This window comes from Trueperella pyogenes (assembly GCF_001070855.1).
Lineage (GTDB): Bacteria > Actinomycetota > Actinomycetes > Actinomycetales > Actinomycetaceae > Pauljensenia > Pauljensenia pyogenes_A.
On sequence record NZ_JVLH01000006.1, the window covers coordinates 57,672 to 173,014 of the forward strand.

Here is a 115,343-nt window from a genome sequence, read left to right on the forward strand (position 1 = left end):
TATAGCGACTGAAATCCAAGGGCTCTCCGATGACCATACCGATATTGGTTCTCGAAGGAATTTTCTGTCCGATTGGCTGAGCCGCATGCGTGCCAATCATCGCCACAGGAATCACAGGAGCGCCGGATAATAGCGCTAGACGCGCAACACCCGTCTTCCCACGATACAGGCGCCCATCGGGGCTACGAGTGCCCTCGGGGTAGATTCCAAAAAGTTCACCTTCACCCAGGCGCTTAAGTCCAGCTTTCAATGCGGCTTCAGATGCGCGCCCACCAGTACGATCAACGGGAATTGTGCCAACAGCGCGCATGAATTCCTTCGTTGCCCAGCCCTTAAGACCGGTACCCGTGAAGTAATCGGCTTTACCCATGAACACAACCTCACGGTCAATCATCATGGGTAGAAAAACAGAGTCCCAGACAGCGTTGTGGTTAGAAGCGAGGATCGCCGGACCGCTCTTTGGGATATTTTCTTTCCCGCGGATCCACGGACGATACGCAGCCTTGAGAATCGGAGTGCCCGTCAGCTTCAGTGCTTGATACAGACCCATGTTTCCTCCACCCGGATCAACCGCTAGCATCGTGGTTATGACCAATGGTTCTACTGTACAGCCCGAACGGCCAAAAACCGCAATGATCCCAGCTTGGAATCAAGCTAAATGGCTGGTAGTAGACCTAGAAACAACTGGACTTAGTTCCCGCGACACCATCATTGAGATCGGAGCAGCAGTCTACGAAAACCGCGAGCTTGTCGATAGCTTTTCAGCACTCATCAACCCCGGAAGCCCGTTGCCTTCGTTCATCACTGCTTTGACGGGACTCGACGATGAAACGTTGGTCCACGCCCCGGATCTTCACACTGTTTTTGCGCATTTTTGCCAGTGGGCAGAGCATTTATGCGATCGGGGACAGATTTCAGGCCTTATCGCGCACAATGTCGCCTTCGATTGGGGGTTTCTTGTGCGAGCTCAACGGACCTGCGATATCTCACTGCCCCACTTTGAGCCTATCGACACACTGTCAATGGCTCGCGCCTTGCTTCCAACTGAGGTACCCAACCACAAGCTCGCAACACTGCGTGAACACTTCAAATTAGGCGGCAGTCAGCATCGCGCTCTGGATGATGCCCTGGCCACGGGCATATTGTTTTACAAATTGTGTGAATACGCAGAGAGTCTTGAAAAAGATCCCCTTGCCTACTGCTCCCCCGCGTATCCTTTATCCTCATAATTCCCGAGACCGCATGTACTTTGCGTTGAAAAGAACGAGTTTCAGCGACGCTGACGCAAAAGATCCGCGAGGGCTTCTTGAAGCTCCTGTGAGTCAAATGGTGCGCTGACAATACGGCTTGCACCTGCCCATGTTGCCAACCAGTCGTCTTGAGGACGAGCCGTAAGCATCAGGATTGGAGGAACATCCTGGCGGGTACCAGCGAGCTCCTTCGCGACGGACATGCCGCCTTCCTTTTGAGTTTCTCCATCGAGAACAAGGACTGCAATATCCGAGGTATTGTCCACTAGTTCAAGAACACCGAACTTCGTAGCTGCTTGAAGCCATTCAATGGGAGCCGTATCCTTCGATGCTTTGAAACCGACACCTGTGATCACTGCCTGGCGAGTGGTCGAGTTGTCACTGAAGACCAGAACTTTCACGGGTGTTTCACTCACGATGCACTCCTCAACGTTAAGAGATCGTTACTCTGGGTATTCTAACCGCTTTTGGATACACGTGTGGGGAGCTGAAGTTTCAGCTCCCCACACATGCTGTTTGCTCTATCGCTGGTAGTTCAGATTGTCAAACTACTTCTCAGGGATGACAGCAAGAATGTCAACGACAATCGCCTGCGGCGACTGCCCTTGCGCCTGATTGCCACCAGCAACGAGTAGCACCCGCGAGCCCGCGGTGAAGCCGATAAGCTGATTACCATCCTTCACGCTGACAACCTGGGCACCTTGTTGCCCCCATGTCGACTGTGTTTGAGCATCGTTACCAAAAACGGTTCCGACGCCTTGATAAAGAATTGTCGAGCCAACGGCTACCTTGTCACCATGTCCCTCGGCGATGACGACCTTGGAGGTCTCTGTGGGCGCGCTCTGTCCCCAAGTGATGGTGGGTTGGCTACCGAGATCACCGCTGACAGTAATGCCCGCTGGAAGTTCATTTCCGGTCGGCGTGGCGCTTGTGAGCTGAGAAGTGTCCTTCGGGTTAACAGTTCCCAAAATATCGACAACGAAGACGAGGTCGGCATTTGCGGGAATTGAAGAACCCGAACCTTGAGCGCCGTAACCCCACTTTGATGGGATGACGAGTTCAACACGATCGCCAACATGTGCGTCAGCAAGACCGTACTTCCATCCCTTAATCACCTGGTTGAGACTGAAAGCGATAGGGGTACGACCATCTTGGAAAGAAGAATCAAAAACCTTTGCATCGCTGAAGAGCGCACCTGCATAGTTGACCTGAACGATGTCATCGAGGCCGACGCTTGCACCATCACCCTTGTGGAGGGTTTTCACCAAAATCGCATCGCCCACGCTGCCAGATCCGGCTTTGATTTCGGGCTTTTCGCCGAAATCACCGCTTACTTCGGGGAAATTACCCTGGCCGCTTCGATCAACCTGAGGTGTCTCCTCAGAGCTTGAAGCCGACTGGGTTGCGCTTGCCGAGGCCGAGGGTGAGGGTGACGCCGATTGAGAGTCCTTTGACTGGCCCGAGCAGGCACCAAGAGCAAGAGTGCAAGTCAGTAGGATGGCACCGATAGCAGGTAGCTTCTTCACGATTCTCCGATCAGGCGAAAGACTCACCGCATGCACAGGTGTTCTGCGCATTGGGGTTATCGATCGTGAATCCCTGGCGCTCAATGGTGTCAGAGAAGTCAATGGTTGCGCCTGCGAGGTAGGGAACACTCATGCGATCGACAACAACCTCAACACCATCGAAATCACGGACAGCGTCACCATCGAGCAAACGATCGTCGAAGTACAGCTGGTAGATCAGGCCAGAGCAGCCTCCGGGCTGAACGGCGACACGCAGACGGAGATCGTCGCGGCCTTCCTGCTCAAGAAGGCTCTTGACCTTCTGTGCTGCGACATCAGTCAGGATGACGTCGTGGGTTGCAGTCTCAGTCGTGTTCTCAGACATGCTGCTCCTTTAATACTTTTCTTATAGGAATAATCTCTAGCCTAAGGCTACTCAGGCACAAGCGCCATCTTCAAAGCTGAGAGCGAATTGTCACTCTCTACCCCATGTACGAGCAGCACGACATCCCAGAGCATCAAGATTTTCGGTTTCATCAACGAGAATCCCATGAATCCCCCATTGGGCCCGTTCATGTGCCGATAGTGTGGAATGCAGCCCAATGGCAAGAACGGGAATGGCTGATTCTGATGCAATTTCAGTTAATAGATCAAGGCTTGATTCGGCCAAGGCCGGCGAATGCAGCTCGGGTTCGCAGATGATCAATAGGTCAGATGCCTCGATCTTGGTTTTGCAGTCAGTGTGGTGGAGTAAAAAATCACCGTCAGACACTAGACGACCACCAAGAATGCTGATAATCGTCGCAGCACCCCCGCTTGCCCCCGAACCGGGAAGCCTTCCGGGTTCCACTACCGAGGCCGATTGCCCACTGACTGCAAGTTGCGGCCGTATGCTCTTATGAAGTAGCTCCGCCCACTGCCGATGAAAATCGGTATCGTCACTGTCTCGAAGACTTAAGTCTGGTTCGAGAGCCAATGTCGAGGACGGTCCAAAGAGCGGGCGTGATGTCGAGTAGGCGGCATAAAACTCCTGACCTGATACGACGTTTTGTGCACGCTCGATTGCGCGTATAAACCATGTCTCTAGTGATTCATTCACCTGCCGCTTGGCTCCGGAAATACCTTCAAGAAAACTGATGCCGCCGTCAGTTGCTTTAAGGTGACCGCCTTCGAGGAGCGGAACTTTCCCCTCTGCAAGCACTTCGCGAAAGCGCTGCCCGGCCTCGCGAAGGGAATCCCCATCCCCCACGCTTAGGACACAAAAACGCTGATTACCCTCCATGGCCTCGACAAAGGCTTGACCGGGGCCAAAGGGAGCAAAGGAAACTTCCCAGGAAGGTGCACCAGTCGAAAAACTTTGAGCAAGTGTACGAAGCGCGGGGGCAGGATCATTCTCCTGCCCCCAATGCCCCGTGATAAATGCGCGTCCCACTTACTTTTCAGCCAGGCGAGACAGGACCAGCGCCTCAGCCAGGACAGCATTCTTCAGATCGGGAAGCGACTGAGATTCGTCCTCGGAATGAGCATTCGTCAGAGGATCTTCAACGCCGGTGACAACGACCTGTGCGTGGGGGAAGGTCTCTTGGAACTCGGAAATGAAGGGAATAGAACCGCCAACACCAATATTGACCGCCTGCACGCCCCATGCGTCGGTAAGCGCTTGCTTGACCACGTGTGAAACTGGGGAATCAACATCAGCAAGGTATCCGGGGCCTAGGTCGAGATCAGAAATCTCGATACGTGCACCAAAGGGCGCGTGCTCACGAAGGTGCTTCTCAATCGCATCCATTGCCTGACGCGGATCGACACCGGGAACCGTGCGCATCGACAGACGGAAACGAACGTGAGGAATGATCGTATTCGACGAATTCGCAACGCTGGTTGTATCAAAGCCAATCAGTGACACGGAAGGCTTCGTCCAGGTACGCGCCGCGAGATCTCCGCTACCAGCAAGTCGAACCTGATCGAGCATTCCGCTTGCCGCGCGAAATTCATCTTCTGGCCAATCAACCTCTGCGTGGTCATCTCCACCCAAACCTTCAACAACGATATTGCCATCTTGGTCATAGAGCGACGCAATCAGAAGAGCAGCGCAGGTGGGAGCATCGATCATCGGGCCGCCAAACATTCCTGAGTGAACAGCATGATCAGCCACAGTGAGATCAACCGTGAAAGCGCAGTTACCACGCAAGCTTGTCGTGACAGCAGGCTCGCCAGCCTTCCAGTTATCTGAGTCGGTGACGATGATGACATCAGCTTCAAGCTGGTCGCGGTAGGTCTCAAGGAAGTGAGTAAAAGAGGGCGAACCGATTTCTTCTTCGCCTTCGATGTAGACAACAACATTCGCGCCCAGATCCTTACCAAGAAGGCTCAAAGATCCGAGGTGAACAATGACGCCCGCACCATCGTCAGAAGTGCCGCGGCCATAGATGCGGTCGCCCTTAACGACGGTTACCCAAGGGTCTGAGTGCCAACGTGCGAGATCTCCAGTTGGCTGGACATCGTGGTGAGCATAAAGAAGGACCGTCGGCGCGCCCTCAATATGAGGGGAACGAGCAAGGATTGCCGGCTTGCCTTGAACTCCTTCAGGAGTTGTCACTGAGTGAATCTGAGCGTCCAGGCCAAGGGCTTCAAAGCGAGAACGAATATGCTCAGCGGAACGGTCAACATCCGCAGCGTGAGAAGGATCCGAAGAAACGGAAGGAATGGCCACGAGCTGAGACAGCTCATCAACCAATTGCGGGAAGAGAGCGTCAAGACGCTCGCGAAGTTCATTGGTATTCATAAGGCAAGAGTATCTCTTCTACAGGTTTCTGCTCGCATGAATCCATTCTTAGCGGGCAAGAATGTGCCGATCGCACTATCGATCTATTACCCTTAGAGACGTGTTGAGCTCAAAGAAGTCAGAACCCGAAGAAACTCCTCAGCCTCAGACGGCAAACGATCGTTCAAAGAGCGGTCCGACGCCTTCGCGTAAGCAGGCGCAGGCGCGTAATGATCATTCCTTGATTGTTGCGGATCGTAAGGCTGCCAAGAAAGCCGCACGTGAGCGCGCTCGCGCGATGCGTCTTGAACAAGATCGTCTCCAGCAAGAAGCGCTGATCACCGGAGACGAGCGCTATATGCCGCTGCGTGACAAGGGCAAGGTCAGGCGCTTTACTCGCGACTGGCTTGATGCTCGCTGGTCCTTCTCAGAGTTCGTCTTCCCAGTGATGATTCTGTTCTTCGTTGTTTTCTTCGGTGTCTCTTTCTTCGCCTCAACCTCAGCTGTTGGTCAGCGCGCACTCTTCATTGTCATGCTGATTATGTACGGCCTGTTCTTCGTTGCGATCGTTGAGACCAGCATCGTGTGGCGGCGCATCAAGCGTCAGGTTCGTGAGGTTTACCCGCGCGAGCCCATGCCTCGTCGCATGTGGTTCTACGCATTCTCGCGCGCAATTATGCTGCGCCCATGGCGTTCGCCTCGTCCGCAGGTCGAGCGCGGGCAGTTCCCAAAGAGATAATTTCATAATCCCGATTTAGAGGGGTGCAGGTTATTCACCTGCACCCCTCTTTTTATCCACAGGGCAGCAATTTATTCGGCGTTTTCCACAGATTTCTTGAGGGCCAAACTTCGACCTCAATACAGAGGCACACTCGTGAAGCGAAAAGCTTATGAAAGGAACAATCATGGCGCATCACTCTTCGGCCCTTGAAAGCATTCCTCCGCTCTACGGAGATCCTGGATGGGTTGAAAACAGCGGACTAATTAAAATTCTCTGGCCGCTCACGGATACTCAGGTCGCCTCTGATTTCTTCAGATTCTCTGGATTAGATAGCCCGCAAATCGAAAAGATCCGTCCGCTTCTTCCTGCAGATAACCTGCAGGATCGCCAGAATAACGCTCCCCCGCTGGAGCTCTTTTTTAAGGCGGCACTTCGCAATCCTCGTGTTTCTTTGGGAGGTTACCTCGTTCTTGCACCCCGATGGGATGAGAGGATGAGCATTGATTCGCTCTTCATTGAAGACGAATCAGCGCTGAACTACCGCGAGAGCCCATGGGCGCTGATTTATGAAGACGGAATCTGGGAAAAACTCCAGGAAGAACTGGGATTCGACGGCTACTGCCGCCCCGATGAATGCGAGCCCATCACATGTCTCGATGAGACTAGAGGCCCCGGCTGGTGGCTCTGGTGGGACTGAGCGCACAACGCGTCAGTGGCACAATAAAGGAATGCTCATTCATCTGACATCCGCCTCGCTCGAAGAGGATCCGCGTCTGGCCGACTACACCTCAATGACCGATGTTCATCTTCGCAAGAGTCTGGAAGTCGAACGCGGCCTATACATGGCGGAGTCAACGAATGTCATCATCCGTGCTCTCGAGGCTGGTCATCGCCCACGCTCACTCATCATGGCTCCACGTTGGCTTCCTGACCTAGAACCGCTCTTCGAGCGCTTCCTGGGAGCCAAGGACGGCGGCGAGATACCCGTCTTCATCGCTCCTGAACCGATTCTGGAGAGCATCACAGGATTCCATCTTCACCGTGGTGCACTCGCTTCAATGCAACGACCTGTTTTACCTTTGGTGGCAGATCTTCTGTCATCTTTAGGAGACGGCCCCAAGCGGATTCTGATCCTTGAAAATCTGGTCGACCATACGAATGTGGGTGCCGCATTCAGAAGCGCCGCCGCGCTTGGTGCGGATGCAGTTCTTGTCACTCCAGAATGTGCAGATCCGCTCTACCGGCGCTCCGTTCGCGTCTCAATGGGAACGGTCTTCCAGGTCCCATGGACCAGATTGGAAGACTGGCCGGCGAACGATGACCTGCACGATGCAGGATTTTCTTTGGCAGCTCTGGCCCTCAGTGATGATTCCGTCAGCCTTGATGAGTTCGTGATGATGCCCGTGATGACAGATAAAAATTCGCGTGTTGCCTTGGTCATGGGAACGGAGGGCGATGGTCTGAGGAAGAGTACCCTGTCACGCACCGATTACGTCGTTCGTATCCCCATGATGGGTGGTGTCGATTCGCTCAACGTTGCTGCAGCAAGTGCGGTTGCCCTGTGGGCAACGCGACTACCTCGTGCGTAGTTCCTTCACAATTCCTGCGATCACATCAACGCATTCTTCCCAACCACTCACAGCGAGGGTCGGGTATCCGGCAGCCTTCACTGGGTAATCGTTACCGGACTCGTCTAGCCGATCCCCAATGAAGAGCATATCTTCGGGTGCGATTCCAGTGATCTCAACAAGCTTGCCCATGCCATAGGCCTTATCGATTCCGTGACGGGTGATATCAACCGAAGTTGATCCTCCCCCACGCACCTCAAGGTCTGGAAGATCCTCTGCGACCGCATCACGAAGAGCCCGCTTCTTATCACCTGTCGGGTCCCACGCGCGCTTCGCCTCTAGAGGAGCTTGCTGTCCCAGCGCTGAGAAAGTAATCTGCGAGCCTCGGTCCTCAATGATCTCTCCCCAAGGATGTGCTTCCCACACTCCTTGCTGACGCGCATGGCGTTCGAGCGAGGCAATTGCGCGCTCACGCTGCTCTCTAGTCAGGTCATTGGCATAAACCTGTTCCCACTGAGCATCCTGTTCATCCCAACGGTAGTAGCGCGTCCCGCAGGTGGGCATGAGATGCAAGTTCTTCAATTCAGAAGAAGAAGCGCCGAGGTTGTCCAGTAGCTGAGTGCGAAACTGTCCAAACTCTCCACCAGAGATCACGCACACTGGGACGCAGTCGAGCAGTGCACGAAGTTGATTAGCCATCGACTCCGGAAGCGCAGACTTCGACGGTGCCAGAGTGTCATCAAGGTCGAAAGCTACGAGGCGCATGCTATCTCCTTATCGCGAGTTGGGCTCCGCAACAGGAGCAGTCGTTTCAGCCTCGTCCTCGCCAGGAGTCGGCAGGAGTCGAAGCATCACGAGTGAAGCAACAAGCCCTCCCCATACCAGAAGGATCGTCACAATCATCATGATGATAGCAGCGGGGGTCATGCGATCTCCTTAGATGTTGACGACGTGCTTGAACGATGAGGATGCGACCAGGGCATCAGGGTAAGGATTGCGGATGCGAGGAGCGCGAAACCAACAGATCCCCACCCGAAGATGTTCACAAGATATCCGGCGTAGCCACCGTAGCCCTCACTGATGCTTGAAATCACAGAGGTCACCAGCATGAACGCCAGCACCAAGGGAATGACGATACCAACGAGGTAGTCCCATACGGGAGGAATCGAAGGTGCTGAAACAGAGTTAAGGTGCCTACGCAGCCCCCGAAGCCTGGGGCGCACAAGTGCGGTGTAGAGCGCCATGGCAATCGCACAACCAACAACTCCCAGATTGTTGATGAAGTTATCAATGATATCCAAGGTATTCAGACCCGAACGTGTCGCGAAGAACGCCAAAGAAATAATCGTTGTTGGGATTCCCATGACGAGCGAAGCTTTCACAGGAGTCAAGGCAAACTTATCTTGAATTGCACCAGAAACCACCTGCAAGAGCGAGAGCAGAGAGGTGATGCCTGCAAGGACAAGCGAAGAGAAGAACAGGACTCCGAAAAGCGGCCCGCCCGGCATCATCGAAATAATCTTCGGGAAGGTGACAAAGGAAAGAATCGGACCGGTCAGTCCCTTCAACTCAGAAACCGCAACTCCCTGCGAATGAGCCATGAATCCCAGGGCCGAGAACACTCCAATACCAGCAAGAATTTCGAAGGATGAATTAGCAAAACCAGCGACCAAAGCAGTTCCGGTAACGTTCGACTTCTTCTGAAGGTACGAGGCGTAGGTCAGCATGATTCCAAAGCCAACCGAGAGCGAGAAGAAAATCTGAGCAAATGCGGCGAGCCACACCTTGGGTTGAGTCAGGGAACTCCAATTGGGCGTGAAGAAAGCACTCAGGCCTTCCAGTGCACCCGGCAGGAAGAGGGCACGCACAACAAGAGCAAGGAAGAGGACAACCAAAAGAGGAAGGAAAATCTTATTGGCCTTCTCAAGCCCTCGTGCGACACCAAAAGAAGCGATGAGCAAGATACATGCCCATACCAAGACAAGCGGGATTGCAACTGCCGCTACTGGAGTCCATGAGAATTCATCAGAACCGACGGTTCCCAGGAAAGAAGAAAGGAAGAACGTCTGCGAATCCTCACCCCAGGCCTCGGTAATCGAATAGAAGACGTAGCTTCCAGACCACGCAACAACCGCGGCGTAGTAGGTAATAATCACAAAGCAGATGAACACGCACAACCAGCCGAGGAACTCTCCCTTAGCGTTCATGCGGCGGAAGGCCCACGGAGGGGTTCCACGGAACTTATGGCCAACGGCGTACTCGAGCCAAAGGATCGGAATACCAGCGAAAAGCAAAGCGACGAGGTAGGGAACAAGGAACGCTCCCCCGCCATTGGTGTATGCAACACCTGGGAATCGCCAGATATTACCCAAGCCGATCGCGGAACCGATAGCTGCCATTAAAAAGCCAGTTTGGCTGGTCCATGTGTCGCGCGTGCGACGTTTCGCAGGAGATGCTGCCGTGCTCATGTAGACGTTTCCTTCCTTAATACAGGCCCAAACCTAGTGACGTCTCAGGAGCCGAGCAATACTTTTCCACTATGCGAAACGGGCTCGGCAGGATCGATAAACCCACGCAGCAATGAAAACAACCGTAACTACGCAGACAATTGATGCTCCCGCTGGAAGATCCAAAGACCAGGAGAGGTAAATACCACACAGAGAACTCAGCACACCGATGACGAGAGCGCTTCCAATCATCGCTCCCAGTGAATTTGTCAGAAGGCGAGCACTTGCGGCGGGAGTAATGAGCAGGGCAAGAACCAAGATGTTGCCGATGATCTGGACGGAAATCACGACTGCACCAGCAACACTGACATAGACCAAAAGATCTAGAGCCATCACCGGCAATCCGGCGACTCGAGCGCTCTCTCGATCAAGACTCACGGCAACAACTTCTTTGTGAAAGAAAGCAAAAACCCCGACGATCACTGCTGATGCAATCAGTACGAAAGGTACTTCCGAAGCAGGGATGCCCGTCAGCGAGCCAAAAAGGAAATCTTGAAGGGACCCCGCATATCCCGGTGCCCAGGAAATGATGACCAATCCCAAACCAAAGGCCCCAACGAAAAGAACACCAATGATTGAGTCTTCCTTCAAACGCCTATTTTGGGAAAGAAGCGCAACGAGCACAGCAGTTCCAACGCCTGCAAGTGTTCCTCCCAATACCAGGGACCCCGAACAGACAAAAGCGATTGCAAGACCGGGAAAAACCGAGTGAGCGACGGCATCTCCAATGAAAGACATCCCGCGCAGGACAACATGACAGCCAACAACCGCACATACGCAGGCAGCAACGCAGGTGACAAGAATGGCACGGGGTAAGAAAGCCAATGCTGGATTCGTCAGATCGCGAAGAAAGTCAATGATACTCAGCACTTAGATCACCCCTAGGACCTTCAGTAGCGGATTCGACGGGCGAATATCAAAGGTGTGCATCCACACCTCAGGATCGCGAATCTCTTCCGGTTTCCCCGAGGCAACAACAGTCGAGTTCAGCAAGAAAAGTCGATCACAGGCATCAATAGCCCCAAGAATGTCGTGGGTTGTCATGAGGATGGCGCAACCAGAGAGAGCGAGCCTACGGAAGACGTCCATCAGACTTTCTTGAGTCGGCATATCCAGGCCAGTAAAGGGTTCATCCAATAGAAGCAATTGCGGGCGTAAAGCAAGAGCCCTGGCAACCAGCACTCGCTGGCGTTGGCCACCCGAAAGCTCCCCGATCACTCGATCTCCAAGCTGCGCTAGACCAACCTGATGCAGTGCCTCTTCGACGGCGCGATGGTCATCGATCTTAGCCCTGCGCCCCCATCCAATCCGGCGGGCTCGCGCACTGAGAACCGCCTGACGGATGCTGATAGGAAAATCCCAGGCAAACTCATGACGCTGCGGAACATATCCGACTGATCGAGGCTGAAGCGGGACACCCATTGAGGTGATGTGAGTCGAGCGGGAAGGAATCACGCCAAGTATTGCGCGCAAAAGAGTTGTCTTCCCAGCACCGTTGGGACCAATAAGCGCACAAAACTCCCCGGGAGCAACCGTGAGTGAGACCGATTTGAGTACCTCACGCCCGGGGTAGGACACGTCCAAGTTACAGATATCGAGTGCTGAAACCAAATTCTCAGTACCCATCACACGTCGCTTTCCGAACCGAAGTCACGAGAAACATCCTCGCGTGCTTCCTCAATCTGCTTTTGAGATTTCTTTGTCCGATGTGCAACGACGATAAAGGCAATCACGCCCAAGGCCAAACAGATCGCTCCATAGATCAGATACTCATTATTTCCGCCCTGTTCACGCGCTACCTGCGGCTTGGCAGTATGCGTCCCCTCTTTCGTCGAGGCCGCGAGCGCACTTGGCGTGAGCGCGCGGGCTTCTTCGGTCTTTACCTCATCGCCAACGACAAACCTAAGTGTGTCTGACACGCATTGCGGTGCCTCTTTATCTCCAAAGCACCAGCGCACGCTGAGTGCGTAAGCACCCGGAGCAGAAAACGCCCAATTTGCGTGAACGTGAGTATTTGCCTCGACCCAGATGTCTGATTGGGAGGAAGTAGAAGAGTCATACAGGACTGTCGGCGCCCCGAAAGCCCCATCTTGTAGGAAAAGCCATGCTTGGCCTGGGCCCTGAAGATTCCCCAGGGTCATCGTTGCACCACTGCCCATGACCTTAATGAGTTCGGGGTCTTGAGTGTTCCATCCCAGCCAAACAACCCGAGGGTTTTGAGTTTGCGGAATGACCCAGTAGGACTCTCCCTCGTGCGCGTGCAGGAATGAATAGCTGGGGTCTGAGGGAACCTGAAGCTTGCCCGAATCGCTCACGCGAAAAACAAGAGTGTCCAAAGGACGCCAGATCGGCGTTTCTCCTGAATCATCACGTGCCAGAATCTCAGGTTTCGAATCAACAATCTTTGGCCCCAAGTCAACGTGACCGCGTTCAATTGTGGCTTCTTCGCGCACCACCTGCTCAGAGGAATCTACGTGCTGAGTAAGAGGATCATCCGCTACCGCTGGCAGTACGACGCTGGCGCTCACAGCAATACTGACAAAGAGCGCTGATAGCCCCCGCGCTATATTTCTCGTACTCATCCTCTTCATCATGTGTGATCCTTTCCTAAACACCGCGACAGTGAGTGTGCATTTGCTTTCATCATGTCGATATACGTCGAGGCATCCGCATCCAAAGTGTCGCCATACAGCCCGCAGACTCGAACACCATTTTCTTCCGCAACTTGTGCGATCACAGGGTGACGCTTGCGCTTTTCTGGTTCCAAGAAAACCGCGGAAATTTTCATGTTCTTCAAGGTTTCAGCGATGCGTTTACGATCTGCAATCGAGGCCTCGCTCCCGTCCTGAGCACTCAGGTAACCAGCGATTTCAAAGTCATAGGCGCGCGCAAGATAGGCATAGGCATCGTGTGTAGTGACTAGCTTTCGATCGAGTGGATTAATGCTCGCGATCGTCTGCGAAACCTCACGGTCAGTCTCATCGAGTTTCGCGATATAGGCCGAGGCATTGGCCGCGTATTGCGCACTATGCTCCGGGTCGCGCGTTGATAGTGCATTCTCAATAACTCGCACATAGGCCTGCGCGTTATGAATGTCATGCCACGCATGTGGATCAATGTCACCGTGGACATGTTTACCAAGCACAGCCTGGGGCAAGACATAGGCCTGCCCATCACCCGAGCCGATAAACTCCCATCCCCGACCTTTGGGAATCTGACGCAAAGTACGTGATGGAACATCAATCAGTACTCGCTCGATATCCAAAGAGGCAAGAGTCGAAGGTAAGCCGTTGCTCTCCTCCACGGCTTCGCGTAGTGGTGCACCCTCAGGGACTCCACCGTCTTTTTCTCGGTCAACCATCAGGGTTAATGCGCCCGACTTCAGGTCCACGGTGATGTCACTGTGGCCTCGTCGGAGAAGAAAGAGCCCACGGTCGCTGGCAACCTTTTCTGAATCAATTCCCACCGCAAAAGTCACGTGTGAGGGGGGAAGCTCGATGGGCTCAGCGTCAGCGGTCACCCGCAAGCGTGCTCGTAGATGCAGCGTGTAGACACCGGGCTGAGTAAAAACCCAGCTCATATGTTGGTGTGCTCCAACGGGCAGAATCGAAGTATCTGTTGCCCAATGATTACCACCATCAAAACCGTCTCGAGAGGCAAAGGCAATCTCTGGACTTCCAAAACTTGTCGTGATGTAAGCGCATGCGTGCCCTGGCCCTTCAACGTCAGTCACAGAGAGCTCGACCTGAGACGAGCGTTTTGCCCCGCTTAAGCTTCCGTCACCGTAGACTCGCATTCCAAGCCAAGGCGTATCTAGGGAGCGATCTTCGACAAGCGGAATTAAGCTACCGCCAAACTTTGCGCTTTCTTCCGCCAAGGACAGTGAAATAGCGTCCTTGGGAAGATTCGCATCGAGCGCGCGAATCACCGAATGGTCTTCGAGCATCAGATAGTTGGTGACGGCGATATCCGCGTAGGCAATATCGCGAATACCTCTCAGGCTCAGCTCCCACGAGTGCGGATCTGCACCGTTGGGAATCAGCTGGTGAACATCGACGTAGTCGCCACCGACATTTCGTGCTAAATCAGCCAAGATACCCGTTGTTGCAACAATGCTCAGGCGCTGTGATGAGGCATCGGAATGCGGTGCGCAGCCCCCAGTTACTGCAGCAAGAATGCATGTAACGAAGAGCGCTGCAATTCGCGCAATCTTCACTGTCTCACCCGCATGCGAATGGAGACAAAGATGCATCCGCATCCCATCACGAGAGCTGACAAGATCATTGGAACAAGCTCTGTTGTGCTCGAGCCCGTTGATGCCAAGGTACAGGGCTGTCCCGAGGCAGTGCGGCCGACGATTGCATAAACCAGAGGGCGCCCGTGCTCCCCTGTTCCACCGGCAGCGATCAAAGATCCAGCCGTTCCACTCCCGCTTCCGCGCAAGTCCTCGCCACGGGGCGAGACATTCATAGCGATCGTCAGTTGGTAGGAGCCTGGCTCAGTAAAGACCCAATTCTGGTGGGCATGGGTATTGGCAGGCAGGGTATAGCTCGTTCCTGCGCCGTCGAAAACGTGAGTGCCGATTCCTGCACCCAAGCTTCCCGATTCAAAAACTGCGACATTTCCGGGGCCTTGAACATCAAGGAGAGAGAAACGGACTTGCCCGCTGGTTTCAGTCACAATTTCTTCGCGTTGCGAATTCATTCCGAGCCACGGGACCCCTCGAATCTGGGTAGCGGGAATCATCCACACATCTTGCCCGGGCGCTGCGGCATAGCTCAGAGCTTCAGGAGCCTTGATCCTTGCCTTCTCCCCAAGTGCAAAAGTCATTGATGCGGGGTCTTTCCACACCGCTGGCACAGATCGGTCATCTTTGATTCGCGCGACTAATTGACCATTTTCGATCGCGGGTCCCAGGTCAAAGTGCCCATCAGTAATTCCGCCTTCGCTACCAACCTGAACGTTCAGGGTCGTAATTGCTTGATTCGGAGTTTCGCTATCGCTTCGGATGCGTGAGACTTCATCCTCACCTGCTTCTCGGGTAATACGAGTCGGAATACAGCGCTCAGTACCTACGCGCTGTGGCGCATCGCGCGTGAGCGATTCTTCTTCGTTACCTACTGCGCTTTCTTCAACCGCTGGGGGAAGCACTCCACTGCTCTGAACACTTGAGTTTTGCGGCGTCGACACCCCTTGGGCGCCTCCTACCTCAATGAGGTACGTGGCACTACGTGTCGTTTCAAAAGAACCGTCATTTCGATATGCACGCGCTTGAACGCTCAGCTCATAGCTTCCCGCTTGAGAAAACACCCAATTCGCATGCGTGTGCGAAAGATAGTCTTGAGCAATTGTTGAGCCGTGTGGATCTAGCTCAAATCCTCCCGAACGCAGTCGCGAGCTACGTCCCGAAAGAAAGTTTTCGGTCCACAGTGAAATACGTCCTCCGTCGGGATGGGTATAGCTGACATCAAATTCAACGCGTTCAAATCCTGCTGGTGCGAGAGAGAGGACATCCCATCCGGGCCACGGCAAAGTTGGATCTTGAGTTTGCGGAAGGAAATACCCACTTCCCCCAGCAACAATATCTTGGGGAAGAGAATGCTTGAGTGCCGAGGAAGGAACGACAAGGCGGATGTCTTCTGCTTCGTGTTGAACTCCAGCTCCGGTGACGTCTTCCATTACCTTCAATACGGGCAGACCCGAATCATCAAGCGTCATGTAGAAGAGGTCAATATGCCCGTGGTCAAGAACAAGACGGCGCTCGCCAAAGTTCGCGCGAGGAGCCGCTTGGGTGTGCGCACTCATTGACGAGGCCACTGAAGCTTCGTGTGCCTCTCTTGCCTCTGGGAGCGGGGCTCCCCCACTTTGTACGGGTTCTTGCTCTTGAGCGCTCTTCGGGGACGAAGATTCAGTGCTCTGTGTGGACTTTTGCGTCTGGGCCTGGGGAGCTTCAATGCTCGCGCTAAACTCGGCCTCGGCGATGAGACGAGGCTCCTGCTCCGGGATTACTTCCTGAAGGCGAAGACGCAGCGAGCGAATACCAAGCTCAGCAAAGCGTGCATGCAGGGGGCCAGATGCGAAGTCTTCTCCCCTGGCCTCGAGAACAAAGCCCCGAAAGAATTCATCGGTGCCGTCGATCTCTTCTTCAAACGCACTTCCACGACCGAGATCCCCCAGGGATTCGAGGCCAAGTGAGTGCGGTGCAATTTTTTCCAGATCTGCAGCACCTGCTCGTGCGCTTAATTCGACGGAATACCGCGAATCCGGTGCAAACACAGAAGGCTTGAAATTAACAGAGAGTTCATAGCCCCCATCAATTTCGCGATCAGTGTCACGAGTAACCGGGGTCGTTCGAAGCCGAAGTGCGCCATCATGAAGGGGTAACTCTTCGCCCTTTTCTCCAGCGGTACACGAAGACTTCAGCGTCTCATTGTTATCCCCAAGGCAGGTCGAAACTTGAAGACTATCGCTTAAAAGGTGCTCATCTTGGGAGGAGGAAAGAGCCTCCGCTTGAGTCGGGGCTGGAAGAAGAATCCACGTACTCATCACGGCAATAGTGAGCACTAGCGAAAACAGGGCACGCGTTGTCCTGCGGCATAATGATGACATGACCGTCTCTCTAGAATGATAATCGTTCTCATTCCCATTAAAGAGGGTGGTCACGCCTCAAGTCAAATGGACAGCCTGGCTCTAGCTCTAATTAAATCCCAACACCCACTGAGAAATGTGATAACCAGCCATAATCACCGCACGCCCCGGCTTTGAGCGCATCGCGATCAAACGCCCAAGCAGATCCTTGCGCACTGCGCGGTACGCTTCTGGCTTCTTTGCTTGAAGCTGCGCCCAGAGCTCATCCTTACGCGCGAGGTTCTCCTTAGTTCCCGAGCGCAAGAGCATCACTGTGCAGATGACACAGTTGATACGCAGATAGTGGACAAGATAGCGGTATAGATGAGGTGGAACCTCATCAGGAGTAGGAATAGCATCAACCATCGCCGCGTTCACCCGCAGCAACTGATCAACACGCGAAATCATGACCTGCTCGTTGACCGATTGATCATCACGTCCAATGAAATAGCGGTAAAGATCAACATCAAGATACTCAAAAGTACGGACATCAATGACCGGAACAAAAGAGTAAATGAAATCAACATAGAAGGTGTGCTCAGGAAGGACCAGACCAGAGCGACGAACCAAATCTGTCCGCAAGATTAAGGCATGCATCATCAGATACTGGTCGTACCGGCAACGGCGAATCTGATCCCATGAGATGACGCGATCCCTGGGCATCACATTTCCGTAGCGGATGACTGCTTTATGACTCTTGCCTTGCTTCTCATACACGTAATTGGCAACCAAAAGATCCAAGGGCTCACCCTGAGCTTCGCGAAGCTCCAAGCGCTCAAGGGCACGCTTAAGCGCTAAGCGATCCAACCAGTCATCTGCATCAAGGATTTTGAGGTAGCGCCCACGAGCACCTGCAATACCTGCGTTAACAGCACCGCCGTGGCCAGCGTTCTCCTGATGGATGACACGGATATGCTCCGGGTCCGATTGGACCAATCCATCAGCAATCGCAGCCGTGGCATCGCTTGATCCATCATCAACGATGAGCACCTCAACCTGGTCAAATCCACGCACTGAAGAGACAGCACGATCGAGGTAATCCTGAGCGTTATACGAAGGAATGACAACGGTGAGCACAAAACTTGGTTCCACCTGTTGAATGATAGTGCATGAAGCACTCTTTCCTACCGAAATATTATGAAAACATGGTGCTTTTCGGGCTATCCTTGACGAAAGGGCTAATTCGCAATGGGGAGGCAATTATGAGCCAAGCACAAGAAATCCTGAATGCACTGGGCGGCTGGGATAACCTGACCGACCTTCAGCATTGCATCACCCGAATCCGCGTTGATTTTAAAGATGATTCGAAGATCGACGAGGCCGCGTTGCGCAAGGCCGGCGCGTTCGGTGTCGTGGTCGTTGGCTCTCACGCACAGATCGTCATGGGTCCGCAGGCAGAGGAAATTGCAGAGGAAATTAACACACTGAAGTGAATCTTCAGCTCCTCTCCCCCATCCCTGGAACCCTGCGAAACCTAGCTGATCTCACAGATCCGGTTTTCGCCCAAGAAATTATGGGGCCGGGTTTCGCGATTGTCCCCGACGAGGTGGACACTCTCAACATACTCGCGCCCATAGATGGGACACTCAGTCACCAGCTTCCTCATGCATGCGCTCTGACAACGCCTGATGGCCTCAGCATTTTGATTCATGCAGGAATTGACACTGTACTACTCAAAGGCAAAGGCTTTTCAGCACTCCATCAATTAGGACAGCAGATTACTGCTGGCGACCCGCTCATTACATGGGATCTCCGTCCAGCGCGCCAAGCAGGATACGACCTTGACGTTGTTGTCATTGCTATGCAACCGCCACAAACAGTTTGCGAACTATTAACTATGCCCGGTTCACGCCTAGATACTTTGATGCCCTGCGCTGATGTACGCAGGGCACCATAAAGTAGCTAAATTCCCTAGCGAATGTAGCGGTCCACGCTGGTCAAGAATCGCTTGACACGATCGCAATGCGCCATGTCATCAATTAAGACTTCTTTGCCATTAAAGGCATGAAGCGGAACACACCAATTCGGATACTCAGCATTTGTACCCGGTAGGTTCTGCGGCAATTTCTCACCAACAACGTCCACCAGAGAAACCGCCAAAAGAAGTGCAGGAGATGCAGCAAGGTAAGCGTGCATCGCAAGAACAAGTTCTTCTTCACTGGGCTCATCGTCGTGAATGAAGCCGCCTTCTTTCAGGCGCGAAACCATTCGTTCACGTTCAATGCGATCCGCATCGCGAACCTGCTCAAGGTCTTCGACCAAGAGCCCCAACTGATGGCGAAGTTCGGTGTGAGCACCTTCTAGATAGCCCAATGTCGGAGGCAAATCATGCGTTGTTACTGCCGCAAGGCAAGACCGGCGGTAATGATCCGGCCATAGTGGCCATCCACTGCCTTCCTTCTCAAACCACAGGACGGAAGTACCCAAAATTCCACGATCATTGAGATAACCGCGAACCCAGGGTTCAACGGTTCCCAAATCTTCGCCAATGACAACTGCACCGGCCCGCTGGGCCTCGAGCAGCACAATGCCCACCATGGCCTCGTGATCATAGGACACGTAGGCACCCGATTGGGCACCCATCCCTTCAGGGATCCACCACAAGCGGAAGAGACCGAGGATATGGTCAATACGCACTGCTCCTGCGTACGAGAGCACAGAGCGCAACATTTCCCGAAGCGGTGCATACCCCATTCGCGCAAGAGAGCGGGGTGACCACGGAGGCTGCGCCCAATTTTGCCCCTGCTGAGAGTACATATCCGGAGGCGCACCAACGCTCATACCCGGAGCGAAAGCATCTGGCATCGACCAAATTTCCGAGCCTTTCGAATGCACTCCCACCGCTAGGTCAGACATGATCCCCATGTCCATTCCCAAACGGCGAGCACCTTCTTGAGCGCGAATCAACTGGTCGAAAACAATCCACTGGCACCACTGCCAAAACTCGATTTCGGAGGCGAGACGCTGACGCGCCTGCTCGACACCCGGAGCATCAATCGAGGAGTAGCGCTGGGGAAGATCAATATCGCCGTTTTCAAAGACCAAAGCGGACCACAGGGCAAAGTTTTCTAAGGACTCCCCTCCTTGAGCACAAAAACGCTCAAACTGCGCCTGACGACTAATTGATCGAGGGAGCTCAAAAATCTTACGCAGCGCCTTAATCTTTGACTTCCACGAAAGGTCACGGTCGACAATATCCTCATGACTCCGGGAGGCATGAGCATAACGCGTGACAACCCCGCGTTCCTTACTATCCATGTGCACATACTCATCGATGGCTTCAGGACGAATATAGAGGGGGCTGGCCCAGCGACGCGACACGGGAAGGTAAGGCGAATTCTCCTGCGGGAAACCAGGCTGCGGGGCGTGCAGAGGATTGATCTGCAAGAAGTTTGCGCCATTACGCGCAACAATCGCAGCTAGATCCGCCAGGTCCTGCGTATCCCCCATTCCCCAGGAGCCGCTTGAGCGGGTCGAATACAGTTGAGCCGCAACTCCCCAGCGCTTGTGCCCATCATCGAGGCGGCTAGAAAGTCGCTGAGGGACAACAACCAGGGTTGACGAGCATTCGCTTCCATCTTCATGGCGCGCGACAATCCGATGCCATCCAAGAGGCAACCAATTCGGAATTTTAAAGGTGGCACGCCCAATCAGATTTCCATCGACCATCCGCGGCGAAATCCAACGGTCAAGCTGCTCAAGCTCGTGATGCTGCCCATCTTCGGTCTCAACGTGGCACCAGACGCCCATCCCGTGAGGAACGTGAACAGGAATCTCTGCCTCGTTCCCCTGGCGACACACCGTAGTGGGAGGAAGGGGTGACAACCAACCAAGATCTTCATTATGGCGAAATGCGTCATCAATTTCGCTCTGCGAAGGTTCTGAAGAGAGCGAGAAACCCAGTGAATTCAATACTGCAACGAGGGAGGCATCTTCAACGTGCTTCCAGTTTCCATACCAATCCCAGAAACCGGTAGAGACCCCCACGGTCTCAGCGAGTTCACGCAGGTGCTCTGTTACCGTCTGACTTGCCATAAGGTCCCCTCTGAAATACAGCAATGCTCTTCTATTTTATGGGTTAGAGAAGAGCAGGTGAGACCGATCTTTGTGTGCCAGCAGACACATCCTGCGGTAGACACAGGTGAAGCATCTGCAAGGCGATCTTTCCAGCCCCTGCTCCGAGAACAATTTGGATCACGTGTCCCGAACGCACAACTGCAAGGACTTCAGGAAGACGAAGAGCCATGTCATCAACCTTTTCAGGCGACTTCACTTCAATCCGAATACGCAGCATGCACGGTTCAATATCTTGGATATTTGATGCTCCCCCCAGAGATTGGAGAAGAAGCGCTGCCGTTTCCACGCCTAATTCCCTTTCAGAAACAAGTGACCTATCACTCACAATATATATGAGTGATGCAATTTGGTGCAATACGTCACTTTCTGCAACTTGTAATACAGGAATGCACTGATTTTTAGACGCAAAGTTAGAGACAATATAGCCATGACTACGCCGCTGCCGATTCCCACAATTTCGACTGAGCCTGTCGCTTCAGTCTTAAGAATTCTTAGCCTGAAGGAAAACGGCGATGATTCGTTTATTGCTCGTTCGCTCCCTCAGGTACGCAGGGTTTACGGCGGCCAGGTTTTGGCCCAGGGGCTGCTGGCAGCAAGTGCTACTGTCCCCATTGAGAGACTCCCCCATTCTCTGCACGCTTATTTTGTGCGAGGTGGAGATCCTGAAAAGACCTTCAGCCTAGACGTCACACGCGTTCTTGATGGTCGTTCATTTTCGAACCGTTCCGTATCTTGCTTCCAAGACACTCGAGAGATTCTCACAATGAGTGTCTCTTTCCAAGGTCCCGAGGCAGCGCCCTCCTATTCCCCCAAGGCGCCCAATGTACCAGCCGCAAGTGAGTGTCAATCAGCTTTGGAGATCTTCCGTTTAATGGATCATCCCGTCGGCAAATTCCTTGGGAAAACTGCTGCCTTCGACGTACGCCATATCGGCCAGAGTCTCTATACGAAGGCCGACCCACAGAAGTTACCGACGCAAAGACTGTGGATGAAGCCTCGTGCTGAGATTCCCTCCGAAACGACTCAGCACGTTCATCGCGCCCTTCTTACCTATGTCGTCGACCAAGTGATGCTCGAGCCCGCACTACGCGTTCTGGGAATGTCTTGGATGACCCCCGGATTAGTTGCAGCATCTTTGGACCACGCGATGTGGTTCCATCACGATGTTGACATCAATGACTGGCTTCTCTTCGACCAGCGCTGCACCCAAGTCGTGAACGGCCGAGTGCTAGTCGAATGCTCAATCTTCACCGAGGCGGGGGTCCTTGTCGCTCACGCTAGTCAAGAGGCGATGCTCCGCGTTCCTACTGAAGGACATACATCTAGCCACTGGGGATTTGGGGTTGATCCCAAGACCGGCAAACCGATGAGCGGCATGGCATAGGGCTAATCCGTACGCAGTCACAGGCATCGGCACAAGCGCAGCCGGCTGCAAAAACTACACTGATTTTAATCGACAGCCTTGAAAACCATGGGAGGGGGCGGCAAAGCCGCCCCCTCCCATTGAGTTTTAACCCTAGGATCAGTCGCGAGTGAGCTTACGGTGCGTCACGCGGTGAGGCGCTGCTGCATCCAAACCCAAACGTTCGATCTTGTTCTTTTCATAGGACTCGAAGTTACCTTCAAACCAGTACCACGAGGCAGGATTCTCTTCGGTTCCCTCCCACGCAAGGATGTGGGTTGCGACGCGGTCAAGGAACCAACGATCGTGGGTGATGACCACCGCACAACCGGGGAATTCCAGAAGCGCATTTTCCAAAGAGGACAGCGTTTCAACATCGAGGTCGTTGGTCGGTTCGTCCAACAGCAAGAGATTTCCACCCTGCTTCAAGGTGAGCGCAAGGTTCAGTCGGTTACGCTCACCACCGGAAAGAACGCCCGCAGGCTTTTGCTGATCTGCACCCTTGAAGCCGAAGGCAGAAACGTAAGCACGCGAAGGCATTTCGACATTGCCTACCTGGATGTAGTCCAAGCCGTCAGAGACAACTTCCCACAGAGTCTTGTTGGGATCGATACCCGCGCGGTTCTGGTCGACATAGCTGAGCTTGACGGTTTCACCGATAGTGAGCTCTCCCCCGTCAAGAGGTTCAAGACCGACGATGGTCTTAAACAGGGTGGTCTTACCCACGCCGTTAGGACCAATCACACCGACGATACCGTTTCGCGGCAGGGAGAAAGACAGGCCATCGATCAAAACGCGATCCCCAAAGCCCTTCTTAAGGTTCGTCGCCTCGATGACGATGTTACCCAAGCGGGGCCCCGGCGGAATCTGGATCTCTTCGAAGTCAAGCTTTCGACTGCGTTCGGCCTCGGCAGCCATTTCTTCGTAGCGCTCCAGACGCGCCTTCGACTTTGCCTGGCGCCCCTTAGGACTGGTTCGAACCCATTCGAGTTCTTCCTTCAGACGCTTAGCGAGCTTGGCATCTTTCTGTCCCTGAATCTGGAGACGCTTTTCCTTCGTCTCCAAGTAAGTCGAGTAGTTACCCTCGTAGGGGTACAGGTGGCCGCGGTCAACCTCAGCAATCCACTGTGCGACGTGGTCGAGGAAGTAGCGATCGTGGGTCACAGCGATCACTGCGCCCGGGTAGGTCGACAGATGCTTTTCCAGCCAAAGAACTGACTCAGCATCAAGGTGGTTTGTCGGTTCGTCAAGAAGTAGAAGATCGGGTGCCTCGATGAGCAAGCGACACAAAGCTACTCTGCGTCGTTCACCACCGGAAAGGACACTGACAAGCTGATCCGGCGGCGGGCATCGCAATGCATCCATCGCTTGCTCGAGCTGCGAATCAATATCCCAGGCATTGAGAGCATCAATCTCTGTTTGAAGCTTGCCCATCTCTTCCATGAGAGCATCGAAATCGGCGTCAGGATTGGCCATCTCTTCAGAGATTTCATTGAAACGGGCAAGCTTGGCAAAGGTATCGGCCGCGCCCATACGCACGTTCTCAAGAACGGTCTTGGAATCATCCAATTCGGGCTCCTGCATGAGGATTCCGACGGTGTAACCGGGGCTCAGGCGCGCCTCGCCATTACTGGGCTCATCCAAGCCAGCCATAATTTTGAGGATCGAGGACTTGCCGGCACCGTTAGGTCCGACCATACCGATCTTCGCACCCGGGTAGAAAGCCATGGTGACATCGTCAAGGATGACTTTGTCACCAATGGCTTTACGAGCCTTAATCATTTGGTAGATGAACTCCGCCATGGATTCTCCGTTCAGGATCACGTGACATAACGCCGACTATGCGGCAGACCCCTTAATGCTAAGGCACGGCGCATGTTTTTGACATCTACGAGGACTAAGCCGCATCACTTTCATCAGCTGATTGTGGACTGATCTCCCAACGATCACGAGTCAGATCAGCGTCTTGTGCCAGAATATGTTGGCTTTCAGAAGAAACCTGCTCTGATTCTCCTCCGTCCGCCGCATACTCTTCTGCTGGAGCAGTTGAAGACTCGGTGACATTGTTACTTGGATGTTGAGGTTTGAGGGCGACAGCCGGACCAAACACCAAATCGATTCCCATAAAACTGGCGTTGATGACCAATTCGCTTCGGACCTGCTGATCTGGACCTAACCATCCGCGAGCACTGGGGCGTCCACAGACAATCACTGGAGTCCCCTTCTGGACACTTCGCGCAATATTTTGCGCTAAACGATCCCATACACACACCGTGTACCACTTCGGCTCACGCTCTTCGTATTGGCCTGCATCCGTGATGCGCCACTGCGGTGCAGCCATTCGAAAGCGCAAACCTTTAGTCCCGTTTTGCGCACTCATACTGCTCAGATCCGAGCCGATCCGACCGCGAAGAACAACGCTTCCTTGGTTATCCATTATTTGTCCTTTCCTTGAAGACCCCAAGATGGGGATATCCCCACTGTGCAGGGGAAGAGGACCTAAAGAAAGACCGGTAGCAGCGTCCGTGGAAAACGCCGATACCGGTACATTCTGTGGATAACTTTGGTGATTAGTTCTCTTCTTCGCCAACCTTTGGAATACCAAGTTCAACCACTTCACGCGCAACCTCACGGGCGTATTCGCGAGTAACTGGCTCATGCGGGAAAAGAACTCGGCGATAGTATTCAAGTTCTTGGATTGACTCAAGAATGTCTGCCAAGGCGCGGTGTCCACCGTGCTTAACGGGAGCTTCTTCAAAAGCCTTGCGGTACCAGCGCTTAGCCAATTCCTTGATGGAGGAAACATCAACCAGACGGTAATGAAGGTGATCAATCACCAAGGGCATATTGGCTTCAAGGAACATCTTGTCTGTCCCCACTGAATTTCCTGCAAGCAGCGCCTTTTTCGGGGTGGGAACAAAACGTCGGATATAGTCAAGAACCTGCTGCTGGGCATCTTCCATAGTGGTTCCAGAAGACAGCTCATCCAAGAGGCCGGATGACGTGTGCATCTGGCGAACAAAATCATTCATTCCCTCCAAGGCTTCAGCCGGAGGGGTAATCAAGACATCAATACCGGGATCGACAATATTGAGATCCGCGTCGGTGATCACAACCGCTACTTCGATCAGAGCATCACGAGTGACGTCCAATCCGGTCATCTCGCAATCGATCCATACCAATGGTTCTTTCAAATCACTCACAGCTTTAAGTGTAAGCGCATGAATAGGATTTCACTGTCTGGCTTCTCAAAGTCCGTTCCGGTTCGCTGAGCTACGATAAACCTGACTACGACACGAGGAGTACGCATGACAACGGACCAGTTCCCACTTTCTCCAGATCTCATCGCTCAGGCTTCGGAGATTCTGAGCGATGTCGTAGAGAAAACCCCCGTCATGCTTTCAGAGCGACTCAGCGATCTTATTGGCGTACCGGTCTACCTCAAGCGCGAGGATATGCAAAAGTGCCGTTCTTTTAAGGTACGCGGCGCCTATTTCCGGATGAGTACCCTCAGCGAAGAAGAACGTCGCAGAGGTGTTGTCTGCGCATCCGCAGGTAACCACGCGCAAGGCTTGGCCTACGCGTGCGCACAGCTCAAGGTTCGAGGGACCATCTACCTTCCCTCAAACACACCCAAGCAGAAGCGCCAACGCATTGAAACCATTGGCGGTGACTGGGTGGAGCAGGTCATTGTCGATGGAACATTCGACCGTGCAAATGCACAAGCTCAAGAGGCCGCACGTCATTCGGGACGTACCTACGTGCATCCCTACGATGATCCCTGCACCATTGCCGGTCAGGGCACAATCGCTGTTGAGTTGGAAGAGCAGGTGCTTTCCGAGGCCGCGGCAGTTTTGGTCCCAGTTGGCGGCGGTGGCTTGCTCTCAGGAATCGCAACGTGGATCCGTTCTCGTTTCCCCGATATCAAGATCTACGGCGTAGAGCCCACGGGAGCCGCATCAATGGCTGCAGCAATGGAAGCCGATCAGGTTGTTTCCTTGCCCTCTGTTGATCCCTTTGTTGACGGAACCGCCGTCGGGCGTGCTGGCGAACTTCCCTACTCGATTGTTAAGGAGCTCGTCGACGACATCTTGGTCGTTCCCGAAGGGGCTGTCTGTACAGAGATGCTTGATTTGTATCATTCAGACGGTGTGATTGCGGAACCGGCAGGCGCTTTGGCCTCTGCTGCGGCACGCATGTATTTCTCCGATCCAGAGCAGCGCAATGAACTGCTGGGAGGAAAAGAAGGAGCGATTGTCGCGATTGTTTCCGGCGGAAATAACGATATGACGCGCTACGCGGAAATCATGGAACGCTCACTGCGACACGAAGGGCTGCGCCACTACTTCCTGGTCACCTTCCCTCAACAGCCCGGTGCGCTTCGCAGCTTCCTCGAAGATGTTTTGGGGCCTGGAGACGATATTGTTCACTTCGAGTACACGAAGAAGAACAACCGCGATTCTGGACCGGCATTGGTCGGCATCGACTTGGCTGATCGAGAAGATATTACAGGTCTGCGTGCACGCATGGAGGCTTCTCCCCTCCACGTTGAAGAGCTGCGTCCCGACTCGGAAATCTATCGTTTGGTGATCTAATCACCTCACTCTCAACACCCGGCAGGATCTGAGGGAAACGCCCTCCTGGCCGGGTGTTTTTATGCTGCAAGTGTATGGACTCGAGTATTGCTCACGCGGACGCTGGGAGTCGAGTTGAAACGGTAGCCCTGGCCGCGCAAGGTCGAGATGAGATCATTTTCGGGGAGCTTAGCGCGAAGGCGACGGATGTGCGCATCGATAGTGCGAGTTTGAGATTCAAGACCTTCGCCGTACCATACCGATTCCAGCAGTTCTTCTCGGGAAACGATCTCGTCGGCATGTCCTGCGAGGTAGGCCAAGAGTTCGTATTCCCTGTTGGAGAGCTTGACCGAATTCCCGTACACCTCCAGGCGACGGTGATCAAGATCAATATGCGTCGATGCCGGTGAGAGCTTCAGTCCTGCCAAAATATCGAGGAATTCTTCGAAAGACGTGGGAGCAGAAAAAGTGACGGTTTCAGGGGTGTAAACAAGAGCCATGATGTATCCAAACTATTTTGGTACCGCACACACCACAGTCAACGTGGTTCTTTAAGCGGTAGCGATTGACGGGTTGAAAGGTCAATCACATACACATTCGCGAGCACATGGAGCCGCACATGGGGCGGCAGGTCATGGTCGCGTGAAAAGTCATGGCTTCAGTCTATCGAATGATACAGATGTGTCAAAACGAAAGAATGTGAGGGTGGAAATACGGGAATCAAACCCGCATTTCCACCCTCACACAAAGAGCGGACTACTCAGTTCGCAAGCTGCTGACGAACAATCCGAGTCGCCTCAACGAGGTTCTTCAAGGATTCTTCGGTCTCCGCATAACCTCGGGTCTTCAGACCACAGTCGGGGTTCGACCACAAGTTACGCAGCTCAATCGAGTCAGCAGCCAAGGTCAGAAGCTCCGTGAGTTCCTCAACCGAAGGCACACGCGGCGAGTGGATATCCCAAACACCGGGTCCAACGCCATGGCTGAAGCCTTGTTCTGCAAGCTCAGGAAGGACTTCCATGCGTGAGCGTGCAGCCTCAATTGAGGTCACATCCGCATCCAGTCCCAAGATCGCATCGAGAATCTGGCCGAACTCCGAGTAGCACAGGTGGGTGTGAATCTGAGTATCGGGACGCACTCCAGCAGTCGCTAGACGGAAGGAGTCCACAGCCCACTTGAGGTAATCAGCGTGACGGGCCTGATCCAAAGGAAGCAGCTCGCGCAGTGCTGGCTCATCGACCTGAACAACAGCAATTCCGGCGTCCTGGAGATCGGTGACCTCGTCGCGCAGAGCCAGACCGATCTGATCAGCAACCTCAGCCAGCGGCAAATCATTGCGCGGGAAGGACCAGGCAATGATGGTGACAGGACCAGTCAGCATGCCCTTAACCGGGTGATCAGTCAGCGACTGCGCGTAACGTGCCCATTCAACAGTCATTGCGTGAGGACGGACAACATCCCCCCACAGGATCGACGGACGTGTGCATCGCGAACCATAAGACTGGACCCAGCCGTTCTTCGTTGCAGCGAAACCTTCAAGCTGTTCAGCAAAGTACTGAACCATATCGTTACGCTCTGCTTCGCCGTGGACCAGAACATCCAGACCGAGATTTTCCTGAAGGCGAATCACCGATTCAATCTCTTCACGCATACGCTGCGCGTAGTCTTCGTCAGAGAGCTCGCCCTTGGCCCAAGCGGCACGGGCGCGACGAATTTCCTTCGTCTGAGGGAAGGAACCAATGGAGGTGGTCGGAATGAGGGGCAGACCAAGACGCTCGCGCTGAAGCTCATCGCGGACTGCAAAGTCTTCACGCTCACGATCGGCCTCGGTCAAGCGCGCGACGCGCTCACGCAACTCGGGGCGAACCACGCCGGGGGCAGCAGCACGCTGAGCCAGAACCTCACGGGTCGCTTCAACGGCCTCGGAAATGGAATCCCAACCATTGTTCACGCCACGAGCGAGGGTGACAACCTCCCCAACCTTCTGGTCTGCAAAGGCAAGCCATGCATGAAGGTTCGCGTCGAGCACAGGGTCATCCCACTTCTCCAGTGCGGTGTCATGGGGAACGTGCTGCAAAGAGGTCGAGGTCGAAACGGCGAGCGATGCGGGATTCAAGGCTTTGGCTGCGTCAAGGCGAGCGATGGCGCTGTCCAAATCGGTTCGCCAGATGTTACGACCATCAACAACGCCAGCAACAAGAGCGACCTTAGACAGGTCAACTGAGCCGGCCTCGGGAAGAGAACCACGGCACAGATCCAGTCCCAAGGCCTCGATACCAGTGGAGGCAAGAGAGGCTGCAGCCTGTGCGCCATCGCCATAACCGATCGCTGCGAAGATCGCGGGACGCTTCTCCAGCTTGGCGAGAGCAGCGAAAACGCGAGCCGAGTACTCAATGAGGGTTGCGCGCTCAACGTGGAGGTTATCGGAGGCAAGCGCATGCTCGTCAATCTGAACCCAAGGCGCTCCTGCCTCGGAAAGCTTGGCAAGAACATCAGCGTAGGCTGCAACAACGTCGTCAAGGCGTTCAAAGGGGTTGTAATCCGGAGTTGCCTCATCAGCCTTCGCGACGGCAAGGAAGGTCACGGGACCAACCAGCACCGGGCGAACGATGGTGCCCTCTTCCTTTGCTGAGACGAAGCGATCAACAATGGTGTGATCAGCGAAAGAAATCGGCGTATCGGGGCCAATTTCGGGAACCAAGTGGTGGTAGTTCGTATCGAACCACTTGGTCATTTCCAGCGGTGCAACCTGCGCATTGCCGCGAGCCAGGGCGAAGTGCAGATCCAGTCCTTCGAAGGAACGGTAGCGCTCGGGAACCGCGCCCAGAAGCGTAATCGCATCCAGAACCTGGTCGTAGAGCGCGAAAGTTTCAGGGATCGACGCATCATCTTTGCCGAGGCCAAGCTCGACGAGGCGGTCATGAGTCGTCTTGCGGAGCTGGGCTTCCGTCGCGCGGAGCTCATCGGCGGAGATACGGCCCGCCCAGTAGGCTTCGAGCGCCTTCTTCAGCTCGCGGCCACGACCGATGCGCGGGTAACCCAGGATGGTCGCCGTAGGGAATTGAGTCATTTACTTATCCTTTGTCATCGTGAAATGGACGGGTCAACACTGGCTTGCAGAAACAAGGCCTGCAGCATCGAGCACATCGAGTGCAGGAGCCGCTTTATTGAAGGTATACATGTGGATTCCGGGAGCACCCGAGTCATGCAGGTCGCGAGCAAGACGACCTCCGATTTCGACTCCCATGGAATACATTTCTTGTGGTGAGGACGCTGACTCGAGCTTGCGACGAAGGTATTCGGGGAATACAACTCCGGTCAGTTCGGTCATGCGACTAACTCGCCGAATATCGGTTGGCGGCAAAATTCCCGGGACGATAGGAATCGTCACGCCATTGGAACGCGCCTTTTCAAGGAAGTTCACATAGGTGTCGGCTTCCCAAAAAAGCTGAGTGATCGCGAAGGATGCGCCTGCAGATTGCTTCACCAAAAGGCGCTCCACCTCTTGGGTCGGTGAAGTTCCAACGGCGGGATTACCCGCGGGAAATGTCGCAACTGCAATCGTCAAAGGTTTGAAAGCGGCGCGCAAGGCTGCGCCGGGATACTGCGCACAGCGAGCAGCCTCAATCGAACGAATCAAGGTCACAAGCTCAGTTGCCGAGGACACTCCCCCGGGAGAGGGCTGCCAATCTGGACGCCCCACCGGCGGATCGCCACGAAGAGCAAGGAAGGTTCGAACACCTGCATTGAGATAATCGGTGACGACTTCGCTCACTTCACTGGGAGTCGTTCCCACACAGGTAAGGTGAGCGATTGGTTGAACCGGGCTGTCCTTCACAAGCTTACGAACAACACCTCGCGCACTGTGGCGATCCTGACCTGCAGCACCATAGGTCACCGAAAGAAAATCGGGAGAGACTGACAGCAAGCGCTCAACGGTTTGCCAAAACGGCTTAACGAGGCTCTCTTTGCGAGGCGGCATGACCTCAAAAGACAGGGTGGTCAGATCAGAAGAACAGTCAGAAGGCTGAGACATACATTTCCTTGAAAGATTGGCGCTATACGCGCCCCGGCAGCTGATTACGGTTCAGCTGCACATTCGTGAGCGAATCGATCCCACGGGGCCTCCAAGGCCAGACATTCTTTCAAGCATGAAGCCATTATCTAGTGTTTCCCCGGTTTACGCACACGCGGCCCACAACTTGGGAAAGTGTGACGGGCGACGACATGTACACTATGAAGGTCTGATCGCACTGCGGCAGGCGTGCCTCCGTAGCTCAATGGATAGAGCAAGGGCCTTCTAATCCCGAGGTTGCAGGTTCGAGTCCTGTCGGGGGCGCAGAATGAAATTCTTTTAAATTTCCTACCTGTATAGGATTTTAGGCCTACAATCTGGCTACGGACACCCCACAGGCATCGATGCAGGAGTAGCCATGTTCTTATCACTGAGCACAAGTTTTACGCCGTCAACGACGGCGATCGGCTCAAATGTTTTCCTAACAGCACTAGCTGGAATCCTCCCCCTCCTGCTATTCTTCGTCCTTCTTGGCGCATTCAAGGTGAAAACGCACTGGTGTGCTCTAATCTCATTGATTGCTGCGATTTTGATCGCAGTTGTTGGCTTCAAGATGCCCGTCACCCTGAGCCTTCTTGCCACGGGGCAAGGAATTATCTTTGCGCTCATCCCAATCATCTACATCATCATTGCCGCGGTGTGGCTGTACAACCTCACCGAAGTTTCGGGGCGTTCCAAAGACCTCCGTGCTGTCTTCAATACAATCGGCAAGGGCGACATTCGCGTTCAGGCTCTCATCGTTGCTTTCTCTTTCTGCGGCCTTCTTGAAGGCTTAGCCGGATTCGGTGCGCCCGTTGCAATCGTCGCCGCAATGCTCGTTTCCCTAGGCCTTCGCCCTGTCAAGGCTGCTGTCGTAACTATCGTCGGTAACGCGATCAATGTCGGCTACGGCGCAATGGCAATTCCCGTAACAACTGCCGGTCGACTGGGCGGACAAAATCCCTTGCTTGTTGCCACTGACATGGGCCACCTTTCGTGGATCATCGCCTGCTTCGTCCCCCTGATTCTGCTGTGGATTCTCGATGGCGGCCGAGGCATCGCCCAGTTGTGGCCACTGGCGTTAATTTCAGGAATCGCAACCGCCGCGGGGCATTTTGTAACGACCGGTTTCTCCTACGAACTCACTGCAGTTTTAGCGTCATTAATTGGTCTTTCAGCTTCTTATGTATTCCTGCTGGTCTGGACCCCGAAGACTCCTGACGAATATCGTTCCGATGACGCTCAGGAAGACCGGCCCGATGGCTCCCGCATTATTTTGGCACTTCTCCCCTACGTCCTCGTCGTTGCCGTTATTGCACTGACCAAGCTGTGGAAGATCGGGATTGATATCGACAGCACCTTTAAGGCAACCGACATTAAGATCCCTGTTCCTGGGCTACACGGCGTCCTCGTCGACGCAAACGGTCAGGCCGTATCCTCGAGCATTTACACCTTCCAGTTCCTTTCTAACCCCGGAACATGGATTTTTGTCACCGCGATTGCCGTTGCTTTCATTTATGGGAGAACCAGCTCTGCTGGGCGCTTCCCCATGACCTTTGGAAAGGGAATTGCAACCCTCTTCAAGACGATCTCGACCTTGAAGATTTCAATCCTCACGATCTGCTTGGTGATGGGGCTTGCGTATGTGATGAATATGTCTGGCCAGACCAGTGCAATCGGTGCCGCGCTTGCGACAACGGGGATTTTCTTCGCGTTCCTTTCTCCGATCTTGGGGTGGCTGGGAACGGCTGTCGCAGGATCAGCTACAAGCGCTGGTGCACTCTTCGCAAACCTGCAATCCACCGCCGCTCAAATTGCGGGCCTCGACCCTGCAACCTTGCTGGCAGGCAACACAATCGGTGGCGGTATCGGCAAGATTGTTTCCCCTCAGAACCTCACCATCGCTGCAACTTCAATCAACGAACCCGGAAGCGAAGCGGAGATCCTCAAGAAGGCAGCGCCTTACTCGATCGCCTTCCTAGTGGTCCTCTGCATCCTGATTTTCTTTGCATCGCAGGGGTACCTTGGTTCGTATATGCCCGATTCGGCCAGTTTTGCAAACTAAATCAACCCAAGTTTGGGTGCGTCTTCGATAATTCGATCATATGAATATGACGAATTAACCAAGTTTCAACCCAATTGAGCGCCCCGTCAGACACGGAGTTTTCTGCGTTATTTCGCAGTTTTACTTCTTTTACCTGACGGGGCTGTCTCTTACCAATACAGTGAGGACAAAAGTCACCCGGACGGAGGTCCTACCTTGCGAATCGCACTATTTGCGACCTGCCTTGCAGACACTATGTTCCCCCAAGCCGCACAAGCAACAGTTACGCTGCTTGAACGTTTGGGCCATGAAGTTGTCTTCCCGGAAGGCCAGGTCTGCTGCGGCCAGATGCATGCCAACACCGGCTACTTCGAAGATGCCGCCAAGATCACTCGCAACCACGTTCGAACCTTCGAGCCCGTCCTTGACGGTGAATGGGACGCAATTGTGGTTCCTTCTGGCTCTTGCACGGGTGCTGCCCGACACGAGCAAAAACTCGTTGCTGAGCACGTTGGCGACGATCAGCTCGCAAAGCGCTCTCAGCAGATTGCCGCACACACCTACGATCTCACCGAGCTCATCACCGATGTCTTGGGCCTGGAAGATGTCGGCGCATACTTCCCCCACACCGTGACATATCACCCGACCTGTCACTCGCTGCGTATCGCACGAGTGGGAGATCGTCCTTACCGCCTGCTTCGTGCAGTGGAAGGCCTGACCCTTGTTGATCTGCCGGATGCTGAGGTTTGCTGCGGTTTTGGTGGCACCTTCTCCATGAAGAACTCCGAGACCTCGACTGCAATGCTTGCCGATAAGGTCTCGAATGTCATGTCAACGCACGCCGAGGTTCTGGTCATGGGTGATTACTCCTGCTTGATGCACGTCGGTGGTGGCCTGTCTCGACTGAACTCGGGAATCCGCCCCATGCACCTCGCAGAGATTCTTGCATCCACTAAGGACAAGCCTTTCCTTGGCAACATTTCATTCGCTCCAGAAAGCGCACAGGTGATCTGAAATGTCTGAAACCTTCATCGGTATGCCCGGGGTCGTCTCGGGCGATGACTCCAATGCTGCGGTTCACACCGGAGGATGGCGAACGACAGTTGAGATCCCCGAAGACACTCTTCGCTGGGGTCCTACCTTCCCCGAGGCCGCGCATAAGACCCTCGCAAACACCCAGATGCGCCGCAATCTGGGCCACGCTACCCGCACCATTCGCGCAAAGCGTGGTCAGCGTGTTGCAGAGATGCCCGACTGGGAAGATCTGCGTGACGCTGCAGAAGCGATCAAGTTTGAGGTTGAATCTCGACTCCCTGAACTTCTGGAAGAATTCGAGCGCAATGTGACTGCCCGCGGAGGCATCGTCCATTGGGCACGCGATAAGCATGAAGCGAATCGCATCATTGCGGACATCATTAAGTCCAAGGGAGTCGACGAAGTCGTCAAGATCAAGTCGATGGCAACCCAGGAAACGAACCTCAACGAGTTCCTGAAAGACGAAGGTATTTCCGCACGCGAGACCGACCTGGCAGAAATGATCGTTCAGCTTGCTGACGATATGCCCAGCCACATTGTCGTTCCTGCAATTCACCGTAACCGTTCCGAGGTTCGTGGCATCTTCCTCGATCGAATGGAAGACGCCCCGCGTGATCTTTCTGATGACCCTCAGGAATTGACGGCCGCCGCACGCGCTCACCTTCGTAAGAAGTTCCTGCACGCCAAGGTCGCGGTTTCAGGCACTAATATGGGTGTCGCTGAAACCGGAACCGTGTCGGTCTTCGAATCGGAAGGTAATGGACGTATGTGCCTGACCCTTCCCGATACGCTCATCACATTGATGGGTATCGAAAAGCTGGTTCCTCGTTACCAGGACATCGAGGTCTTCTCCCAGCTTCTCCCCCGCTCGGCCACTGGTGAGCGTATGAACCCCTACACCTCGATGTGGACGGGCGTAACTCCGGGTGATGGCCCGCAGGAATTCCACCTGATTCTGATGGACAACGGACGCACCAAGACTCTTGCTGATCCCATTGGCCGTGAAGCCCTTGCATGCATTCGTTGCGGTTCCTGCATGAATATCTGCCCGGTCTACCAGCACACTTCAGGCCACGCCTACGGTTCGGTTTACCCCGGCCCCATCGGCGCCATCCTCACACCGCAGCTGACTCAGGGATTGGATGAGAAGGATCCTGTCCACACCCTTCCCTTCGCATCCTCTCTGTGCGGTGCGTGTGGTGAGGTCTGCCCGGTCAAGATCAAGATTCCGAACATCCTCATCCATATGCGTGCCCGTACCGTGGACGTCAAGCACAACATCGTGCCTGATATCTGGGATTTGGCGATGGGTGCTTCAACTCCTGTCATGTCCAATTCAAAGGCGTGGGAGCTGGCAACAACCGGTGTCAAGGCCACCCGTATTGCCAAGAAGAAGGGAAAGATCGGTGCTCTTCCCTTCCCGGCCTCGCTGTGGACTACTGCCCGCGATCTTCCGGTCGCTCCAAAGGAAACATTCCGCCAGTGGTGGCGGCGTACTCACCCCGACTCAGATGCCTCGGCTCCACGCTCCGACGCGCCGGCAAAGGATATCCCCTTGGCAAGTGAGCACGGAATGACTACTCACACGAATACTGAGGAGGCCTGAGATGGTTATGGATGCGAAGACCGCTATCCTCGCCCGTGCGCGCGAGGCCATTGAGCGCTCGCAAGAGGGACGTCCAGTCCGCGAAATTCCTCGTAACTACATCCGCGAAGGCCAATATGCGCCCGGTTCGGATGAAGTCGTTGCTGAGATGATTGAGAAGCTTGAGGACTACTCAGCGCAGGTTGTCGAGGCACGCGATGATCAGGCAATCGAAGATGCGATTGCAAAGTTCCTTTCCGAGGCCAAGGCTTCCTCGGTTGTCGTTCCCACCGGCCTCGATGACCAGTTCAAGAAGGCGGCTGGACGCGATAAGCGAAAGGTACGTGAAGATTCGCGCGAGAATGCTATTCCGACTTTGGAATTGGACGCAATCGATGCCGTCGTGACCCGTAGTCGCGTTGGAATTTCCATCTCGGGAACGATTATCTTGGACGGCGAACCTGATCAAGGACGCCGCGCCATCACTCTTGTTCCCGATACTCATGTGGCGATTCTGGAGCGCTCTGCGATCGTTCCAACCGTCCCACAGGCCGTCGATATCTTAGGTGAGCATCCCGAGCGTCCAACAACCTGGATCGCCGGCGGTTCTGCAACTTCGGATATCGAATTGGTTCGTGTCAATGGCGTTCACGGTCCTCGTCACCTGCGAGTGATCATCGCACACTAAGCGATCCACGACTGACACCGTGTAGTTAAAGTGGTGGGGCGGTTCCGAAAGGACCGCCCCACCACTTTAACTTTCCTTGTTCAAAGGAGAGCGAAAAGCTGACTTAACGAAGTCGCCTAATCCATTTTTTGCTCCGCATTTTCCTGCGAGCTCTCAAGGCTGAATGCGAAAGAACGAGCCGTCATATCATTCATCACGATATAAATTTTCTCGCGCCCTTCTAGCTCCGCAAAGAAAATGTCTTCGAGCTTAATTCCCTGTTGTTCAAGTTCCTTCGTGAGCCATTCTTCGCTCTGGCCAGAGGCTTCAAGTTGATCTTGAACAATCTGTCCCTTCGAGACCAAAACATAGCTCAGGCTTCCATCGCCCTTCTTGATCACAGTCAAAGAGCCGTTTGACTCATACTGTGCAAATTCGACATCTTCAACCGAGAAAATTCCACGCGAACGAAGTTGCTCGGTGAAGTTAATCATGTCGAACGCGCTACTTGCATCATCGAGAGAATCAATGACGAAATGACCGTGATTGATGATGGTCACCGCTTTGCCCTTGACAATTTGCCGCGCGGGCATAAAGCGGGAAGCAATGAAGTTAAAAAGCGAAATCATGCCCACAGCTGCAAGCAGCAGTACAACGTAGGAGAAAGTAGAAACCGAATGGTTATAGATAATACCGCCGATGATCCCACCGAGAATAAAGTTTCCGATGAAGTCAATAGAAGTGAATTGGGTAAGGCTCTGTTTCTTTGTCAAAGTCAGGTGAGCAGAGATGATCACGATACCGATGAAGAGCCGGAAAATCGAGTGCGCGTCAAGGATGAGTTCGTTCCACATGCGTCAACCTTAAAACACTGATGATACATATACTGAAGGCTAGTAGGCATATTTCTCATCACCTTGGGACCATACCTTAGTCATGACACTTGAATCACTCATTCTTCTCGGAACAGCAATCACCATTTCCTACGCGTTATCACGGCGTTTGAAGTTGCTCTCTCCCATTGTCCTTATTGTTGCGGGTGTTGCGATTTCTTTTGTTCCACATGCCGGAGATATTGAGCTTCCACACGAGGTCGTTCTCTCGATCTTTCTTCCACTCCTGCTCTACTGGGAATCACTTTCGGTCTCCCTCAATCAAGTCCGCCGTGGACTTCGAGGCATCATTTTGTCCGGTACGGTTTTGGTCGCGATCACCGCACTCCTCATCGCTCTGGTCGGCTCATGGATGGGGCTCAGTATTGGCACCGCCTTACTCATCGGTGCTTGCCTTGGACCGACTGATGCGACAGCTGTATCTGCCTTGGGGCGCGGAATGTCTTCGGGACAAAAGACTGTTCTGCAAGCCGAGTCATTGATCAATGACGGCAGTGCTCTGGTCATCTTTGCGGTTGCGCTTCAAGTCACCGGTGGAACAGCTCGAGTGACAACTCTTGGAGTCACTCAGCAAGTCTTTCTTTCCTTCGGCGGAGGGGTACTCGTCGGTATTGCGATGGGACTCTTCGTTCTACGCGTGCTTGTCCGACGCGGACTATTCCAAAGCGACGCGATCTTGGCAAATATTGCTCGTATCCTCACTCCCCTTTTGGCTTATTACCTTGCCGAAGAAATTCAGGCTTCGGGAGTCATCGCAGTAGTCGTGTGCGGAATGCTTGTCTCTCGTTTTGGCGAGTCAGCAATATCGCTGGCATCACGCGTCATCGCTATCCCCGTGTGGACTCTGCTGACTTTTATTCTAAATTCCGTCCTATTCATCATGGTCGGTCTTGAACTTCCCGTGATTATTCGCGGGTTGGACCATGCGACACTCGTGCACGGCTTGATCTTGATCCCGGTCATCTACCTTGCAATGGTCTTTGCCCGCTTGATCGGACACCATGCGATTATCTACTCGATTCGCCTGCTCGATCGTCGCCCTGAGCAGAAGCAACGCCGGACAAATTTCAGAGGTCGATTGGTGACGACAGTAGCGGGCTTCCGCGGTGCGATTTCTTTGGCAATGGCGCTGTCCATTCCATCGGTATTTGGTGATTCTGCTTTCGAAGATCGCGATCTCATTCTGCTGGTTGTCGCAGGTGCGGTTATCCTCTCGCTTGTCATCCAAGGTCCGCTTCTTCCAATCGTTGTTCGTTGGGCAGCCAATAAACCTGCGCCGGTAAGTGCTTACTTCCAGACCGAAACTAATGAAGTCAGCGCAATGCTCACCGTCTTGAAAACCGCGGCTGATAACGTCGAAGCCATTGCACACGCGGCGGGAATCGAAGACAAACAACTGATAGATAACCTGCGCGAAGAAATCCTCACCTATGTCGCACACGGTGAAGAGGCATCCTCTCTCGATGAACTCTTGACCGAAAGTTCGGAAGAGAGACACCTACGTCTTGCGCTCACCCAGTTTAAGCGCGACGAAATGACACGCTTGCGCGATCGCGGTGAGATCGAACAAGAAACATGGCGTATCGCGATCGATCACATTGACGTTGAATTACTCCGACTGAACGGCCCCATCGAGCTCGAGGAGTAAGACTGAGAAATAGTTGTGGGGCCCGGTACCAATCGGTACCGGGCCCCACAAAAACTTGCGAACGGAGGAATCAGTCCTCGACGTCCAACAGGCCGTTCTTGTACGCCTTCGCCAGACGACGGGGAACACGCACCTCACGGCCGCCCACCTTGATGGTGTTCAGCTCAGTGAGATCGGCCTTCCATGCGGACCGGCGAGTGCGGGTGTTTGCTCGGGACATCTTGCGCTTGGGAACTGCCATGACCCTACCGCTCCTCTTCTAGTTCTGACGTTTTTACCGCGTCGATGCGTATCTTTCAGATACACAGCCATAGAGATATGACTTTCGACAACCTGACCACTGTAGCACGACGGGCCAAAAGTACGCATATTCCAAAGGAATTATTCGTGCGAAGCTCGTCTCATTCCCGGCCTCACAATCACTCATGCAACAATGAAGACACTATGTCCTCTCTTCGAGTGCTTGCTTCAGGCACGAGCCTGTCCCACGAGATTGAAATTAAACGGTCACGCTTTATTGCATCGATCGCTAGGACAGATACACCCGAAGAAGCCCGTGAGTTCATCAATTCGGTGAAAGACGCCCATCCGCAGGCACGCCACAACTGCTCAGCATGGATGATCGCAGAAGAAGGCCATTCACCTTCTCAGCATTCTTCGGATGACGGAGAGCCCTCAGGAACCGCTGGAACTCCCATGTTGGATGTTCTCAAGCGCAATGAGCTATGGAATGTGACGGCCGTTGTGACGCGCTACTTCGGGGGAATTCTCCTAGGCGCTGGTGGCCTCGTGCGGGCTTATTCAAGTGCGACCAGCGAGGCACTCGCTCAGGCCTCTTTCGCACGCTTGGAAGCGCTGACTGTCGTTGAAACCGAACTCGCTCCCGTCGATGCTGGACGAATTGAAGGCGAGTTACGTCGTTTAGGTGGGCACGTACTCGATGCTCAGTGGGGATCCTCTGTATTACTCACCATGGCGATGAGCCCTGAGCAACTGGAAAAAGCTGAGAACCTGCTCGCTACGCTCAGTTCAGGCCAGTACGTTTTTCGCCCCCTGGGACAACGTTACATAGAAATCGCGGAATAATCTGGCTCCCCATAGAGTTGCAGTTACGTGCATGGCACGAAGCGACATCTAGGAGACATCATGACCAACATCGCAACAGATGTCACCGACCTCATCGGTGGCACTCCCCTGGTTCGAATTAACCGCCTGAACGAAGGTGGCGCAGAAATCGTTGCGAAAGTCGAGGCTTTCAACCCTGCTTCTTCCGTCAAGGATCGTATTGCTCGTTCCATCGTTGATGCTGCAGAGGCATCCGGGGAACTCAAGCCAGGCGGGACTATTATCGAAGCTACCTCAGGAAATACCGGTGTTGCACTCTCGATGGTCGGTGCAGCACGCGGTTACAAGGTTGTCATTGTCATGCCTTCCTCAATGAGCCTCGAGCGCCGCATTCTTATTCGCGCCTTTGGTGCGGAACTGGTCCTTACCGACCCCAAGGGTGGAGTAACCGCCGCTGTCGCAGAAGCTGAGCGCATCCGCGATTCGCGTCCCGGGTCCATCATCGCTTCCCAGTTCACCAACCCCGCAAATCCCGCTGTGCACCGTCGTACGACTGCAGAAGAGATTCTTCGCGATACCGATGAGGACATTGATATCTTCATTGCTGGTGTCGGCACAGGTGGAACAGTATCTGGTGTGGGTTCCGTCCTCAAGGAACTCAAGCCCAATGTCAAGGTCATTGCAGTTCAACCGGCAGAGTCCCCGCTTCTTACCGGTGGCGAGGCTGGCCCTCACGGTATCCAGGGACTCGGGCCAAACTTCGTCGCTCAGACCTATAATTCCAGCGTCGTTGACGAAGTAATCGATATTGAAACCCCACTTGCACTAGAAACTTCGCGACGAGCAGCCGCAGAAGAAGGCTTGCTTGTTGGTATTTCTTCGGGAGCGGCACTTGCCGCTGCGATCCAAGTGGCACAGCGCTCTGAAAACGAAGGCAAGCGAATCGTCGTGATCCTCCCCGATACCGGTGAGCGTTACCTTTCGACAGCGCTCTTCGAAAACCTGCGCGACTGACAGGTCTGGGGTGGATGAGACATAAGCTCATCCACCCCATTTCTGCGTCCTTAGATGAGAACGCACAGGACGTTCTAATACCCACGAGCACTTCACCCGCATAACAGTTCACAACTACCCACAAGCAACTGACGGAGAACTACCCATGGCCTCGTCTCCACGCAAGATCATTCAGCTTCTTGCAGAGGATCTTCGAACGGCAAAACGGCGTGATCCCGCGGCCCGTTCGACTCTTGAAGTCGCACTCGCCTACCCCGGCGTCCATGCACTGTGGACTCACCGAGTAACACACGCGATGTGGTCACACCCCGCGCTACGCACGCCCGCTCGTGTCCTTTCCTCAATTGCAAGGATGACGACAGGGGTTGATATCCATCCCGAGGCAAGTATCGGGCGCCGCGTATTCATTGACCACGCCACTGGGGTCGTGATTGGGCAAACAGCCGAGGTCGGTGAGGACGTTGTGATCTTTCACGGAGTGACCTTGGGTGGCGTCGCCATGAACCCCGGGAAACGCCATCCAACCATTGGCAATCACGTCATGATCGGTGCTGGCGCAAAGATTCTTGGCCCCATCACAGTTGGCGATGGCGCCAAAGTTGGAGCCAACGCCGTCGTCACCAAGGATGTCCCCGAAGACGCTGTTGCAATCGGCGTCCCGGCGAAGTTACGTCAGAAACCGGAAGAACGAATGGTGGAGGACGATCGCGACCTCATCATCGACCCAAATTGCTGGGAAGATGATCCCACCTGGTACATCTAAGTTCCTCGTATTTGTCAAGCTTTCGAACAAACTCCCACAAACAACTCTGTGAGTTCGCACACCTTCTCACGCGCCGTCACCCGTGTAACAGATCACATATTCTGTCCTTATGGATAAACATTCTCTACAAGCACAGATTGACGCACTGACGCGCCTTCGCGGTGCAACAGAGTGTGAGATCGGCGTACTGACACGTTTCGATATCCCGGAACTTGCTGAGCTTTCTTTAGCCGCATACGGTATCCGCCCAAGTATCGAGGCGAATATTGAAGCAACAGACGAGATGCGCCTGTGCTTTGACGGGGTTTTCGGCACCCCATTGGAGGGATCTTTCCTAGGCGGTTGGATCGAAGGAGAGTTAATCGCCGCGATCATCGTCGTCGTCGATCCCCCCGTCGAGGAACCCAGCGGACTTCCACAGGTCATTGACCTGATGGTTCACCCAAAGTTCCGAGGCCGCGGAATCGCTACTGCATTAGTCGCAGAGTGCGCACGTCGCTGTAAAGACTGGGGAGCATCTTCCCTTGTCGTCAGAATCGACGAGGCAAATGTTCACCTTCCTCAGATCTACGACATCTTCCAAGAGAGCGAAAACTCCCCCGCAAGCTAGGCAGAATTGCTTCAAAGAAAGGGGAATGCGTGTCGGCGGATAGCTGCACTATCCCCTCTTACGCGAGGCTTCTCCTACTGCTTTAGTTCTGACAGTTCGAGCACCAGAAAAGACGGCGATTTTGCATGAGTTTTTCACTAATCGTCGTCCCGCATTTAATGCACGGTCGTCCACTGCGATGGTAGATATACCATCGCGCCAATTCTTCATCGCCTTCAGGGATTGGATCAGGCTGATCCTCGGGGCGAATCGTATCGATGCGTCCAATCTCTAGGCCTCGCGTCATCAGTTCACAGACGATATCCCACAGATGTCCAACGCGCTGAACCGAGAGGCGATTCCCAGCCCTCATCGGTGAAATACCGGCTAGGAACAATGCTTCCGCACGGTAGATGTTCCCAACTCCAGCAGCGATCGACTGGTCCATTAAGAGTTCACCGATCGGACGTTTACGTCCACGGATCATTTCAATGAAACGCTTACGCGTTGCAGGATCTTGCGCAGCACCCGGCTGAAGAGGGTCACACCCCAACTTGGATTCGACAACACGTCTATCCTCATCGGAAATGAGCTCGCACCGATTCGGACCGGTGACATCGGCGACTGCGTGTTCGGACAACACACGAAGGCGAACCTGACCAACAGGATCGGGGGCATTCCAATCTTCACCGCGCTTTTGGATACTTCCAGACGCCAAATTATCTTCGACGTACAGAGTGTCTTCCGCGTAGCTTGCCCACTTCAGAGCCGCATGTCGGTGCCCTTTTGTTGCCACCCAATTCGTGCGTGGTGCACCAATGGAGGATGGGACATCAAATGCCCGCTCGTCAGCATCAAAACGCCAAGACCCATAGAGCCCCAAGTGAATATGGAGCCATTGGAGCTCCTCATCACAGGGGAAAGCATGCTCTCCCCACAACGGCGACGATCCCGTGAAAGGCAATGCGGCCTCGGCCTCGGGACTGCCTAAGTGAGCGGCAAACTCAGCCTCCGCAGCCTTTGCTTCCTCAGCGCAAATGGCGGCAGCTTTAGCTGGCATAAAACCAACAAACATGTGCTTGCCCACCGCCCGCACAGCGACAACCTTGTGATGGTTAATCAACTGTGCGGATGAGGCAAAGCGCCCCTGCGGTGACGAAGTCTCGACCTGGCTGCCCTGGAAGAGGACAGAAAAAGTGTTGGCGATCCGATGGATCGCATCTCCTTCAGGCATGGTTACTTCGGAAGAACGATGTTGACCAGCTGCGGCGCACGCACAATAACCTTTAAGGGCTCGCGTCCGTCAAGAAGCTTGACGATCGGAGCTTGCTCAAGGGCAAGGGTACGCAAATCATCTTCGCTAATCGACACAGGAACCTCGAGCTTCGCACGAAGCTTGCCGTTGGCCTGAACGATCGCCGTCACAGTGTCGTCTTCAAGCAAGGACTCATCTTCCACGACCGGGAAAGGCACTCGAGCAAGTGACTCTTCATGCCCCAACTTCTGCCACAGTTCCTCACAAATGTGCGGAGCAACGGGAGAGAGCATAAGAATGAGAGCCTCGACGGCAACGCGAGGGACACGATCAAAAGATGTCAGGTGGTTGTTCAGAACAATCAGCTTGGCGATCGCCGTGTTGATACGCAGGTTCTCGTATTCAACGGTGACCTCAGCGATGGTACGTGCCAGCAGACGTGCCGTCTTCTTGTCCATTGGCTCATCGCTAACGGTGACCTCGCCCGTCTCTTCATCAAGAACATTTCGCCACAAGCGCTGAAGGAAGCGCTGTGAGCCGACGACTGCGCGCGTATCCCACGGACGCGAAACATCCAGGGGTCCCATGCTCATTTCGTAGACACGGAAGACATCCGCACCATAGGCGTCGTACATATCGTCAGGCGTGACGATATTCTTGAGCGACTTACCCATCTTGCCGTATTCACGATTGACAGGCTGTCCCTTCCAGGTGAAGCCGCTTGTCTCATCGCCTTCGACTTCATCAGCCGGAACGTACTGCCCACGCGCATCGGTGTACGCATAAGCCTGCACGTAGCCCTGGTTAAACAGCGTGTGGTATGGCTCGCTATCGGGAACAAATCCCAGATCGAAGAGAACCTTCTGCCAGAAGCGTGCATAGAGCAGGTGAAGCACAGCGTGCTCGACACCGCCAATGTACAGGTCGGTGCCACCACTGATCTTGCCCTCACGCGGTCCCATCCAATAGCTGAGATTTTCTGCACCGGCGAAGGTCGTGGGGTTAGTCGGATCGGTATAGCGCATTTCGTACCAGCACGAACCTGCCCACTGAGGCATGGTGTTCGTCTCACGACGATACTTCTTGGGACCGTCGCCCAAATCGAGGGTGACATTGACCCACTCCTGAGCGCGTCCCAAAGGTGCCTCGGGTTCACTATCGGCATCGTCGGGGTCGAAGGTACGCGGTGAATAATCACTGATTTCAGGAAGCTCGATGGGGAGCATGTCTTCGGGAAGTGAGTGCGCAACGCCATCCTCATCCCACACGATCGGGAAAGGCTCACCCCAGTAACGCTGACGACTAAAGAGCCAGTCGCGCAGACGATAGGTTGTTGCGGCGCGCCCCAGTCCCTTGGATTCCAGCCACTGCGTCATCGCTGCCTTTGCAGCGTCCTTATCGAGGCCATTGAGGCTAATTTCATCGTTCGCAGAGTCAACCGCAACGCCATCACCGGTGTAGGCACCCTGGCTGAGGTCGTGAGCGGTCGGATCCTTCGCGTCGCCGATGGTGCGGATGATATCCAGATCGAAACGCTGGGCAAATTCCCAGTCGCGATCATCGTGCGCGGGAACTGCCATGATCGCACCGGTGCCGTAATCCATAAGGACATAGTCAGCAATGAACACGGGAATTCGACGACCATTCACAGGGTTAATTGCCCACAGGCCGGTAAAGACACCGGTCTTCTCCCCTGCGTCTTCTGCGCGCTGCTCAGGAGTCTTTGCTGCAGCTTGTGCACGGTAGGCGGCGACGGCCTCAGCAGGCGTTGCATAGCCAGCACTCCACGCCTGGCGAGTCCCCTCGGGCCAGCGCGCGGGAATTTCCAGTGCTGCTTGGTCCGAGGCCGATCCCGGGGTCGTGCCACCGAGGAGCGGGTGCTCGGGAGACCAGACGACGAAGGTTGCGCCGAAGAGAGTATCGGGGCGCGTCGTATAGACGGTGAAGCCACGATCGCTCACGCCTTCGCCAACCGCAGTGAAGTCAACCTCTGCACCATGAGAGCGGCCGATCCAATTGCGCTGCATAGTGCGCACCTTTTCGGGCCAATCAATGGTGTCCAAGTCTTCGATCAGGCGATCACCGTAAGCGGTGATACGCATCATCCACTGGCGCAATGAGCGCTTAAAGACCGGGTAGTTACCGCGCTCTGAACGTCCTTCGGCGGTTACTTCTTCATTGGCCAAAACAGTACCCAGACCGGGACACCAGTTCACAGGAGCCTCAGAAATATATGCCAGTCGGTAGGAGTCAATAACGCGTGCACGCTCACGCGGGCTCAACTCATTCCATGATCGAGTGGAGAATTCTTCTGGGAGCTCACGCTCTCCTGACTCAAACTGTGCAACAAGCTCAGAAATCGGGCGCGCAGCACCCAGGCCTCGGCCATCGCGACGGGGTGCCTGGGGATCAAACCACGAATTAAAGACCTGCAGGAAGATCCACTGAGTCCAGTGAACGTAGTCGACATCAGTGGTTGCAAACGAACGGCGACGGTCATGAGAAAGGCCCAGGCGACGCAGCTGACGTCGCATGTTGGCGATATTTTCTTCGGTCGTCACACGCGGGTGTTGACCGGTTTGAACAGCGAATTGCTCGGCAGGAAGACCGAAAGCGTCATATCCCATTGTGTAGAGAACATTTTCGCCACGCATGCGGTGGAAACGAGCAACCGTATCAGTGGCGATATAGCCCAGTGGGTGCCCAACATGAAGACCCTTACCTGAGGGGTAGGGGAACATGTCAAGGAGGAAGAAGGGATCACGCGTGGCAAGGTCTCCAGCAAGATCTCCTTCAGGATTATCTGCAAAGAAGGTCCCCCGCTCGTCCCATAGATCCTGCCACTTGTTTTCGATCTCACCGGCCAACTGTGCCGTATAACGGAAATTGGGCTCGCCTGTCGAGATCTCGCTCATCCTTGCCTCCATTTACCCTGAAAATTCGCAATCTTCAGGCTCGTTCTATGCCCTATATAGGTTAGTGCATTGGCGCGAATTTGCCTGTTTATTCCCACTAGGCAAAACCGGTCCGGGGCTTGACAATAGAGCTATGAGTACCGTTTTCGAAAAAATCATCTCCGGAGAATTCTCCGGACGCTTTGTGTGGGCCGACGACATCTGCGTCGCATTCGCGACAATCGAGCCGACAAGTCCCGGTCACATCTTGGTTGTTCCGCGCGAGCCTGTCCCTTCATGGACAGCCTTGGATACGTCAACGTGCCAACATCTCATGAAGGTCGCGCAGCTTATTGGACGCGCCCAAGAAGTCGCTTTTGGAGTACAGCGCTCCGGGCTAGTCATCGCCGGATTTGAGGTGCCACACACCCACCTACACGTCATTCCCCTGCGTCAAGAAAGTGACGTCCTGCTCAGTAATGCTGCTCCGGCCAGTGATATCGAGCTTGACGAGGCCATGGATAAGCTTCGCCGGGAGCTGATCAGTGCGGGTTATAGCGCGCAGGTACCAGCGTCGATGAACACGCTGAACTAGCTCTCACGCAATTTGGCACGCGCTACTTAGGCAGCCTTCACACTACAGAAATAAGGGCGGCTTCTTGGGCACTCAGCTCAAGGCGTCGCTCTTTTTTCTGGGCTCCACCGCGAGTTTTAGGCGGATAAACGCTGAGCACAAGCTCGCCATTCTCGCCGCGCTGACGAACTTCAACCTGATCGTCAAGACCGAGCCCTTTATTTTCAATCGAACGCAAGCACACTGCGTCACTGTCGCTAAAACGCGCGATACACACTCTGTTTCCCGGGACGACCTCGACAAGAGGAACCATTGCCAAGAGCTCAACACTGCCGTCGGCAGAAGGAATCGGGTCTCCATGTGGGTCACGCACCGGGTGACCCAAGCGTTCATCAATTCGATTGAGCAGGCGGTCTGAGATCGCATGTTCGAGGATTTCCGCTTCTTCGTGAACTTCGTCCCACTCAAAACCAAGCGCATCATGCAGATAGGTTTCGAGCAAGCGATGGCGCCTGACCACTTCCAGTGCGCGTCGACGCCCTTGCTCGGTCAAGGTTACTTTTCCATAGGGCTCATGAAAAGCAAGCCCTTCAGCAACCAAACGCTTGACCTTCTCCGAGGCCGTGGAGACAGCAACGCCAACACGCGAAGCAAGGAGACGGACCGCGATACCAGCTTGCCCGTTCTCCTCAGCGCTCCAAATCGCCTTGAGATAGTCCTGAGTAACGGCATTCTCACGTACTGAACGACTATCACTCATAAAAATGTCAGCTGCTTGCACTCCCCTAGCCTACCGCCTTGCGACTTGAGACAGGGAGAGTTGATTTGCGAAGCGCTCAAAACGTATGTATTGTTTTCTCCTGTCCCAAGGACACGCGTCATTAGCTCAATTGGCAGAGCAGCTGACTCTTAATCAGCGGGTTGGGGGTTCAATTCCCTCATGACGCACGCAGTATGTCGATAGATGTGCTACTGTAAACACATAACCCAAGCGTCATTAGCTCAATTGGCAGAGCAGCTGACTCTTAATCAGCGGGTTGAGGGTTCAAGTCCCCCATGACGCACCCATTGCCGAGGCGGCGCCAATGGCCGGATACGACTATGAGTATTCGTGCCCTACTATCCTCGGAGCTTCTTATGCGTCGTCTTACTTCTTCTGAGAAAGATTTGCTCGCATCGATTGAACAACAGCTCAGCGCCCGTCGCCGCACGGTGATTACCCCAGATATCGTCGAACAAGCGACTCACTTGATCCGTTCTATGACAGATCCGCGTCCGGGTCTTCACGAGCTTGTTGGCCCAGTATGTACCACGTCGGACATCGTTGCTTGGCTGGGTATCTCGCGTCAAGGCATCAACAAGGCCGTGCGGACAAACCGTATTCTTGCAGTTCAATCGCCCACGACTATGTGGTACTACCCCACATGGCAACTCATGGCTAACCACTCGGTTATTGATGACATGTCCGAAGTGCTCGGGCGTCTACGTGGACGCGTGCATCAATTGACTGCGGCAACATGGTTCCAGCGTCCGCTCGAGGTCTTAGAGCAAACAACTCCCGCACAGTGGATGCTTGATGGGCACGATCTACACACCGTGGTTGGCGCAGCAGAGGCCTTTGCTACAGCAGAAGAACGTCGTCCTTCACCGGTGCCGCTTTTCGATCCGGAGATTCAGGCAACCTCTCTATAGGGGGAACCTTCAGCTTCACAACACGTATTTTCTACGTGATTGGCAAGCTAGTCCGGGGATTATCAAAGTTTCCTCGAGATTATCCCGACACCACAGAGTAATCGGGCCAAATCGCAATGGAGCGGTTTGGCCCGATTTTCTGTTAAGCAGCGTTATTGATCCAATCCCAGCAGCTTCCGCAAACGTGCGACATGCCCCGTTGCCTTCACGTTATACAGTGCGTGGGTGACGGTTCCAGAGGGGTCAAGGACAACTGTGGAGCGGATAATTCCTTGAAAAACCCTTCCATAGTTCTTCTTTTCACCAAAGGCACCCCACTTGGTGAGAACTTCCTTTTCGGGATCAGATGCCAAGGGGAAATTAAGTTCTTGGCGCGAAGCAAAATTCTCAAGTGCTTTCATAGAATCAGCACTGATACCGATTACCAAATACCCCGCGCCTTTGAGTGAATTGAGGCTATCGCGAAAATCGCATGCCTCTTTCGTGCACCCGGGAGTCGATGCCTTGGGGTAGAAATAAACAACCACACCTGACTTCGCTTCTCCCAGCAGATCGTGCAAGGAAAGCGTGCCGTGAGTTGTTTCAAGAGTGAAATCGGGAGCTTTCTCCCCCACCTGAAGTTGAGTCATAATCTGAGCTTAGCTGGGGTTCCATTGGCGCGCCCATCCAAGATAGATCCTCAGCACTTACCCCTTCCAATAAGGTAAACTCTGTGCTGTTGCGCGAGTGGCGGAATTGGTAGACGCGCTGGATTTAGGTTCCAGTGTCTTTGACGTGTGGGTTCGAGTCCCATCTTGCGCACTGATAAATTCCTTTGCCCCTACGAGACCGCACTTACTTATCCGCGGTAGGCGCGCTCAATTGTTGCCTCGGCAATCACTCGAGTCCCCCGGTACAGGACCAAAGATTGCCCAGCAGCGACACCGCGGATTGGCTGAGCCAAAGCTACAGATAGCCGTGAGCTTCCGTCTTCGTTATTCTCTCGAACAAGCTCGGTCACCACGCTGGGCACCCCATGTGCACGAATCTGAGCCGTCACGACTGCCTCATCGACTTCATTCAGGCAGCGCTGGCCAAGACTTGGGCCAAACTCGTGTGTGGCAACCTCATTGATCTCTCCCAAATCATCGGGCGCGAGCCACACGAGCTCAGAACAATCAATATGGTCAACAGAGAGCAATTCAGAAGCACCAACGACAACCTGGTTGAGCTGAGGCTTCGTCTCAACAACATAGCGAGGTCGCCCGTCGGCAGCTGGGTTACCCAAGTTCAATCCGCGTCGCTGGCCAACGGTAAAGTTCCAGTAGCCATCGTGACGACCCACAACGCGACCCTCAGTATCAACAATGTCGCCCGGGTTGCTCCCGAGGTGTGAACGTAAAAAGCCCTGCGTATCTCCATCAGGAATGAAGCAGATATCGTAAGAATCCGGCTTATTTGATACTCCAAGCCCCATTCTTTCCGCTTCGCAGCGCACCCATGATTTCGATGGAGCATCTCCCAGAGGGAAAATCACACGTGGAAGTTCTTCGGGTCCCATAATTGCAAGCACATAGGACTGATCCTTTGCCTCGTCACGTCCGCGATGGAGCTGAGGACCCGAATCTGTCTGAACAATACGCGCGTAGTGACCGGTACAAACCGCGTCAAATCCCAGTGCCCGCGCACGCTGGGCAAGCTCTCTAAACTTGACGAATTCGTTGCAACGAACACAGGGATTTGGGGTGTGTCCGGCCTTGTACTGATCAACGAAGTCGGTGATGACCGTCTGCTCAAATTCTTCTGCAAGATCCCATACATAAAATGGAATACCCATGATTTCGGCAGCACGAGCAGCATCAGCGGCATCTTCAACCGAACAGCAGCCGCGCGAACCCAAACGACATTCTTGTGGTTGAGACGAGAGGGCCATATGCACTCCAACGACCTCGTGTCCGGCCTCTACAGCCTTCGCTGCCGCGACTGCAGAGTCCACTCCACCCGATAGAGCCGCAAGAACCCTCATGCATCCATCCTGTCTCGTTCATCCAATGCCTGTCCCGCTCGGATTGCGGCGGGAAGTGCGCGAAGAAAAGCATCAATATCTTCTACGGTAGTTTCCATTCCCGTGGAAACCCGCAGCACACCAAGTGCTTGATTTTCACTGTAGCCAAGGGCCATCACCACACGCGAGGGCCGAGTCACTCCAGCATGACATGCCGAACCGGCCGACACGTCTACGCCTGCCATATCCATAGCCAAGAGAACTGCCTCGGGATGGTGAGTCGGGATCAATAAGTGAATAATCGCTGCCGAGGCCGTCGCTGGGTCAACACTTAAACGCACCCCCTGAGGGAGGCCGGAAATAAGACGCTCACGGAGTTTCTGCGCACGTTGGACACGCTCGAGGCGATGCTCCACTGCAAATTCAAGGGCAGCTGCAAGCGCGCAGGCCCCAGCAACATCGGGGGTTCCAGAACGGATTCCACGTTCGTGTCCCCCACCTGGCCGGTCAGTGACCACCTTGATGCCTCGACGGACGATCAGTGCACCCGTACCAACAGGAGCACCGACTTTATGACCACCGATCGACAATAGGTCTAAGCCTGACTGAGCAAAATTAACCTCGCAGTAGCCGATTGCTTGAGCTGCATCCGAATGTAGAAGAGGCGATTGATCCGCCCGCGCGTCGTGAACAAAGCTGGCAAATTCACCGACCGGCTCAATGGTTCCAAGCTCAGAACACACCCACGTCATTGACATTAATGCCGCACGTTCAAATTCTGCTGGCCCTAAATCCGTATACTCCACACGCCCCGAAGAATTCACCGCGAAGATCCGCGGCGTAAATCCCTCTCGACGCAGGACAACACCTTGCTCGTGCACCGCATCATGCTCAACTGGAGACATCCAAACATCAACACGTGCTGCGTCGGCCCCGCGCATCCCTCGAGAGGCAGCGACAAGCGCCAGCGCATCTGATTCTGTCGCACCCGAGGTGAAAACAACCTCCGCGCGTGAAGCACCCACGGCAGCACCTACGCGTTCACGCGCATCCTCCAGCAAACGCTTAGCGGAACGTCCGCCAGCATGAAGAGCTGCGGGGTTTCCAGGACGCCGACTGAGAGCGTCTTGGGCGTCAAGCCAGGCCTGACGAACTCCGGGTGCCAAGGGGGTGGAACCGGCGTGATCAAGATAGTGCGACACGGGTGTCTTTCAGTTGTCCTGGAGCTCATTCGCACGCCACGCGCGAATATGCTCCAGCGCTTGGGGAACAATTTCGTACAGATCTCCGACAACTCCGAAATCAGCAATTTCGAAGATCGGAGCATCTGGGTCATCACAGACTGCAACGATCGTTCCCGAGGACATCATTCCAATCGTGTGATGGATTGCACCTGAAACGCCAAGAGAGATATAGAGCTTCGGAGCAATCGTGACGCCGGTTTGGCCGATTTGCGCGCTGCGCTTCGCCCAGCCTTCATCAACAGCATCACGCGTTGCTCCGATGCCAGCGCCCAAAGCATCGGCAAGATCTTCGACCAAACTCCAGTCCTGCCCTGCGCCGCGACCGCCAACTACAACGACCTGAGCTTCAGTCACCTTCGGGCGACCGTCTCCACTTTGATACGCACGCTCATGAACCCTGGTCGTCTTATCGCTCAGGGACAGCACAATCGGCTCACCCACCCGGCACTGGCCATCATTCTCTTGAGGAATGAGGCCGCGCGAACGCAGACACACGCACGCGGGTGCAGCTGCGGCAAGGACTTCTCCCCGCCACGAGCCACCAAGAGCATCTGTCGTCGCGCGCAAACGATCCTCTTCAACGTGAATCTCGACGGCCTCGGCAATGGCGCACCCACCCAAAATTACGGCAAGGGAAGCGGCACACTCACGGTCAAGGAAACGCGTGGCAAAGAAAATCGGTGCTCCGGGGAGATTCAGGCTTCGGTACGCAGATTCTAGTGAAGGGAGTAAAGCCGATGTCGTGATCGCGGCCTCGGGGCAGACAATCGGGATCACAGAGGAGACGCCAATACGCCCCAATTCCCCTCGAAGGGAATCGAGGATCTCAGGGCACAAGACAATCGCATGCAACTCTTCGCAGCACGCGCGAGCCTGGGCAATGATGTCCTTGTGACGGGCATCAATTGTTCCCTCAGTAGAAACCAGGTCAAGAACGACGACCGCAGAGTTCAACAAAGCCTTCACTTCAACTTCTCCTCAATGAATTCCGCAAGACGCTTACCACCATCACCGGTATCGGGGAATACCTCACCTGATCCGCCACGGAGATGTTCCTCGATAAATTCCATACGAAGAGGCATCGCATCGAATCCAGAAGCTAGGACGGACGAGAGCACTCCGCTGGGATCGCACTCGGCGATGTCATCAAGTTCGGCACGAACTAAGGGCTTCATCCGAGCAGCCTTAAGGTCCTTAAAACCGGGGAAACGTGGTTCGTTCAGTTGATCTGAAACAGAAACAACAGCGGGGAAAGGCGCTTCAAGGGATTCGTCAACACCATCAACACTTCGCGATGCGCGAAGCCGTGAGTGCTCGATGTCAACATTCAACTCTCGCGCCTGCGAAACCAAGGGAAGGCCAAGAGCCGCCGCAAGCGCCGCAGGAAGCATTGAAGTCATCGAATCCGCCGCTGCCATCCCAGCAATGATCAGATCGAAAGGTTCCTCATCCGCCAAGACCGTCAGCAAAGCCGCGAGCGCACGCGCTGAAACGGTGACATCCGCACCTTCAAGCTTGGGATCAGAGAGCAGATAAGCGCTATCGGCACCAAGTGCCAGCGCACGAATCAGTGCATCACTGGCATCTTCTGGCCCCATGCTCACCGCAACGACTTCACCTCCGTGAGTGCGAACAAGATCAGCCGCAGCTTCCACTGCGTGTTCATCGCCTTCGTTTAGGACATCGTCTTCGCCACGCACTAAACGTAAGTCTTCAAAACGCCGGTCCGAGCTTGTATCAGGAACCTGTTTGACCAGAACTGCAATCCTCATGTATCCAGAGTGCCATATCGGTGCTGATATGCGCAGCTCTATGTGTGCGACCGGACGGATACGACTATGATGTTCTCAGTTCTGACATGAGAAAAAGGGGCGGCAATGTCACAACAGGCGAATTACGTCTACCACGCCGTTACACAACCTCATCCTCACTATCGTCAATTGGGCGTTACCGTTTCTGGATCAGGTCTCAACGTTGCAGTGGTGTCGACACGTGCTACCCAGGTTGACTTCTGCGTCATTGACCCGGATACCGGGTTTGAACAGCGTTATCGTCTTCTTGGTCCCGATCACGGCATCTGGCATGGGCGTATCGAAGGTTTCGGCCTCGGAACCCACTACGGTTTTCGTGCCCAAGGCCCTTGGGATCCCGATGCCGGTCTGTTCTTTAACGAAAACAAGCTTCTGGTCGATCCCTATGGCCGTGGCCTCGCAGGTGCTGTCGACATTCATCCCGAGGTCTACGCGCACCAAGTCGATGAAGATCTCTACCCGGTCTCTTACCCCCTCGAGCCCTCGACAACTGATTCCGCGCCCTTTAACGCTCATAGCGTGGTTATTGACACCTCATTCCGCATTACCCCACAGCCAAAGGTTCCTTTGGATGAGACCGTCATCTATGAGTTACACGTCAAAGGCTTCACGCAGAACATGTCGGAGGTCCCTCCCAATCTGCGAGGGACCTATGCGGGTCTTGCGCATCCCGCTTCCGTTCGTTATCTCAAAGAGTTGGGAGTGACCTCTGTCGAGCTTCTCCCGATCCACGCAAAGTCTGATGAACCTTTCTTAGTCGAGCGCGGCTTGACGAATTATTGGGGATACTCCACCCTGTCCTTCTTTAGCCCTGAGCCTTCCTATGCCAGCGCCGCTGCTCGTGCACGAGGCCCACAGGCCGTGATTGACGAATTCCGCGGGATGGTCTCAATCCTCCACGAGGCCGGGATTGAAGTGATCCTTGACGTGGTCTATAACCACTCCTGTGAGAGCGGGGACACTGGTCCGACGCTCTCACTGCGAGGGCTTGATTCCCCTCTGTACTACAGGCGAACCGACGCCTACCCCTCACAGATCATCGATACAACGGGGTGTGGCAACACACTTAATACCGATAATCCTCAGGTGATTTCCCTTATTTTGGATTCGCTGCGCTACTGGGTATCCAGCATGGGAATTGATGGATTCCGCTTTGATCTCGCTGCGACTATCGGGCGTTTTTCAACCGGTTTTACTCCCCTTCATCCCCTACTTATTGCGATGGGGGCAGATCCCCTACTCCGCGAGACCAAGCTCATCGCAGAGCCCTGGGATGTTGGTTTAGGCGGGTGGCAGACGGGTAATTTCCCCGATCCTTTCTGCGAGTGGAATGACCGTTTCCGTGATGCCATTCGAAGCTTCTGGCTTTCTGATTTGCGAGAGCTTAGTGTGGGACGACAGGCTGGTGGAGCCAATGAGCTCGCAACTCGTCTTTCGGGTTCTCAAGATCTCTTTGGCCATGGCGTTGGATACCTTCGCGGGCCGGGAGCATCTGTCAATTTTGTGACGGCACATGACGGCTTTACTTTGGCCGACCTTACGGCATTTGACCATAAGCACAACTTGGCAAACCTGGAAGAAAACCGCGACGGTTCGGATAACAACCACTCGTGGAACCACGGCCTTGAGGGAGCTTTGGCCGCACCGATTCTGGGTGTCGACCCCGATGTCCGTGATATCACCGGCTTTGTTGAAGACATTGTCCCCGCGCGCCAGCGCTCACAACGCAATCTTCTTGCCACGCTCCTTGTTTCCTCTGGAACGCCCATATTGGTTGCGGGTGATGAGTTTTCCCGCACGCAATTTGGTAATAACAACGCCTACTGCCAAGATTCTCCCATCTCATGGATCGACTGGGATCTCTCCGAGCTCCAAAAGGAACAGCTCGAGATCGTCCGTTGGCTTCTTGCATTACGCCGCGCGCATCCCGCACTGCGGCCAATGAAGTTTTTCTCCGGATCCGAGCCCCATGGCGATACGCTTCCTGACCTCTCGTGGTATGACGCTAGTGGGGTTCCCATGCGTGACGACGTATGGGCATCACCCGATTCACGCGTTTTCCAAATGCTGCGTTCAGGTACTCCCTACCGTTCTCGCGATGCTCTTGTCCTCTTCAATGGAACGACAGTGGACCGCAATATTCTTCTTCCCCGAGGCCGTGGAGTCCAGTGGGTGCATGTCTTCGATAGTGCATGGAGCCAGATCGACGACGGTGGTGTGACCTCGATGAACGATGCGGTCGTCTTGCCACACACTCTGGATTACAAGGCTTCGGATGCAACAGTTTCCATGGATCCTTTCAGCATGCATATCTACCTCTCATCCGTGGACTCTTCGCCCGCGCAGTGATCACGCTAAACTGAAGTGGTGACTACCAGCGAAGAAACTCTCGAGCAATCTACCTCTGATGCCTCTCTTGCGCGTTCTCTTGCGCGTTCGAAGGAAATTGACGAGGCAATCGACCAAGATCCCACGCGTTTTCGCGTGCTTACTGGCGACCGCCCAACTGGACGCCTGCACCTCGGTCACTACTTCGGTACCCTGCGTAACCGCGTTCTCCTTCAAGAACGCGGAGTCGATACTTGGGTGCTTGTAGCTGACTATCAGGTCATCACAGACCGCGATGCTGTCGGCCCCATTCAAGAGCGCGTCCTTGGCCTGGTCACTGACTACCTCGCAGTTGGCTTGGATCCTGAAAAGACAACGATCTTCAACCACTCGTCAATTCCTGCGCTAAACCAGCTCATGCTTCCTTTCCTTTCCTTGGTCACCGAGGCCGAGTTGCACCGTAACCCCACGGTTAAGGCAGAGTTGGAAGCGACCGACGGACGTGCAATGACCGGTTTGATGTTGACCTACCCGGTGCATCAGGCCTGTGACATCCTCTTCTGCAAGGCGAATATTGTTCCTGTCGGGCAAGACCAGCTCCCTCACATTGAGCAGACCCGTCTGATTGCTCAGCGCTTCGATAAGCGTTACGGTCGCGTCGACCCCAAGCGAGCAGTATTCCCCCGTCCTGATGCGCTTCTTTCAGAGACTCCCCTGCTCTTGGGAACGGACGGAACGAAGATGTCGAAGTCTCGCGGCAACACGATCGAATTGGCGATGACCGCAGATGAGACCGCAAAAATCTTAAAGCGCGCAAAGACCGATTCAGATCGTCACATCACCTATGATCCTGAGAATCGTCCCGAGGTAGCTAACCTGCTGATGCTAGCTTCTTTGGCCACCGGCGAGGATCCGGTTGCTATCGCCGAGCGTATCGGTGATGGTGGCGGCGGCGCGCTCAAGACAACCGTTACAGAGGCCCTTAACGAAATGCTTGCGCCAATCCGTGCACGTCGTGCCGAGCTAGCGGCTGATCCGGGATACCTGCTCTCGATCCTCCGCCAAGGCAATGAGAAGGCAAACGAACGTGCAGAAAAGACCTTGAATGAGGTCCGCGAAGCGATGCATATGGTCTACTGAGCTTCTCGTTACGCTCAAGGTGGTGGTTACTTCCACGGAAGTAACCACCACCTTTTTGGACCCTTTCTACTCTTTTCCCCTCCTGAGTATGTCGATCGTCACAGTATCGATTAGGCTTGAGTATGTGAACGAGACACTACTTGCGCGCATCCCGGCCACCGAAGTTTTCCCCGTCGTCGAGGACGGGAATTTGCCGGCTAAAGCAACGGTTTTTGAGGCATTTCCTATCCGAGCAACCGTCTTCAGAGAGGGCCACGATGCCTATGCTGCCGAGGCAGTTCTCATTCGCCCCGGCGGCTCCATTCATTCACGCGCCCTCATGCATGACATTGCTCCCGGCCTCGACCGCTACGAAGCGTGGCTGATGCCAGACGCGGTTGGCAAGTGGAGTTTCCGCATTGATACATGGTCAGACCCCTACGCCACGTGGCGTCACGACGCCGCAGTAAAGATTGGAGCCGAGGTCGACGTCGAACTCATGCTCGAAGAAGGCGCACTCTTGATGGAACGCGCCGCACGCGGAGAGGCACTGAACAATCCTTCTCAAAAGCAACCCAGTCGAGCAGGTATTGAAACCCTACTTGCTGCCGCACAGGCCCTACGCGATACTACTCAGACTCCCCAGCGTCGTCTCTCCGCCGGCCTGGCTGCTCCGGTGCGCGCGGTCTTCCGCAATTTCCCACTCCGTGACCTCTACGGGTCAACCCGTAGCTTCCCTCTCTACGTTGCACGAAACCGCGCCCTCGCAGGTGCGTGGTACGAGATCTTCCCACGTTCACACGGTGCTTTCCAGGATAAGAAAGGACGCTGGGTATCGGGAACCTTGCGCACCGCGACCGAGGATCTGCCCCGTATTGCGTCTATGGGCTTTAACGTTGTCTATTTGACGCCAATTCACCCTATCGGTTTAACCAATCGAAAAGGAAAGAATAACTCTCTGGTTGCTCACAGAGGTGAACCCGGCAGCCCCTATGGCATTGGTTCAGCTCAGGGCGGCCACGATACTATTCACCCTGAGCTGGGTGATTTCGACGATTTTGATTATTTCGTTACCCAGTCAAAAGATCTGGGCTTAGAGGTTGCACTGGATATCGCACTTCAGTGTTCCCCCGACCATCCGTGGGTGAGCGAGCATCCAGAATGGTTCACTCAGCGCGCAGATGGCTCGATCGCTTACGCAGAGAACCCACCGAAGAAATATCAGGATATCTATCCCCTGAACTTCGATCGAGATCCAGAAGGAATCTACACGGCAATTCGTGACATGCTCGAATTGTGGATTTCCCACGGGGTGACGATCTTCCGTATCGATAATCCGCACACGAAACCCGTTCCTTTCTGGGAAAGGCTCCTAAAAGAAATCCATACTCATCATCCGGAAGTTATTTTCCTTGCCGAGGCCTTCACCCGCCCCGCAATGATGCGTACCTTGGGTGCGGTTGGCTTTGACCAGTCCTACACCTATTTCGCGTGGAGAACCGAAAAGCAAGAAATCGAAGAGTATCTTCAGGAGCTCGCACACGATACTGCGCACCTTATTCGTCCGACCTTCTGGCCCACGACGCACGATATTCTCACTCCTCAAATGACCTCTGGGGGAAGTGCAATCTTCGCAATTCGCGCGATGTTGGCGGCACTTGGAGCACCCTCATGGGGAATCTACTCGGGATACGAGTGGGTTGAAAATATTCAGCGCCAGGGTGCCGAAGAACCCAACGATAACGAGAAGTATGAATTCCGGCCTCGTGATCCAAAGCTTGCCCAAGAGACGGGAATCCCGGCTCTGCTAACACTTCTCAATAGCGCTCGTGAACGCCACCCAGCACTGCGCCAGCTTCACGATCTTCGCATCCACCCCACGACCTCGGAGAAGATCCTGTGCTTCTCCAAGCATGTCCCCGCTCGATTCTCAGCGACCGGTTTGCCCGATACAGTCATCGTCGTGATCTCCTTGGACCCAGAAAATACGGTTGAAGGGGAAATCGATGTTGATTTGAGCGGACTTTCCTTGGGGACATCATCGGCAAACTTTACCGTGGTCGATGAGCTCGACGGACAGCATTACTCCTGGTCACGCACCAATTGGGTACGCCTGTCCCCCTGGGATCGATTAGGTCATGTCATGGCCATCGAAACCGAGTAATTATTGGATCTTCTTTAAACGTGAGATGATGAACACATGGAACCTCAAGCGACAGCAGTGGCCACAGACGTCCTCGATGCGGTAGCCGAAGGGCGCTATCCTCTCCCCCACGATGTGCTGGGAGCACACCTCAATGACGGTGTTGTCACGATCCGCAGCGTTCACCATCTGGCCGATTCGGTCGAGGTGCTCACTCAGGACCATACCTACCATGCAACCCACGAACACGGGGGTGTTTGGGTATGCGTCTTCGCTGCAGAAGACATTCCCGACTATCGACTGCGCGTGACCTACGGAGATCATTCGCAGGTTGTTGATGACCCCTACAGGTTCCTCCCGACCGTTGGTGAAATGGATACCTATCTGATCTCCGAAGGGCGCCATGAGCGCCTCTGGGAGGTCTTGGGTGCCCACCTCATGCATTTTGATGGTGTCATGGGACCTGTCGATGGCGTTGCCTTCGCAGTGTGGGCTCCCAATGCGCAGGCCGTGCGTGTTGTCGGTGACTTCAATTTCTGGGACGGGACCGGACACGCCATGCGCACGATGGGCGCTTCTGGAGTGTGGGAGCTCTTCATTCCCGGCATTGGTGTCGGCGCCCGCTACAAGTTTGAAATCCAAGGACCATCGGGAAACTGGTTCCAAAAAGCAGACCCCATGGCTCGGGCAACGGAAATTCCCCCAGCCACGGCCTCGGTCGTCACCGATGTCTTCCACACATGGAACGACGAAGACTGGCTTCGCGCACGTGAGGACGCTAACCCCCACAGCGGCCCCATGTCGATTTACGAGGTTCACGCAGGCTCCTGGAAGCAGGATCTGGGTTACCGCGGCTTGGCTGATGAGTTAATCCCCTACGTCAAGAAGATGGGGTTCACCCACGTCGAATTCATGCCTCTTGCTGAGCATCCCTTCGGCGGGTCTTGGGGTTACCAAGTCACTTCCTATTACGCACCAACCTCGCGCTATGGCACTCCCGATGATTTCCGTTACCTTGTGGACCGTCTCCACCAAGAAGGTATTGGTGTGATCTTGGACTGGGTACCCGCCCACTTCCCCAAGGACGATTGGGCACTGGCACGCTTCGACGGTACCCCGCTATATGAAGATCCTGATCCGCTGCGCGGTGAGCATCCGGATTGGGGAACCTACGTCTTTAATTTCGGCCGCAATGAAGTGCGAAACTTCTTGGTTGCAAATGCACTGTACTGGCTTGACCAATTCCACATCGACGGCCTACGTGTTGATGCCGTTGCTTCCATGCTCTATCTGGATTATTCGCGCAAGGACGGCCAGTGGCGTCCGAACCAATACGGCGGGCGTGAGAATCTCGAGGCGATTTCTTTCCTTCAGGAAGCAACTGCGACCTCCTACCGTCTGCATCCTGGAATTGTCATGATTGCCGAAGAATCGACCGCATGGCCCGGAGTTACTGCTCCTACCTCTGGGGGCGGCCTAGGGTTTGGAATGAAGTGGAACATGGGGTGGATGAATGACACCCTACGTTATCTCTCCGAAGATCCTGTCAATCGTCGTTGGCATCACGGTGAGCTGACCTTCTCACTGGTTTATGCCTTCTCAGAGAACTACGTGCTGCCTCTGTCTCACGACGAGGTCGTTCACGGCAAGGGCGCGCTTGTCTCCAAGATGCCCGGTGATCATTGGCAACAGATGGCTGGCTTGCGTTCGCTCTTCGCCTACCAATGGTCGCACCCCGGTAAGCAGCTGATCTTCATGGGACAGGAATTTGCACAGGAACAAGAGTGGAATGAAAGCTACTCGCTAGATTGGTGGCTCTACGATCGGCCCGATCATGCCGGAATGGCAGCTTTGGTTACGCGCCTCAACGAGCTCTACCGCAGCCACTCAGCACTGTGGAATGACACCTACACAGGTTTCGAGTGGATTGATGCCTCCGATGGCGATCACAACCTGATCTCTTATATCCGTAAGTCCGAGGCCACTAGCGGCCACCGCGCTCAGGATGAGCTTGTGTGCGTGGTGAACTTCGCTGGTAACCCCCACGAGGGCTACCGCATCGGCCTGCCTCATGCGGGAACCTGGCAAGAGGTCGTCAATACGGATGACCCACAATATGGTGGTTCAGGAGTCGTTAATATCGGCGAACTCGTTGCTGAAGAGATCCCCTGGAATGGACGCCCCTACTCGGTTGAGCTTCGCGTTCCTCCTCTGGGTGCTCTCTGGCTGGCACCGCAGCGCTAAGCTTCTTAGCACTTAGGGGTGTGGGGAACAGATTTTCATCTGTTCCCCACACCCCTAATTAGCTGCCTGCTAACAGCTTCTAGATCATCAACAGCGCAGACAAACGCCGTCTTGCAGCCTTAACCTCCGGGGTATTCCCCGCAATGCGGAAAAGATCAAGCAGCCTGACACGGTAATCTTCACGTTGATCCTCCGGGCTGTCTTCGATGAGACGCAGAAGGACATTAAACGCCTCGGCGGTCTTTCCCTCATTGAAGAGTGCATCTGCCTGTGCGGAGGGATCGCTGTTTTCCTGAGCTTCACGCAGTTTGAAATTAATCCGCGCGCGGTGATTCTTTGCCTCTTCATCGCGGGGATTGTGTTCAATAATCTTCTCCCAGGCAGCCTGCGCAGCTTCAAGATCTCCGCGTTCTTCAGCTTCAAGGGCGAAGACGTGCTCCTCTGGAATGGGCTTCGCGACATCGGATCCACTCACAGCAATCCGACCGGTCACCCCCATCTGCCCAGCAGCCTTCAGCAAATCCTCGATAACAGGGGCAATCTGTTCCTTAGCGGCAACACCTTGGAAGAGAGGGACAGGACGCGCGCCGACAAGAGCGACCGTTGTCGGAAGCACCTGCACTTGGAATGCCTGTGCAACTCGAGGGGCCTGTTGAACATCGACCTCAACAAGTTGGAAGGCACCCGCCTTTTCTCGTGCAAGCTCTTCAAGGGTGGCCAGCAACTGTTTAGATTCAAGAGATTGAGCAGCCCAAAGAACGAGGACAACCGGAACCTTTTGAGAATTCGCGGCAATGGCCTCAAAAGAGGAATCATCGCAGGAATCAATCAGCGGAATGCTGATGCCACCGGCACCGCCTTCTCGACTTGTCTGCTGAGAAGTGCTGGGGCCTCCCTGTCCTGCGGCGGAAGCAGCTGCACTAAGGTCGAGTGCACCGTGCGAATCTGCAGGCTGAGGATTGTGAGCATCATTATTCATGAAGAAGATCTCCTTAACGCTGATCAGGGTTGCCGGCGCCATCATCCTTGACGACCGAGCCAAGTGCGCGTTCCGCGCCAACGGCGCTTATCAGCTGCGAATCCGAGCCGGTCTTGGGGATGTGCAGGAGCACGGTCACAATGTAGGTTGCTGTCGCCTTTCCCTTGACCGTATCATCATCGCCTTCTGCCAATGCAGCAGTTGTTCCCCCGAGGCGCATAGTCGAACGAGCAACAGTGCGCTGATAGGTCTGAGTATAGGTGAATGAAGCGACAACAAGAGCTGAACCATCGACCAGTTCGACACCGACAATCGGGAAATCAGCCGAGAGATCAGCATGTGCCTGAACATTTCCAGCAGCCTGAACCGCATCATTCAAACTCTTCGCATCCTGCAAATAGCGACGAGCAAAATCATCACCCGCATACTGATCGTTACCGGCATTACCGGAATTCAGCATGTCCACGTAGCCCTGGAGCGCTTCCTTCGGGGTCTTCACGAATCCCTGAGCATCAGGACCAAGTGCCGCAGAGCCCTTCTCCACGTTATCCAGCTGGAATTGAGCTCCACCAAGCGCGCGCGTCCAGCCGACGAGCTTGTACTTCGATCGCGCGTCATCTTGAACTGCGAATGCGAGCACAGGAAGAGATGCCTGATCAGGGCTGGAAACATTCACAATAACGCGCGGCCACTGGTCCGAATTTGTCACTGCAACCGAACCCTGGTTGACGACAAGCTTAGGCACCTCAGTATTCGTTGCTTTAGCAGCAGCATACTGGTCACTACGCATACGCAATGCCCCGCCCTCAAGCCGAGGTTCAAGAGCAGCCGCGTCACGTGTCGCATCAGCAGTATTGATCGTGTCCTGAATAGATCCAAGAACACGCTCGATGCGAGCCGAGTCTAGGTTCGGAGAAGCAGAAGAAGGCTGGGAAGTCACCTCGGGAGCAACTAGATCACGGCTGCTACATGCCCCAAGAACAAGTGCAGGCACGCACAGAACCGGGAGGATACGTCGTAATCTCATCGTCACTGTCCCTTCTGTCCGCGTTGCTTCGGTGAAATCCAGCTCCCCATGAGCGATCCCCACGAGCGCTTTTCTTCGGATCCTTCACCGGTGGATGCTTCTTCTTGCTTCTCCACCTGAGGAATCAAGCCAGTATCGAATTCCTGGCCACCAATCACCAAGCGCTCCTCGCCCTTTTCGCGCGCCTGACGCAGTGCGCGGCGCGAAGGAAGAACCGCACCCGGACGAATACCGGACAAATCAATAATTCCAGTATCTGTTGATTCACGAGCAGGTGGGTCTACTTCGTCATCGTGATAGGCAATGCCGTGGCGACCACGACGCGGCTCAGAGTCCGAAGATTCATCCTGATCGGTGACGAAAGTTTCATCAACTCCAGCGCTCTCTTCAGCGGCACGGTCGTCTGAGGATGCGTCTTCTGGCATTTCCTCGTCAAACTCAGCGGCCTCGGTGGAGGAATCCTGGGCCGTTACGTCATCAGGCGTTTCCCCGCCCTCGGCTAAGTCGCTGTACTCTTCAGCTTCTTCGTTGTCGCTTTGAAGGGTTTCGGTTTCTGCTTCAGAAGACTCGAAGTTTTCGGCGGTTTCAAAGAAGGCGGGATCCACCTGTTGAGATGCCCCTTCTTCTGCTTCACCTTCCTTGCCCTTTTCTTCTTCAGAAGCCACATGACGTTCACGCCAAAGAACGAGGCCGACCAAGGCAGCGGCGACGAGAAGGCAGATGAATGTAATGACGCCGGCAGTGATTGCTAAAACATTCGCATGCGGCGTCTGCCAGGTCATAGTGACCGTCAAATCAGAGGGAGTCGTTCCATCTGAAGTAATAACCAGCGAACGACCTGCTGCAACATCACGAAGGGTCATCGTTGCGGACGAAGGAGCGGTCGCCTCGTCAAGCCACATATCTCCACCGGCAGCCGACAGAGTTGGAGTCGCGCTGGGAGAAGGCGATGGCTGAGCATTCTGATCAGGGTTTTGTGGAGCCTCACTGGAGGGCGAAGGAGAAGGTGACGAGGTTGCCGACGTTGCGGAGTCATGCCCCTCGGTCAAAAGATTCTCACGGTTCGCCGAGATGCCAGTGATTTCCGCATAAGACAGATCAGAAACCCATGCACGAACGTCTGCCGCTGTACCCAACGCCATCGTCACTTGCTTTCCCGAGGCAGAAGCCGCGGTAACGGTGACTTCACCCCCCTCGAGTTGGAAGAGTCCTTCGCGGGTGATGACGACCGGCTGCTGGGGGGTAACAGTCGCACTAATTTGTTGCGTTGGCTTCCATACAGTCAAAGCCAATACTGCGACGATCGCAGCAATCACTGCAACTGCACATGCTGCAGCTGCTCCTGAAAATCTTCTGAGCTGGTCCACTCGGAGTCTCCTATTAATGGGATATGTCAACCTCTAGTTGTAACTCTACGGGCAAACAACACGAGTGCATACTGGAGGTGTCTCACGCCACGTGCACGTAGCTAATCACGCCCATTATGCCGGGCGAAGACCACGTTTCCAACAGTTCAGGTGCCAGTGTCGCCGAGCACGAACTCCCTGATCCAATCCATAGGCACGTTCTTCGGGCCATGCAACGACGTGCGCACTACCGATGGCAATTGTTTGCAGGCACGCGGGGCAGATATAGGGCTTCGAGGAAGAACGAAGATATTGGACCTGATAGGACTCACCATCAGGTCCAATTTCGCTGCGCGCAAGTGAGGCGAGAGCCGACATCTGCAATGGTCGGCTCTCGCCCCATGGACGCTTACGAGATCGTTTTCCTCTCACTCAACTACTGTGCCACGGCGAACTACGCGACGCACATTGAGCTCAGAATCCACCTCGACAATATCTGCAAATTTTCCAGCCTCAAGGCTGCCCACTCGCGGATCGCCCAAGATCTTAGCGCCTTGAGCTGAGGCCATGTAGACAGCATCCACCAGAGGAATTCCACCCAAAGTCGTTGCCACGCGAACGCAGTCAAGAAGGTGTGCAGTGCCACCGGCAATAGAATCGCCCTGAGCTAGGCGCGCGATACCGTCACGGACGACAACATCTTGAGGACCAAGCGTGTAGGAGCCATCAGGCATACCGGCCGCAGCCATCGCATCCGTAATCAGCACGACGTGATCGCGGCCGACAAGTTCGTAGACATCGCGAACAAGAAGTGGATCAACATGGACGTTATCGCAAATCAGCTCTGCAACCGCACCTCCACGGGCAGCATCTGAAAGGAATTCTGCGATCGGACCGGTGTCGCGGTGGTGCAGCGGACGCATGCCGTTGAAAAGGTGCGTAATCGTTGCACGGGGACCACGAGTAGTCGAAGAACCTGCGAAATGCTCACGTGAGTATTCCAAGGCTTGACGCGCAAAGGTCGAGTTCGAATCCGTATGCCCCCACGAAGGAATAGCACCCCCATCGATCAGCGCTTCGGCAACAGAACCTGCACCAAACGCACGGGGCTTTTCCGGAGCAAGTGTCATTGAAAGTGCGTACCCCTTGCATTCATCAATGAGTTCGCGAGTGAGATCGGGATCTGGATCAACAATGTAGGTCGGATCCTGCGCGCCGCAACGCGCGTGTGAAACAAAAGGACCTTCGAAGTGAATACCCGCAATCTCACCCTTTTCGGCAAGCGAAGCTAGGGTGCGAGCACGTGCTTTCAAGGTGTCAGCATCAGCGGTGACGCACGAAGCAACCAACGAGGTCGTACCGTGACGACGGTGTTCCATGACGGCTTGCATTGCGGCCTCGGGCGTCGTTGCATTCGGGAAAGACTCCCCACCGCCTCCGTGACAGTGCACATCGACAAGTCCCGGAAGGAAAGTCGAGCCAGTTGATTCCGGAAGCTCGCCAGAGAAATCAGATGCCGGGCAAATATGAGAAATAAATTGGCCTTCAACGGTGATGACGCCATCTTCAATGATGGAATCTTTCAGGACGATGCGGCCCCGCATAACTTGTGAATCCATACGAATATTTTCGCACATTTTCAGCTGCGCGATCACTTATTTGCCGCTCAAATACTCACCGATTTCTTCAGCTTCTTCCAGCAGAGATTGATCATATTCATCTCGCACCGAGTCTAGAAACTTATATCCTTTGCGCGGATCCTGTACGGCAATCACCCTGCCATCTTTGATAACAATTGGTCGAAACATCCCATTCTTTGCGGGGCAAATCTCCCGCTCTGCCTCCGAACTGGCCATGCTACTCCGATCGGCATATCCCACATGGATTTCATCAAAAGAAGGGCAAGAAAACAGTGCTCGAGCTTCATTTCCGCATCGGCTCAACAGCGAGTCAAGATCAGCACGTTGATATCCAGATTCACCGAGAACAATAGGGCGCTCACTTCCCTTTAAACGTACTGCACGTTCCAGCGCAGCCCGAGACTCACGTTTCGTTAGTGATGTCCAACGAGAAAAATCCTCGACACTGACGGGGCCGTGCCCCCAGGCATAGCGACGCGCAAGCTCCGCCAGCGCGGCCTCGTGACTGCTTTCTCCCTGGGCGACTCCTTCCGCAACGGGCAAAGGCCTCGCATCACAAAAAAGGAAGGAATTCCCCCGCTTGGGACCGCCCACGAGGAAGCCCTCAATATGCAACGCGAGGAAGAGATTACGACGGTCAAGGAAAGTCACCCTCTCCCCCGCTCGCAAGGCTGCCTCGCGTTGTGGGCGCGTACCCGTTCGGATCCCTTCCTCCTCCCAAGCCAGGCAAAGTTCTTCGCGGCTTCGCGGTCCCGACGAGGCAATACACGAATATGCGATCTGCGCAGCTTCTTCAATACGCGCGCGAGTCAATCCCTCTTCCTCTAACGAGCGCATCCATGTGCGATACCGATGGCGAAGCACCTGTCGCAGCCAATGATGGTCCTTTGCGCTGGTGACATGGATTGTTCCGCGCATAGGCCACGAACGCACAAGCTCAGCAGACTCAAAAGCATCATCGATTGCGCTAACAGAAGGCTGTTTAACGCGTAGATTAATCGCCCACGGAATCGAAGAAGGAAGTTGTGCCTGCAAAGCGAGCATATTGTCGACCGCAGCGATGGGATTATCCGCAGCCGTTTCTTCGACGAGGCCTTGGCTAATAATGCGCGCCAAGCTCAGAGTGCGTGAGGCGTGAGTCATCAGAAAAGACGGGAATCGGGATCGTCAAAACCTCGCATGGCGTCATAATCGAGAATGAGGCAGTCAATACCGCGATCTTCGGCCAAGGTACGAGCCTGTCGCGTAATCTCTTGAGCTGCAAAAATTCCTCTAATCCCGTCCAGCAAAGGATCGCGGCCCAAAAGGGACAGATAGCGCGTTAATTGATCAACGCCGTCCATTCCTCCTCGCCTTTTAACCTCGATTGCAACGGGCAGCCCCTGCGGATCACGAACAAGCAGGTCGACTGGACCAACAGGAGTGGGATACTCACGACGTACCAGTTCCCAGCCTTCACCCAGTACCTGCGCAACCTGCTGCGCCAAGAGTTCTTGAAGATGGGTTTCAACACCGTCTTTGACGAGTCCCGGATCGATACCAAACTCTTCAGTAACATCACTGATGATCTCGTGAATGCGAATAACCAGTCGGTCATCGGTCTTATCAGATTGGACCTGCCAAACCTGAGTCACACCGTCCATCTCTTCTCCCTCTTCGGGGGTTTCGGTGGTGACTGTACAGGGAGCATTCATCCAATTCAGCGGTTTATATGAACCACCATCGGAGTGGATCAGTACAGAGCCATCCGCCTTGTGCATAATCAGGCGAATTGCGCGGTCAAGGTGCGCACTGAGGCGGCCAGAGTAATCGACCGTGCATGAAGCGATAAGAACGCGCAAAAGCTTACCTTTCGGGAACTGGCGGTGTCGTGGGAATAAAACTAGAGCGTTGAGCCATGTTCGATAGCGGGAGGTTCAGATTCTCCCCACGACACGAGCCCGTTATAGGTCAGTGGTTCAACTGCGATATCCAGAAAAACATCCCCTGATGTCAAACGGACCTCAACCATTGATCCATCGGTTGAGCGTTGCAGGGGAAGGGAGACTTCGAGTCCATGTCGAGGAAGGACGACATGCGGTTTCAATGACGGGGCTACCAAGCGATACCAACACAGACGGTCCCCCTGATACTGACCGATTCCTGACATCCATCCGGAATGCGAATCAAGTCGCGCCCACGCCCGAAAAGCACCATCTTGTTGATCGAGATGACGCGCGCGCAGATTAAGAAGCAGCCAGACGACAAAAAGGGCAAGGAGGAGCATCACGATAATGTTCAGCACAACCATGAAAACCTCCTAAAGAAAATGAGGGTGTGCGGACAGTTTAAGCCCGCACACCGCTCACTCACATCTGGGAGGCGTGTTCCACGACAATCGTAATAAAGTCGGAATCTACCGAAGCCAAACCTTCATCGATTTCGAAGTCGACAGCTCCTTGCTCAGTCGTAATGCTCACACGTCCTGGAACAAGACCCGCAAGAACCGGCTGTCGTCCCGGAAGCACACCGATGGAGCCATCCATTGCCGGAAAGCTGACCTGAGATGCACTTCCGTGCCAAAGCCTGCCTTCGTGTGAAACGATCTCGACCTGCAACTTATCGGTGGCAGGCACGTCAGTTATCCTTCTCGATCTCGTGCCAACGACGTTCAAGATCGTCGATGCCACCAATGTTGTAGAAGGCCTGCTCCGGGACCTGATCGTAGTAGCCCTCAGCAATGCGCTTGAAGGCTTCGATGGTCTCGGAAAGCGGAACAGTCGAGCCCTCAACACCGGTGAACTTCTCAGCCATGTAGGTGTTCTGCGAGAGGAACTGCTCAATGCGACGTGCACGCGCGACGGTGACCTTGTCTTCTTCAGACAATTCATCAACACCCAAAATGGCGATGATGTCTTGCAGTTCCTTATTCTTCTGCAGGATCGCCTTCACGTGAGTAGCAGTGTCGTAGTGTTCACGACCGACCAGCGCCGGGTCAAGGATTCGAGATGTCGATGCCAAGGGATCAACGGCGGGGTAAATACCGCGCGATGCAATTTCACGCGACAACTCCGTCGTTGCGTCCAAGTGGGCGAAGGTCGTCGCAGGTGCCGGGTCAGTGTAGTCGTCTGCAGGAACGTAAATTGCTTGCAGCGACGTAATCGAGTGACCACCAGCAGAGGTAATACGTTCCTGAAGCTGGCCCATTTCATCAGCAAGGTTCGGCTGATAACCAACAGCAGAAGGCATACGACCCAGAAGCGTCGAGACCTCTGAACCAGCCTGAGTGAAGCGGAAGATGTTGTCGATGAAGAGCAGCACGTCCTGATGCTGAACATCACGGAAGTACTCTGCCATGGTCAAACCGGTCAGCGCGATACGAAGACGGGTCCCCGGCGGCTCATCCATCTGTCCGAAGACCAGTGCCGTCTTATCGAAGACACCGGCCTCTTCCATTTCGTGAATCAGGTCGTTACCTTCACGAGTACGCTCACCAACGCCAGCGAAAACCGAAACACCACCGTGGTTCTGTGCAACACGCTGAATCATTTCCTGAATCAGAACGGTCTTGCCCACACCTGCGCCACCGAAGAGGCCGATCTTGCCACCCTGAACATAAGGGGTGAGCAAATCGATGACCTTGATACCCGTTTCGAACATCTTCGTACGGGCCTCAAGCTGGTCGAATGCCGGAGGCTGGCGGTGAATGGGCCAGCGTTCGGTGATTTCCAGATGCTCACCGGGCTTAAGGTTCAAGACCTCACCGGTCACGTTGAACACGTGACCCTTCGTGATATCCCCAACCGGAACCGAAATCGGAGCACCGGTATCGGTGACAACCGAGCCGCGAACCATACCATCGGTCGGTTTGAGCGAAATCGCACGAATCAGGTTGTCACCCAGGTGCTGAGCAACCTCAAGAGTGATTGTCTGAACCGCGTCTTCGCCTTCGCTCTGCCCGGAAAGATTCACGTCAACGTGCAATGCGTTGTACAAGGGAGGAATTGCGTCCGGTGGGAACTCAACATCGACAACCGGTCCGACAACACGTGCGACCCGTCCCTGTCCCGTTGAAGTAGTAGTCATTTCTATTTTCTCCATGTGCACGGGCCTCAGCCCTGGACCAATGCGTCGGCACCGCCCACGATTTCAGTGATCTCTTGAGTGATCTCCGCCTGACGGGCCGAATTCGCCAGACGCGTGTATTTCGTAATGAGTTCTTCTGCATTATCCGTTGCCGTATGCATTGCACGCTGACGCGAAGCCAGCTCTGATGCGGCGGCTTGCAAAAGAACATTTCGGATCCTGCTCGAGACATACAGCGGAAGCAGGGTGTCAAGAACTTCTTCGGGTGAAGGAATGAACTCATACTCGGGGAAGAGCTCGGCATTCTCCTTGTGCTCACCGCGTTCCTGATCGCGTTCACGATCCCCTTCCGGAGCATCGACAACGGAAAGAGGAATCATGCGTCGAACCTCAGGAACCTGACTCATCATCGACTTAAACCGTGTGTAGACCAAATGAACTTCGCATACACCAGTCATAGGATCTGAATCGGTAAAGCGCTGAAGAAGTTCGCGAGCGATCTGATTGCTGATCTCCTGGGAAGGTGAATCGGACTCCCCTTCCCACGAATCTTCGATCTCCACACCCCGGAAACGGAAGTACGCCTGGGCACGTCGACCGTAGGTGTACAGGACCGGGACTTTTCCTTCTTCTTCGAGGCGTTCGACAAGACGTTCGGCCTCGCGAAGAATCGTTGCTGAGTAAGCTCCAGCCATCCCTCGATCGGAAGCAACCACAAGGACCGCGACACGTGGCGTATCGTGACGCTCACGAGTCAGCGGGTGGTCAAGGTCAGTATGGATAGCGACAGCGGCAACTGCCTGAGTCAGAGCCTTCTCATAGGGTCCAAGTTCAGTAGCTGCCCGACGCGCGGCACCGATTCGCGATGCCGCGATCATTTCCATCGCACGAAAGACCTTAGCCAGCGTCTGCGTAGATGCAATCCGCTGTTTATAGATCCTTTGTTGTCCGCCCATACTCAGGCCTCAGACACTACCGGGCGCGAACGAACGATTTCTTCCTGAGAACGCTCGGCCTGCACCTCAGCGTCATCAAGCGAGACCGGTGATGCCTTCGCACTCACCCATTGGCCATGGAAGGTCTCAACTGCAGCGCGCAAGGCTTCTTCGGTTTCCTTCGAGAGCTCACCGGTTGCGGCGATCTCATCGAGCACTGTGGAGTTTGCTCGCAAGTAGTCCAGCAGGCCGCTTTCAAAGGAAAGGACTTCGCTGACCTCGAGGTCGTCGAGGTAGCCATTTGTGCCGGCCCAGATCGACGCAACCTGGTCTTGGACGACATAGGGCGAGTTTTGCGGCTGCTTGAGAAGCTCCATAAGACGTTCACCGCGCGTAAGCTGACGACGTGTTGCAGCATCAAGGTCAGAAGCAAACATCGCGAAGGCCGCCATCGAACGGTACTGAGCAAGCGTGAGCTTCAAGGTACCGGCAACCTTCTTCATCGCCTTAATCTGCGCTGCACCACCGACACGAGACACCGAAATACCGACATCAACAGCCGGGCGCTGGTTCGAGTTGAAGAGGTCAGACTGAAGGAAGATCTGACCATCGGTAATCGAAATAACGTTGGTCGGAATGTATGCAGAAACGTCATTTGCCTTGGTTTCGATAATCGGCAGACCGGTCATCGATCCCCCACCGAGCTCGTCGGAGAGCTTCGCACAGCGTTCCAGCAAGCGAGAGTGCAAGTAGAAAACGTCACCGGGGTACGCTTCACGCCCCGGCGGGCGGCGCAGAAGAAGCGAAACTGCACGGTAGGCCTCGGCCTGCTTAGAAAGGTCATCGAAAACGATGAGGACGTGCTTGCCCTGGTACATCCAGTGCTGACCAATTGCGCTACCCGTGTAGGGAGCCATGTACTTGTAGCCCGCGGGATCCGAGGCAGGAGAAGCAACGATCGTCGTGTACTCCATTGCTCCGGCGTCCTCTAGAGTCGAGCGAACCGAAGCGATCGTCGACCCCTTCTGACCGATGGCGACATAGATGCATCGAACCTGCTTGTTAACATCGCCGGAAAGCCAGTTGTCACGCTGGTTAATGATCGTATCCAAAGCGATTGCAGTCTTACCGGTTTGACGGTCACCAATGATGAGCTGACGCTGACCACGACCAATCGGGATCATCGAGTCGATCGCCTTCAGGCCGGTCTGCAGCGGCTCGTGAACCGACTTACGCATCATGACGCCAGGAGCCTGAAGTTCCAGCGCTCGTCGACCTTCCAGGTCGGTGATATCACCGAGGCCATCGATGGGGCGGCCCAGCGGGTCAACGGTACGACCGAGGTAGCCATCGCCAACGGGCACTGAGAGCACTTCACCGGTGCGGTAAACGGGCTGTCCTTCTTCAATGGAGGAGAAATCTCCAAGGACAACGGTACCGATTTCACGTTGTTCAAGGTTCATGGCAAGCCCCAGCGTCCCATCCTCGAAACGCAGGAGTTCGTTTGCCATAGTTCCGGGAAGCCCTTCAACGTGGGCAATACCGTCGGCAGTTTCGGTAACATGACCGACTTCATCGGTCGCAACCTGTGCAGGTTGATACGATTCCACGAAAGAGTCGAGCGCCGCCCGTACTTCCTCGGGGCTAATGGACAGATCAGCCATTGAGCATTCCTTCTATCTATTCCTCAGACACATCGGGCTTAACCGACGATCGAACGTTTTAGAGCACCAACTCGCGTGGCCAGTGATGCATCGACTCGCTCCGTCCCCATTCGGATGACGAGGCCGCCGAGCAGTTCAGGGCGCAGCGTGTAGGTTGCCGAAACGGGGCTTGCCAGCTTGGTCTCAAGAATCTTCTCGAGACGCATCTTCTGGTCGTCGCTCAGCTCGTGTGCCGACTCAACGAATACGAAGCGTCGACCGGAGAGGTTCGCCGCGCGAACAGCCAATTCCCGCAGCTTTCCCAAGAGGTGGCCATGCGAGGTCCGTCCCACGCATCGGCGCAAAAGACGCAGACTCGGCTGGCCAAGAACACTCTGGAACACCGTCTGGGCAAGATCTGCGCGTCCCTTCGGAGAAAGGGCAGACAGGTCAGAGAGTTCATTTCTGAGATCGCGATGTGACTGAAGGAAAACAGAAACCGCAACAAGCTGAGCTTCTGTTTCTTCCAATACCCCATCAAATTGCGCGCTGAGCAGCACTGCATCGCAGCCTGTTTCTTCGACAGCGTGCACGATGTCACGCGGACGGGACCAGTGACCCGCTACCAGGTCATGCAGACACTGAATCGAGACAGCAGATACAACCGGAGCGAAAAGACGATCAACAAGAGCGTCTCTATCACTCTGTTCACGCGAGGGGTCAGTGAGTGCACGTTGGACGGAAGAATTCGTGCGCAAAAAATCTGCGACGCCGAAAAGATCTTCCGCTACCTTCATACGCTCATCGCCCGCCTGCGCAAGACGTTCGCGTAACAACTCAGGAGTCATCAGTTCGCACCACCAACGGGAACTTCTTCAGCCTCGAGTTCATCCAAGAAGCGATCCACAACGCGAGCAGTGAGATCAGTATTCTCCAGATGCTCACCCACAAGCTTCTCTGCGAGCTCGCTAGCAAGCAAACCAACATCGCTACGCAGGCTAATCTGCGCGGCCTGCCGCTCGGCAAGGATCTGACGCTGAGCGGCATCTTGCACGCGCTGTGCCTCTACCTGCGCATCAAGACGTGCCTGTGCGACGATCTGCTGGGCCTGAGCACGTGCATCTTCACGGATCTGGTGAGCCTCAGCCTGAGCATCACGAAGCATCTCGTCTTTCTTACGCGAAGCAAGAGAGAGATCTTCGCGAGCCTTCTCAGCGTTATCGAGGCCTTCCTGAATGGCGTCGCGTCGCTGGTCGATCATTGAGTAGATCCGCGGCAACGCGTACAAACCGACGACCAAGAGGATGACCAGAAGAATCAGCGCTGACCAGAAAATCTCATAGAGAGGCGGCAGAACAACGCCAATTCCTCCGACCGATCCCTCGGACATAGGAACAAGCTGTGCGAACATCAGACGATGAAGGGCAGAACGAAGCCGATCAGGCCAAGAGCCTCAGCAAGTGCTGCACCAATAATCATGTTGGTGAAGAGCCTACCGGCGATCTCAGGCTGGCGTGCGGTTGCTTCCTGGGTCTTTCCCACGAGGAGGCCAATACCAATACCAGGGCCAATCGCAGCCAGGCCGTAGCCGATGTAGGCAAGGGATCCGGTCATTTTTCTTTCCTTTTCCTTTGGTGAATCAGTCGAAGGCGCAAGAAGCCTTTAGTGTTCTTCGACTGAAAGCTTGATGTAGACCGCTGTCAGCATGGCGAAAATGTACGCCTGCAAGACAGCTACGAAAATTTCGAAGAGCGTCGCCGCAACCGCGCCAGCTCCGGTTAAGAGGGCACCAGTCTGTTTCATACCGGCAGCGATGAGTAGATTCGACGTTCCAAAATAGGTCAGTGCAAGAAGCAGATGCCCTGAAATCATGTTGCACAGAAGACGAATAGCCAAGGTTGCGGGACGAACAATGAAAGTCGAGAAGAACTCGATGGGGGTAATGAGGAAGTAGATCGGCCAGGGCAATCCCTTGGGGAAAAGCTGCGACTTGAAGAAATGGAAGAAACCGTACTGTTTAATTCCGGCACCCACGAATGAAACGTAGGCGATGACAGCGAAAACAATCGGTACAGCCATCACAGAGGAAGCTGCGATATTCATCCCGGGGATAATTCCCTGAATATTCATAAAAAGAACGCCGAAGAAAACAACACCGATAAAGGCAGCCCAACGACGGCCTCGGCCTTCACCCAGCATCGCGACGGAAATACCATTGCGAACAAACTCGGCTGCCATTTCGAGGAGGACCTGTCCCCGCCCCGGCATGAGCTTGACGCTGCGCGCACCGAGCCAGAAAACCAAGCACAGTGTAATTCCAGCGACCACACGCACCAGTGTCAGCCGGTTGAATTGGAAGAGCGTGCCCTCACCAAAAAATGCATCGGGGAAGAAATCATGGATACCGGGAGCGTGGGGCGCCTGTGTAACAGCGGGAATACAGGTTGCGGCAGCAATCAGCGCGACAATACCGATGAGAACCTTGTACCACAAAGGCATAGCGTAGCTGCGCTGTGCGGTCTTCTCTTCGCCGAGAACTGTCGATTCCACGTGCTCCACTTCCTCACTAGGGCCAACCCGACCCAGTGTAACCCAGCTAACCAGAGATCAAGAACTTATCCCTAGGAATTTTGTTCCTCCGTCAACGACGACGAAAAATCGGCATCTACGATCACTGGCTCTTCCTCAACCGGAACCTCACGAATTATGCGTGATAAAGCGATCCCAAGACCACCAAAAACCACAAAGTGCTCACAAATCAGAACAAGTCCGGTGACAATCGCAGATGCCCCCAAGGCTTTGCTCAGGAACAATCCACCGATCAAGATGGCAAATGTTCCGAACATATGGACCCATATCCACATCGGTCGGGTAGTTGCATCACTACGAATCATGGCACCGAGGCACAGATGCGTAACAGCACCCAATGCCAACATAAGTACAGGAAGAAGCAAGCTACGCAGGCTGTATCCGACCCATGCCTGCCATACACCGACAATCAGGGCACCAGCAGCAATGGCACCCCAGAGGCGGCGCATGAGCAGCTGAATATCCTTCTGATGCACCTGCAAAGAATCACTCATGCATTTTCCTTGGGGCTTTCGGGAGCGGTAGCTTCAATGTGGTCATGATGCGCACGCCGACGTGCGCGCGTAAAAGCGGGGAATTCTGAAGCGGTGAGCCAGATGCCCAAGGCAAGTGCCGGAAGTGCACACAGCGCAACACGTTTCCAGTCATGGACAAGAATGGCGACCGGAGGAAAAGCCACTAGCGCTGTCCACATCCACAAGATTGCGACAACACCTCGGTGCGAGTGTCCCCTAGCAAGCAGACGGTCGTGGAAGTGCGAGCGATCCGCATGGAAGGGACTCTTCCCCCTCAGCATTCGTCGAATCGTAGTGACGACAAGATCTCCAATGGGTACGCAGATGACCGAAATAGGAAGCAATAGCGGGAGGAAGGAAACCAACAGCTGCTGTCCACCTAAAACAGAGGGGTCAACCTGCCCCGTAACGATGATTCCCGCAGCGGCTAGAACCAAGCCCATTGTCTCGGAGCCTCCACCCATCATGATTGAAGATGGGTGGAAGTTGAACCACAAAAAGCCCAAGCAGACTCCGACCAAGGTAATGACCGCCAAAGATGCAGTCGTTGCGTATGAAGCTGCCCCCATGATCCGCGTGAGCACGTAGGAGTAGACGAAGAATGCCGCAGCTCCAATACCGACGACACCAGCGGCCAGACCATCCAGACCGTCAATGAAGTTGACCGCATTCATGATTCCGACGATGAGGAAAACAGTAAGCATCAAGGACAGGCGTGAGGAGCCAATGGTGACACCAAAAATTGGGAAACTTACCAATTGCACGCCATTGAAAGCCATCGAACCGGCGATCAGAATCTGTCCGGAAAGTTTCGTCAGCCAGTCCAATTCCACGACGTCATCAACAACGCCGAGAATGCACATCGCGAGCGCTCCCACGACAACAGCCCAGGCGGCATTCGTTTCAAAGAGGGGCGCCATATAGGGAATCCGTGCACTGATGAGCATCGTGATCACCAGAGCAATGGTGATCGCGATTCCCCCAAGTCGAGGAATCGGAGTGGATTGGATATCTCTGCTGCGCAGCTTTGGGACAATTCCCCAACGCAGGCATGCCCAGCGGACCAGCGGTGTCAGCAGCACGGTGAGTGCGCCAGCCACAACCATCAGCAGGACATAAACCTTCACGGCGTCGATGTCTCCTCCCTCAGCGAGCTAGGGGCTGATAGTCCAGCACCCTGGCGATATCTTCTACGCTCAGTGCTCCTTCGCGAAGTACGCGAGCCTGACCGTGTGCACAATCGATAATTGTGGACGGTTGTGCGCTCTGGGTCGGCCCCGAATTCACGTAGTAGTCTACCGTGCCACGGAAGTATCCGAGCGCTTCATCAATATTTGTCGCAGGAGGCTGTCCCGTTAGGTTGGCCGAGGTCACTGCCATCGGCCCCACGGCCTCGAGCAGCTCACACACTTGCGCATGATTGGGCATGCGAAGCGCGACGGTACCGTGAGTTTTTCCAAGGTCCCAGTTCACGCTGGGGTTTGCACGCACAATCAAGGTCAGCGCACCCGGCCAAAAGGCTTTCATCAGCCCTATGGCATCGTTATCAAGGTCAATAGAGACTCTCCGCGCTTGCTCAACAGAGGCGACTAGGACGGGAGGCGGCATTGTCTCTCCGCGGCCTTTCGCAGCAAGAAGACGACGAACACCCTGGTGATCGTCGGCGGATACGCCGATTCCATAAACGGTATCAGTTGGCAGGACCACCAACGCTCCCTGACCGATCTGTCTTTTAAGGAGGTCAAGCTCGTCCTTTTCCCAACCATGAACGCACTCAAAAATATGTTCCACTGTGAATTACTTTCTCTGTGTTTTCCAAGCGATAAGGAAACGCTCAACTCCGCTTAAGTCACTGCGAGTATGAACCTGAGTAAAACCATTCATCACCGCGATGTGCCGGAGCGTTTGTGCCTGCGAGGGAGAGTGCTCCATAGCCAGCATTCCTCCACTAACAAGGAGCTCACGCGAGCGTTCAATAATCCGACGAGGAATCTCAGTTCCGTCGTCTCCCCCACCATAAAGAGCGCACTCCGGGTCCCGCTGTGCCTCAATTTGTGTCGGCGCTTCCTGAGCCGGCACATAGGGCGGGTTTGTCACAACCAATGCGGTTTTTCCATTGAGGTCGCGGATAGTGTCAGGAGCTGTCGCATCCCCCTTGACGAGGCGAATCTGGGCTTTCGGGTATCGAGCGAGGTTGCGCTCGGCGTAGGCAAAGGCATCTGAGTCAATTTCAACAGCGGTTACCTGATGCCCAGTTTCAGTAGAAAGTGCAAGCGCGATCGCTGCAGACCCAGTACACAGATCAACCCATTCACCTTCAGGAAGCGCTCCGGAGCGCGCCAGCTCTTCAACATGTTCGACAAGCATCTCGGTTTCAGGCCGGACAGTGAAGACCCCTTCACCAGCTGAAAGAACAAGGCTTCTGAAATACATTTCACCGGTCACATGGCTTCGTGGGCGGCGAAGGGCGCGTTGGGTGACTGCAGCGCGGTAGGCGGCCTCATTGGTCGGAGGAACCTCGCGGGGCGCAAATAGCAAAGAATCGACGCCCAAGGCCCACGTCAAGAGGTAGCGTGCCTCGGCCAAGGGAGTTGCTCCCCCCTCGTCGCCCTCAAGGGTGCTCAGGAGGGATGAACCCCACGCAATAAGCTCAGCTTGCGAACTCATACATGTGCGTCGGCGGAGGCGAGACGTTCGGCCTCATCTGCGCTTTGAAGAGATTCAATAACCGGGTCAAGCGCGCCGTCAAGCACCTGATCAAGGTTGTATGCCTTGAAGCCGCTACGGTGATCAGCAATGCGGTTCTCCGGGAAGTTGTACGTACGAACACGTTCCGAACGATCAACAGTACGAACCTGAGAAAGGCGCTGTGCCGAGGCCTCGGCCTCGCGCTTGGCTTTTGCTTCAGCTGCTAAGCGCGAAGCAAGAACACGAAGCGCGGCCTCTTTATTTTGAAGCTGAGACTTCTCATTTTGCATCGAAACGACGATGCCCGATGGAAGGTGGGTAATGCGGACAGCTGAATCGGTGGTATTCACCGACTGCCCACCCGGGCCTGAAGAACGGTAGACATCAATTCGCAAATCATTGGGGTCAATGACAATCTCATCATCGACTTCAAGTTCGGGAATGACGAAAACACCCGCAGCACTGGTATGCACACGCCCCTGCGACTCGGTAACGGGAACGCGCTGTACTCGGTGCACTCCCCCCTCATACTTCAGGTGTGCCCACACGCCTTCATCAGGTGCGGGATTACCAGATGCTCTAATCGCAAGGGTGACTTCTTTGAAACCGCCTAGCTCGGTGTAAGTGGAGGACAGCTCCGTAGTCTTCCACCCCTTCGAATCCGCATAGCGCAGATACATCCGGGCGAGATCTGCGGCAAAGAGTGCAGATTCTTCACCGCCTTCACCTGCTTTGATTTCCAAGATGACGTCACAGGCATCATCGGGATCTCGCGGCGCAAGGATAGACAGAAGATGTTCGTGAGCGGTTCGCTCTGCTTCTTCCAATGCGGGGATTTCCTCTGCGAATGAGGAATCGTCTTCAGCAAGCTCCCGAGCTGCCTCGAGATCCCCCTGTGCATGCTCAAGCTGATCCGCAGCGGCTTTAATGCGCGAAAGCTCCGCGTAACGACGAGAGACTTGCTTGAGAAGTTTGGGGGAAGAAAGGACGTCCGGATCTGACATTCGAGTTTCAAGCTGCGCGTGTTCGTCAAGTAGCGCGTCCAATGCGGAGAATTCTTCTCCAAGAGCACTCATGTCTGATCCTTCCTGCGGGAGTAGTTCAAGGGTAGCCGTTTAAACACATCGGCGCCGACGACCAAAAGTCGTCGGCGCCGAGTAAAAGCTCACTTGGAGGGGCGTACGCGCTTTCCGTAACGCGCCTCGAAACGGGCGACGCGACCGCCGGTGTCGAGGATCTTCTGCTTGCCGGTGTAGAACGGGTGGCAAGCGGAGCAGACGTCCACGCGCATCTCGCCAGAGGTGATGGTGGAACGGGTGTGGAAGGTGTTGCCGCAGGTGCAGGTCACAACGGTATCCACATATTCGGGGTGAATGCCCTTCTTCATGGAAAATCTCCTGGATCGTTTGGTGCTCCGGGTCCGAAATGCAGCGCTCATTGCATCTGGCAATGAGTCACCTTCTTCGATTTTCTCAAAGAAGCACTCCGGTGAGGCGGAAGCCGACATGACATTATGCCATGCGAATCGCTATTTTTTCACGCTCAGTTCATTCGCCATGCGTGAAATAGGTAATGCTCTGGCCTAGAACGAGGAGGAAGACCCAGATCCCGAGAAGCCCCCTCCTGAGCTTCCATAGTCGCTACTCGATGAATCGCTGCTGGGTGTCCACGAGTGAGCGGACTGATAATACGTACGATCAGTCGACAGAGATTGATAGATCCACAAGTTATCCGAGGATGAGTTCCAACCTGCATAGGTACCGAATGCGGCAGCCTTCAAGGCGGCAAGATCGATACCCGCTGACTGAGAGTTCAAGCGGATCGTTTTCGCGGGGTCGTAGTTATGTAGAACACCGTTCAGGTGGTAGTACCCGGTGTAATCGGCAGAATCGGCTGCCTCGCGTTCCTTCTGGGAATTCTCCCACTGCTCGTACCGCTTATCGCTATTCGAGGAGGGATCAGCTTTCAAGGACGCAAGAATAATTCCCTTTGCCCAGCGGCGGGTACCTTCAGCAATTTCATCGAGCTTTTCAAGAGCCGCGATTGGAGTAATACCACCCTTTGCCAATTGCTCTTTAAGGGAGTCGATCAGTGCCATTTGCTGACTGGACCACTGAAGGATTTCATCACGGCCACGTATGGCATCTGGAGTGCCCAATTCCTCACTCACAGAAGTCACCAATTCGCAGAGGACCTCGAGGTCTTCCATGACCGGACCAATCTCTTTCATCCAGACGTCAACCCATCCGGCTCCCAGATTGAAGAACTCAGCCGCGGCAGCGAAGGTGTCATCGCTCGCATCCATAGATTCGGTACGCTGTCGCAAGTCGCCACTGGCGTTATTGAGCGCCGCGCTGAGGGTTTGCAAGAAGGTGGGATTACCGATTTCATCCCATTCTTTCCCGGCCTCGACGAAATCTGACTGATAGCGCTTGTAACGCATATCAAGTCCAGTCTTGTATTTGCCTGCATCCCCGATACCTGCAAATGCTTGCTCTGCACGGTAGCGATCAGCCTGAACAACATCCCAGTGTGCTCGCGCTTCACGAAGGTTGCGCTTTGTCGAGGAACGCAGACGGAACCCCCGAAGCAGGTTCGCTGCACCGGCAATCAGCAAGACGAAAGAGTAGAAGGGCGGGACAGAGTCTTCCCCACCGTTACCGGAAGAGTCAGGCACATACTTGGCAGCCGCCTGAGCTGCCTGAAGCATCCCTTGACTCCACTCCCCTGATCGAAAGTCGTCTTTCGCAGCCTCTTGGATTTTGCTTTGTTTTGAGGAAGAAACCTTGACGTCTTCACCAAAATACGTCCCAACTTTTCGGTAGCTGGGGGAAACCGCAAGAATCACCAGGCCGTCTGCCCACTTATCTCGGCTCGCAGATAACCATTCTTTGTGGTTTGAGCGAGCATAGTTCAAGACTGCTTCGTTGAGATTGCCTGTCGGTACGTTATCGGTTGAGAGAATCACCAGTTTAATAGGCTGACGAAAGCCAATGGATTCCATTGCAGTACCCAAGGATTGCCCGTTGACATCTTCAAAGACTGACGATTGGTCTTCAACAACAACCTCAGGAGCGAAATCGGCCTTACTTGCTCCGCTGATCCCGTTTTGAATAAAAGAACTCAGGAAAAACAGCGGACACACAGCCATCAGCACTAGCGAAAGCACTAATCGGATTACGCCACGTCGATGCGTGTTCTGAGATTTTTCGGGAGTTCCGGGTGAAGCTTGAGGTGTATTCGACATGAAGCTATTTCTCCTAACGCAGACTCACTGAGGATACGCGCACCGTCAAAGAGTAAACAAACGGAAGCTAGCTAACCGCGCGTGTCTGCACGCTGGCCTCGTCGCTAGAAAGAAGAGGAAGAACCGGCTCCAGAGAAGCCACCACCGGAGGCTCCATATCCGCCAGAGCTCCCGTCTGCTGAGTCAGAAGTTCCACTGCCTGCTTTCCAGGTCTGAGCAGTCAAGTAGGCCCTGCGATTCACCTCGATCGGCGAATAAATTGCCCAATTATGCCCGCCATCACTTGGCTCAATGTAGGTACCGCTTGAAGAAAACTTAATCGACCCGAGATTGACTCCCGCCGATTGCGAATTCAGGAGGATCGTTGTCGATGGCTCATAAAAGCAGACTATTCCACCGAGGTAATGGCGTCCCATGTAGGGAACAATCGTGGAATCCCCCCGCTTACTTTGCTGTTCTTTCCAGTATCGATAGCGCTCTTCTCCGCGACTCGAGGGATCTGCCTTTAAAGCCAATAAAATAACGCGCTGAGCTCGTCGCCGAGTATCCCGAGAAATTTCCTCAAGTTTTTCGAGGCCACCTGCGGGAGTGATGCTCCCCTGTCGGATTCCTTCTTTAAGCTCGTGGAACCTGGCCTGTTGTTCACAGATCCACTGAGCAGTTGTATCGCACGCTTGTGACACCTCCGTTGTGTGCACGTGTTTTTTCGCTTCGTCTGCGAGTCGAGCCAGGCCTTCGAGATCTTCAACAACAGGACCAATTTCATTCATCCATACGCCCTCCCAACCGGGACGACGATTGAAGAACTCAGCCGCGCAGATAAAGACATCATTCACATGATCTAAAGAAATTGCCCGTCGCATCAATGCTGTTGAGCGATCGTTCACGCCTTGAGTGAGAGCTTCATAGAACCCCGGAACTTTGAATTCATCTAAATGCTCTTGCAATCGCGGGAGGCTCCGCGCGGTCTGTGCGTGACGCATTGCCATGAGCTTTTGATATTGGCCAGCATGATGAATATCTGCAAACGCTTTTTCTGCCTGCCCTCGACGATTCTTCGCATGCTCAACGCATTCGTGCGCGCGACGTAGATTCTGACGAGTGGAGAAACACAGCCACAATCCCCAGATCAAATTTCCAGCGCCAAGGAGCGAGAGTCCCCAACACCATACGGGTGGATTCACAAGATAGGCATCAGAAGGACCATAGATACCCGGAACATCATGTGCTGATCTTTTCGCCGCGGCGATTACTCCCCCGCTCCAATCCCCCGCACGAAAATAAGTTTTGGCTGATTGCTGAATATCACTTTGTTGCTGCTGAGGGACTTTAACGTTCTCGCCAAAATACGTCCCAACAAGTCGATGTTGAGGAGATACAGAAATGAGAACCAAACCCTGCGCCCATTTCTTTCCATTACTGTCCAGCCACTCATTATGCCGAGCGCGCGCATAGTTCAAGGTCGCTTCATTGAGATTACCCGTAGGCACATCATTTGTCGACAAGATTGCAAGCTTGACAGGTTGGCCAAAACTTAATTGCTCAAGCTCATTTTTTAGAGAATTCCCATGAATATCAGAAAAAACCCGTGCATCATCGTAGATTTCCACCTCCGGATGGTGGCTACCGTAACCACGAAGCACGATCTGATTGAGGGCAAAAGAAACAAGGAAGACCGTTGGGACTACTGCAAGAAGTAGACACGAGAGAAGAAGACGATAAGCTCCGCGTTGCTTTGCAGTGAGCTTTTTCTTCTGCCCTACATCAGAAGAAGGATGAGGTTTACGCGCCACGCTTGCTGTTCTCCCCACTTGGTGTTTTTAGAGTCTCTAAGCAACCCAAAACAAACGGGGGCGAAAGGATTTATCCTTCCGTCCCCGTAAGTCCCGCCGATCAGTCGGCAGATGGTACTTGCTTTTGAACCAGCATGAGGAATTCTGCGTTCGACTGCGTTTCCTTCAAACGATCCAAAACTGCTTCCAGCGCACTTTGCTGATCCAAAGTGCCCAAAACGCGGCGAAGCTTCCACATAATGCGCAATTCTTCGGGCTTGAGCAGCATTTCTTCGCGACGTGTTCCCGAGGCATTGATGTCGATAGCTGGGAAGATTCGGCGGTCGGCAAGCTGGCGCGACAGACGCAGTTCCATGTTGCCAGTCCCCTTGAACTCTTCGAAGATCACCTCGTCCATCTTTGAACCGGTCTCAACAAGAGCCGAAGCGATGATGGTCAGCGATCCACCCTCGCGCAGGTTACGTGCGCCGCCAAAGAACTTCTTGGGCGGGTAGAGCGCCGAGGCGTCAACACCACCGGAGAGGATTCGACCCGAGGCCGGCGCTGCGAGGTTGTACGCACGCGAAAGCCTGGTGATTGAGTCAAGAAGGACGACAACATCTTGACCGAGCTCGACCAGACGCTTGGCGCGTTCAATCGCCAGCTCTGCGACAATTGCGTGATCCGATGCGGGACGGTCAAAGGTCGAAGCAATAACCTCGCCCTTGACGATGGAGCGCATATCGGTCACTTCTTCAGGACGCTCATCAACCAGAACAACCATGAGGTGAACCTCGGGGTTATTCAATTCGATTGCCTTGGCAATCTGCTGAATAACCATAGTCTTGCCGGCCTTCGGAGGCGAAACAATCAAACCACGCTGTCCCTTACCAATGGGGGCAACCAAGTCGATGACGCGAGGAGTGAAGGCCTTTGCCGAAGTCTCCATTCGCAGTTGCTGGTCGGGGTAAATCGGGGTGAGCTTAGAGAACTCGCGGCGCGCCTGCGCGTCCTCAATGCTCATACCATTGACTGAGTCAACGCGAACCAGCGCGTTGTACTTCTGGCGCTGGCGCTCACCTTCACGGGGTGCACGAACCGCGCCTGCGACAGCGTCACCGGGACGCAGTCCCCAGCGACGAACATTGCCGAGGGTGACATAAACATCGTTAGGCCCGGGGAGGTATCCGGAGGTACGAACGAATGCGTGGTTTTCTTGAACGTCCAAGATGCCCGCAATCGGTGCAAGATTTTCTTCGGAGACCGGGGCTGACTCGCGACGCTCGCCACGCTCCACGCGTTCATTGCGCTCGCCGCGTTCACGACGGCCCTCTCGTCCGCGTCCCCGGCGGCGTCCTTCGCGATCACGACGGGAACGATCGCGGGCCTCGGGATCATCACTATCGGGAAGGGCAATCTCAATGTGCTGCGCCGGCGCGGGAGCACTTTCCTCTTCTTCGTGACGGGTCGGGGTCGGCAGATCCAGGGTAACGGCCTGCGGTTCTGCAGCTTCACTAGAGACAACGCGACGACGACGGCTCTTTCGCGGAAGGCCAGTGTCGTTCGATGAACGCTCTTCCGAGGCTGACTGCGAAACAGGAGCGGGCAGTTCAATATTGATCTGCGGGGCCTCGCTCGCTTCCTCACGCGCAACGCGACGGCGACGCGAACGCGGGGCCTCTTCTTGCTTGGGCGCGCCACCTTGCGCAGCGCTGAGCGCCTCAATCAGCTGTGGCTTACGCATTGCAGAAACACCTTTAAGGCCAAGTTCGGTGGCCATGGCTTTGAGTTCCACCAACTTCATGCGCGAGAATTCGCGCTCTTGGGTGGTCACATCGTTGCTCAACTGATAATCCTCACATGCATGGTCTCACAACAGACCAGGTGAACTTCTCAATCAACATGAGATGAATAGAAAGGACATGTCCCAACAGGAACACGGAAGAATTTCCACATTTGGAGATCGAAGGATTTCCTTCAGTGCGATAGTAGCAAGCAAAACACGTTTTCTCACTACTTTCACGCAAGCAGTATTGCTCTGCGCGCTAAATCACACAAAAACGCATCCACCGTTAATCTTTGAAAGATTGCCTCGAGTAATTTGAAGACCTGACGTGGCAAGTTTCAAAGGACGCACTGCCCACCCTGCTGCCTGAGCGTCAGCTTGAACCTTGGGATCAATACTTTCAAGACTGAGCACTGTCGGTCCCGCACCAGAGATCACCGCTGCTTTACCAGCACCACGAAGCCAAGTCACCAAGGCATGAGAAGGTTGCATTGATTGACGTCGGTAGTCTTGGTGCAGGCGATCTTCCGTCGCAGCCATGAGCAGTTCATGAATGTTCCTTCCCGCACCAATCACATGGTTTTGCCCACTGAGGACTGCAGCCAGGATTCCAGCACGTGAAAGATTAAACTTTGCATCATCGAAGGGGACCTGCTGCGGAAGCACTGCACGTGCTTTCGAGGTTGCCAGCTCAAAATCAGGGATAAAGGCAACGGGTTCAATCGGCGCCTCCCCCGAAAGACGCAGCATGCCCGGCAGCTCACCATCCATCCACGAAATCGTCACTCCGCCAGAGATAGCTGGGGCGACGTTATCCGGATGGCCTTCCATCTCGGTCGCAATCGAAAGGATGTCCTCCGCAGTAAGCGCCTCGGGATCTCCAATAAGCGCACGAGCAAGCCCAAGACCAGCGACGATTGCCGAGGCAGAGGAACCTAGGCCTCGAGAATGAGGAATCCGGTTCATACAGCGCATCTGGATACCAACCTGCGCAACGCCTGCTGCCTCCAAGCCCATACGCAGCGCCTGAACAACGAGGTGGTTTTCGCCTTCGTCGAGGACGCCTGCCCCTTCACCCTCAATAGTCACGTGGGTTGCCCCGGCGGTTGCATGGACGCTCACCTCATCCCACAGGTCTAAGGCAAGACCGAAGGAATCAAAACCGGGTCCGAGATTGGCCGAGGTAGCGGGAACGCGAACAGCGACGAAATCTTGAGTGATGCGCATGGAGGGTCACTTTCCAGAATTTAGATATCCAGGAGCGGGAAGATTGCGGGTGGGACATGGGTGTTGAGTTCATTCACCAGAGCCTCGACGAGGCCATGGGCGCGGTCTCGCGCGATTGCCTGGGTTGTCAGGGTCGCAACGCTTTCTCCTTCAGTATCCCCCGCTTCGATATCGATCCCCTGTAGCGACACTTCGAGTGAGGAACACACCCGGCTTACAGACTCACTAACACCTGAAGCCGTCGGAATGCTCAATCGAATAATGAACGGCGAAACAACACTCCAGTTATCCGAGAGTTTCACAGGCAACTCATCTTCTTCACGCATCGCCCCCAGTCCATTGAGACGGTCACGTGCTGCGGCAACAATGTCCCCCAAAACAGCCGAGGCCGTCGGGAAGCCACCTGCCCCGAGGCCTAGGAAAGACAATGTTCCCGCAGCTTGGGCATTAACGAAAACACCATTCGCGGGCCCATGAAGAGAGGCGAAGGCATGATCAAGAGGAACAAAAGTCGGCTCAACCCCTAGACGAAGGACAGGCTCGCCTGCCTCCTCGTCATATTGAGCGCGGGCAACAAGCTTAATGACGTAGCCCAGACGTTCAGCTAGTGCAATGTCATCGGTCGACAGCGCGGTAATCCCCTGACGCGGCACGCTCTCAACACTGACCCAACGTCCAAAGGAGAGAGAGGACATAATCGCGCATTTTGCTGAGGCATCATAGCCCTCAACATCGGCGCTGGGATCAGCCTCCGCGAAACCCAATTCCTTGGCCTGAGCCAAAGCTTCGCCATAGTCCGCGCCCTGAGTGGTCATTTGATCAAGAATAAAGTTGGTCGTCCCGTTGACGACTCCAGCAATCTGGCGAACCCGATCTCCGCGTAGGGATGAGGTCAAAGCCCCAATCACGGGAATTGCACCAGCAACGGCGGCTTCGAAGTAGAGGCGGGTATTCGCCTCGCGGGCAGCAGCAAAAAGCTCGGGCCCACGAGAAGCAATAAGAGCCTTATTACCAGTAATGACTGCACTGCCATTCTTCAGGGCAGCCATGACATACTCATAAGCCGGATCGACCCCGCCGATCAATTCAACGACGAGGTCTTTCCCCGCAATGACTTCATAGGGATCAGTCGTTAGCAATGAAGAATCAATGGGGAAGGCGCGCTTGGCGTCTAGGCGTCGAACGAGCACAGATTGAACCTCGAGCCGCGTACCCAAACGACGTTCATACTCATCCGACCACTGTTGAAGAAGGTGAATCACATGAGCGCCAACAGTGCCTGCACCCAAAACTCCAATACGGATCGTGGATGGTGTCGTATTCACATTTCCTCCTCTTGGGGGCCAAATCGGCACGTATATAAAGTCAGCTGAAATTGCTCGTGGACCAGTGACGAGTCTACTGTGCACACCCCCTGAAGGCACAGGCTCATCAAGTGATGAACGACTTGCAGCGCGCTCAAAGACTAAAAAGGACTTTTGTCCTACACTATGAGTGATCGGAGCGACAAAAGTCCCAGATTGTTAGACATGGCATATACACAGAACAGGCATAAAGATGCTGTCCATGCACCAAGTGCGAGAGACTATTAGCAGATGCCCGATACGGCACCAAAGATGAGGCCGATGCCTTATCAACCGGAGGTTTTCAGTCCGAAAGCCACGGCAACCGAGAAGAGGGAACATGACTGATCAGCAGACCGCCGACGTCACGACCGACGCCTGGGACGGTTTCGTCAAGGGCCATTGGTCCGAAGCAATCGACGTGCGCGACTTCATCCAGCGCAACTACACCCCTTACGAAGGAGATGCCTCCTTCCTGGCCGGGCCGACCGAAAAGACCCTGCGCGTCTGGGAGACGCTCGAAAAGGACTACCTGTCCAAGGAGCGCAAGGTCCGCATCCTCGATGTTGACACCCACACCCCCGCCGATATCGACGCTTTCAAGCCCGGTTACATCAGCGATGATGACGACGTCATCGTCGGCCTGCAGACCGATGCGCCTCTGAAGCGTGCAATGATGCCAAACGGCGGCTGGCGCATGGTTGAGACCGCTATTAAGGAAGCTGGCAAAGAGGTCGACCCCGAAGTCAAGAAGATCTTCACCCAGTACCGCAAGACCCACAACGACGCGGTCTTCGATATCTACACACCTCGTATCCGCGCAGCGCGTTCCTCCCACATCATCACCGGTCTTCCCGATGCATACGGCCGTGGCCGCATCATTGGTGACTACCGTCGTGTTGCACTGTACGGTGTTGACCACCTGATCGAGGAGAAGCAGAAGGATAAGGATCGCTACGCAGATCAGCCCTTCTCAGAGCACTGGGCACGCTACCGCGAGGAGCACTCGGAGCAGATCAAGGCTCTGAAGAAGCTCAAGAAGATGGCAGCCGACTACGGCTTCGACATCTCCGGCCCCGCTCGCAACGCACACGAAGCAGTGCAGTGGACCTACTTCGGCTACCTGGCCTCCGTGAAGTCCCAGGACGGCGCCGCAATGTCGATCGGCCGTCTCTCCGCATTCTTCGACTGCTACTTCGAGCGCGATCTTAATCGTGGAACCCTCACCGAGCTCGAGGCCCAGGAGATCATCGACTCTCTGGTCATCAAGCTCCGCATTACCCGCTTCCTGCGCACGATCGATTACGATCAGATCTTCTCCGGCGACCCCTACTGGGCAACCTGGTCGGATGCAGGCTTCGGCGAAGACGGACGTACCTTGGTTACCAAGACCGCCTTCCGTCTCCTGCAGACCCTGCGTAACCTCGGCCCCGCACCCGAGCCGAACATCACCATCTTCTGGGATGAGAAGCTCCCCAAGGGCTACAAGGAATTCTGCGCACTGATCTCGATTGAGACCTCCTCCATTCAGTACGAATCCGATGAGCAGATTCGTGAGCACTGGGGCGATGACGCAGCCATCGCATGCTGTGTTTCCCCCATGCGCGTTGGCAAGCAGATGCAGTTCTTCGGCGCCCGCGTGAACTCTGCAAAGGCTCTCCTCTACGCCATCAACGGTGGCCGCGATGAGATGAGCGGAAAGCAAGTCATGGAAGGCTACGAGCCCATTAAGGGTGACGGCCCGCTCGACTTCGACGAGGTCTGGACAAAGTACGAAGAGATGCTGGACTGGGTTGTTGGCACCTACGTCGAGGCCCTGAACATCATCCACTACTGCCACGATCGCTACGCCTACGAGGCAGTCGAGATGGCGCTGCACGATTCCGAGATCATTCGCACCATGGGTTGCGGTATTGCTGGCCTGTCCATCGTTGCTGACTCCCTGTCCGCTATCAAGTACGCGAAGGTTTACCCGATTCGCGACGAAACCGGACTGGTTGTCGACTACCGCACCGAGGGAGACTTCCCGACCTACGGTAACGATGACGACCGTGCAGACGATATTGCAGCAACCGTCGTTCACACCGTCATGGATAAGATTCGCGCAATCCCCATGTACCGTGATGCAATCCCGACCCAGTCGGTGCTGACCATCACCTCGAACGTTGTTTACGGTAAGGCAACCGGTTCCTTCCCCTCGGGCCACCAGAAGGGCACCCCCTTCGCACCCGGTGCAAACCCCGAGAACGGTATCGATACCCACGGCATGGTCGCTTCCATGCTCTCGGTCGCCAAGCTCGACTACAACGACGCACTGGACGGCATCTCGCTGACCAACACCATTACCCCTCAGGGCCTTGGACGTACGCGTGACGAGCAGATCACCAACCTGGTTGGCATCCTGGACGCAGGCTTCGTCCCCGACGATTGCTGCGCCGTCGACGCCACCAAGGGTTACTGATAGAAACAAGTCTTAGGCAAACGGAACACCGCTTGTCTATCCGGCCCCACCCGGAAGAAAAGGAGAAATGAAATGGCAACGAAGACCTACGAAGAGCGTCTTGCTTCCATGAAGGCCGCCCGCGAAGAGCGTGAGGAAGGCGCTGGTCTGTACCACGCCAACATCAACGTTCTCGACCAGGCAACCCTCGAAGACGCAATGGAGCACCCCGAGAACTACCCGAACCTGACCGTTCGCGTTTCGGGCTACGCAGTGAACTTCGTGAAGCTCACCCGCGAGCAGCAGCTGGACGTGCTTTCCCGCACCTTCCACCACTCTGCCTGAGCGTAGATGACATGAATGGGGCGCTGGCCGCAGGGCCCGCGCCCCATTCATTTATCTGGCGGATCACGAAATTTTTCTCATTTTTCTATCGTTCCTCTAGGTAGGAACCAACCTTTGGGTAGTAATCCACGGAGCACACAATGACCTTGACTATGAGCAGCGCTGAGCTACTTCGCGATCAGGATTTCCAGGCACCTACGGCCCGAACAGCCGGCCAGGGTGTTGAAGGCCTGGAAGAATTGACTGACCTTGAACGTTCGGATCGCTTGGCTCGAATGCGTGAAGGAACCCTTGGTTCAATCCACTCTTGGGAATTGGTCACTGCCGTTGACGGCCCTGGAACCCGCATGACGGTCTTCCTCAACGGCTGCCCGCTTCGCTGCTTGTACTGCCACAACCCAGATACTTTCCTCATGAAGGATGGCGCTCCCATTTCAGATGAGGAGCTTCTGAATAGGATCCGCCGCTACCGCAGGGTTTTTAAAGCGACCAACGGAGGAATTACGCTTTCCGGTGGCGAGGTCCTCATGCAGCCCGCATTTGCCAAGCGAATTGTCCTAGGCACAAAAGCCATGGGGATCCACACCTGCATCGATACCTCCGGTTACCTTGGCGCCAACTGTGACGATGAGATGCTGGACAACCTTGATCTTGTCCTTCTGGACGTAAAGTCTGGCTTCCCCGAGACATACAAGGAAGTCACTGGCCGTGACCTCCAGCCGACCATCGACTTTGGTGATCGCATCGCCCAGCGGGGCGGTCCGACCAGAATTTGGATCCGCTTCGTCTTAGTGCCCGGTCTGACCGATGACCCGGAAAATATTCGTCGAGTCGGCGAGATTGTCTTGCGTTGGAAGAACGTGATCGATCGAGTTGAGGTCCTTCCCTTCCACCAACTTGGTTCGGATAAGTGGAAGAGCTTGGGACTCGAATACAAGCTGGAAGACACGAAGCCGCCATCGCCCGAGGCAACAGATAAGGTTCGCGATTACTTCCGCACTCTAGGCTTCGAAGTCCACTGAGAAACCGCTGACTAACAAAAGTTTACCGCCCCTAGAATCCATTCCAGATTCAGGGGCGGCTACTTTGTTCTCACGAGTGAGGTCAAAGTGCTTTATGCGTGTAGGTGCGCATCCAAGGCAGCGTGCGGATCTTCACCCTCATGTAGCTCCCGGATCACGCGAGCAGGATTACCCACGGCCAAGCTATAAGGCGGCAGAGAACGCGTGACAACCGATCCTGCTCCGACTACCGAGTCATGGCTAATTGTCACCCCCTGGCACACTGTTACCCCGCTTGCCAGCCACACATTATCTTCAATAGTGATGGGCTCAGCACTTTCCCATCCTGCCCGACGAGGCCCGTGTTCCAAGGGGTGAACGGGAGTCAACAACTGACAATTGGGACCGATTAGAACGTCATTACCGATACGGATTTCGGCAACATCGAGAGCGGTCAAGCCATAGTTCACCCAGACGCCCTCGCCGATATGGATATTAAATCCGTAGTCAACGCGAAAAGGCGGACGAATTGTGACTCGCTCCCCCACGCTGCCGAGGATCTGCTGAAGAAGATAGTGCGCAATATCAGGGTCTTCTGGAAGTGCCTGCTCGTAGAGTTTCAACAGACGCTGCGCGCGCTGCGAAACCTCAGCCATTTTCGGGTGATCCCCGATATACCAATCCCCTGCGAGCATTCGCTCCCAGTTATTACGCCCATCAGCTTCGAAATTTCCATGCTGGCGCATCAGCTATCCCAATTCCGCAATAGCGCAAGCAACAGTTCCATCGAGTAGCGGTCCGAACGCGGATCCTCAGGATGCCACTGAACGCCAAGAATTCGGCTATCAGGATCCTCAACGGCTTCGATCACACCATCACTGCTACGCGCGCTCACCTGCAGCCCATCTCCCACGCGGTCAATACTCTGGTGATGCGCTGAACTAACCGTGAGTTCATGGCCAAAACCGGCACGAATCAGGACCGACCCTTCATCTACGGTAACCTGGTGGCGCGCAAAACGCTGGTCGTCAAGAAGAGTCGGGCTCTCATGACCATCCATGTCTTGAATCAAGGTACCGCCATAAGCAACGTTAATTACCTGATGCCCGCGGCAAATTCCAAGAAGCGGAATATGGCGTGCACGGCACAACTGGACTAACGCGATTTGTCGCCGGTCACCTTCTGGCCAGTGCTGACCTTCTCTGGGGTAACCAGAATCCATGCCGTAAAACTCGGGAGCGACATCTGGTCCTCCCAAGATGATCACTGCATCGGTTCCTTCAACAAGCTGCTCGGGCGAGCGAGGATCACTATCAGCAATGTGCAGTCGCACATCCCAAGTAGTGACAGCAGTGCTGAGGACACTCCCCTGCAAAGCCTCCAGCAAGGCTTGTTCCCGAGAGGTGGCGCGGTGATCGGTCAGGGCACTGACCAGAAGGGTCGGGCGACTCATCACGTCTCCTTGAAATCACTCAGGCCAGCGTTCCCATGGGGTCCCATGCGGGCAAAACGATGGGCTCAGCATCCACTGCAGCCGCCAAGTCTTCAGGAAGTGCACTCTTAGGCACAACAACCTCGAAAACATTATCGGTGAACCATTGATCATCCATGGTGAAGAAGCCCGAATCTCCAGGCTCATCCCCCCAGGAATTCTCAACCCTCCACGCGCGCGGTTGTCCGGCCTCGTCAAGGTCTACCCCGGTAAAGAGCATCGCATGGTCCATCGCTGATTCACCCGAGCGCACCCGCTCAAGCTTCGTCGAGCTGAAATCGACATCAAAAAGGCCGTCGTAGTCATGGATACCGGTCACAAAGAAACCGAGGCCTCGATCATAGGGCTGGGAGACATCGGCACCGAACCACACAGCCTCACCAGCTGCGATCTGTGCAGCCGCAATGCGCTTAATCTCTTCAACGGGGGCATTCAGGTAGCGAATCGGACGTCCACCGACGACATTGCCCAGGTGCTCGACAGTTTCCATCGACCCCTTCGGGTTTTCAGGACGGGGATCATCAACCAGACAGATGTACTCGCTCAGGTCCACACCCACGTGGCACTCGTAGAACTCGTGAGGAGTGATCTCACCATCGCGATGGAAGTTCCCCTCATCATCACGCCACTGCCAGTTAAAGCGTACGGGCGGCTCTCCCAGGCAGACAACAAGAATCTTCCACACATCAGCCAAAATCTTGCGACGCTGAGTATCGATTTCCTCAGCGCTTGCACCGGCAGCAATGGCCTCGCGAAGACGAAGAGCACCAATGTGGAGCACTGCACGCAGACGCGCATTCATGGGACGAGAATTGGTTGATGCCTCACTTTCAGGCATGACTTCCTTGGGCACCAAGCCATACTTCATATAGACCGAAACAGCCATATCCCACTGGCCACCATCACCCAAAACATCGCCCAGCAGGAACTGAACCAGACGACCGTCAACAGGCTCGTCCGAAGTAGCAATGATGTCCGTCAGGAACCAGTTGGCGCGTTCGAACTTATCCCAGAAGAATACGTAGCTCTGAGAGAACTCGAAGTTCTTGACCCCCAGGCTTTCGCGCGCCCGCGAGCGCAGGAAGTTCAACGAGGAAAAGAGCCAGCAGCGACCAGACTTCTTCTGAGAAGTTGCCTTCCAATCATCCAAGCGGTGAGAAACAGCTGTGGAAGTGTGCTGAATCTTTTCGCGGTTCAAAGAAGCGGCTTCAATTCCAACTTGGGTTGCGGCATTCCTGGCCAGCGCGACCTTGGCGCTTTCCTCTTCGCGCAACTGCATCAGGAGGTCATTGGAGATCTCAGGCATATTCTCGTCCTCTCATTTGACTAGTACTTTAAGCATCTTTGCTTCCTCCATACTACGCTCCTGAGGGGCATCTCCTTGTTTCTGTCCATGACCAAGGAAGGGCCTGAAGTCTTAGGGATAGGCGTTCTTTCCCACTTAGACTGAACTGGTTCAGTTTCCTCTGTACAAGCACAGTGAGGTGTTGCTATGAGTTTCCATGCATCTGGTCGCGAACTTTCGTGCGAGGCCGGGGACTATTCCCTGAGCGTCGTCACCGTTGGTGCTGGGATCTCTTCCTTGAAGTGGAAGGGACGAAACCTCGTTCTTCCTCATAAGGTGACCGAAGTTGCACCCGGCTGGTCTGGAAAAATGCTCCTTCCTTGGCCTAATCGCATTGCCGATGGACGTTATTCGTGGAATGACAGGGAATACATGCTGCCCATCAATGACCGTGGGACTGGCACGGCGCTGCATGGACTTGCAGGGTGGGTTCCGTGGGAGATCGTTGACGCTACGGCATCTCACGTGAGATTAGAAACCTTTATTGCAGCTCAAGAGTCCTATCCCTGGCCTCTCACAGCACGCCTCGATCTACGTTTAGATCCAGAAAGCGGCCTAAATATTGAGCTGTCGGCAAAGAACTTAGGGGATTCTCCCGCGCCCTATGGGGCTTCTCTTCACCCCTATCTTCTGGGCGGCACCACAGCTGATGACTCGATACTGAGCCTGCCCGCCTCGCACATCGTCGATACCGACGAGAATCTATTGCCAACGGGAATCAACCCCGTCAGCGCTGCATACGACTTCCGCGTTCCTCGCATGGTTGACGATCTTTTCATCGACCACTGTTACGGCGGCCTTCAAGGGAATTGGGAAGTACGCGTGACGAATGCGCAGGGTGAAGGCGCAGCTTTGGCTTCCAATACCCCGTGGGTTCAAATCCATACAGCGGATGCCCTTGGCCGTCCAGGCCTCGCGGTTGAACCAATGACTTGCCCACCCGATGCCTTTAATTCGGGAATTGATCTGGTCTCTTTGGCCCCTGGCCAACGTCACCGCCTGTCTGTGTCCATCCGCGGACTGTAAGAGAGCATGTAATACTGAAGCGGTGTTGAGCTTTCAGGATGCGATTACTCGGGCCAGTGATTTGCCCGTCTCTCGACTGCTTCCTGATTTTCTACGTTCATGCAGTTCCGGTAGCGTATCAATTATTTCCGCCAGCGCTGGTAGTGGAAAGACGACTCTTATCCCCCTTGCCTGCACCGAGCTTCTTGAGCCTGGGCAGCGAGTCCTCGTCTGCTCTCCGCGGCGCGTAAGTGCACGTTCTTGTGCTCGTCGCTTGGCCCAGTTATTGGATGACCGCGTTGGCCACCTTGTGGGCTTTAGCGTCCGCGGTCAAAGCGAGCGGAGCACGTCGACTCGCATCGAATTTGTCACCCCCGGTGTCTTGACCCGAATGATTCACTCTGACCCAGAATTGCAGGGAATCGGTTGTGTCATTCTCGACGAGTTTCATGAACGGGCGGTCGATAGTGATCTTGCATGTGCCTTCCTGAGCGATATTCGCGAGGTTCTCCGCGAAGACCTTCGCCTGGTCATCATGTCTGCGACCGTCGATATTGACGCCCTTCGCAGCCTTCTAGCTGATTTTTCGCCTCAGGTTTTTGAGCTTAATCAAGAGCTTTATCCAGTTGATATTGTCTGGAAAACGCCGCCGCGCGGTGTCGACTATTTCCAGGGCGAGAGGGTGAGTATTCCTTTCCTCCGTCATATCGCTGTACTTGCTGTGCGGGCAATGGAACGTTATCCCGGAGACGTGCTTGTGTTTGTTCCAGGCATGCGTGAAATCTCCAAGGTATGCGAATTCCTTGAGGGAGTGGACGCGCGGGTCATTGCGCTTCACGGCCAACTGTCTCCATCCCAGCAGGATGAGATTTTTTCTCCTTCTCCTTCACGACGAATCATCGTTTCCTCCTCTATTGCAGAAAGTGCACTTACGGTCCCGGGAGTCCAGATCGTCATTGATTCAACATTGAGCAGGCATACGCGCTTTTCCCCCGCTCGCGAGGCCACTTCACTGGTCACGGTACCTTCGCCTCGTTCTTCTATGGTTCAGCGCGCGGGGCGAGCCGGACGCCTCGGTCCTGGAGTGTGCATTCGCGCTATGGAGTCCTCGGAATGGGCAATGCGTCCGCCCCATCCCTCCCCCGAAATCACAATCTGTGACCCCGTTGCGCCTTTGCTGTCTGTGGCGTGCTGGTCGCGCGCAGACTTCTCCTCTGTCCGTCTTCTTAATACCCCCAGCCGAGGCCTCGAGGAGTATGCGCGTTCCTCCCTTGAAGCTCTGGGTGCGATTGACGAGGCCGGACAAGCTCTACCCCACGGACGTTCACTTGCGCTCTCCCCAGTGGACCCTCGCATTGCCCACGCACTAAGCACGCTTGACGATGAAATTCCGCAAGAAATTGCGGCGCTTTGTGCAGCTGTGCTCTCTGAAGATTTACGTCCTCAGGGAGGCGACTTACTGAGCTGTCTATATTCACTTCCTCCCAGCGGTGTTCAAGCTGCCCGCATTGAAGAAACTGCCGGGCGTATTTGCCAGGATCCCCGCCCTATCTGGGATACACACTCACGTGCAAAAGTCGCAGCTGCTCTGGCAGATTTTATCTCTCGCGCATTTCCGCTTCGTCTTGCACGTCAACGTGAAGGAAGTAACCGCTATCTTCTTGTTTCTGGCGTAGGTGCCTCGCTTCCACAAGCTTCCGCTTTAGAGGGAAGCACATGGCTTGCAATAGCCGATCTGCAATCAACCACCGGCGATGGAATCATTCGTTCGGCGCTTCCTCTCGACCAAGACACTGCCTGCACGGCTGCAACCCATCTTCATAAATCCGTTTCGCGTTTGACGCTTGAGCATGGCAGAATCCTTGCAGTTATCGAGGAAAAACTCGGGGCTGTGACTTTGCGCAGTACCCGCGATCTCAATACTGATCGCGAAGCAGTGCGCTCCTTTGCTTTCACGGAGTTGGCGAAGATGAGCCTTGCAGATCTGCCGTGGACTCAAAGTGCGTCACAGCTACGACTGCGAATTCTCAAATGCCGGGAGTTTCTTGGAGACCCCTGGCCTCTTGTTGATGACGAACACTTCATCATTTCCTGCGGGCAGTTCTTGGCAGATCAGTGGAGTGACGGTCGTCCTCTAGCAGACCTGTCCCTGAGTGAGGCTCTGACATCCCTCTTAGCCTGGCCATTGAATAGGGACCTTGACCGTCAAGCACCAACACAAATCACAATCCCAACTGGCGCCGAGCGGCGCGTGGAATGGGATCACGAGGGGGCACGTGTCTCGCTACGTGTTCAAGAAGCATTTGGGTGGACAGAAACTCCCCGTTTCATGGATGGCCGACTTCCGCTGCGCATCGAACTCACGGATCCCGCGGGGCGTCCCGTGGCCATTACCAGTGATCTTGAATCCTTCTGGAAAGGTCCCTATCAGCAAGTACGGTCTGAGCTTCGAGGCCGCTACACCAAACATCATTGGCCTGAAGATCCCTTCTCGGTTGCTCCGACAGCACGAACGAAGCGCGCATCGATGAGATTAAAGTGAAGCGTCTCACCATCACCGCTTGCTTGGAATGATGTTGTTTCAGCTTTCGTTCTAGGAGGTAAGAAGGATCGCTCCACTCAGTAAAGGAGATACCGTGGAGAACTTTGACCTCATCGTTGTTGGAGGCGGGAAGGCCGGAAAGTCACTGGCGATGAATCGCGCCAAAAAAGGCTGGAAGGTTGCACTGATCGAACGACAGTTTATCGGCGGCACCTGCATTAACGTGGCGTGTATCCCCACTAAATCCTTGGTCGCCGCAGCGCGCCGTATGGAAGACACTCGCAGCGACGCGACTTTTGGTATTGAAGGCACCGCTGGCGCTTACATCAACGTAGAAAAACTGCGCGCACACAAGGAAGGTATCGTCTCGGCAATGGTTGCCGCACACGAGAAATTCTTCGCTGCACCAGGAATCGATTTCATGCGCGGAAGCGCTCGTCTTTTGGACGCGCACAGCGTTGAAGTCAAGCTTGAAGATGGAACACTCCGTCAACTCCATTCCGATCGTGTCCTGCTCAATCTGGGAACCAGCCCCGCACATCCTCCAATTCCCGGACTTTGGGAAGCTGGAGCATGGGATAGCGAGGATATCCTGCGAGTGGAAGAAATTCCCTCATCCCTTGTCATCATTGGCGGCGGATACATCGGCATCGAATTTGCATCCATGATGACAAGCTTCGGATCCAAGGTGACGGTTGTTGCTTCCGGCCCCCACATCCTCGACCGTGAAGATCCCGATATCGCAGCAATCTACGAAAAGAGCCTGCAGGATAGGGGTGTCACTATCCTCACTGGCGTTCTCGCAAAGTCCGGATCAAAGCAGGGCAATACGATCACCGTCGAGCTATCTGATGGTAGTAGCGTAAGCGCCGAAAAGGTGCTGGTTGCTGCAGGGCGTATCCCCAATACAAAGGGAATTGGCCTTGAAGAAGCTGGAGTGACGCTCGACCAACGAGGCTTCATTAGCGTTGATGATCATCTGCACACCAATGTCGATGGTGTCTGGGCTGCAGGCGACTGCGCAGGTACGCCCATGTTCACCCACGCCTCGTGGAACGACTACAGGATCATTCGCGAACAGATGGACGGAGTCTCCTTGGATGATCCACGGACTTCGAAGGCCGGACGCCTCATCCCCTGGGCACTGTTTGCTGAACCAGAGCTTGGGCGTATTGGATTGAACGAAACCGAAGCTAAGGAACAGGGGCTGGATGTCCTTGTCGCCTCGATCGATACTGCGGCAATTCCACGAGCAAAGACCATGCGCGATACGACTGGTAAGTGGAAGGCAATCGTTGACGCAAAGACCCACACAATTTTGGGCGCAACGCTAGTCGGTCCTCAGTCAGGTGAAGTCATCACCGCCGTTCAAGTAGCAATTGCCGCAGGCATGACCTACGAGCAGCTCCGGATGCTCCCCATCGCCCACCCAACAATGGGAGAAGGACTCAATATCCTCTTTGATTCTCTTGCCTAAGGTGGGCGCAACTTCGGCGAAGCAGCTGCGATTTCTTTAAGAGTCGAAACGGGTTGGCCCCGCAGTTTCTTAGGAAACTGCGGGGCCAACTGCGTCTATCAGACTGAGCTCACATACGTTCGGGAGCTTCAACGCCGAGAAGATCCAGACCACTACGCAAGACCTGCGTCACAGCATCATTGAGCCACAGGCGTGCAACATGGCCTTCGTCGACCGGATCATCTCCGCGAGGAGTAACGCGGCACTGGCCGTACCAGGTGTGGTAAGAGGCAGCAAGCTGCTCCAAGTAGCGAGCAACACGGTGAGGCTCACGCAGATCCGCGGCTTGTGCGACTTGGGCGGGGAACTGTGCAAGGACGCCCAGAAGATCGCTATCGGCCTGAGTATCCAATGCTGCGGGGTTAAAACCAGCATCGCGCGTGACGCCGTGCTCAGCAGCATTTCGCGCAACGTTGCGAGTACGCGCATGCGCGTACTGAACGTAGTAGACCGGGTTTTCGTTCGTACGCGATCCCAACAGATCCAAATCAATATCCAAGTTGGAATCCATGGAAACTCGAACCAGCGCATAACGGGCAGCATCCACGCCAACGGCATCGACCAAGTCGTCAAGGGTAACGATGGTTCCAGCGCGCTTGGACATACGGACCGGCACACCATCCTTCACCAGGTTCACCATCTGGCCAATGAGAATCTGCATATTGACGCCAGGCTTGTCGCCAAATGCTTCACACATCGCCATCATTCGACCAATGTAGCCATGGTGATCTGCACCCAGCAGGTAGATGGCAGCATCGGCACCGCGGCGACGCTTATCAAGGTAGTAGGCGACGTCACCGGCAAAGTACGCTGCTTGACCGTCGGACTTAATCAGAACACGGTCCTTGTCATCGCCGTAAGAGGTCGTCCGCAGCCAAACAGCTCCATCCTGGTCAAAGACTTCGCCGCGCTGACGCAGAGTCTCAATTGCAGCGTCAACAGCTCCCGAATTATGGAGCGAATCTTCGTGGAAGAAAACGTCAAATTCAGAGCGGAAATCACGCAGGCGCTGCTTGATTTCATCGAACATTAGCTCGACGCCACGCGCGCGGAATGCCTCAACAGCTTCTTCTTCGGGAAGAGTGACCGGATCGGGCTCCCCTGCTGCGACAGCATCTTCACGTACTTGCGCAGCAATATCGGCAATGTACTGGCCGCCGTAACCATCTTCGGGTGCCTCATGACCCATCGCGCGCGCATAGAGAGAACGGGCGAAACGATCGATCTGCGAACCGTGATCATTGAAGTAGTACTCGCGGGTCACCTTCGCACCCGATGCCTTCATCAGGCGCGCAAGGGAATCTCCCACGGCCGCCCAGCGTGCACCACCAAGGTGAACCGGACCCGTGGGGTTGGCGGAGACATACTCCAAGTTAATGTGCAGGCCCTTCATCGATTCGCCACTGCCGAAAGCGCCACCGGCCTCGACAATGGTGCGGGCAAGCTCGCCTGCAGAGGCGGCGGCAAGACGAATATTGATGAAGCCGGGACCAGCGATTTCGGCGCTGTCAATACCCTCGAGTTCATTGAGGTCATTAACGAGGACCTGCGCAAAGTCACGCGGGTTCATTCCCGCCTTCTTTGCTAATTGCATGGCAATATTGCTGGCCCAGTCGCCATGGTCACGGTTACGAGGCCTCTCAACCTTCACCGTCTCGGGGAGGTCTGCGGGCTCGAGAGCCAAGTTGCCCTGCTTGATCTCAGCAAGCAAAAGGTCGTGGATATGAGATGCAAGTTCTTCTGGAGTCACCATTTAAGGGTAATCGTTTCGATTGCTCCCATGCCACAGAGAAACTCTGTGACACCTCACAAAATCTGGAGTAAAGTTCGGTTATACGAAGATTTTGATCTGTGGAGATAGAAAATGAGTAGTCGCCGTCTCAAGCAGCATCGACTATTTGCCTTGATGGGTCCAGCATTTATTGCAGCAATTGCCTATGTAGACCCCGGTAATGTCGCTGCGAATATCACTGCGGGTGCCCGCTACGGATATCTCTTGGTATGGGTGCTTGTTCTTTCGAATCTCTCAGCCATGCTTGTCCAATACCTCTCAGCAAAATTGGGCATTGTCACTGGAAAATCACTCCCTGCACTTCTTGGTGAACGCCTTCGTCCGCACAATCGAATTCTGTTCTGGGTCCAAGCGGAAGTCGTCGCAGCGGCAACCGATCTCGCTGAAGTTATTGGTGGAGCAATCGCACTCAACCTTCTCTTCGGAATTCCCCTCTTATGGTCCGGCGTCATCATTGGTGCCGCATCCATCGTTATCCTGCTCTTTCAAGGACACCGCCAGAATATTTTTGAAGCAGTGATCATCGGGATGCTTGTCGTTATTACTGCAGGATTCTTAGCGGGGCTTTTCTTCGCGCCCCCTCAGTGGTCTGAAGTTGCAAGCGGGCTGATTCCCCGATTCAAGGGCACCGACTCAATCTTGGTCGCAGCCTCGATGCTCGGCGCAACTGTCATGCCGCACGCGATTTACCTGCACTCTTCCTTGGTCAACGACCACCACACAGATCCGGAAATCGAACGACCCCACAAGCGTGCGCTTCTTCGCGCAACTCGTCACGATATCTTGTGGGCACTGAGCATTGCCGGAATCGTCAATATCGGCCTACTCCTTCTTGCTGCCTCGGCTTTGTCTGGAGTCGAAGGAACCGACACCATCGAAGGCGCCTACCACGCGATCGCAAACGCCCTGGGCGGCACCGTTTCCACCATCTTCGCTCTTGGCCTGCTGGCCTCGGGTCTAGCATCAACCTCGGTGGGTGCCTACGCGGGTTCAGAAATCATGAACGGTCTTCTCCACGTGAACGTCCCGCTGTTGGCACGCCGCTTGGTAACGATCATTCCGGCCCTGATCATCTTGGGAATGGGAGCAGAACCAACATGGGCATTGGTGCTCTCACAGGTCGCTCTTTCCTTTGGTATCCCCTTTGCCATTGTGCCGCTCATGTATCTGACGCGAAACAAGAAGCTCATGGGCGAATATGTGAATAAGCCGCTGACAATCGCAGTGGCATCTGTGATTGCAGCGGCAATTATTCTTCTCAATATTCTGTTGGCCTATCTGACCATTACCGGTCAGGGCTAAGCGACAGCACCCAATCGGGTATTAGTACGCATCCATCACTGCGATGCGACGCTTGTGACGCTCATCCTCGCTGAAAGGCGTTTCCAAGAAGGTCAAAACAAAGCGGGTGGCATCTTCCTTCGAGTGCTGACGAGCCCCGACGGCAATAACATTCGCATTGTTGTGTTCACGGGCAAGCACGGCGATGTCTTCGTTCCATACCAGTGCCGCACGCGCGCCCTTAACCAAGTTGGCAGCCATCTGCTCGCCATTTCCCGAACCGCCAATGACTACCCCCAAAGAGCCGGGATCAGAAACAACACCTTCAGCGGCTTCGATACACATCTGCGGGTAGTCATCGTTGGGATCATAGGTTGTTGCACCGTGATCGATAACCTCATACCCCGAATCACGAAGGACCTTCACCAGGTGTTCTTTAAGTTCGAATCCGGCATGATCAGTTGCAATATGGACGCGCATGTAAACTTCCATTCACGTTGAAGAGAGGGAACCCCTTCATGATACGGCCTGATCCGGGGATCTACTAGCGTTTGAGCTCGGGCTAAAGACTGATAAACTGAGGCGGTTGCCCCGATAGCTCAGTGGATAGAGCGTTCGCCTCCGGAGCGAAAGGTCGCAGGTTCGAATCCTGTTCGGGGCACTTTTCGCGCCACAATGATGGAACGCACCAAGAGCACCGCAAACCACGCGCCAAAAAGCAAGGCATCAACGCGAGGCGACAAAAGCGTCGCACACCATGCTCCAAAAGGAACTGCGCACACAGCCGTGCAGCCAACGATCAATGCGGGGCCAAGGCGGACAAGGCCTCGTCGATAATTCGTTACTGTTCCACTGAGCGCACCCGGAAGCATCACAACCATCGACACTCCACGCGCACCTAGGTCAGACATGCCCAGTAGGGTCAGTCCAGGAATCGCAACTCCTCCCCCACCAATTCCCAACAAACCGGCAAGAAAACCACACAAAGTTCCCAGCAGGAACAGTGCTATTCCCACCTGAAGTGTTATGTCGAGGACCCCCTCGCGAGCAGGAACATACACAACCTGGATCACAATCAATGTCACAACGAATGCGACAAACCCCCAGCGCAGAACAGCCTCAGACAGTCGCGCAAGCATCCACGTTCCCACCTGTACACCGATCACCATACCCACTGTCATCAAAAGCGCAGGAATCCAGGCGATTCTGCCGACAGCGGCATAGGAGATCACCCCAGAAATGCAGGTTGGAACGATGGCTAGCAAACTTGACGCCGAGGCCTCGCGCTGAGAATAGCCAACCGCCATGAGCGCGGGGATAATGACTGTTCCACCACCAATTCCAAACAAACCTGACAGTGAGCCTGCAAATAAACCGGCAACGATCAGTAGCGCGACATCACGCGCACGCTGGGACATTGAACCTCCTTGATGAACTCCATGATAGGCACGCCGATCGGATAGGAAGATACTCACTGCCCCGTGCAGCGCCATAGCCTAGGATAAGTGAGGCGATATGCCAACCAGATTCACTGTCAAGGAGTTCTTGTGGAATACCCACTGTGGTCTCTGCTTCCCTTTGTCGCAATGCTCGCATCTATCGCGGTATTGCCACTAATTCCTGCCACCTCACACTGGTGGGAGCGCAATTCCTCTCAGCTCACCGTCGCGCTAATCTTGGCAGTTCCGACGACACTGTGGATGTTCTGGAAGGCCGGCAGCGCCCCCCTGATTGACACGGGGATTGAATACTTCCAATTCATCTGCCTTTTGTTTTCGCTCTACGTGGTCTCGGGCGGCATTCACCTCGCCGGTGACATTCGGGCAACCCCCCGGAACAACACAATCTTCTTGGCAATTGGTGGCGTTCTCGCATCTTTCATTGGAACAACTGGCGCGGCAATGCTGTTGATCCGTCCCCTGCTTGCCACCAACCGCGAGCGCGTCAACAAGGTCCACACCGTTCTCTTTACGATCTTCATCGTCGCTAACTGCGGCGGTTTGCTGACCCCTCTGGGTGACCCACCACTCTTCCTTGGTTTCCTCAACGGTGTTCCTTTCACGTGGACGCTGAACCTATGGAAGGAATGGGCATTCGTCCTTGGGATCCTTCTCCTCTCGTACTATTCGCTTGATCGCCTGTACTACGCAAGCGAGCCCAAGGCGGCCATCGAAGAGGACAACGAGGACATTGAACCGCTGCGCCTACACGGTGCAATTAATCTTCTGTTCTTCGCAGCGATTATCTGCTCCGTTGCCTTCCTGCCTTCATGGGATGCCGAGGCCATCATCGAAGGTCACGCGCACGGAAGCGAGTTGGTTCCGTGGCGTGAGGTCGTCATGCTTATCGCAGCTGGGCTTTCACTGACTGTTGGCAATAAAAAGGTCCGCTACGAGGAGAACGCTTTCCAGTGGTCCCCCATTGCCGAAGTTGCTGCACTCTTCATCGGCATTTTCGCCACGATGGCCCCCGCACTGCGCGTCCTCGAAGAAGTTGCGCCTTCTCTTCCCCTCAACCGCGGAACTTTCTTCGTCTTCACGGGTTCCTTGTCCTCGGTCTTGGACAATGCTCCGACCTACATGACCTTCTTTGGAATGGCAAAGACCTTAGGCGGGGACGGGACGCTCATTGCCGGAGTTCCCGAGGCCTATCTGATCCCGATCTCCTTGGGTGCAGTTTTCTGCGGCGCTATTACATACATTGGCAATGGTCCGAACTTCATGGTCAAGTCCGTGGCCGAGGCCGACGGCATCGAAATGCCCAGTTTCGGTCGCTACATTGTGGATTCATTCATGTTGCTTGTTCCCGAGCTTGCAGCGATGGCAATGATTTTCATTGGCAGTGGTTGGGTCCGCATCGCAGGTATCGCAGTGGCCGTCGTGTTGGTGGGGATTTCATTCTGGCGAATCGCACGCGCCCGTACCATCGAACTGGCAACCCGCACCCAAGGCATTGATGCCTAAGCGGTTTAGGCAACACCGTCGTCTATTCGGCATTTGCCGGTGCAATCGGATACCACTGGCCTCGTTCTTCAAGAACTTTGCGAGCCCTTGTTGGATAGTCCGTGATGATTCCATCAACGCCAAGATCTAGCAGACGATGCATCTGTTCTTCCTCGTTGACGGTCCAGACGTGCACGGCACACCCCAAGGCGTGTGCCGTAGCGACAAAGCGGCGATCGACAACTCGAATCACCCCCATTTTTTCAGGAACTTGAACCGCCCATACCCCTTCAAGAGGTCCTGGGACAAGGAGACGTCTGGCAGGCTGTGCGAGCTGTGAAGCTGCAACAAGACGAGTAACCGCGCCGACTCCTAGAGAGGTGACCAGACGCGGCTCCAAACGACGCAGGCGACGCAGCCGTGATTCGTCAAAGGAAGCGACTAAGACACGTCCAAGCGCATCATGTTCATGGATCACTTCGAGCAAAGGAAGCGCAACTTCCTCACTCTTAGCATCGATATTGAAATACATGTCGGGGAACTCATCCAAGGCCTCGGCCAAGCGGATCATTCGCCCACCATCAACACCGCGCAATTCACGCAGCTCGCTCCAGTTCATCTCACGGATTTTGCCGCTTGCTGAATACGTGCGATCAACCTCGGGATCATGGTTGAGAACAACCTGACCATCGGCGCTTAAATGTGCGTCTGTTTCAACGTGATAGACCTGAATATTACGTAGCGCTTCAAAAGCTTCTGGGGTGTTCTCAGGTCCTTCTGCTCCCCCGCCTCGATGCGCAAGAATAATCGGTCCGTCGCCCACAACCCGATACATGCTTAGCACTCCTTACCGATGTGGACCGCTTTATGGTCCGCCATCCATACCTCCGGGTCAACCGGTTGATCTGAAGAATTGTGAATCTCAAAGTGAAGGTGAGGTCCAGTAGACCAGCCATTTGATCCAACGGCTCCGATTTGCTCGCCAGCTGAAACCTGTTGGCCGACCTTGACTTTAATATCCTTCATGTACTGGTGAAGGTAAGCAGAATAGAACACGCTTCCATCACTTGCTGTGTGACGAATTGTCACAAGAGCTCCAGAACGAGAATTTTCTGAAACCTCTGTCACCTGTCCAGCAAATACCGCGTGAATTGGCGTGCCAAGCGGGGCAGCCATATCAACGCCTTCATGCATGAGCAAGGTTCCCGAGACGGGTGAAATGCGCATCGAGAAAGGCGAGGTGATTTGGTAGGTGCCCTCTTGAAGAGGCCAGTAGATCGTATCCGCCTTCGTCAAAGTGCGCGTACCGTCAGCCGCACCGCCCCCATCGCCGACGCACTGAACCATGAGCGGCGAACGCACCCGCGATCGCGAGGCGGCATCGACCTGCGCGTTGAGGCCGGAAGAAAGCGAAACGGCCTCAGAATCAGAGGCCCACGATTGCGAGCCAATTGCTGCGCCGAACTGACGCGAAGGAATAGAGATTGAAACGTCGGGACGAAGAAAACCACTGAGCGGAACCGCGATGGTCATTGCGCCTAAAGAAAGAAGAACACTGGAACGCACAAGAAGTCGACCGGCCCTACCGCGCTTTCGTCCCAGAGGTTCAGCAGAAGGAATCTGAGCAACATCAACCTGCGCACGCTCCGCGCGCTCGTGGGCGCGCTGGCGTCGCGTGGGTAAGTTCGGTGCTGGTGTCGTCATAGCTTTTTAATCATCCCAAATATTTTTCACTCACGCAGGTACTTGTGTCCTAGCGCTCATGCTTGGCGATGACCCCCCGGAAGCGAATCGCGTTGAAGTGCATCGCGAACCTCACCGACAAGACGCTCAAGAATATCTTCAAGGAAAAGCACTCCTTGAACGTTTCCATCCTTCCCAATAACCTCTGCGAGGTGGACGCCCGCACGCTGCATATGGCGCAGAGCATCTTCGACCTCAGCTTCCATAGAGACCGCTTCCATCTTGCGGATTCTCCATGAAGTCACAGGTTCGAATCGCTCGGCACCCTCGGCATACAAGACGTCCTTAAGGTGAATATATCCGCTAAGCACTCCGGAGTCGTCGGCAACGGGGAATCGCGAGAAACCGGTACGTGCGACTTCCCTCTCGACGTCCTCGGGAGTGCTCTCAGCACTCAAAATCACCAATTCGCTCAGCGGAACCATGACATCAGAGGCGTTCTCAGTAGAAAACTCTAGGGTTCCAGAGAGCAAGCCCAGATCATCATCAATCATTCCCTCTTGCTGAGAACGCTCAACAATTGTCGCCATCTCTTCAATAGTGAAGGTCGCAGAGATCTCTGACTTTGGTTCAACTCCCGCCACGCGTAAGAACCAATTTGCCAGGTGATCCATAGCGTGAATGATCGGGCGAAGGACATGGCCGATATTGACCAAAATCGGCGCAAGGACCAGAAGAAGACGCTGTGGATTCGCAATTGAAAGGTTCTTCGGAACCATTTCACCGAAAACAACGTGAAGGAACAGCACTAAGACCAAAGAAAAGGTGAAGCCAACAACGTGCACCCACGAATACGGCAGCCCCCATTTTTCCATCGGTCCCTCAACCATTGCGGCAAAAGTTGGTTCAGCAACCACACCCAAAGAGGTAGAAGCTACGGTCACGCCCAACTGACAGATCGCCAGCATCAAGGACACGTGCTCTAAGGCAAAGAGCGCATAACGCGATCCTCGAACTCCTTCTTCAACCAAAGGTTCAATCTGGGAGCGCCTGGAGGAGGTCGTCGCAAATTCGCCGGCGACGAAAAAGGCATTCATCGCTAGTAAAAGTACGGTAAGAACCAAAGCAAGGGTGCTATTCACAGGAGTACCTCACCTTCGGCCTCGTGAACGGGCGGGACAACGCTCACCTGCATGACGCGCCTACCCATCATCTGGATAACCTCGAGCTGCACGCCAGCGACAACGCATCGATCTCCAACCTGTGGGATCGTTCCTAGCTCAGTCATAATCAGGCCTGCAAGAGTGTCATAGGGCCCATCATCAGGAAGAAAAATCTTAATTTTCTGCGCGAGTTCATCAATCCGCAGGCGCCCCGGAACAAGGTAGGACCCATCGGGACGAGGACGAATACCTAGGCGACGTTGATCGTGCTCATCGGCGACATCTCCAACGATCTCCTCGACGACGTCTTCGAGAGTGACAATTCCGGAAACACCACCGTACTCATCAACAACCACTGCCATCTGCAAGCCTTCTTCACGCAACTGAACCAAAAGGGTTGCCAAATCCAAGGTCTCAGGGACGCGTGGGGCATCAGCTAAAAGAGAGGAAGAAAGGACCGGAACCTCATCACGCTTTTCACAGGGAACCGCAACAGCCCTGCGCAATGAGACAAAACCAATGATGTCGTCGCGATCCTCACCAATCACAGGGAAACGAGAGTGTCCAGTTTCATGCGCAGCACGGACGACATCAGAAGCATAGGCATCATCGGGAATCGTGTGAAGAAGCCCGCGATCTGTCATGACATCCACGGCAGTAAGTTCAGTTATGCGGATGGAATTCGTGAAGAGCGAAGCCGTCGAAGTATCCAATGTCCCTTCTTGAGCCGAGTGGCGAACCATCGCAGCTAATTCTGATGCCGATCGTGCAGATGAAAGCTCTTCTTGGGGCTCTACTCCCAAAAGACGCAATATCCCGTTGGCGGAGGAATTCAGGACGACAATTACCGGCTTGAAGATCACAGTGAAGAGAGTGTTAAAGGGGACAATGCGTCCCGCAGTCTTCAAGGGATGGGCCAGTGCCAGGTTTTTCGGAACAAGCTCGCCAAAAACCATGGACATAACATTGATGATGACCGCCGCGACTCCCACTCCAACAGCCGAAGAAATAGCAGTGGATAGCCCGAGGCCGACTCCCGCCTCGGTGAGAAGATCCGCGAGCGCTGATTGCGTTGTATATCCCAAGAGAATGGTCGTTAAGGTGATGCCAACCTGCGAACCCGAAAGTTGAGTCGAGAGGTTCTTAATGGCTTGCCCCACCTGGCGTGCCCGGGCATCACCCGCAGCTGCACGACTTTCAACGACGGCCTGGTCAAGGGCAACAAGAGAAAATTCTGCGGAAACAAAGATGAACGTACCCGCGGTGAGGATCACTCCTAAAAGGAGCATTGCGATATCAAGAAGCACGCTGGCCTCCCACCATTTGGTGGTGAACACGCATCGAACTTTGGTCAGGGCAACAACTGTCACTATCCATGGTTGTTCCAGTCTATCTGGACTCACCCATCTTCGAAGTGTGAGAAAGGCCCGCGTAGGAAAGGGCATTCTGGACGTGAGGGCCTAAAATAATGTCAAGACTCACATGGCCGTGTTCAGGGAAAAGGATGGTGTAACGGTGGCGGATTCCCCACGTTCACACGAATGGGTTCAACAAATGCGTCAGCAGTGGTTGACCGATCCACTCAGCGTCGATGCGTCTTGGCGCGCCTATTTTGAGGGCGATACCGTCCCGGCACAGCTCCATCGAAGCCAGGCTCCTCTCCCGACTCAGCCCACCGCCGTTGTCAGTGCCGAGGCCGCTTTGGCCGCTCACGAGGACAATCCGGCAACGGAGCAGCCGGAACTTTCGGTGACCCGCTCCGATCTTCCTCCCGCTCCTCCAGCGCAATCCGCCCAGGCCTCGTCACCCTATGCACGTATTCACCACACTTCCCCGGTTGCCTCGTCTTTGTCAGAGCAGGCAGAAACCCAAGACGAACTCCATGTGTTGAAGGGCATTGCTCGAGCAACGGCGCGCAACATGGATGAGTCACTCACCATCCCAACAGCAACTTCTCAACGTCAGATTGCGGCAAAGATCCTCATTGAGAATCGATCAGTCATCAATGCGCACCTCGCACGCACGGTTGGTGGCAAGGTTTCATTTACCCACCTCATCGGCTACGCGATTGTCGAGGCACTCTGCGAAATGCCGCAGATGAACGTCCGCTACTCACTCAACGATGGCAAGCCGGCTATCGATGAGCGCGCACACGTCGGTTTTGGACTGGCGATCGATATCCAGCACGCAGGTGAACGCCGTCTTGTTGTCCCCGTGATTCATCAGGCCGATACTCTCACCTTCACCGGTTTCGTTGAGGCCTATCAGGACATCATTTCACGCGCGAAAGCTGGCTCACTCAGCGCTGAAGACTACCAGGGAGCGACGGTTACCCTCACAAATCCCGGAACCATTGGAACGACAACTTCCGTTCCGCGTCTAATGAATGGTCAGGGTGTCATCATCGGCGTGGGCGCAATGGATTACCCCGCGGAATTTGCGGGAGTTTCTCCGCGTAAACTTGCCCTTTTGGGCATCGGCAAGACGATGTTCGTCTCCTCTACCTACGACCATCGCGTAATCCAGGGCGCTGCTTCAGGAGATTTCCTGCGCCTCCTTGATCTCAAACTCAGTGGACGCGACGGTTTCTACGACCGCGTGTTTACAGCGCTTCATATCCCAGTTCCTCCCTACACGTGGGAAGCGGACTTCGAATACGATCTGGAGCGCGAGAAGGGCAAGCCCGCTCGTATCGCCGAACTCATCCAGGCCTACCGTTCACGAGGCCATTTGGCAGCGGATACCGATCCCCTGGCTTATCGCGTCCGCCGCCACCCCGATTTGAACCTTTCAACCTACGGCTTGACCGTGTGGGACTTGGATCGTTCATTCCCCACGGGTGGCTTCGGTGGAAGCGAGCAGATGCTGCTTCGCGATCTGCTTGCCCGCCTGCACGATACCTATATTCGTTCTATCGGTATCGAATACATGCACATTCAGGACCCGAACCAGCGACAGTGGGTCCAAGAACGCATTGAAGGCCCTTTCGAAGCGCCTTCCTCTAAGGAACAGCGCCGCATTCTTTCGACCCTCATTCACGCTGAGGCTTTCGAAGAGTTCTTGCAGACAAAGTACCTGGGCCAGAAGCGTTTCTCTCTGGAAGGCGGGGAATCACTGATCCCACTTTTGGACGAGATCTTGAATAAGGCCGCACACCACGGGATCCACGAGGTTGCCATTGCAATGGCTCACCGCGGGCGCTTGAATGTTCTGGCTAATCTTGCTGGGAAGAGCTATGCCCAGATTTTCTCCGAGTTCGAAGGAAATCAGGATCCGCGCACTGTCCAGGGGGCCGGCGACGTCAAGTATCACCTGGGTACCGAAGGCGTATATTCCTCTGAAGACGGCGTAGCAACGAAGATTTCTCTTGCTGCCAATCCTTCGCATCTCGAGGCCGCTGACGGCGTTCTTGAGGGCATTGTCCGCGCGAAGCAAGATGTCTTGGGCGATCCTGATTTCCCCGTGGTTCCACTGCTCATTCACGGCGATGCTGCCTTCATTGGTCAGGGTGTCGTTCAAGAGACTCTGAATATGTCTCAGCTGACCGGCTATCGCACTGGCGGGACCATTCACGTCATTGTCAACAACCAGATTGGTTTTACAACCGGTCCGGCTTCGGGTCGTTCAACGCGCTATCCAACCGATTTGGCCAAGGGCCTGCAGGTCCCGATCTTCCATGTCAATGGTGATGATCCCGAGGCCGTAGTCCGCGTGGCTGCATTGGCTTTGGATTTCCGCGAGACTTTCCACAAGGATGTCATCATCGACATGACCTGTTACCGCCGTCGCGGTCACAATGAGGGCGACGATCCCTCAATGACGCAGCCGGTCATGTACTCGCTCATTTCAAAGCTTCCGTCCACCCGTGAGGTCTACATCCGTAACCTCGTTGGCCGTGGTCAGTTGACCGATGAAGAAGCTCGCGCGTCGATCCGCGCATACGAGGCCGAGCTCAGCGAAATCCTTGAGCACACCCGTGAACACGGTTGGGCCCCGCAGCAAGAACACCACTCTGAGGATGATCAGTGGCAAGTTCCCGAAAGCCAGCTTCCCGGCGCGGGAATGATGATTGGCTGGTCTTCGGCAGTCAGTCCCGAGGCGCTCGAGCGCATCGGTGACGCCTACGTGAATTTCCCGCCTGATTTCACCGTGCATCCCAAGCTTGAAAAGCTGTGCCAGAAGCGCCAGGAAATGGCGACTGGTCACGCCCCAATTGATTGGGGTTTCGCGGAGCTCCTGGCCTTTGGCACTTTGTTGATGGAGGGAACACCTATTCGTCTCTCGGGCGAGGACGCACGACGTGCGACATTCGTCCAGCGCCATGCAGTTTTGCACGATCATAAAGACGGTCGTGAGTTCACTCCCCTACACTTCCTTACTCCCGACCAGGCAAACTTCGATGTTTTCGATTCGCCGCTGTCGGAGTATGCGGTATTGGCCTATGAGTATGGCTACTCCATCGAGCGCCCCGAAGCCCTGGTTTTGTGGGAAGCGCAGTTTGGAGACTTCGCAATTGGCGCTCAAACGGTCATTGATGAGTTTGTTTCTTCTGCGGAAACAAAGTGGGGACAGCGTTCTTCCTTGGTCATGCTCTTGCCGCACGGCCAAGAGGGGCAAGGCCCAGACCATTCATCTGCACGAATCGAGCGATACCTGCAGCTTGCCGCAGAAAACAACATGTGGATCGTTCAGCCCTCTACTCCGGCGAATCACTTCCACATGCTGCGCACTCAGGCCTACAAGCGGCCTCGTAAGCCTCTCATCGCTTTCACTCCGAAGCAGCTGTTGCGTCTGCATGCTGCCTCATCGCGTCTCAAGGAATTCACTACTGGCTCCTTCACTCCCGTGTACGGCGAGGTCGATTCGCGGGTGGAAACAAACCGCGTGTCGCGAGTGATTTTGTGCTCGGGACGGGTCTACTACGACCTGATCCATGAGCGGGAAGAGCGCGGTGCATGGAATACGGCGATTATTCGCGTTGAGCAGCTCTATCCGCTTCCCACTGAGGAGCTCCGTCAGGCTCTGTCTACATTCCCGAATGCCGAACTTCTGTGGGTCCAAGATGAGCCGAAGAACCAGGGAATTTGGCCTCACTTCGCACTGAATTTGTTCCCCGAGCTAGGAATTGCGCCAACTCTGGTTTCCCGTCCAGAGAGCGCAACGACCGCCGCCGGGCGAGCAAGCTTGCATCGCGAACAGGCCGCGGAGCTCATGCGCCGGGCCTTCGCATAGGGGTCATCATGCGAATCTGTATTATCGGTGACGAACTCATTACCCCCATGGGAGATCCCCGAGGCCTAGGTTGGGTTGGCAGGGTATTGGCACGTTCCGAGTTCCCTTCTCCGCCAACCGTCATGACCTTGGCTGTTCCGGGAGAAACGACCTCGCAGCTTGCTGCACGCTGGGAGGATGAGGTCGTGTATCGCTTTGCTCCCGACGAGCCCTGTGCGCTGATTATTGCTGTTGGATGCAGTGATATTCCGGCCGGAATTTCAACTCCACGATCGCGACTCAATTTGGCGAATATTACTGACCGAGCATCAACTTTGGGGATCCCTTCGATGGTCGTTGGCCCGCCTCCGCTTGCCGGTGTGCAATCCTCTGCAGTGAAAGAACTTTCACTGTCGTGTCAACAGGTGTGTGAACGCAGAGATATCCCCTTTGTTGATACCTATACTCCTCTCGTCGCTCATGACCAGTGGTTTGAAGATATGGCGTCTTCATCCGTACGCAGTGCCCGTGGGGCATCGATGCCCGGACAGTCTGGCTTTGCACTGATGGCTTGGCTGGTTCTGCATCAAGGATGGTTTGAGTGGATTGGCGCTCAAGAAGCCGAATCCTAAAAATCCAGCGGAGATAAAACTGTGGGGTCCGATGCGATGCACCGGACCCCACACCCGTTTAAAACACGGTTCAGGCGTTAGGACGCTTGCCGTGGTTCGCGCCGTGCTTACGACGATCGCGACGCTTACGACCCCTCTTCGACATTGTCGTCTCCTCTAAAACTGAGATATCCAACCTGTACAGTTTTTCACACGCACAGCGTTTCTCCAAACAGAGAGCACCCTGCGAGTCGAAACTCACGATTCTGTCGAGCTCCAGCTCACCGTCACGCAAGTCTTGGAGACAATCCGTGCTCGAAGAGACGCAGGCGCGGGTTCATCAAGACAGTGTGCCAGTAGCGAGCGAACATAACGCTCGGTGTACATCGATTCCTGGCAGTGGGAACAGCGTGAAATGTGTTCAAGCAGCTGCGCGCGCAGAGCGGGAACTTTCAGGCAGTCAGTCGTGATGTGCTCTTGGCACTCCTCTCGGTCAAGAAAGTCGATGACCTCATAGAGGTGGTCATGTAAC

At 54.7% G+C, this 115,343-nt stretch carries 104 protein-coding genes, 5 tRNA genes and 1 pseudogene (2 of these 110 cut by a window edge); 38 read left to right on the forward strand and 72 right to left on the reverse strand.

The features are described from left to right. Window positions 1-550 carry the 5' portion of a lysophospholipid acyltransferase family protein gene (locus tag ADG72_RS01620; RefSeq protein ID WP_048711712.1) on the reverse strand. It extends 275 nt beyond the left edge of the window, so the window shows 550 of its 825 coding nt (coding positions 1-550); it begins with the start codon at window positions 548-550; its stop codon lies off the left edge, out of view. A 37-nt stretch (window positions 551-587) separates the two neighbouring features. Between ADG72_RS01620 and ADG72_RS01625 the strand changes: the two genes are divergently transcribed. Next, on the forward strand, window positions 588-1,229 hold the full coding sequence (locus ADG72_RS01625; RefSeq protein ID WP_239667620.1) for a 3'-5' exonuclease: 642 nt from the start codon (window positions 588-590) through the stop codon (window positions 1,227-1,229). Window positions 1,230-1,270: 41 nt separating this feature from the next. On the opposite strand, the gene ADG72_RS01630 is transcribed toward ADG72_RS01625, so the two are convergent. The 5 genes from ADG72_RS01630 to ADG72_RS01650 all read right to left on the reverse strand — a co-directional run bounded on the left by ADG72_RS01630 (window position 1,271) and on the right by ADG72_RS01650 (window position 5,540). Further along, window positions 1,271-1,666, reverse strand: a complete 396-nt coding sequence (locus ADG72_RS01630) for a response regulator transcription factor (protein WP_048711715.1) — start codon at window positions 1,664-1,666, stop codon at window positions 1,271-1,273. A 132-nt stretch (window positions 1,667-1,798) separates the two neighbouring features. After that, window positions 1,799-2,776: an FKBP-type peptidyl-prolyl cis-trans isomerase gene (locus ADG72_RS01635; RefSeq protein WP_048711717.1), complete on the reverse strand. Its 978-nt coding sequence runs from the start codon at window positions 2,774-2,776 to the stop codon at window positions 1,799-1,801. Between the two features lie 10 nt (window positions 2,777-2,786). Then, window positions 2,787-3,140 (reverse strand): iron-sulfur cluster insertion protein ErpA, encoded by a 354-nt coding sequence (gene erpA, locus ADG72_RS01640; protein WP_009409320.1) that lies wholly within the window; start codon window positions 3,138-3,140, stop codon window positions 2,787-2,789. A 90-nt stretch (window positions 3,141-3,230) separates the two neighbouring features. Continuing rightward, window positions 3,231-4,187 carry a glycerate kinase gene (locus ADG72_RS01645; protein ID WP_048711720.1) on the reverse strand — a complete coding sequence of 319 codons (957 nt, stop codon included), beginning with the start codon at window positions 4,185-4,187 and terminating at the stop codon, window positions 3,231-3,233. Continuing rightward, window positions 4,188-5,540: a dipeptidase gene (locus ADG72_RS01650; RefSeq protein ID WP_048711721.1), complete on the reverse strand. Its 1,353-nt coding sequence runs from the start codon at window positions 5,538-5,540 to the stop codon at window positions 4,188-4,190. A 100-nt stretch (window positions 5,541-5,640) separates the two neighbouring features. On the opposite strand from ADG72_RS01650, the gene ADG72_RS01655 reads away from it, so the two are divergent. From ADG72_RS01655 to ADG72_RS01665, 3 genes are all read left to right on the forward strand, one after another. Further along, window positions 5,641-6,258 (forward strand): DUF3043 domain-containing protein, encoded by a 618-nt coding sequence (locus tag ADG72_RS01655; RefSeq protein ID WP_239667621.1) that lies wholly within the window; start codon window positions 5,641-5,643, stop codon window positions 6,256-6,258. Between the two features lie 166 nt (window positions 6,259-6,424). Further along, window positions 6,425-6,937, forward strand: a complete 513-nt coding sequence (locus tag ADG72_RS01660) for a hypothetical protein (protein WP_239667622.1) — start codon at window positions 6,425-6,427, stop codon at window positions 6,935-6,937. Window positions 6,938-6,968: 31 nt separating this feature from the next. Further along, window positions 6,969-7,829, forward strand: a complete 861-nt coding sequence (locus tag ADG72_RS01665) for a TrmH family RNA methyltransferase (protein ID WP_048711726.1) — start codon at window positions 6,969-6,971, stop codon at window positions 7,827-7,829. On the opposite strand, the gene ADG72_RS01670 is transcribed toward ADG72_RS01665, so the two are convergent. From ADG72_RS01670 to ADG72_RS01705, 9 genes are all read right to left on the reverse strand, one after another. After that, window positions 7,815-8,573, reverse strand: coding sequence for an HAD-IIB family hydrolase (locus tag ADG72_RS01670; protein ID WP_048711727.1), 759 nt, complete (start codon window positions 8,571-8,573; stop codon window positions 7,815-7,817). The genes ADG72_RS01665 and ADG72_RS01670 overlap by 15 nt on opposite strands. Before the next feature lie 9 nt (window positions 8,574-8,582). Next, window positions 8,583-8,735 (reverse strand): methionine/alanine import family NSS transporter small subunit, encoded by a 153-nt coding sequence (locus ADG72_RS08505; RefSeq protein ID WP_080978628.1) that lies wholly within the window; start codon window positions 8,733-8,735, stop codon window positions 8,583-8,585. Beyond that, complete coding sequence (locus ADG72_RS01675; protein WP_048711729.1) at window positions 8,732-10,276, reverse strand: sodium-dependent transporter; 1,545 nt, start codon at window positions 10,274-10,276, stop codon at window positions 8,732-8,734. The genes ADG72_RS08505 and ADG72_RS01675 overlap by 4 nt, the downstream gene beginning before the upstream one ends. A gap of 69 nt (window positions 10,277-10,345) precedes the next feature. Then, window positions 10,346-11,185 carry an anchored repeat-type ABC transporter permease subunit gene (locus tag ADG72_RS01680; RefSeq protein ID WP_048711731.1) on the reverse strand — a complete coding sequence of 280 codons (840 nt, stop codon included), beginning with the start codon at window positions 11,183-11,185 and terminating at the stop codon, window positions 10,346-10,348. Further along, window positions 11,186-11,941 carry an anchored repeat-type ABC transporter ATP-binding subunit gene (locus tag ADG72_RS01685; protein ID WP_048711733.1) on the reverse strand — a complete coding sequence of 252 codons (756 nt, stop codon included), beginning with the start codon at window positions 11,939-11,941 and terminating at the stop codon, window positions 11,186-11,188. It abuts the gene before it with no gap. Further along, window positions 11,941-12,843 (reverse strand): choice-of-anchor M domain-containing protein, encoded by a 903-nt coding sequence (locus ADG72_RS01690; RefSeq protein WP_239667623.1) that lies wholly within the window; start codon window positions 12,841-12,843, stop codon window positions 11,941-11,943. Before ADG72_RS01690 ends, ADG72_RS01685 begins: the two co-directional genes overlap by 1 nt. Window positions 12,844-12,905: 62 nt before the next feature. Next, complete coding sequence (locus ADG72_RS01695; protein ID WP_239667624.1) at window positions 12,906-14,531, reverse strand: anchored repeat ABC transporter, substrate-binding protein; 1,626 nt, start codon at window positions 14,529-14,531, stop codon at window positions 12,906-12,908. Then, window positions 14,528-16,861 carry a TIGR03773 family transporter-associated surface protein gene (locus ADG72_RS01700; protein ID WP_048712050.1) on the reverse strand — a complete coding sequence of 778 codons (2,334 nt, stop codon included), beginning with the start codon at window positions 16,859-16,861 and terminating at the stop codon, window positions 14,528-14,530. Before ADG72_RS01700 ends, ADG72_RS01695 begins: the two co-directional genes overlap by 4 nt. 150 nt (window positions 16,862-17,011) lie before the next feature. Further along, a complete protein-coding gene (locus ADG72_RS01705) occupies window positions 17,012-18,019 on the reverse strand; it encodes a glycosyltransferase family 2 protein (protein ID WP_048711737.1) in 1,008 nt (335 codons plus the stop codon). 125 nt (window positions 18,020-18,144) lie between these two features. On the opposite strand from ADG72_RS01705, the gene ADG72_RS01710 reads away from it, so the two are divergent. Both ADG72_RS01710 and ADG72_RS01715 read left to right on the forward strand, forming a co-directional pair. Next, window positions 18,145-18,375, forward strand: coding sequence for a PTS transporter subunit EIIB (locus ADG72_RS01710; RefSeq protein ID WP_026066556.1), 231 nt, complete (start codon window positions 18,145-18,147; stop codon window positions 18,373-18,375). After that, window positions 18,372-18,839: a PTS sugar transporter subunit IIA gene (locus tag ADG72_RS01715; RefSeq protein ID WP_048711738.1), complete on the forward strand. Its 468-nt coding sequence runs from the start codon at window positions 18,372-18,374 to the stop codon at window positions 18,837-18,839. Before ADG72_RS01710 ends, ADG72_RS01715 begins: the two co-directional genes overlap by 4 nt. A 14-nt stretch (window positions 18,840-18,853) precedes the next feature. Here the strand turns inward: ADG72_RS01715 and malQ are convergent, their stop codons facing one another. Next, window positions 18,854-20,977, reverse strand: coding sequence for a 4-alpha-glucanotransferase (malQ, locus tag ADG72_RS01720; RefSeq protein ID WP_048711740.1), 2,124 nt, complete (start codon window positions 20,975-20,977; stop codon window positions 18,854-18,856). A 43-nt stretch (window positions 20,978-21,020) separates the two neighbouring features. Further along, complete coding sequence (locus ADG72_RS01725; protein WP_048711743.1) at window positions 21,021-21,305, reverse strand: PTS transporter subunit EIIB; 285 nt, start codon at window positions 21,303-21,305, stop codon at window positions 21,021-21,023. Window positions 21,306-21,446: 141 nt separating this feature from the next. Between ADG72_RS01725 and ADG72_RS01730 the strand changes: the two genes are divergently transcribed. Continuing rightward, a complete protein-coding gene (locus ADG72_RS01730; protein WP_048711744.1) occupies window positions 21,447-22,403 on the forward strand; it encodes an acyl-CoA thioesterase in 957 nt (318 codons plus the stop codon). A 138-nt stretch (window positions 22,404-22,541) separates the two neighbouring features. Here ADG72_RS01730 and ettA read toward each other — a convergent pair whose 3' ends face one another. The 3 genes from ettA to orn all read right to left on the reverse strand — a co-directional run bounded on the left by ettA (window position 22,542) and on the right by orn (window position 25,624). Next, window positions 22,542-24,224, reverse strand: a complete 1,683-nt coding sequence (ettA, locus tag ADG72_RS01735) for an energy-dependent translational throttle protein EttA (protein ID WP_019126123.1) — start codon at window positions 24,222-24,224, stop codon at window positions 22,542-22,544. A 94-nt stretch (window positions 24,225-24,318) separates the two neighbouring features. Then, entirely contained in the window at window positions 24,319-24,858 is a 540-nt protein-coding gene (locus ADG72_RS01740; RefSeq protein WP_048711746.1) for a single-stranded DNA-binding protein, read from the reverse strand. Between the two features lie 133 nt (window positions 24,859-24,991). After that, a complete protein-coding gene (orn, locus tag ADG72_RS01745; protein WP_107070830.1) occupies window positions 24,992-25,624 on the reverse strand; it encodes an oligoribonuclease in 633 nt (210 codons plus the stop codon). Window positions 25,625-25,729: 105 nt separating this feature from the next. Between orn and ilvA the strand changes: the two genes are divergently transcribed. Further along, window positions 25,730-27,016, forward strand: a complete 1,287-nt coding sequence (ilvA, locus tag ADG72_RS01750) for a threonine ammonia-lyase IlvA (protein ID WP_048711749.1) — start codon at window positions 25,730-25,732, stop codon at window positions 27,014-27,016. Window positions 27,017-27,075: 59 nt separating this feature from the next. Here ilvA and ADG72_RS01755 read toward each other — a convergent pair whose 3' ends face one another. The 3 genes from ADG72_RS01755 to ADG72_RS01765 all read right to left on the reverse strand — a co-directional run bounded on the left by ADG72_RS01755 (window position 27,076) and on the right by ADG72_RS01765 (window position 31,031). Beyond that, on the reverse strand, window positions 27,076-27,495 hold the full coding sequence (locus ADG72_RS01755) for a winged helix-turn-helix domain-containing protein (RefSeq protein ID WP_048711750.1): 420 nt from the start codon (window positions 27,493-27,495) through the stop codon (window positions 27,076-27,078). A 260-nt stretch (window positions 27,496-27,755) separates the two neighbouring features. Continuing rightward, the gene (metE, locus tag ADG72_RS01760; protein ID WP_048711752.1) at window positions 27,756-30,065 is read right to left on the reverse strand and encodes a 5-methyltetrahydropteroyltriglutamate--homocysteine S-methyltransferase; all 2,310 of its coding nucleotides are present in this window, start codon (window positions 30,063-30,065) and stop codon (window positions 27,756-27,758) included. A 33-nt stretch (window positions 30,066-30,098) separates the two neighbouring features. After that, on the reverse strand, window positions 30,099-31,031 hold the full coding sequence (locus tag ADG72_RS01765; protein ID WP_048711753.1) for a methylenetetrahydrofolate reductase: 933 nt from the start codon (window positions 31,029-31,031) through the stop codon (window positions 30,099-30,101). 230 nt (window positions 31,032-31,261) lie between these two features. Here ADG72_RS01765 and ADG72_RS01770 point away from each other — a divergent pair. The 5 genes from ADG72_RS01770 (at window position 31,262) to ADG72_RS01790 (ending at window position 36,401) form a co-directional block, all read left to right on the forward strand. Continuing rightward, window positions 31,262-31,334, forward strand: a tRNA-Arg gene (locus tag ADG72_RS01770). A 94-nt stretch (window positions 31,335-31,428) separates the two neighbouring features. After that, window positions 31,429-33,114, forward strand: coding sequence for an L-lactate permease (locus ADG72_RS01775; protein WP_048711755.1), 1,686 nt, complete (start codon window positions 31,429-31,431; stop codon window positions 33,112-33,114). A gap of 195 nt (window positions 33,115-33,309) precedes the next feature. Next, window positions 33,310-34,107, forward strand: coding sequence for a (Fe-S)-binding protein (locus ADG72_RS01780; protein WP_048711756.1), 798 nt, complete (start codon window positions 33,310-33,312; stop codon window positions 34,105-34,107). A gap of 1 nt (window position 34,108) precedes the next feature. After that, window positions 34,109-35,734 (forward strand): LutB/LldF family L-lactate oxidation iron-sulfur protein, encoded by a 1,626-nt coding sequence (locus tag ADG72_RS01785; protein WP_048711757.1) that lies wholly within the window; start codon window positions 34,109-34,111, stop codon window positions 35,732-35,734. A 7-nt stretch (window positions 35,735-35,741) separates the two neighbouring features. Beyond that, a complete protein-coding gene (locus tag ADG72_RS01790; protein WP_192831723.1) occupies window positions 35,742-36,401 on the forward strand; it encodes a LutC/YkgG family protein in 660 nt (219 codons plus the stop codon). Window positions 36,402-36,517: 116 nt separating this feature from the next. Here the strand turns inward: ADG72_RS01790 and ADG72_RS01795 are convergent, their stop codons facing one another. Then, window positions 36,518-37,234, reverse strand: a complete 717-nt coding sequence (locus tag ADG72_RS01795) for a DUF421 domain-containing protein (protein ID WP_048711760.1) — start codon at window positions 37,232-37,234, stop codon at window positions 36,518-36,520. An 82-nt stretch (window positions 37,235-37,316) separates the two neighbouring features. Here ADG72_RS01795 and ADG72_RS01800 point away from each other — a divergent pair, with 82 nt between their 5' ends. Next, entirely contained in the window at window positions 37,317-38,921 is a 1,605-nt protein-coding gene (locus tag ADG72_RS01800; protein WP_048711761.1) for a Na+/H+ antiporter, read from the forward strand. 70 nt (window positions 38,922-38,991) lie between these two features. On the opposite strand, the gene rpmF is transcribed toward ADG72_RS01800, so the two are convergent. Continuing rightward, window positions 38,992-39,162 (reverse strand): 50S ribosomal protein L32, encoded by a 171-nt coding sequence (gene rpmF / locus ADG72_RS01805; protein WP_009409287.1) that lies wholly within the window; start codon window positions 39,160-39,162, stop codon window positions 38,992-38,994. 203 nt (window positions 39,163-39,365) lie between these two features. On the opposite strand from rpmF, the gene ADG72_RS01810 reads away from it, so the two are divergent. The 4 genes from ADG72_RS01810 to ADG72_RS01825 all read left to right on the forward strand — a co-directional run bounded on the left by ADG72_RS01810 (window position 39,366) and on the right by ADG72_RS01825 (window position 42,373). Next, window positions 39,366-40,007 carry a YigZ family protein gene (locus ADG72_RS01810; protein ID WP_048711763.1) on the forward strand — a complete coding sequence of 214 codons (642 nt, stop codon included), beginning with the start codon at window positions 39,366-39,368 and terminating at the stop codon, window positions 40,005-40,007. 60 nt (window positions 40,008-40,067) lie between these two features. Next, on the forward strand, window positions 40,068-41,000 hold the full coding sequence (gene cysK, locus ADG72_RS01815) for a cysteine synthase A (RefSeq protein WP_048711764.1): 933 nt from the start codon (window positions 40,068-40,070) through the stop codon (window positions 40,998-41,000). A 145-nt stretch (window positions 41,001-41,145) separates the two neighbouring features. Then, window positions 41,146-41,763 (forward strand): serine O-acetyltransferase, encoded by a 618-nt coding sequence (gene cysE, locus ADG72_RS01820; protein ID WP_048711766.1) that lies wholly within the window; start codon window positions 41,146-41,148, stop codon window positions 41,761-41,763. A 109-nt stretch (window positions 41,764-41,872) separates the two neighbouring features. Continuing rightward, window positions 41,873-42,373, forward strand: coding sequence for a GNAT family N-acetyltransferase (locus ADG72_RS01825; RefSeq protein ID WP_048711767.1), 501 nt, complete (start codon window positions 41,873-41,875; stop codon window positions 42,371-42,373). 82 nt (window positions 42,374-42,455) lie between these two features. On the opposite strand, the gene ADG72_RS01830 is transcribed toward ADG72_RS01825, so the two are convergent. Together ADG72_RS01830 and ADG72_RS01835 are read right to left on the reverse strand one after the other, a co-directional pair. Next, on the reverse strand, window positions 42,456-43,586 hold the full coding sequence (locus ADG72_RS01830) for an Fpg/Nei family DNA glycosylase (protein ID WP_048711770.1): 1,131 nt from the start codon (window positions 43,584-43,586) through the stop codon (window positions 42,456-42,458). 2 nt (window positions 43,587-43,588) lie between these two features. Continuing rightward, the gene (locus tag ADG72_RS01835) at window positions 43,589-46,522 is read right to left on the reverse strand and encodes a leucine--tRNA ligase (RefSeq protein WP_048711774.1); all 2,934 of its coding nucleotides are present in this window, start codon (window positions 46,520-46,522) and stop codon (window positions 43,589-43,591) included. A gap of 133 nt (window positions 46,523-46,655) precedes the next feature. On the opposite strand from ADG72_RS01835, the gene ADG72_RS01840 reads away from it, so the two are divergent. Continuing rightward, window positions 46,656-47,096, forward strand: coding sequence for an HIT family protein (locus ADG72_RS01840; RefSeq protein ID WP_048711776.1), 441 nt, complete (start codon window positions 46,656-46,658; stop codon window positions 47,094-47,096). A 37-nt stretch (window positions 47,097-47,133) separates the two neighbouring features. Here the strand turns inward: ADG72_RS01840 and ADG72_RS01845 are convergent, their stop codons facing one another. After that, the gene (locus ADG72_RS01845; RefSeq protein WP_048712052.1) at window positions 47,134-47,835 is read right to left on the reverse strand and encodes a metal-dependent transcriptional regulator; all 702 of its coding nucleotides are present in this window, start codon (window positions 47,833-47,835) and stop codon (window positions 47,134-47,136) included. Window positions 47,836-47,950: 115 nt separating this feature from the next. Here ADG72_RS01845 and ADG72_RS01850 point away from each other — a divergent pair. The 3 genes from ADG72_RS01850 to ADG72_RS01860 all read left to right on the forward strand — a co-directional run bounded on the left by ADG72_RS01850 (window position 47,951) and on the right by ADG72_RS01860 (window position 48,767). Continuing rightward, window positions 47,951-48,023, forward strand: a tRNA-Lys gene (locus ADG72_RS01850). Between the two features lie 43 nt (window positions 48,024-48,066). Beyond that, a tRNA-Lys gene (locus ADG72_RS01855) sits at window positions 48,067-48,139 on the forward strand. Between the two features lie 37 nt (window positions 48,140-48,176). Beyond that, window positions 48,177-48,767, forward strand: a complete 591-nt coding sequence (locus ADG72_RS01860) for a hypothetical protein (RefSeq protein WP_034233497.1) — start codon at window positions 48,177-48,179, stop codon at window positions 48,765-48,767. Window positions 48,768-48,919: 152 nt separating this feature from the next. On the opposite strand, the gene ADG72_RS01865 is transcribed toward ADG72_RS01860, so the two are convergent. After that, entirely contained in the window at window positions 48,920-49,396 is a 477-nt protein-coding gene (locus ADG72_RS01865; protein ID WP_048711780.1) for a peroxiredoxin, read from the reverse strand. Window positions 49,397-49,487: 91 nt separating this feature from the next. On the opposite strand from ADG72_RS01865, the gene ADG72_RS01870 reads away from it, so the two are divergent. Continuing rightward, window positions 49,488-49,568: transfer RNA gene (locus ADG72_RS01870), tRNA-Leu, on the forward strand. Window positions 49,569-49,605: 37 nt separating this feature from the next. Here the strand turns inward: ADG72_RS01870 and mnmA are convergent. The 4 genes from mnmA to ADG72_RS01890 are packed head-to-tail and all read right to left on the reverse strand — an operon-like array spanning window position 49,606 to window position 53,767. Then, on the reverse strand, window positions 49,606-50,772 hold the full coding sequence (gene mnmA / locus ADG72_RS01875) for a tRNA 2-thiouridine(34) synthase MnmA (RefSeq protein WP_048711782.1): 1,167 nt from the start codon (window positions 50,770-50,772) through the stop codon (window positions 49,606-49,608). Continuing rightward, window positions 50,769-51,953, reverse strand: a complete 1,185-nt coding sequence (locus ADG72_RS01880) for a cysteine desulfurase family protein (protein WP_048711784.1) — start codon at window positions 51,951-51,953, stop codon at window positions 50,769-50,771. The genes mnmA and ADG72_RS01880 overlap by 4 nt, the downstream gene beginning before the upstream one ends. Window positions 51,954-51,962: 9 nt before the next feature. After that, window positions 51,963-52,961: an electron transfer flavoprotein subunit alpha/FixB family protein gene (locus ADG72_RS01885; protein ID WP_048711786.1), complete on the reverse strand. Its 999-nt coding sequence runs from the start codon at window positions 52,959-52,961 to the stop codon at window positions 51,963-51,965. Further along, window positions 52,958-53,767 (reverse strand): electron transfer flavoprotein subunit beta/FixA family protein, encoded by an 810-nt coding sequence (locus ADG72_RS01890; RefSeq protein ID WP_048711788.1) that lies wholly within the window; start codon window positions 53,765-53,767, stop codon window positions 52,958-52,960. Before ADG72_RS01890 ends, ADG72_RS01885 begins: the two co-directional genes overlap by 4 nt. Window positions 53,768-53,872: 105 nt before the next feature. Between ADG72_RS01890 and glgX the strand changes: the two genes are divergently transcribed. From glgX to glgB, 4 genes are all read left to right on the forward strand, one after another. Beyond that, entirely contained in the window at window positions 53,873-56,155 is a 2,283-nt protein-coding gene (glgX, locus tag ADG72_RS01895) for a glycogen debranching protein GlgX (protein WP_048711790.1), read from the forward strand. 18 nt (window positions 56,156-56,173) lie between these two features. Beyond that, the gene (gene trpS, locus ADG72_RS01900; protein WP_048711791.1) at window positions 56,174-57,274 is read left to right on the forward strand and encodes a tryptophan--tRNA ligase; all 1,101 of its coding nucleotides are present in this window, start codon (window positions 56,174-56,176) and stop codon (window positions 57,272-57,274) included. 124 nt (window positions 57,275-57,398) lie between these two features. Beyond that, window positions 57,399-59,417, forward strand: coding sequence for a maltotransferase domain-containing protein (locus ADG72_RS01905; RefSeq protein ID WP_048712054.1), 2,019 nt, complete (start codon window positions 57,399-57,401; stop codon window positions 59,415-59,417). 36 nt (window positions 59,418-59,453) lie between these two features. Further along, window positions 59,454-61,640, forward strand: a complete 2,187-nt coding sequence (gene glgB / locus ADG72_RS01910; protein ID WP_048711793.1) for a 1,4-alpha-glucan branching protein GlgB — start codon at window positions 59,454-59,456, stop codon at window positions 61,638-61,640. 79 nt (window positions 61,641-61,719) lie between these two features. Here the strand turns inward: glgB and ADG72_RS01915 are convergent, their stop codons facing one another. The 27 genes from ADG72_RS01915 to ADG72_RS02050 all read right to left on the reverse strand — a co-directional run bounded on the left by ADG72_RS01915 (window position 61,720) and on the right by ADG72_RS02050 (window position 88,424). Then, the gene (locus ADG72_RS01915; RefSeq protein ID WP_048712056.1) at window positions 61,720-62,619 is read right to left on the reverse strand and encodes a tetratricopeptide repeat protein; all 900 of its coding nucleotides are present in this window, start codon (window positions 62,617-62,619) and stop codon (window positions 61,720-61,722) included. Between the two features lie 13 nt (window positions 62,620-62,632). Beyond that, window positions 62,633-63,646, reverse strand: a complete 1,014-nt coding sequence (locus ADG72_RS01920; RefSeq protein WP_065427143.1) for a hypothetical protein — start codon at window positions 63,644-63,646, stop codon at window positions 62,633-62,635. 2 nt (window positions 63,647-63,648) lie between these two features. Then, the gene (locus ADG72_RS01925; protein ID WP_048711795.1) at window positions 63,649-65,013 is read right to left on the reverse strand and encodes a hypothetical protein; all 1,365 of its coding nucleotides are present in this window, start codon (window positions 65,011-65,013) and stop codon (window positions 63,649-63,651) included. A gap of 114 nt (window positions 65,014-65,127) precedes the next feature. Then, the gene (locus tag ADG72_RS01930) at window positions 65,128-65,370 is read right to left on the reverse strand and encodes a hypothetical protein (protein ID WP_048711797.1); all 243 of its coding nucleotides are present in this window, start codon (window positions 65,368-65,370) and stop codon (window positions 65,128-65,130) included. Between the two features lie 50 nt (window positions 65,371-65,420). Next, window positions 65,421-66,611 (reverse strand): N-acetylglucosamine-6-phosphate deacetylase, encoded by a 1,191-nt coding sequence (locus ADG72_RS01935; protein WP_192831721.1) that lies wholly within the window; start codon window positions 66,609-66,611, stop codon window positions 65,421-65,423. Window positions 66,612-66,647: 36 nt separating this feature from the next. Continuing rightward, window positions 66,648-67,775: a DNA glycosylase AlkZ-like family protein gene (locus ADG72_RS01940; RefSeq protein WP_048711800.1), complete on the reverse strand. Its 1,128-nt coding sequence runs from the start codon at window positions 67,773-67,775 to the stop codon at window positions 66,648-66,650. Continuing rightward, window positions 67,775-68,473: an endonuclease NucS gene (gene nucS, locus ADG72_RS01945; protein ID WP_048711803.1), complete on the reverse strand. Its 699-nt coding sequence runs from the start codon at window positions 68,471-68,473 to the stop codon at window positions 67,775-67,777. The genes ADG72_RS01940 and nucS overlap by 1 nt, the downstream gene beginning before the upstream one ends. 41 nt (window positions 68,474-68,514) lie before the next feature. After that, window positions 68,515-68,922 (reverse strand): DUF2550 family protein, encoded by a 408-nt coding sequence (locus ADG72_RS01950; RefSeq protein ID WP_048711805.1) that lies wholly within the window; start codon window positions 68,920-68,922, stop codon window positions 68,515-68,517. A 58-nt stretch (window positions 68,923-68,980) separates the two neighbouring features. Further along, window positions 68,981-69,247 (reverse strand): F0F1 ATP synthase subunit epsilon, encoded by a 267-nt coding sequence (locus ADG72_RS01955; protein WP_048711807.1) that lies wholly within the window; start codon window positions 69,245-69,247, stop codon window positions 68,981-68,983. A 1-nt stretch (window position 69,248) separates the two neighbouring features. After that, window positions 69,249-70,697, reverse strand: a complete 1,449-nt coding sequence (atpD, locus tag ADG72_RS01960; RefSeq protein WP_048711808.1) for a F0F1 ATP synthase subunit beta — start codon at window positions 70,695-70,697, stop codon at window positions 69,249-69,251. Window positions 70,698-70,723: 26 nt separating this feature from the next. After that, window positions 70,724-71,653: a F0F1 ATP synthase subunit gamma gene (locus tag ADG72_RS01965; protein ID WP_048711811.1), complete on the reverse strand. Its 930-nt coding sequence runs from the start codon at window positions 71,651-71,653 to the stop codon at window positions 70,724-70,726. Between the two features lie 2 nt (window positions 71,654-71,655). Next, a complete protein-coding gene (gene atpA, locus ADG72_RS01970) occupies window positions 71,656-73,296 on the reverse strand; it encodes a F0F1 ATP synthase subunit alpha (protein WP_034502899.1) in 1,641 nt (546 codons plus the stop codon). 38 nt (window positions 73,297-73,334) lie between these two features. Next, the gene (locus ADG72_RS01975) at window positions 73,335-74,123 is read right to left on the reverse strand and encodes a F0F1 ATP synthase subunit delta (RefSeq protein ID WP_048711813.1); all 789 of its coding nucleotides are present in this window, start codon (window positions 74,121-74,123) and stop codon (window positions 73,335-73,337) included. After that, window positions 74,123-74,686: a F0F1 ATP synthase subunit B gene (locus tag ADG72_RS01980; protein ID WP_048711815.1), complete on the reverse strand. Its 564-nt coding sequence runs from the start codon at window positions 74,684-74,686 to the stop codon at window positions 74,123-74,125. The genes ADG72_RS01975 and ADG72_RS01980 overlap by 1 nt, the downstream gene beginning before the upstream one ends. Continuing rightward, window positions 74,686-74,889, reverse strand: coding sequence for an ATP synthase F0 subunit C (gene atpE, locus ADG72_RS01985; RefSeq protein ID WP_009409252.1), 204 nt, complete (start codon window positions 74,887-74,889; stop codon window positions 74,686-74,688). Before atpE ends, ADG72_RS01980 begins: the two co-directional genes overlap by 1 nt. Before the next feature lie 48 nt (window positions 74,890-74,937). Beyond that, entirely contained in the window at window positions 74,938-75,825 is an 888-nt protein-coding gene (gene atpB, locus ADG72_RS01990) for a F0F1 ATP synthase subunit A (RefSeq protein WP_239667625.1), read from the reverse strand. 71 nt (window positions 75,826-75,896) lie between these two features. Continuing rightward, entirely contained in the window at window positions 75,897-76,358 is a 462-nt protein-coding gene (locus ADG72_RS01995; protein ID WP_048711817.1) for a hypothetical protein, read from the reverse strand. After that, complete coding sequence (locus ADG72_RS02000) at window positions 76,355-77,506, reverse strand: glycosyltransferase family 4 protein (RefSeq protein WP_048711819.1); 1,152 nt, start codon at window positions 77,504-77,506, stop codon at window positions 76,355-76,357. The genes ADG72_RS01995 and ADG72_RS02000 overlap by 4 nt, the downstream gene beginning before the upstream one ends. A gap of 19 nt (window positions 77,507-77,525) precedes the next feature. Beyond that, window positions 77,526-78,170, reverse strand: coding sequence for an L-threonylcarbamoyladenylate synthase (locus ADG72_RS02005; RefSeq protein ID WP_048711821.1), 645 nt, complete (start codon window positions 78,168-78,170; stop codon window positions 77,526-77,528). Window positions 78,171-78,176: 6 nt separating this feature from the next. Then, a complete protein-coding gene (locus ADG72_RS02010; RefSeq protein ID WP_048711822.1) occupies window positions 78,177-79,046 on the reverse strand; it encodes a N5-glutamine methyltransferase family protein in 870 nt (289 codons plus the stop codon). After that, window positions 79,043-80,143, reverse strand: coding sequence for a peptide chain release factor 1 (gene prfA, locus ADG72_RS02015; protein WP_048711825.1), 1,101 nt, complete (start codon window positions 80,141-80,143; stop codon window positions 79,043-79,045). The genes ADG72_RS02010 and prfA overlap by 4 nt, the downstream gene beginning before the upstream one ends. Before the next feature lie 89 nt (window positions 80,144-80,232). Then, the gene (gene rpmE / locus ADG72_RS02020) at window positions 80,233-80,454 is read right to left on the reverse strand and encodes a 50S ribosomal protein L31 (protein ID WP_009409245.1); all 222 of its coding nucleotides are present in this window, start codon (window positions 80,452-80,454) and stop codon (window positions 80,233-80,235) included. 195 nt (window positions 80,455-80,649) lie between these two features. Beyond that, entirely contained in the window at window positions 80,650-82,314 is a 1,665-nt protein-coding gene (locus tag ADG72_RS02030; protein ID WP_239667626.1) for a DUF5129 domain-containing protein, read from the reverse strand. Window positions 82,315-82,418: 104 nt separating this feature from the next. Continuing rightward, the gene (locus tag ADG72_RS02035) at window positions 82,419-84,107 is read right to left on the reverse strand and encodes a DUF5129 domain-containing protein (RefSeq protein ID WP_048711830.1); all 1,689 of its coding nucleotides are present in this window, start codon (window positions 84,105-84,107) and stop codon (window positions 82,419-82,421) included. Between the two features lie 100 nt (window positions 84,108-84,207). Then, window positions 84,208-85,890, reverse strand: coding sequence for a transcription termination factor Rho (rho, locus tag ADG72_RS02040; protein WP_048712063.1), 1,683 nt, complete (start codon window positions 85,888-85,890; stop codon window positions 84,208-84,210). Window positions 85,891-86,136: 246 nt separating this feature from the next. Then, the gene (thrB, locus tag ADG72_RS02045; protein ID WP_048711831.1) at window positions 86,137-87,099 is read right to left on the reverse strand and encodes a homoserine kinase; all 963 of its coding nucleotides are present in this window, start codon (window positions 87,097-87,099) and stop codon (window positions 86,137-86,139) included. A 20-nt stretch (window positions 87,100-87,119) separates the two neighbouring features. Further along, window positions 87,120-88,424 (reverse strand): homoserine dehydrogenase, encoded by a 1,305-nt coding sequence (locus ADG72_RS02050; RefSeq protein ID WP_048711832.1) that lies wholly within the window; start codon window positions 88,422-88,424, stop codon window positions 87,120-87,122. Window positions 88,425-88,782: 358 nt separating this feature from the next. Here ADG72_RS02050 and pflB point away from each other — a divergent pair, with 358 nt between their 5' ends. The 3 genes from pflB to pflA all read left to right on the forward strand — a co-directional run bounded on the left by pflB (window position 88,783) and on the right by pflA (window position 92,249). After that, complete coding sequence (pflB, locus tag ADG72_RS02055; RefSeq protein WP_048711834.1) at window positions 88,783-90,903, forward strand: formate C-acetyltransferase; 2,121 nt, start codon at window positions 88,783-88,785, stop codon at window positions 90,901-90,903. A 72-nt stretch (window positions 90,904-90,975) separates the two neighbouring features. Continuing rightward, on the forward strand, window positions 90,976-91,227 hold the full coding sequence (gene grcA2, locus ADG72_RS02060) for an autonomous glycyl radical cofactor GrcA2 (RefSeq protein WP_009409237.1): 252 nt from the start codon (window positions 90,976-90,978) through the stop codon (window positions 91,225-91,227). A 140-nt stretch (window positions 91,228-91,367) separates the two neighbouring features. Beyond that, entirely contained in the window at window positions 91,368-92,249 is an 882-nt protein-coding gene (gene pflA / locus ADG72_RS02065) for a pyruvate formate-lyase-activating protein (protein ID WP_048711836.1), read from the forward strand. 92 nt (window positions 92,250-92,341) lie between these two features. Here pflA and ADG72_RS02070 read toward each other — a convergent pair whose 3' ends face one another. From ADG72_RS02070 to ADG72_RS02080, 3 genes are read right to left on the reverse strand one after another with little or no spacing between them, the layout of a single operon-like run. Beyond that, window positions 92,342-92,974, reverse strand: coding sequence for a sugar O-acetyltransferase (locus ADG72_RS02070; RefSeq protein ID WP_048711839.1), 633 nt, complete (start codon window positions 92,972-92,974; stop codon window positions 92,342-92,344). Continuing rightward, a complete protein-coding gene (locus ADG72_RS02075) occupies window positions 92,974-93,681 on the reverse strand; it encodes a gamma-glutamyl-gamma-aminobutyrate hydrolase family protein (protein ID WP_048711841.1) in 708 nt (235 codons plus the stop codon). The genes ADG72_RS02070 and ADG72_RS02075 overlap by 1 nt, the downstream gene beginning before the upstream one ends. Window positions 93,682-93,700: 19 nt before the next feature. Further along, the gene (locus ADG72_RS02080) at window positions 93,701-95,026 is read right to left on the reverse strand and encodes an aminopeptidase C (RefSeq protein WP_048711843.1); all 1,326 of its coding nucleotides are present in this window, start codon (window positions 95,024-95,026) and stop codon (window positions 93,701-93,703) included. A gap of 186 nt (window positions 95,027-95,212) precedes the next feature. Between ADG72_RS02080 and ADG72_RS02085 the strand changes: the two genes are divergently transcribed. From ADG72_RS02085 to ADG72_RS02095, 3 genes are all read left to right on the forward strand, one after another. Further along, a complete protein-coding gene (locus ADG72_RS02085) occupies window positions 95,213-96,091 on the forward strand; it encodes an aldose-1-epimerase (RefSeq protein ID WP_048711845.1) in 879 nt (292 codons plus the stop codon). A gap of 22 nt (window positions 96,092-96,113) precedes the next feature. After that, entirely contained in the window at window positions 96,114-98,612 is a 2,499-nt protein-coding gene (gene hrpB, locus ADG72_RS02090; protein ID WP_065427144.1) for an ATP-dependent helicase HrpB, read from the forward strand. A gap of 94 nt (window positions 98,613-98,706) precedes the next feature. Beyond that, window positions 98,707-100,089 (forward strand): dihydrolipoyl dehydrogenase family protein, encoded by a 1,383-nt coding sequence (locus ADG72_RS02095; RefSeq protein WP_048711846.1) that lies wholly within the window; start codon window positions 98,707-98,709, stop codon window positions 100,087-100,089. Window positions 100,090-100,198: 109 nt separating this feature from the next. Here the strand turns inward: ADG72_RS02095 and argS are convergent, their stop codons facing one another. Then, window positions 100,199-101,878 (reverse strand): arginine--tRNA ligase, encoded by a 1,680-nt coding sequence (gene argS / locus ADG72_RS02100; protein WP_192831722.1) that lies wholly within the window; start codon window positions 101,876-101,878, stop codon window positions 100,199-100,201. A gap of 114 nt (window positions 101,879-101,992) precedes the next feature. Between argS and ADG72_RS02105 the strand changes: the two genes are divergently transcribed. Continuing rightward, window positions 101,993-103,222: an Nramp family divalent metal transporter gene (locus tag ADG72_RS02105; protein WP_048711848.1), complete on the forward strand. Its 1,230-nt coding sequence runs from the start codon at window positions 101,993-101,995 to the stop codon at window positions 103,220-103,222. A gap of 21 nt (window positions 103,223-103,243) precedes the next feature. Here the strand turns inward: ADG72_RS02105 and ADG72_RS02110 are convergent, their stop codons facing one another. After that, window positions 103,244-103,681 carry a ribose-5-phosphate isomerase gene (locus ADG72_RS02110; RefSeq protein WP_019126177.1) on the reverse strand — a complete coding sequence of 146 codons (438 nt, stop codon included), beginning with the start codon at window positions 103,679-103,681 and terminating at the stop codon, window positions 103,244-103,246. A 108-nt stretch (window positions 103,682-103,789) separates the two neighbouring features. Here ADG72_RS02110 and ADG72_RS02115 point away from each other — a divergent pair. Beyond that, window positions 103,790-103,862: transfer RNA gene (locus ADG72_RS02115), tRNA-Arg, on the forward strand. 13 nt (window positions 103,863-103,875) lie between these two features. Here the strand turns inward: ADG72_RS02115 and ADG72_RS08895 are convergent. Next, a pseudogene (locus ADG72_RS08895) lies at window positions 103,876-104,694 on the reverse strand (sulfite exporter TauE/SafE family protein); the annotation flags it as partial. Between the two features lie 54 nt (window positions 104,695-104,748). On the opposite strand from ADG72_RS08895, the gene ADG72_RS02120 reads away from it, so the two are divergent. Then, window positions 104,749-106,164, forward strand: a complete 1,416-nt coding sequence (locus ADG72_RS02120; protein WP_048711852.1) for a sodium:proton antiporter — start codon at window positions 104,749-104,751, stop codon at window positions 106,162-106,164. Between the two features lie 22 nt (window positions 106,165-106,186). Here ADG72_RS02120 and ADG72_RS02125 read toward each other — a convergent pair whose 3' ends face one another. The 4 genes from ADG72_RS02125 to ADG72_RS02140 are packed head-to-tail and all read right to left on the reverse strand — an operon-like array spanning window position 106,187 to window position 110,278. Further along, the gene (locus ADG72_RS02125; RefSeq protein ID WP_048711853.1) at window positions 106,187-106,978 is read right to left on the reverse strand and encodes a glycerophosphodiester phosphodiesterase family protein; all 792 of its coding nucleotides are present in this window, start codon (window positions 106,976-106,978) and stop codon (window positions 106,187-106,189) included. Between the two features lie 2 nt (window positions 106,979-106,980). Next, window positions 106,981-107,847, reverse strand: coding sequence for a M23 family metallopeptidase (locus ADG72_RS02130; protein ID WP_080978633.1), 867 nt, complete (start codon window positions 107,845-107,847; stop codon window positions 106,981-106,983). Window positions 107,848-107,903: 56 nt separating this feature from the next. Then, window positions 107,904-108,968 carry a hemolysin family protein gene (locus ADG72_RS02135; protein WP_048711855.1) on the reverse strand — a complete coding sequence of 355 codons (1,065 nt, stop codon included), beginning with the start codon at window positions 108,966-108,968 and terminating at the stop codon, window positions 107,904-107,906. Continuing rightward, entirely contained in the window at window positions 108,965-110,278 is a 1,314-nt protein-coding gene (locus ADG72_RS02140) for a hemolysin family protein (RefSeq protein WP_048712069.1), read from the reverse strand. Before ADG72_RS02140 ends, ADG72_RS02135 begins: the two co-directional genes overlap by 4 nt. A gap of 193 nt (window positions 110,279-110,471) precedes the next feature. Between ADG72_RS02140 and ADG72_RS02145 the strand changes: the two genes are divergently transcribed. Continuing rightward, the gene (locus tag ADG72_RS02145) at window positions 110,472-114,221 is read left to right on the forward strand and encodes a multifunctional oxoglutarate decarboxylase/oxoglutarate dehydrogenase thiamine pyrophosphate-binding subunit/dihydrolipoyllysine-residue succinyltransferase subunit (protein WP_048711856.1); all 3,750 of its coding nucleotides are present in this window, start codon (window positions 110,472-110,474) and stop codon (window positions 114,219-114,221) included. An 8-nt stretch (window positions 114,222-114,229) separates the two neighbouring features. Continuing rightward, window positions 114,230-114,832, forward strand: a complete 603-nt coding sequence (locus tag ADG72_RS02150) for a GDSL-type esterase/lipase family protein (RefSeq protein ID WP_048711858.1) — start codon at window positions 114,230-114,232, stop codon at window positions 114,830-114,832. 70 nt (window positions 114,833-114,902) lie between these two features. Here the strand turns inward: ADG72_RS02150 and ADG72_RS08900 are convergent, their stop codons facing one another. Both ADG72_RS08900 and ADG72_RS02155 read right to left on the reverse strand, forming a co-directional pair. Beyond that, window positions 114,903-114,977, reverse strand: coding sequence for a 50S ribosomal protein bL37 (locus tag ADG72_RS08900; RefSeq protein ID WP_106406425.1), 75 nt, complete (start codon window positions 114,975-114,977; stop codon window positions 114,903-114,905). 92 nt (window positions 114,978-115,069) lie between these two features. Then, a protein-coding gene (locus ADG72_RS02155; RefSeq protein ID WP_048711860.1) for a hypothetical protein crosses the window boundary here: on the reverse strand, window positions 115,070-115,343 show its 3' portion. Its footprint extends 32 nt past the window's final position; only the last 274 of its 306 coding nucleotides appear in the window; its start codon lies off the right edge, out of view; it ends in the stop codon at window positions 115,070-115,072.

Bases quoted from the DNA above. Each gene is read 5' to 3' on its own strand.
- ADG72_RS01625 (WP_239667620.1), top strand. From the start codon at position 588: ATGACCAATGGTTCTACTGTACAGCCCGAACGGCCAAAAACCGCAATG.
- erpA (WP_009409320.1), bottom strand. From the start codon at position 3,140: ATGTCTGAGAACACGACTGAGACTGCAACCCACGACGTCATCCTGACT.
- ADG72_RS01650 (WP_048711721.1), bottom strand. From the start codon at position 5,540: ATGAATACCAATGAACTTCGCGAGCGTCTTGACGCTCTCTTCCCGCAA.
- ADG72_RS01660 (WP_239667622.1), top strand. From the start codon at position 6,425: ATGGCGCATCACTCTTCGGCCCTTGAAAGCATTCCTCCGCTCTACGGA.
- ADG72_RS01665 (WP_048711726.1), top strand. From the start codon at position 6,969: ATGCTCATTCATCTGACATCCGCCTCGCTCGAAGAGGATCCGCGTCTG.
- ADG72_RS01670 (WP_048711727.1), bottom strand. From the start codon at position 8,573: ATGCGCCTCGTAGCTTTCGACCTTGATGACACTCTGGCACCGTCGAAG.
- ADG72_RS08505 (WP_080978628.1), bottom strand. From the start codon at position 8,735: ATGACCCCCGCTGCTATCATCATGATGATTGTGACGATCCTTCTGGTA.
- ADG72_RS01675 (WP_048711729.1), bottom strand. From the start codon at position 10,276: ATGAGCACGGCAGCATCTCCTGCGAAACGTCGCACGCGCGACACATGG.
- ADG72_RS01685 (WP_048711733.1), bottom strand. From the start codon at position 11,941: ATGGGTACTGAGAATTTGGTTTCAGCACTCGATATCTGTAACTTGGAC.
- ADG72_RS01700 (WP_048712050.1), bottom strand. From the start codon at position 16,861: ATGAGTACGTGGATTCTTCTTCCAGCCCCGACTCAAGCGGAGGCTCTT.
- ADG72_RS01710 (WP_026066556.1), top strand. From the start codon at position 18,145: ATGAGCCAAGCACAAGAAATCCTGAATGCACTGGGCGGCTGGGATAAC.
- malQ (WP_048711740.1), bottom strand. From the start codon at position 20,977: ATGGCAAGTCAGACGGTAACAGAGCACCTGCGTGAACTCGCTGAGACC.
- ADG72_RS01730 (WP_048711744.1), top strand. From the start codon at position 21,447: ATGACTACGCCGCTGCCGATTCCCACAATTTCGACTGAGCCTGTCGCT.
- ettA (WP_019126123.1), bottom strand. From the start codon at position 24,224: ATGGCGGAGTTCATCTACCAAATGATTAAGGCTCGTAAAGCCATTGGT.
- ADG72_RS01740 (WP_048711746.1), bottom strand. From the start codon at position 24,858: ATGGATAACCAAGGAAGCGTTGTTCTTCGCGGTCGGATCGGCTCGGAT.
- ilvA (WP_048711749.1), top strand. From the start codon at position 25,730: ATGACAACGGACCAGTTCCCACTTTCTCCAGATCTCATCGCTCAGGCT.
- ADG72_RS01755 (WP_048711750.1), bottom strand. From the start codon at position 27,495: ATGGCTCTTGTTTACACCCCTGAAACCGTCACTTTTTCTGCTCCCACG.
- metE (WP_048711752.1), bottom strand. From the start codon at position 30,065: ATGACTCAATTCCCTACGGCGACCATCCTGGGTTACCCGCGCATCGGT.
- ADG72_RS01765 (WP_048711753.1), bottom strand. From the start codon at position 31,031: ATGTCTCAGCCTTCTGACTGTTCTTCTGATCTGACCACCCTGTCTTTT.
- ADG72_RS01775 (WP_048711755.1), top strand. From the start codon at position 31,429: ATGTTCTTATCACTGAGCACAAGTTTTACGCCGTCAACGACGGCGATC.
- ADG72_RS01785 (WP_048711757.1), top strand. From the start codon at position 34,109: ATGTCTGAAACCTTCATCGGTATGCCCGGGGTCGTCTCGGGCGATGAC.
- ADG72_RS01790 (WP_192831723.1), top strand. From the start codon at position 35,742: ATGGATGCGAAGACCGCTATCCTCGCCCGTGCGCGCGAGGCCATTGAG.
- ADG72_RS01795 (WP_048711760.1), bottom strand. From the start codon at position 37,234: ATGTGGAACGAACTCATCCTTGACGCGCACTCGATTTTCCGGCTCTTC.
- ADG72_RS01800 (WP_048711761.1), top strand. From the start codon at position 37,317: ATGACACTTGAATCACTCATTCTTCTCGGAACAGCAATCACCATTTCC.
- rpmF (WP_009409287.1), bottom strand. From the start codon at position 39,162: ATGGCAGTTCCCAAGCGCAAGATGTCCCGAGCAAACACCCGCACTCGC.
- ADG72_RS01810 (WP_048711763.1), top strand. From the start codon at position 39,366: ATGTCCTCTCTTCGAGTGCTTGCTTCAGGCACGAGCCTGTCCCACGAG.
- cysK (WP_048711764.1), top strand. From the start codon at position 40,068: ATGACCAACATCGCAACAGATGTCACCGACCTCATCGGTGGCACTCCC.
- cysE (WP_048711766.1), top strand. From the start codon at position 41,146: ATGGCCTCGTCTCCACGCAAGATCATTCAGCTTCTTGCAGAGGATCTT.
- ADG72_RS01825 (WP_048711767.1), top strand. From the start codon at position 41,873: ATGGATAAACATTCTCTACAAGCACAGATTGACGCACTGACGCGCCTT.
- ADG72_RS01830 (WP_048711770.1), bottom strand. From the start codon at position 43,586: ATGCCTGAAGGAGATGCGATCCATCGGATCGCCAACACTTTTTCTGTC.
- ADG72_RS01835 (WP_048711774.1), bottom strand. From the start codon at position 46,522: ATGAGCGAGATCTCGACAGGCGAGCCCAATTTCCGTTATACGGCACAG.
- ADG72_RS01840 (WP_048711776.1), top strand. From the start codon at position 46,656: ATGAGTACCGTTTTCGAAAAAATCATCTCCGGAGAATTCTCCGGACGC.
- ADG72_RS01845 (WP_048712052.1), bottom strand. From the start codon at position 47,835: ATGAGTGATAGTCGTTCAGTACGTGAGAATGCCGTTACTCAGGACTAT.
- ADG72_RS01860 (WP_034233497.1), top strand. From the start codon at position 48,177: ATGAGTATTCGTGCCCTACTATCCTCGGAGCTTCTTATGCGTCGTCTT.
- ADG72_RS01865 (WP_048711780.1), bottom strand. From the start codon at position 49,396: ATGACTCAACTTCAGGTGGGGGAGAAAGCTCCCGATTTCACTCTTGAA.
- mnmA (WP_048711782.1), bottom strand. From the start codon at position 50,772: ATGAGGGTTCTTGCGGCTCTATCGGGTGGAGTGGACTCTGCAGTCGCG.
- ADG72_RS01890 (WP_048711788.1), bottom strand. From the start codon at position 53,767: ATGAGGATTGCAGTTCTGGTCAAACAGGTTCCTGATACAAGCTCGGAC.
- glgX (WP_048711790.1), top strand. From the start codon at position 53,873: ATGTCACAACAGGCGAATTACGTCTACCACGCCGTTACACAACCTCAT.
- glgB (WP_048711793.1), top strand. From the start codon at position 59,454: ATGGAACCTCAAGCGACAGCAGTGGCCACAGACGTCCTCGATGCGGTA.
- ADG72_RS01915 (WP_048712056.1), bottom strand. From the start codon at position 62,619: ATGAATAATGATGCTCACAATCCTCAGCCTGCAGATTCGCACGGTGCA.
- ADG72_RS01920 (WP_065427143.1), bottom strand. From the start codon at position 63,646: ATGAGATTACGACGTATCCTCCCGGTTCTGTGCGTGCCTGCACTTGTT.
- ADG72_RS01930 (WP_048711797.1), bottom strand. From the start codon at position 65,370: ATGTCGGCTCTCGCCTCACTTGCGCGCAGCGAAATTGGACCTGATGGT.
- ADG72_RS01935 (WP_192831721.1), bottom strand. From the start codon at position 66,611: ATGGATTCACAAGTTATGCGGGGCCGCATCGTCCTGAAAGATTCCATC.
- ADG72_RS01940 (WP_048711800.1), bottom strand. From the start codon at position 67,775: ATGACTCACGCCTCACGCACTCTGAGCTTGGCGCGCATTATTAGCCAA.
- ADG72_RS01950 (WP_048711805.1), bottom strand. From the start codon at position 68,922: ATGGTTGTGCTGAACATTATCGTGATGCTCCTCCTTGCCCTTTTTGTC.
- atpD (WP_048711808.1), bottom strand. From the start codon at position 70,697: ATGACTACTACTTCAACGGGACAGGGACGGGTCGCACGTGTTGTCGGA.
- ADG72_RS01965 (WP_048711811.1), bottom strand. From the start codon at position 71,653: ATGGGCGGACAACAAAGGATCTATAAACAGCGGATTGCATCTACGCAG.
- atpA (WP_034502899.1), bottom strand. From the start codon at position 73,296: ATGGCTGATCTGTCCATTAGCCCCGAGGAAGTACGGGCGGCGCTCGAC.
- ADG72_RS01975 (WP_048711813.1), bottom strand. From the start codon at position 74,123: ATGACTCCTGAGTTGTTACGCGAACGTCTTGCGCAGGCGGGCGATGAG.
- ADG72_RS01980 (WP_048711815.1), bottom strand. From the start codon at position 74,686: ATGTTCGCACAGCTTGTTCCTATGTCCGAGGGATCGGTCGGAGGAATT.
- atpE (WP_009409252.1), bottom strand. From the start codon at position 74,889: ATGACCGGATCCCTTGCCTACATCGGCTACGGCCTGGCTGCGATTGGC.
- ADG72_RS01995 (WP_048711817.1), bottom strand. From the start codon at position 76,358: ATGAGTGATTCTTTGCAGGTGCATCAGAAGGATATTCAGCTGCTCATG.
- ADG72_RS02010 (WP_048711822.1), bottom strand. From the start codon at position 79,046: ATGAGTTCGCAAGCTGAGCTTATTGCGTGGGGTTCATCCCTCCTGAGC.
- prfA (WP_048711825.1), bottom strand. From the start codon at position 80,143: ATGAGTGCTCTTGGAGAAGAATTCTCCGCATTGGACGCGCTACTTGAC.
- rpmE (WP_009409245.1), bottom strand. From the start codon at position 80,454: ATGAAGAAGGGCATTCACCCCGAATATGTGGATACCGTTGTGACCTGC.
- ADG72_RS02030 (WP_239667626.1), bottom strand. From the start codon at position 82,314: ATGTCGAATACACCTCAAGCTTCACCCGGAACTCCCGAAAAATCTCAG.
- rho (WP_048712063.1), bottom strand. From the start codon at position 85,890: ATGAAGTTGGTGGAACTCAAAGCCATGGCCACCGAACTTGGCCTTAAA.
- thrB (WP_048711831.1), bottom strand. From the start codon at position 87,099: ATGCGCATCACTCAAGATTTCGTCGCTGTTCGCGTTCCCGCTACCTCG.
- pflB (WP_048711834.1), top strand. From the start codon at position 88,783: ATGACTGATCAGCAGACCGCCGACGTCACGACCGACGCCTGGGACGGT.
- grcA2 (WP_009409237.1), top strand. From the start codon at position 90,976: ATGGCAACGAAGACCTACGAAGAGCGTCTTGCTTCCATGAAGGCCGCC.
- pflA (WP_048711836.1), top strand. From the start codon at position 91,368: ATGACCTTGACTATGAGCAGCGCTGAGCTACTTCGCGATCAGGATTTC.
- ADG72_RS02070 (WP_048711839.1), bottom strand. From the start codon at position 92,974: ATGCGCCAGCATGGAAATTTCGAAGCTGATGGGCGTAATAACTGGGAG.
- ADG72_RS02075 (WP_048711841.1), bottom strand. From the start codon at position 93,681: ATGAGTCGCCCGACCCTTCTGGTCAGTGCCCTGACCGATCACCGCGCC.
- ADG72_RS02080 (WP_048711843.1), bottom strand. From the start codon at position 95,026: ATGCCTGAGATCTCCAATGACCTCCTGATGCAGTTGCGCGAAGAGGAA.
- ADG72_RS02085 (WP_048711845.1), top strand. From the start codon at position 95,213: ATGAGTTTCCATGCATCTGGTCGCGAACTTTCGTGCGAGGCCGGGGAC.
- ADG72_RS02105 (WP_048711848.1), top strand. From the start codon at position 101,993: ATGAGTAGTCGCCGTCTCAAGCAGCATCGACTATTTGCCTTGATGGGT.
- ADG72_RS02110 (WP_019126177.1), bottom strand. From the start codon at position 103,681: ATGCGCGTCCATATTGCAACTGATCATGCCGGATTCGAACTTAAAGAA.
- ADG72_RS02125 (WP_048711853.1), bottom strand. From the start codon at position 106,978: ATGTATCGGGTTGTGGGCGACGGACCGATTATTCTTGCGCATCGAGGC.
- ADG72_RS02130 (WP_080978633.1), bottom strand. From the start codon at position 107,847: ATGACGACACCAGCACCGAACTTACCCACGCGACGCCAGCGCGCCCAC.
- ADG72_RS02140 (WP_048712069.1), bottom strand. From the start codon at position 110,278: ATGCTCCTTTTAGGAGTGATCCTCACCGCGGGTACGTTCATCTTTGTT.
- ADG72_RS02145 (WP_048711856.1), top strand. From the start codon at position 110,472: ATGGCCGTGTTCAGGGAAAAGGATGGTGTAACGGTGGCGGATTCCCCA.
- ADG72_RS02150 (WP_048711858.1), top strand. From the start codon at position 114,230: ATGCGAATCTGTATTATCGGTGACGAACTCATTACCCCCATGGGAGAT.